Annotated in this window: 107 protein-coding genes, 1 other RNA gene, 2 pseudogenes and 1 riboswitch (2 of these 111 only partly in view); of the genes and pseudogenes, 56 read left to right on the top strand and 54 right to left on the bottom strand. The window is 60.7% G+C overall.

The annotated features are described in order from the left end of the window. On the bottom strand, positions 1-634 hold the 5' portion of the coding sequence (locus tag AO064_RS23805) for a response regulator (RefSeq protein ID WP_012722361.1). It extends 2 nt beyond the left edge of the window; 634 of the gene's 636 nt are visible here — the first part of the coding sequence; its start codon is at positions 632-634; its stop codon straddles the left edge of the window (only 1 of its three bases is visible, at position 1). Between the two features lie 183 nt (positions 635-817). Beyond that, a complete protein-coding gene (locus AO064_RS23800) occupies positions 818-1,648 on the bottom strand; it encodes a response regulator (RefSeq protein WP_082893977.1) in 831 nt (276 codons plus the stop codon). A gap of 391 nt (positions 1,649-2,039) precedes the next feature. On the opposite strand from AO064_RS23800, the gene AO064_RS23795 reads away from it, so the two are divergent. From AO064_RS23795 to AO064_RS23750, 10 genes are read left to right on the top strand one after another with little or no spacing between them, the layout of a single operon-like run. After that, positions 2,040-2,666 carry a DUF1120 domain-containing protein gene (locus AO064_RS23795; protein ID WP_064054824.1) on the top strand — a complete coding sequence of 209 codons (627 nt, stop codon included), beginning with the start codon at positions 2,040-2,042 and terminating at the stop codon, positions 2,664-2,666. A 33-nt stretch (positions 2,667-2,699) separates the two neighbouring features. Beyond that, a complete protein-coding gene (locus tag AO064_RS23790) occupies positions 2,700-3,323 on the top strand; it encodes a DUF1120 domain-containing protein (RefSeq protein ID WP_064054823.1) in 624 nt (207 codons plus the stop codon). Between the two features lie 38 nt (positions 3,324-3,361). Further along, positions 3,362-3,982, top strand: coding sequence for a DUF1120 domain-containing protein (locus AO064_RS23785; protein WP_064054822.1), 621 nt, complete (start codon positions 3,362-3,364; stop codon positions 3,980-3,982). A gap of 55 nt (positions 3,983-4,037) precedes the next feature. After that, positions 4,038-4,658: a DUF1120 domain-containing protein gene (locus AO064_RS23780; protein ID WP_064054821.1), complete on the top strand. Its 621-nt coding sequence runs from the start codon at positions 4,038-4,040 to the stop codon at positions 4,656-4,658. 44 nt (positions 4,659-4,702) lie between these two features. Beyond that, the gene (locus AO064_RS23775; RefSeq protein ID WP_064054820.1) at positions 4,703-5,329 is read left to right on the top strand and encodes a DUF1120 domain-containing protein; all 627 of its coding nucleotides are present in this window, start codon (positions 4,703-4,705) and stop codon (positions 5,327-5,329) included. A gap of 32 nt (positions 5,330-5,361) precedes the next feature. Then, on the top strand, positions 5,362-6,087 hold the full coding sequence (locus AO064_RS23770; protein WP_064054819.1) for a fimbria/pilus chaperone family protein: 726 nt from the start codon (positions 5,362-5,364) through the stop codon (positions 6,085-6,087). 51 nt (positions 6,088-6,138) lie between these two features. Next, positions 6,139-8,610: a fimbria/pilus outer membrane usher protein gene (locus tag AO064_RS23765; protein ID WP_375232515.1), complete on the top strand. Its 2,472-nt coding sequence runs from the start codon at positions 6,139-6,141 to the stop codon at positions 8,608-8,610. A gap of 6 nt (positions 8,611-8,616) precedes the next feature. Further along, positions 8,617-9,762, top strand: a complete 1,146-nt coding sequence (locus AO064_RS23760) for a DUF1120 domain-containing protein (protein WP_064054817.1) — start codon at positions 8,617-8,619, stop codon at positions 9,760-9,762. 10 nt (positions 9,763-9,772) lie between these two features. Continuing rightward, positions 9,773-10,399, top strand: a complete 627-nt coding sequence (locus tag AO064_RS23755) for a DUF1120 domain-containing protein (RefSeq protein ID WP_064054816.1) — start codon at positions 9,773-9,775, stop codon at positions 10,397-10,399. A 46-nt stretch (positions 10,400-10,445) separates the two neighbouring features. Further along, the gene (locus AO064_RS23750; RefSeq protein WP_046034362.1) at positions 10,446-11,096 is read left to right on the top strand and encodes a DUF1120 domain-containing protein; all 651 of its coding nucleotides are present in this window, start codon (positions 10,446-10,448) and stop codon (positions 11,094-11,096) included. A gap of 22 nt (positions 11,097-11,118) precedes the next feature. On the opposite strand, the gene AO064_RS23745 is transcribed toward AO064_RS23750, so the two are convergent. Both AO064_RS23745 and AO064_RS23740 read right to left on the bottom strand, forming a co-directional pair. Then, positions 11,119-12,384 carry a CynX/NimT family MFS transporter gene (locus AO064_RS23745; RefSeq protein ID WP_064054815.1) on the bottom strand — a complete coding sequence of 422 codons (1,266 nt, stop codon included), beginning with the start codon at positions 12,382-12,384 and terminating at the stop codon, positions 11,119-11,121. Then, positions 12,374-13,033 (bottom strand): FadR/GntR family transcriptional regulator, encoded by a 660-nt coding sequence (locus tag AO064_RS23740; protein WP_012722349.1) that lies wholly within the window; start codon positions 13,031-13,033, stop codon positions 12,374-12,376. Before AO064_RS23740 ends, AO064_RS23745 begins: the two co-directional genes overlap by 11 nt. Positions 13,034-13,191: 158 nt before the next feature. On the opposite strand from AO064_RS23740, the pseudogene AO064_RS31395 reads away from it, so the two are divergent. Together AO064_RS31395 and AO064_RS23735 are read left to right on the top strand one after the other, a co-directional pair. Beyond that, positions 13,192-13,381, top strand: a pseudogene (locus tag AO064_RS31395) (hypothetical protein). Next, on the top strand, positions 13,378-13,869 hold the full coding sequence (locus AO064_RS23735) for a type II toxin-antitoxin system MqsA family antitoxin (protein ID WP_064054814.1): 492 nt from the start codon (positions 13,378-13,380) through the stop codon (positions 13,867-13,869). The pseudogene AO064_RS31395 and the gene AO064_RS23735 overlap by 4 nt, the downstream one beginning before the upstream one ends. Before the next feature lie 229 nt (positions 13,870-14,098). On the opposite strand, the gene AO064_RS23730 is transcribed toward AO064_RS23735, so the two are convergent. The 4 genes from AO064_RS23730 to AO064_RS23715 all read right to left on the bottom strand — a co-directional run bounded on the left by AO064_RS23730 (position 14,099) and on the right by AO064_RS23715 (position 18,268). Beyond that, a complete protein-coding gene (locus tag AO064_RS23730; RefSeq protein WP_003171943.1) occupies positions 14,099-14,863 on the bottom strand; it encodes an amino acid ABC transporter ATP-binding protein in 765 nt (254 codons plus the stop codon). An 11-nt stretch (positions 14,864-14,874) separates the two neighbouring features. Then, positions 14,875-15,972: an amino acid ABC transporter permease gene (locus tag AO064_RS23725; RefSeq protein WP_012722346.1), complete on the bottom strand. Its 1,098-nt coding sequence runs from the start codon at positions 15,970-15,972 to the stop codon at positions 14,875-14,877. 10 nt (positions 15,973-15,982) lie between these two features. Continuing rightward, positions 15,983-17,164 carry an amino acid ABC transporter permease gene (locus tag AO064_RS23720; RefSeq protein WP_064054813.1) on the bottom strand — a complete coding sequence of 394 codons (1,182 nt, stop codon included), beginning with the start codon at positions 17,162-17,164 and terminating at the stop codon, positions 15,983-15,985. Positions 17,165-17,236: 72 nt separating this feature from the next. After that, complete coding sequence (locus tag AO064_RS23715) at positions 17,237-18,268, bottom strand: amino acid ABC transporter substrate-binding protein (protein WP_010212954.1); 1,032 nt, start codon at positions 18,266-18,268, stop codon at positions 17,237-17,239. A 345-nt stretch (positions 18,269-18,613) separates the two neighbouring features. On the opposite strand from AO064_RS23715, the gene AO064_RS23710 reads away from it, so the two are divergent. Together AO064_RS23710 and rhlB are read left to right on the top strand one after the other, a co-directional pair. Beyond that, a complete protein-coding gene (locus AO064_RS23710) occupies positions 18,614-19,270 on the top strand; it encodes an alpha/beta hydrolase (protein ID WP_064054812.1) in 657 nt (218 codons plus the stop codon). 96 nt (positions 19,271-19,366) lie between these two features. Continuing rightward, entirely contained in the window at positions 19,367-20,836 is a 1,470-nt protein-coding gene (rhlB, locus tag AO064_RS23705) for an ATP-dependent RNA helicase RhlB (protein ID WP_064054811.1), read from the top strand. A 147-nt stretch (positions 20,837-20,983) separates the two neighbouring features. Here rhlB and moaE read toward each other — a convergent pair whose 3' ends face one another. The 5 genes from moaE to AO064_RS23680 form a co-directional block, all read right to left on the bottom strand. Next, positions 20,984-21,433, bottom strand: coding sequence for a molybdopterin synthase catalytic subunit MoaE (gene moaE / locus AO064_RS23700; protein ID WP_064054810.1), 450 nt, complete (start codon positions 21,431-21,433; stop codon positions 20,984-20,986). A gap of 2 nt (positions 21,434-21,435) precedes the next feature. After that, positions 21,436-21,678: a molybdopterin converting factor subunit 1 gene (gene moaD / locus AO064_RS23695; protein WP_012722341.1), complete on the bottom strand. Its 243-nt coding sequence runs from the start codon at positions 21,676-21,678 to the stop codon at positions 21,436-21,438. Further along, the gene (gene moaC, locus AO064_RS23690) at positions 21,675-22,148 is read right to left on the bottom strand and encodes a cyclic pyranopterin monophosphate synthase MoaC (protein ID WP_012722340.1); all 474 of its coding nucleotides are present in this window, start codon (positions 22,146-22,148) and stop codon (positions 21,675-21,677) included. Before moaC ends, moaD begins: the two co-directional genes overlap by 4 nt. Positions 22,149-22,236: 88 nt before the next feature. After that, positions 22,237-23,631 carry a PhoH family protein gene (locus tag AO064_RS23685; protein ID WP_012722339.1) on the bottom strand — a complete coding sequence of 465 codons (1,395 nt, stop codon included), beginning with the start codon at positions 23,629-23,631 and terminating at the stop codon, positions 22,237-22,239. Positions 23,632-23,970: 339 nt separating this feature from the next. Further along, positions 23,971-25,095: a polysaccharide deacetylase family protein gene (locus AO064_RS23680; RefSeq protein WP_064054809.1), complete on the bottom strand. Its 1,125-nt coding sequence runs from the start codon at positions 25,093-25,095 to the stop codon at positions 23,971-23,973. Between the two features lie 119 nt (positions 25,096-25,214). Between AO064_RS23680 and yaaA the strand changes: the two genes are divergently transcribed. The 13 genes from yaaA (at position 25,215) to AO064_RS23615 (ending at position 43,294) form a co-directional block, all read left to right on the top strand. Next, entirely contained in the window at positions 25,215-25,994 is a 780-nt protein-coding gene (gene yaaA / locus AO064_RS23675; RefSeq protein WP_064054808.1) for a peroxide stress protein YaaA, read from the top strand. An 836-nt stretch (positions 25,995-26,830) separates the two neighbouring features. Beyond that, the gene (locus AO064_RS23670; protein ID WP_012722336.1) at positions 26,831-28,147 is read left to right on the top strand and encodes a nucleotide sugar dehydrogenase; all 1,317 of its coding nucleotides are present in this window, start codon (positions 26,831-26,833) and stop codon (positions 28,145-28,147) included. A gap of 83 nt (positions 28,148-28,230) precedes the next feature. After that, entirely contained in the window at positions 28,231-29,712 is a 1,482-nt protein-coding gene (alg8, locus tag AO064_RS23665; protein ID WP_162471071.1) for a mannuronan synthase, read from the top strand. Between the two features lie 37 nt (positions 29,713-29,749). Further along, positions 29,750-30,916, top strand: coding sequence for an alginate biosynthesis protein Alg44 (locus tag AO064_RS23660; protein ID WP_012722334.1), 1,167 nt, complete (start codon positions 29,750-29,752; stop codon positions 30,914-30,916). Between the two features lie 170 nt (positions 30,917-31,086). Next, the gene (algK, locus tag AO064_RS23655; RefSeq protein WP_012722333.1) at positions 31,087-32,466 is read left to right on the top strand and encodes an alginate biosynthesis TPR repeat lipoprotein AlgK; all 1,380 of its coding nucleotides are present in this window, start codon (positions 31,087-31,089) and stop codon (positions 32,464-32,466) included. After that, the gene (locus AO064_RS23650; RefSeq protein ID WP_064054807.1) at positions 32,463-33,950 is read left to right on the top strand and encodes an alginate export family protein; all 1,488 of its coding nucleotides are present in this window, start codon (positions 32,463-32,465) and stop codon (positions 33,948-33,950) included. Before algK ends, AO064_RS23650 begins: the two co-directional genes overlap by 4 nt. Then, positions 33,950-35,539: a mannuronan 5-epimerase AlgG gene (algG, locus tag AO064_RS23645; RefSeq protein WP_064054806.1), complete on the top strand. Its 1,590-nt coding sequence runs from the start codon at positions 33,950-33,952 to the stop codon at positions 35,537-35,539. Before AO064_RS23650 ends, algG begins: the two co-directional genes overlap by 1 nt. 11 nt (positions 35,540-35,550) lie before the next feature. Beyond that, a complete protein-coding gene (locus tag AO064_RS23640; protein WP_043206137.1) occupies positions 35,551-36,999 on the top strand; it encodes an alginate O-acetyltransferase in 1,449 nt (482 codons plus the stop codon). An 8-nt stretch (positions 37,000-37,007) separates the two neighbouring features. Then, positions 37,008-38,117 carry a mannuronate-specific alginate lyase gene (locus AO064_RS23635; RefSeq protein ID WP_085983627.1) on the top strand — a complete coding sequence of 370 codons (1,110 nt, stop codon included), beginning with the start codon at positions 37,008-37,010 and terminating at the stop codon, positions 38,115-38,117. A 155-nt stretch (positions 38,118-38,272) separates the two neighbouring features. After that, on the top strand, positions 38,273-39,805 hold the full coding sequence (locus AO064_RS23630; protein WP_012722328.1) for an MBOAT family O-acyltransferase: 1,533 nt from the start codon (positions 38,273-38,275) through the stop codon (positions 39,803-39,805). A gap of 11 nt (positions 39,806-39,816) precedes the next feature. Beyond that, positions 39,817-41,001, top strand: coding sequence for an alginate O-acetyltransferase (locus AO064_RS23625; protein ID WP_012722327.1), 1,185 nt, complete (start codon positions 39,817-39,819; stop codon positions 40,999-41,001). A 16-nt stretch (positions 41,002-41,017) separates the two neighbouring features. Continuing rightward, a complete protein-coding gene (locus tag AO064_RS23620) occupies positions 41,018-41,671 on the top strand; it encodes an alginate O-acetyltransferase AlgF (RefSeq protein WP_012722326.1) in 654 nt (217 codons plus the stop codon). A 171-nt stretch (positions 41,672-41,842) separates the two neighbouring features. Then, on the top strand, positions 41,843-43,294 hold the full coding sequence (locus tag AO064_RS23615) for a mannose-1-phosphate guanylyltransferase/mannose-6-phosphate isomerase (protein WP_064054805.1): 1,452 nt from the start codon (positions 41,843-41,845) through the stop codon (positions 43,292-43,294). 819 nt (positions 43,295-44,113) lie between these two features. Here AO064_RS23615 and AO064_RS30790 read toward each other — a convergent pair. Further along, positions 44,114-44,527: a hypothetical protein gene (locus tag AO064_RS30790; RefSeq protein ID WP_012722323.1), complete on the bottom strand. Its 414-nt coding sequence runs from the start codon at positions 44,525-44,527 to the stop codon at positions 44,114-44,116. A gap of 177 nt (positions 44,528-44,704) precedes the next feature. Between AO064_RS30790 and AO064_RS23600 the strand changes: the two genes are divergently transcribed. From AO064_RS23600 to AO064_RS23570, 6 genes are all read left to right on the top strand, one after another. Then, positions 44,705-45,169: a hypothetical protein gene (locus AO064_RS23600; RefSeq protein ID WP_012722322.1), complete on the top strand. Its 465-nt coding sequence runs from the start codon at positions 44,705-44,707 to the stop codon at positions 45,167-45,169. 14 nt (positions 45,170-45,183) lie between these two features. Next, positions 45,184-45,996, top strand: a complete 813-nt coding sequence (locus AO064_RS23595) for an SDR family oxidoreductase (RefSeq protein WP_064054803.1) — start codon at positions 45,184-45,186, stop codon at positions 45,994-45,996. Positions 45,997-46,079: 83 nt separating this feature from the next. Beyond that, complete coding sequence (locus AO064_RS23590; RefSeq protein WP_064054802.1) at positions 46,080-46,481, top strand: hypothetical protein; 402 nt, start codon at positions 46,080-46,082, stop codon at positions 46,479-46,481. A 403-nt stretch (positions 46,482-46,884) separates the two neighbouring features. Then, positions 46,885-47,343, top strand: coding sequence for a hypothetical protein (locus tag AO064_RS23580; protein ID WP_082893974.1), 459 nt, complete (start codon positions 46,885-46,887; stop codon positions 47,341-47,343). A gap of 91 nt (positions 47,344-47,434) precedes the next feature. Further along, a complete protein-coding gene (locus AO064_RS23575) occupies positions 47,435-47,707 on the top strand; it encodes a hypothetical protein (protein ID WP_064054800.1) in 273 nt (90 codons plus the stop codon). Further along, on the top strand, positions 47,697-48,155 hold the full coding sequence (locus tag AO064_RS23570; RefSeq protein ID WP_244159543.1) for a hypothetical protein: 459 nt from the start codon (positions 47,697-47,699) through the stop codon (positions 48,153-48,155). The genes AO064_RS23575 and AO064_RS23570 overlap by 11 nt, the downstream gene beginning before the upstream one ends. 6 nt (positions 48,156-48,161) lie before the next feature. On the opposite strand, the gene AO064_RS23565 is transcribed toward AO064_RS23570, so the two are convergent. Genes AO064_RS23565 through AO064_RS23550 form a run of 4 tightly spaced genes read right to left on the bottom strand, consistent with a single transcriptional unit; the run spans position 48,162 to position 52,925 of the window. Beyond that, the gene (locus tag AO064_RS23565) at positions 48,162-49,025 is read right to left on the bottom strand and encodes an efflux RND transporter periplasmic adaptor subunit (RefSeq protein WP_012722319.1); all 864 of its coding nucleotides are present in this window, start codon (positions 49,023-49,025) and stop codon (positions 48,162-48,164) included. Between the two features lie 10 nt (positions 49,026-49,035). After that, positions 49,036-49,236 (bottom strand): DUF1656 domain-containing protein, encoded by a 201-nt coding sequence (locus tag AO064_RS23560; RefSeq protein ID WP_064054799.1) that lies wholly within the window; start codon positions 49,234-49,236, stop codon positions 49,036-49,038. Further along, positions 49,226-51,403 carry an FUSC family protein gene (locus AO064_RS23555; RefSeq protein WP_043204810.1) on the bottom strand — a complete coding sequence of 726 codons (2,178 nt, stop codon included), beginning with the start codon at positions 51,401-51,403 and terminating at the stop codon, positions 49,226-49,228. Before AO064_RS23555 ends, AO064_RS23560 begins: the two co-directional genes overlap by 11 nt. Before the next feature lie 10 nt (positions 51,404-51,413). Beyond that, positions 51,414-52,925 (bottom strand): efflux transporter outer membrane subunit, encoded by a 1,512-nt coding sequence (locus tag AO064_RS23550; protein WP_064054798.1) that lies wholly within the window; start codon positions 52,923-52,925, stop codon positions 51,414-51,416. A gap of 182 nt (positions 52,926-53,107) precedes the next feature. Between AO064_RS23550 and AO064_RS23545 the strand changes: the two genes are divergently transcribed. From AO064_RS23545 to AO064_RS23525, 5 genes are all read left to right on the top strand, one after another. Next, positions 53,108-54,076 (top strand): LysR family transcriptional regulator, encoded by a 969-nt coding sequence (locus tag AO064_RS23545; RefSeq protein ID WP_058422937.1) that lies wholly within the window; start codon positions 53,108-53,110, stop codon positions 54,074-54,076. A gap of 214 nt (positions 54,077-54,290) precedes the next feature. Then, positions 54,291-55,265, top strand: a complete 975-nt coding sequence (locus AO064_RS23540) for a 2-hydroxyacid dehydrogenase (RefSeq protein WP_012722314.1) — start codon at positions 54,291-54,293, stop codon at positions 55,263-55,265. 208 nt (positions 55,266-55,473) lie between these two features. Then, positions 55,474-56,376: a chemotaxis protein CheV gene (locus AO064_RS23535; protein ID WP_012722313.1), complete on the top strand. Its 903-nt coding sequence runs from the start codon at positions 55,474-55,476 to the stop codon at positions 56,374-56,376. Positions 56,377-56,379: 3 nt separating this feature from the next. Then, entirely contained in the window at positions 56,380-56,862 is a 483-nt protein-coding gene (locus tag AO064_RS23530) for a GNAT family N-acetyltransferase (RefSeq protein ID WP_012722312.1), read from the top strand. A 108-nt stretch (positions 56,863-56,970) separates the two neighbouring features. Further along, complete coding sequence (locus tag AO064_RS23525) at positions 56,971-57,714, top strand: YkgJ family cysteine cluster protein (RefSeq protein WP_064054797.1); 744 nt, start codon at positions 56,971-56,973, stop codon at positions 57,712-57,714. Between the two features lie 34 nt (positions 57,715-57,748). Here the strand turns inward: AO064_RS23525 and AO064_RS23520 are convergent, their stop codons facing one another. Further along, positions 57,749-58,519, bottom strand: coding sequence for an ABC transporter substrate-binding protein (locus AO064_RS23520; protein ID WP_046034344.1), 771 nt, complete (start codon positions 58,517-58,519; stop codon positions 57,749-57,751). Positions 58,520-58,683: 164 nt separating this feature from the next. Continuing rightward, positions 58,684-58,917, bottom strand: a complete 234-nt coding sequence (locus tag AO064_RS23515; RefSeq protein WP_064054796.1) for a hypothetical protein — start codon at positions 58,915-58,917, stop codon at positions 58,684-58,686. A 214-nt stretch (positions 58,918-59,131) separates the two neighbouring features. On the opposite strand from AO064_RS23515, the gene AO064_RS23510 reads away from it, so the two are divergent. The 6 genes from AO064_RS23510 to AO064_RS23485 all read left to right on the top strand — a co-directional run bounded on the left by AO064_RS23510 (position 59,132) and on the right by AO064_RS23485 (position 68,776). Then, positions 59,132-60,298, top strand: coding sequence for an efflux RND transporter periplasmic adaptor subunit (locus AO064_RS23510; protein WP_064054795.1), 1,167 nt, complete (start codon positions 59,132-59,134; stop codon positions 60,296-60,298). Next, the gene (locus AO064_RS23505) at positions 60,295-63,390 is read left to right on the top strand and encodes a multidrug efflux RND transporter permease subunit (RefSeq protein WP_064054794.1); all 3,096 of its coding nucleotides are present in this window, start codon (positions 60,295-60,297) and stop codon (positions 63,388-63,390) included. The genes AO064_RS23510 and AO064_RS23505 overlap by 4 nt, the downstream gene beginning before the upstream one ends. A 26-nt stretch (positions 63,391-63,416) precedes the next feature. Beyond that, complete coding sequence (locus AO064_RS23500; RefSeq protein ID WP_012722306.1) at positions 63,417-64,109, top strand: heavy metal response regulator transcription factor; 693 nt, start codon at positions 63,417-63,419, stop codon at positions 64,107-64,109. Further along, a complete protein-coding gene (locus AO064_RS23495) occupies positions 64,099-65,463 on the top strand; it encodes a heavy metal sensor histidine kinase (RefSeq protein ID WP_064054793.1) in 1,365 nt (454 codons plus the stop codon). Before AO064_RS23500 ends, AO064_RS23495 begins: the two co-directional genes overlap by 11 nt. Before the next feature lie 411 nt (positions 65,464-65,874). Continuing rightward, a complete protein-coding gene (locus tag AO064_RS23490; RefSeq protein ID WP_064054792.1) occupies positions 65,875-67,197 on the top strand; it encodes an OprD family porin in 1,323 nt (440 codons plus the stop codon). 85 nt (positions 67,198-67,282) lie between these two features. Beyond that, on the top strand, positions 67,283-68,776 hold the full coding sequence (locus tag AO064_RS23485) for a sensor domain-containing diguanylate cyclase (protein ID WP_064054791.1): 1,494 nt from the start codon (positions 67,283-67,285) through the stop codon (positions 68,774-68,776). A 68-nt stretch (positions 68,777-68,844) separates the two neighbouring features. Here the strand turns inward: AO064_RS23485 and AO064_RS23480 are convergent, their stop codons facing one another. From AO064_RS23480 to rsmI, 20 genes are all read right to left on the bottom strand, one after another. Continuing rightward, the gene (locus tag AO064_RS23480) at positions 68,845-69,849 is read right to left on the bottom strand and encodes a hypothetical protein (protein ID WP_147469604.1); all 1,005 of its coding nucleotides are present in this window, start codon (positions 69,847-69,849) and stop codon (positions 68,845-68,847) included. Beyond that, on the bottom strand, positions 69,842-70,315 hold the full coding sequence (locus AO064_RS23475) for a CesT family type III secretion system chaperone (protein WP_064054789.1): 474 nt from the start codon (positions 70,313-70,315) through the stop codon (positions 69,842-69,844). The genes AO064_RS23480 and AO064_RS23475 overlap by 8 nt, the downstream gene beginning before the upstream one ends. 362 nt (positions 70,316-70,677) lie before the next feature. After that, on the bottom strand, positions 70,678-71,589 hold the full coding sequence (lpxC, locus tag AO064_RS23470) for a UDP-3-O-acyl-N-acetylglucosamine deacetylase (protein WP_003171886.1): 912 nt from the start codon (positions 71,587-71,589) through the stop codon (positions 70,678-70,680). Positions 71,590-71,701: 112 nt separating this feature from the next. Beyond that, a complete protein-coding gene (ftsZ, locus tag AO064_RS23465) occupies positions 71,702-72,907 on the bottom strand; it encodes a cell division protein FtsZ (protein WP_012722300.1) in 1,206 nt (401 codons plus the stop codon). A 66-nt stretch (positions 72,908-72,973) separates the two neighbouring features. Then, the gene (ftsA, locus tag AO064_RS23460) at positions 72,974-74,236 is read right to left on the bottom strand and encodes a cell division protein FtsA (protein WP_010213031.1); all 1,263 of its coding nucleotides are present in this window, start codon (positions 74,234-74,236) and stop codon (positions 72,974-72,976) included. Between the two features lie 15 nt (positions 74,237-74,251). Then, positions 74,252-75,121: a cell division protein FtsQ/DivIB gene (locus tag AO064_RS23455; RefSeq protein ID WP_046034338.1), complete on the bottom strand. Its 870-nt coding sequence runs from the start codon at positions 75,119-75,121 to the stop codon at positions 74,252-74,254. 3 nt (positions 75,122-75,124) lie between these two features. Beyond that, positions 75,125-76,081 (bottom strand): D-alanine--D-alanine ligase, encoded by a 957-nt coding sequence (locus AO064_RS23450; protein WP_012722298.1) that lies wholly within the window; start codon positions 76,079-76,081, stop codon positions 75,125-75,127. Next, a complete protein-coding gene (gene murC / locus AO064_RS23445; protein WP_012722297.1) occupies positions 76,078-77,523 on the bottom strand; it encodes a UDP-N-acetylmuramate--L-alanine ligase in 1,446 nt (481 codons plus the stop codon). Before murC ends, AO064_RS23450 begins: the two co-directional genes overlap by 4 nt. After that, positions 77,516-78,586, bottom strand: a complete 1,071-nt coding sequence (gene murG / locus AO064_RS23440; RefSeq protein WP_046034337.1) for an undecaprenyldiphospho-muramoylpentapeptide beta-N-acetylglucosaminyltransferase — start codon at positions 78,584-78,586, stop codon at positions 77,516-77,518. The genes murC and murG overlap by 8 nt, the downstream gene beginning before the upstream one ends. Next, a complete protein-coding gene (ftsW, locus tag AO064_RS23435) occupies positions 78,576-79,799 on the bottom strand; it encodes a putative lipid II flippase FtsW (RefSeq protein ID WP_012722295.1) in 1,224 nt (407 codons plus the stop codon). The genes murG and ftsW overlap by 11 nt, the downstream gene beginning before the upstream one ends. Then, positions 79,796-81,142 carry a UDP-N-acetylmuramoyl-L-alanine--D-glutamate ligase gene (murD, locus tag AO064_RS23430; RefSeq protein ID WP_064054788.1) on the bottom strand — a complete coding sequence of 449 codons (1,347 nt, stop codon included), beginning with the start codon at positions 81,140-81,142 and terminating at the stop codon, positions 79,796-79,798. The genes ftsW and murD overlap by 4 nt, the downstream gene beginning before the upstream one ends. A 6-nt stretch (positions 81,143-81,148) precedes the next feature. Then, positions 81,149-82,231: a phospho-N-acetylmuramoyl-pentapeptide-transferase gene (mraY, locus tag AO064_RS23425; protein ID WP_064054787.1), complete on the bottom strand. Its 1,083-nt coding sequence runs from the start codon at positions 82,229-82,231 to the stop codon at positions 81,149-81,151. Then, a complete protein-coding gene (locus AO064_RS23420; RefSeq protein ID WP_064054786.1) occupies positions 82,231-83,601 on the bottom strand; it encodes a UDP-N-acetylmuramoyl-tripeptide--D-alanyl-D-alanine ligase in 1,371 nt (456 codons plus the stop codon). The genes mraY and AO064_RS23420 overlap by 1 nt, the downstream gene beginning before the upstream one ends. Next, entirely contained in the window at positions 83,594-85,057 is a 1,464-nt protein-coding gene (locus tag AO064_RS23415) for a UDP-N-acetylmuramoyl-L-alanyl-D-glutamate--2,6-diaminopimelate ligase (RefSeq protein WP_064054785.1), read from the bottom strand. The genes AO064_RS23420 and AO064_RS23415 overlap by 8 nt, the downstream gene beginning before the upstream one ends. Next, complete coding sequence (locus tag AO064_RS23410; RefSeq protein ID WP_163825657.1) at positions 85,057-86,799, bottom strand: peptidoglycan D,D-transpeptidase FtsI family protein; 1,743 nt, start codon at positions 86,797-86,799, stop codon at positions 85,057-85,059. Before AO064_RS23410 ends, AO064_RS23415 begins: the two co-directional genes overlap by 1 nt. Next, on the bottom strand, positions 86,799-87,092 hold the full coding sequence (gene ftsL / locus AO064_RS23405) for a cell division protein FtsL (RefSeq protein WP_004371991.1): 294 nt from the start codon (positions 87,090-87,092) through the stop codon (positions 86,799-86,801). The genes AO064_RS23410 and ftsL overlap by 1 nt, the downstream gene beginning before the upstream one ends. After that, positions 87,089-88,036 carry a 16S rRNA (cytosine(1402)-N(4))-methyltransferase RsmH gene (gene rsmH / locus AO064_RS23400; RefSeq protein WP_012722289.1) on the bottom strand — a complete coding sequence of 316 codons (948 nt, stop codon included), beginning with the start codon at positions 88,034-88,036 and terminating at the stop codon, positions 87,089-87,091. Before rsmH ends, ftsL begins: the two co-directional genes overlap by 4 nt. Then, on the bottom strand, positions 88,033-88,488 hold the full coding sequence (gene mraZ, locus AO064_RS23395; RefSeq protein WP_003171868.1) for a division/cell wall cluster transcriptional repressor MraZ: 456 nt from the start codon (positions 88,486-88,488) through the stop codon (positions 88,033-88,035). The genes rsmH and mraZ overlap by 4 nt, the downstream gene beginning before the upstream one ends. A gap of 354 nt (positions 88,489-88,842) precedes the next feature. Then, positions 88,843-89,196: RNase P RNA component class A (rnpB, locus tag AO064_RS23390), an RNA gene on the bottom strand. A 96-nt stretch (positions 89,197-89,292) separates the two neighbouring features. Further along, the gene (rsmI, locus tag AO064_RS23385) at positions 89,293-90,198 is read right to left on the bottom strand and encodes a 16S rRNA (cytidine(1402)-2'-O)-methyltransferase (protein WP_162471070.1); all 906 of its coding nucleotides are present in this window, start codon (positions 90,196-90,198) and stop codon (positions 89,293-89,295) included. 176 nt (positions 90,199-90,374) lie between these two features. Between rsmI and AO064_RS23380 the strand changes: the two genes are divergently transcribed. From AO064_RS23380 to AO064_RS23365, 4 genes are all read left to right on the top strand, one after another. After that, the gene (locus tag AO064_RS23380) at positions 90,375-92,186 is read left to right on the top strand and encodes a penicillin-binding protein activator (RefSeq protein WP_064054784.1); all 1,812 of its coding nucleotides are present in this window, start codon (positions 90,375-90,377) and stop codon (positions 92,184-92,186) included. Next, on the top strand, positions 92,186-92,557 hold the full coding sequence (locus tag AO064_RS23375; RefSeq protein ID WP_043204808.1) for a YraN family protein: 372 nt from the start codon (positions 92,186-92,188) through the stop codon (positions 92,555-92,557). The genes AO064_RS23380 and AO064_RS23375 overlap by 1 nt, the downstream gene beginning before the upstream one ends. A gap of 92 nt (positions 92,558-92,649) precedes the next feature. Next, positions 92,650-93,243, top strand: coding sequence for a phosphoheptose isomerase (locus AO064_RS23370; RefSeq protein WP_007904374.1), 594 nt, complete (start codon positions 92,650-92,652; stop codon positions 93,241-93,243). Beyond that, entirely contained in the window at positions 93,240-93,821 is a 582-nt protein-coding gene (locus AO064_RS23365) for a BON domain-containing protein (RefSeq protein WP_012722284.1), read from the top strand. Before AO064_RS23370 ends, AO064_RS23365 begins: the two co-directional genes overlap by 4 nt. 61 nt (positions 93,822-93,882) lie before the next feature. Here AO064_RS23365 and AO064_RS23360 read toward each other — a convergent pair whose 3' ends face one another. From AO064_RS23360 to AO064_RS23330, 7 genes are all read right to left on the bottom strand, one after another. After that, complete coding sequence (locus AO064_RS23360) at positions 93,883-94,656, bottom strand: YiaD family glycine zipper/OmpA-like lipoprotein (protein WP_012722283.1); 774 nt, start codon at positions 94,654-94,656, stop codon at positions 93,883-93,885. Between the two features lie 198 nt (positions 94,657-94,854). Then, positions 94,855-95,499, bottom strand: a complete 645-nt coding sequence (locus AO064_RS23355; RefSeq protein WP_064054783.1) for an MBL fold metallo-hydrolase — start codon at positions 95,497-95,499, stop codon at positions 94,855-94,857. Positions 95,500-95,625: 126 nt separating this feature from the next. Continuing rightward, complete coding sequence (locus AO064_RS23350; RefSeq protein WP_064054782.1) at positions 95,626-98,355, bottom strand: winged helix-turn-helix domain-containing protein; 2,730 nt, start codon at positions 98,353-98,355, stop codon at positions 95,626-95,628. A 225-nt stretch (positions 98,356-98,580) separates the two neighbouring features. Then, the gene (locus tag AO064_RS23345) at positions 98,581-99,945 is read right to left on the bottom strand and encodes a DUF1329 domain-containing protein (RefSeq protein ID WP_012722276.1); all 1,365 of its coding nucleotides are present in this window, start codon (positions 99,943-99,945) and stop codon (positions 98,581-98,583) included. Positions 99,946-99,973: 28 nt separating this feature from the next. Beyond that, positions 99,974-101,842, bottom strand: a complete 1,869-nt coding sequence (locus AO064_RS23340; protein WP_064054781.1) for a DUF1302 domain-containing protein — start codon at positions 101,840-101,842, stop codon at positions 99,974-99,976. Positions 101,843-102,172: 330 nt separating this feature from the next. Further along, positions 102,173-103,855 (bottom strand): fatty acid--CoA ligase, encoded by a 1,683-nt coding sequence (locus tag AO064_RS23335; RefSeq protein WP_012722274.1) that lies wholly within the window; start codon positions 103,853-103,855, stop codon positions 102,173-102,175. Between the two features lie 131 nt (positions 103,856-103,986). Then, positions 103,987-104,619 carry a LysE family translocator gene (locus AO064_RS23330; RefSeq protein WP_010213066.1) on the bottom strand — a complete coding sequence of 211 codons (633 nt, stop codon included), beginning with the start codon at positions 104,617-104,619 and terminating at the stop codon, positions 103,987-103,989. 85 nt (positions 104,620-104,704) lie between these two features. Between AO064_RS23330 and AO064_RS23325 the strand changes: the two genes are divergently transcribed. The 3 genes from AO064_RS23325 to AO064_RS23315 all read left to right on the top strand — a co-directional run bounded on the left by AO064_RS23325 (position 104,705) and on the right by AO064_RS23315 (position 107,544). Further along, a complete protein-coding gene (locus tag AO064_RS23325; protein WP_064054780.1) occupies positions 104,705-105,670 on the top strand; it encodes a 2-hydroxyacid dehydrogenase in 966 nt (321 codons plus the stop codon). Between the two features lie 30 nt (positions 105,671-105,700). Beyond that, a complete protein-coding gene (locus tag AO064_RS23320) occupies positions 105,701-106,699 on the top strand; it encodes a class I SAM-dependent methyltransferase (RefSeq protein ID WP_064054779.1) in 999 nt (332 codons plus the stop codon). Positions 106,700-106,749: 50 nt separating this feature from the next. Next, positions 106,750-106,871, top strand: a riboswitch (yybP-ykoY riboswitch). An 88-nt stretch (positions 106,872-106,959) separates the two neighbouring features. Beyond that, the gene (locus AO064_RS23315) at positions 106,960-107,544 is read left to right on the top strand and encodes a TMEM165/GDT1 family protein (RefSeq protein ID WP_012722270.1); all 585 of its coding nucleotides are present in this window, start codon (positions 106,960-106,962) and stop codon (positions 107,542-107,544) included. Positions 107,545-107,638: 94 nt separating this feature from the next. Here the strand turns inward: AO064_RS23315 and AO064_RS23310 are convergent, their stop codons facing one another. Beyond that, positions 107,639-108,457, bottom strand: coding sequence for a M48 family metallopeptidase (locus AO064_RS23310; protein WP_043204803.1), 819 nt, complete (start codon positions 108,455-108,457; stop codon positions 107,639-107,641). Positions 108,458-108,694: 237 nt separating this feature from the next. Here AO064_RS23310 and AO064_RS30785 point away from each other — a divergent pair. Further along, a pseudogene (locus tag AO064_RS30785) lies at positions 108,695-108,776 on the top strand (hypothetical protein); the annotation flags it as partial. A gap of 205 nt (positions 108,777-108,981) precedes the next feature. On the opposite strand, the gene AO064_RS23300 reads toward AO064_RS30785, so the two are convergent. Genes AO064_RS23300 through AO064_RS23290 form a run of 3 tightly spaced genes read right to left on the bottom strand, consistent with a single transcriptional unit; the run spans position 108,982 to position 110,093 of the window. Then, the gene (locus tag AO064_RS23300) at positions 108,982-109,602 is read right to left on the bottom strand and encodes an SOS response-associated peptidase (protein ID WP_064054777.1); all 621 of its coding nucleotides are present in this window, start codon (positions 109,600-109,602) and stop codon (positions 108,982-108,984) included. A gap of 36 nt (positions 109,603-109,638) precedes the next feature. After that, entirely contained in the window at positions 109,639-109,899 is a 261-nt protein-coding gene (locus AO064_RS23295) for a putative signal transducing protein (RefSeq protein WP_003171843.1), read from the bottom strand. Between the two features lie 11 nt (positions 109,900-109,910). Then, a complete protein-coding gene (locus AO064_RS23290) occupies positions 109,911-110,093 on the bottom strand; it encodes a CPXCG motif-containing cysteine-rich protein (protein WP_012722266.1) in 183 nt (60 codons plus the stop codon). A 133-nt stretch (positions 110,094-110,226) separates the two neighbouring features. On the opposite strand from AO064_RS23290, the gene AO064_RS23285 reads away from it, so the two are divergent. Then, positions 110,227-111,390 carry a 1-acyl-sn-glycerol-3-phosphate acyltransferase gene (locus AO064_RS23285; protein ID WP_183143928.1) on the top strand — a complete coding sequence of 388 codons (1,164 nt, stop codon included), beginning with the start codon at positions 110,227-110,229 and terminating at the stop codon, positions 111,388-111,390. A 120-nt stretch (positions 111,391-111,510) separates the two neighbouring features. Here the strand turns inward: AO064_RS23285 and AO064_RS23280 are convergent, their stop codons facing one another. Beyond that, entirely contained in the window at positions 111,511-111,768 is a 258-nt protein-coding gene (locus tag AO064_RS23280) for a hypothetical protein (protein WP_012722264.1), read from the bottom strand. Positions 111,769-111,950: 182 nt separating this feature from the next. On the opposite strand from AO064_RS23280, the gene AO064_RS23275 reads away from it, so the two are divergent. Then, complete coding sequence (locus tag AO064_RS23275; protein WP_012722263.1) at positions 111,951-112,160, top strand: hypothetical protein; 210 nt, start codon at positions 111,951-111,953, stop codon at positions 112,158-112,160. Between the two features lie 57 nt (positions 112,161-112,217). Here the strand turns inward: AO064_RS23275 and AO064_RS23270 are convergent, their stop codons facing one another. Then, positions 112,218-112,805: a YajG family lipoprotein gene (locus AO064_RS23270; RefSeq protein WP_012722262.1), complete on the bottom strand. Its 588-nt coding sequence runs from the start codon at positions 112,803-112,805 to the stop codon at positions 112,218-112,220. Positions 112,806-112,999: 194 nt separating this feature from the next. Here AO064_RS23270 and AO064_RS23265 point away from each other — a divergent pair, with 194 nt between their 5' ends. Further along, positions 113,000-113,233: a hypothetical protein gene (locus AO064_RS23265; protein WP_064054775.1), complete on the top strand. Its 234-nt coding sequence runs from the start codon at positions 113,000-113,002 to the stop codon at positions 113,231-113,233. A gap of 8 nt (positions 113,234-113,241) precedes the next feature. Here the strand turns inward: AO064_RS23265 and AO064_RS23260 are convergent, their stop codons facing one another. Then, positions 113,242-113,562 (bottom strand): hypothetical protein, encoded by a 321-nt coding sequence (locus AO064_RS23260; protein ID WP_064054774.1) that lies wholly within the window; start codon positions 113,560-113,562, stop codon positions 113,242-113,244. Between the two features lie 395 nt (positions 113,563-113,957). On the opposite strand from AO064_RS23260, the gene mqo reads away from it, so the two are divergent. After that, positions 113,958-115,343, top strand: the 5' portion of a protein-coding gene (mqo, locus tag AO064_RS23255) for a malate dehydrogenase (quinone) (RefSeq protein ID WP_012722258.1). 123 nt of this gene lie beyond the right edge of the window; only the first 1,386 of its 1,509 coding nucleotides appear in the window; its start codon is at positions 113,958-113,960; the stop codon falls past the right edge of the window.

Raw genomic sequence — 115,343 nt, 5'->3', positions numbered from 1 at the left:
AGGGCACCATGCCACTGCTGCGCGCATAGGCGAACAAATCGACATCGGTGGAAATGCACAGCCTGCTCATCGCGGTGCTTTTCTGCTTGCTGATGGTCGAGATACTGCGGTTGACCCGCGCCGCGATCTGGCTGACGGTCATGCCACTGGCGAGCATGCGCACCACCTCGCGCTCCTTGCCGGACAATTGCGGCATACCCTGCTGGTCACCGACACCCGCCTCCTCAAGTTGCAATCGCAGGCATTCGCTGACAAAGGTGTGCCCCTCACACACGGCCTTGATCGCCAGCGGCAGTTCCCTGGCCGATGCACTCTTGGCAACGATGGCGCGCGCGCCATGGGAGAACGAGGACCTCAGCGTGGCAACGTTGGCGAACATGGTGACCAGAATCACCGGCAAATCGGGGTGTTGTCGATGCAGCAAGCCCAACAACCCGTAGCCATCCGCCTGTTGATTACCCGGCATGGCAAAATCCGTCACCAAGACGTCGCAGGGTGTGCGCTGGACCAGCGCCAGCAATTGATCGGGCCCATCGGCCTCCCCCACGACTTTGCACTTTCCGTTGGCCTCAATGACCACTTTTTGACCAATACGTACGATGGGATGATCGTCAGCAATAATTACGCGAAGCATGGGCACCACCAGGATCGCCAATTGAGTCCGGGCAAAATAGCGCTGATGGCTTTCAGCCACAACCGCCGAAATTGGCGGTTTCCGGGCCTCAGCCAGCAATCAGTGAAACCCGACTTTAGGCCCACAGAAAAAACAGACGCCACCTACAGAATAGAACTACAAAGATGAGGGAAACTTCCTTCACTAAACCTGAGGCCATAGCTCGGCCAGGCGCAGCAGGTAACGCCGCAAGTCGGCGTATAAAAGCCCAAGTGAGCGCGAGTTCGCCGCGACGCCCTCACATGCCACCGCAGTGATCAAGTGGGCGCCGCGGTCCTCCAATTGCCCGGCCCCCAAAAAGGCAAGACCGCCCACCAACCGATGCAAGTGCCGGCTCGTCGCCGTCGCATCCTGTTTAAGGAGGGCGTCGTCCAAGGCTGCCAGATCCGCCTGCGCCTCCTCCAACAAGCACCCCACCATGCGCTCTACCACTGCCGCACAGCCAAAGGTTTCTATCAGGGTCGCGCGGGCGGGCCAGGTGATGGGCACGTCTTGAGCAACCGGCTCGGGTCGCTGGGTGTCCGCCAGGGGCACCCATAAGGTCAGGATTTCGCGCAGTTGTATCAAGGTCAACGGCTTGACCAGCCAGGCATTGATGCCGGCCTCCAGGCAGCGATGTATCTGGGCAGCCTCAAGGGTCGAGGTCAGGGCAATGATCGGCACCGGCGCGGTGTGGGCCAGGTGCTCACGACGGCGTACCTCACGGGCCAGGGCATAGCCGTCCATGACCGGCATCTGGCAGTCGGTGAGGATCAGGTCGAAATGCCTGTCGGTCATCGCCGTCAAAGCGGCCTGCCCGTCGTTCACCACTTCCCTGGTAAACCCCAGCTTATGCAGCATCCCCCCCAACAGCATCCGATAGGCCGGATGATCTTCCACCACCAACACGCTCAATCCCTTAGGCCCAGAGGTCATTGGGCCGAACGGCAGTGACGCAGACCCTGCGTTCCCACCGGGTGGGCTACCTGGCTGCATGATGACCTCGTTACGGAGTGGACCGGCCAGGAATGAGCCATTACGCAGGTGCACTGTGCAGCCGCGACAACCCGAAAAAACAACTCAAATGGATTACATATTTAGTCAAATAATATTCTTTTGGATTATTTTTTAACCATGCAACAACTACGAAATATTCCCTCCTTACGCATAAATACGTCTTTATCTGACAGCCGGAGTCGCCACGAACCATTGTCGTATTTGTTGTATTCCCCGTAGTACAGGCACCCGATAAATTCCCCGGCGTCCTTCGAGGGACCCTCGCTCTCTTGGTGTTTGAGGCCTCTTGGACGGACACCCGCCTCCCAGTGAACGCGAACGTTATCGCCTGGGGAAATGCCCACGGCCTTGCACCGGAAATCATCAAAAAATGAGAAAGACCCTGACCGTAGTTGCCGCCACCTTAATGGCCTGGTCCCCTTGGCATACCTTTGCGGCAAGCAGCGTGGACCTCACCGTCACCGGGCTGATCACACCCAGCGCCTGCACGCCCGGCCTGTCCGGCGGTGGCGTGGTGGACCATGGAAAAATCTCGGCCAAGGACCTGAGTGCCACCGACCAGACCCTGCTCCCCGCCAGCACGCTGCAGATGGTTGTGAACTGTGACGCGCAAACCCTGTTTGCCTTGAAGGGCATCGAAAACAGCGTCGGCAGCACGAATCCGAACGGCTTTGGCCTGGGCCTGATCAACGGCAATCAGCCGCTGGGCCATTACACCCTGGAGCTGCTGAACGCTTCGGCCGATACCGCCGCCGCCACCACGCTCAAGTCCGTCGACGACGGTAAAACCTGGGACGCGATGGGCGGCGATGTCTGGTCGACCCTGAACCTGGCCAGCTTTGGCAATCAGTCCGGCGGCAACTGGGCGCCGATCCCGATCAAAGACCTGACCGCCGACCTCAAGGTCTCGACGCGTATCGCGCCCGCCTCAGGACTGGACCTGACCAACGAAGTGCCGATCGATGGCAGCGCCACCCTTGAAGTGAAATACCTCTAAGCCCTTTTTCCTCAACCCGAGGCATCACCGAATATGGATGTTCGTACTTCGACCCTAGTGGTCACCTTGCTGATTGGCGTGACGTCGCAAACCGAGGCCGCCAGCAGCACCGACTTGGCCGTGACCGGCCTGATTATTCCGAGCGCTTGCAGCCCCAGCCTGTCCGGCGGCGGCGTGATCGACCACGGCAAAGTAGCCGCCCGCGACCTCAACCCAGACACCCACACCTCTCTGCAGCGTCAGGTGATGCGCCTGAATGTGCGCTGTGACGGGCCGACACTTTTCAGCCTGAGCACCTTGGATAACCGTGAAGGCACCTCAGCCATTCAGGACCGGTTTCATGGCCTGGGGATGACGGCCAACGACGAAAAACTCGGCAGCGCCTCACTGAGGCTTTCTACAGCGGTGGCCGACACCGAAGCCGTGCGCACCATCGTGTCTACCGATGGCGGCGCCACCTGGGTCGAAGGCACCTATTTGGGTCACACCGCGATGACCGCCGTGGCCTCGGCCACAGGCAGCCTCACCCCGATCGCCGTGCAGGAGCTGGATGCCGACGTGCGCCTCAACACCATGATCGCGCGCTCCGACAGCCTGACCCTGGTCGACGAAGTCCCACTGGACGGTCACGTGACTGTTCAATTGCGTTACCTGTAATCCCTGATCCGTTCTCCCTACCCTGGACCCTGCTCACCATGAAACCACTATCGCGCCTGCTCAGCTCTTGCCTGATGATCGGCTTCGCCGCACCGGCACTCGCCGCCTCCACCACCGACCTGACGGTCAAGGGGCTGATCGTGCCCTCGGCCTGCACCCCCTCCTTGTCGAGCGTAGGCCTTGTCGACCACGGCAAGATTTCGGTGGGCGACCTCAAACCCACCGCCATCACTTACCTGCCGCCCATCTCCGTGCAGCTGTCAGTGGATTGCGAAGCAAAAACCCTGCTCGCGCTGATGCCTACCGACAATCGCAAGGCGTCCGGAATCGGTCCCTACAACTATGGCATCGGCCTGGTCGACGGTAAAAAGCTGGGCGCCTATTCGCTGGTCTACGACAACGTCCTCGCCGATGGTGAGACGCCCAGAATGCTGATGTCCTGGGACAGCGGCACAACCTGGCAAAGCGCCGACGACAGCGATATGTGGGACTTCTTCCTGTCGGTCGGCGACGTGGCTGGCCCACGCATTCCGGTCCCGGTCCAAAACCTGAGCATGGACCTGTCGATCCGCACCTATATCCACCCCACCCAGAACCTGCCCGTGGCTCAAGAGATGATCATCGACGGCAGCGCCACCATCGCCGTGCATTACCTCTGAGCCCGAGCTCGCAAGCGTTTCACCCAACCCCCTGTATCCCTGGAGACCCACTGAAATGAACCTGTCCCCCCGCGTCCTCGCTACTGTTCTGCTGGCTATCGCCAGCCCATGGGCGGCTGCCGCGTCTACCGTCGACCTGACCGTCAAGGGGCTGATCGTGCCCTCGGCCTGCACGCCCACATTGTCCAACGCCGGCACCATCGACCACGGCAAGATCTCGTTCAAAGACCTCAACCCGACCACCCCGACCAACCTGAAAGCACAAACCATCGACCTGGCCGTGGCATGCGACGCCCAAACCCTGATGGCTCTGCAAACCACTGACAACCGTGCCGACTCAGGCATCCACGGCGGCTACGGCATTGGCCTGGTCAACGGCAACCAGAAACTGGGTTACTTCAACCTGACCATCGCCAAGGCCGTAGCCGATACCGTGGCCGCTGACTTCGTCTACTCCCTGGATGGCGACCGTTGGTTCTGGCAAGACATCAACGATGCATGGATTGCCAATTACATGATCGCTCCCAGCCTGACCACCTTTGCCGCCCCCATCCCGGTGCAAAACCTGTCCGCGATGCTGACCGTCTACACCATCATCAATCGCAGTGACGCCCTGCCCGGCGGCACGGAAATCCCGATCGACGGCTCCGCAACACTGACCGTGCGCTACCTGTAACCCCTCGACCGCCCAGCCCGAATCACGCCAGGTAACTGATCGTCATGAATATGCTTCTCCGTTCGCTGGTACTCGCGTTTTTGCTCGTGGGTGTGCCGTTGACCTTTGCCGCCTCGGGCGTCGATCTGCAGGTTGAAGGCCTGATTACCCCCAACGCTTGCCTGGTGTCACTGTCGGACGATGGCATGGTGGACCACGGCAAGATTCCGGCACGCCGACTCAACCTCGATGAGTTCACCGTGTTGCCGAGTTTCCCCATGGCGCTGGGCGTGAGTTGCAACGCAGCGGTGCTGTTCGCCCTCGTGGGCGTCGACAATCAAGCCGACTCGTCCCTGGCACCTGATTTTTTCTACGGGCTGGGCATGAACCACCAGGCACCCACCGAGCGGCTGGGCTCGGTGGCCCTGTCGCTGCGCGGCCCTGTAGCCGACGCACAACCGATGCAAACCTTGATCTCATCCGACCAAGGCGCCACCTGGCACGTGGAGCCCAACGCCTACCCGAACAGATTCATGGCTTTCGCCGTACCGGGCAGCCTGATACCCGTGCCCCTCAGGAACCTGGTGGTCAATCTGCGAGTGGACACCTCGATCAGTCCGGCCAACAACCTGACATTGAAGGAAGAAGTGCCCCTGGACGGCTTGATCACCCTGGAGTTGCGTTACCTGTAATCCGTGCTACTGACTATTTGGAGAACGTCTGCATGACCCTTTTATTCACTACTCTGCGTCGCTTAAGCGCCGCAGGTTGCACGCTGCTGGCCTGTTTCCAGACGCTGCCGGCTGCCGCTGACGGCATGGTGCCGGACACCTCGGTGGTGATCGTGCACGAGGAGGCCGGTGAAGCCTCGGTGGCCGTCACCAACACCGACCCCGACCTGGCCCTGCTGCACGTCACCCTCGAGGACATTCCCCAGGACATTGAACCCTTGCTGTTCGTGACCCCGCCCCTGACCAGGGTGGAGCCCGGCAAGAGTCAACTGGTGCGGTTTATCCTGCAAACCAAACAACCGTTGACCACCCAACGCCTGAAACGGGTGGTGTTTGAAGGCATACCTGCCAACCGTAAACCCGCCAAGGCCGGGCATGCACGTGTAGGTGTCACGGTGCGCCAGAATTTGCCGGTGATCCTGCACCCCAAAGGCCTGGCCACCAACCGCACACCCTGGACCGACCTGAAATGGTCGCTGCAAGGTGACCAACTGTGGGTGCACAACGACACACCCTACGTCGTGCGCCTGGCTCAGGAGCTGCAACTGTTGCCCGGCGACAACAGGGCACTGCTGCCGCGAGCCTATGTGCTGCCTGGGGAAAACATCCCGATCCAGGCAAACGCCACCGGCGCCACCACCGTGCGGTTTCAACCCGCCACCGTGTACGGCTTCGCGGTCAGCGCCTATGACGCGCCCCTGACATCTGACCGGCCTTAGCCTCCTCAAGCACTAACCTGGGCCACCAGCGCCCACACCCGAGTGAGTTCTGTGAACACAGTCATGATTTGCCATGACGGCGAAGCCTTGCCCGTCATTCGGCCGCGCGCTCTGCGCCGTGGCCTGATCCACCCGGCAACCCGGTCCGTCATCCCGCTGGCCGGCGTCCTGTGGCTGGCAGAGGCCGTGGCCCAGCCAGCGGTAGCTACCTTCGACGCCACCACACTGCAACAACGAGGTATCGACCCGGAACTGGCCATGCTGTTGGTCCAGGCCCCGCGTTTCGGCGGCGGCAGTCATCCCGTCACGTTAAGTGTCAACGGCCGCCCGAAAGGACGGGTAAACGCCCACTTCACCGCCGACGGCGAACTGTGCTTCGACCAGTCGCTGCTGGATAAAGCCAACCTGCTCGGCACAGTGCCCGACAGCGCCGAAACCCTGCGCTGCCATGATTTCATGACGCGCTGGCCCACCACCCAGATCGAACAGGACACCGCCAACCTCGGCCTCTCGCTGATCGTACCCACCGATGCCTTGCGCCCGGTGGTGCGGGATTTTTCAGGCTATGAAACCGGTGGCTTCGCCGGCTTGATCAACTACGACCTGACCGGGCTGTACAGTCACTACGGCGATCAAACCAGTCGCTACGGCTCGGCCAATACCGAAGTCGGCTTCAACGCCGGTGACTGGATCGTGCGCAGCCGCCAAGTACAAACCTGGCAGGACGACGACTCGCGCACCACCCACCTGGAGGCCTACGCCCAGCGCACCTTTGCCCAGCAGCAACTGGTCCTGCAAGCCGGCCAGATCAACCTCTACAACCCGGTGCTGGCGGGCGCGCAGATCACTGGCGTGCAGGTACTCACCGAGCAGGCCCTGCAAGAAGAAAACCAGGGCTCGACCATTGACGGCATCGCCTACAGCCAGGCCCAGGTGGAGGTGCGGCAGAACGGTGCGCTGATCCACTCCACGGTGGTGCCGGCCGGGCCGTTTTCCCTCAGTGATGTCAGGCGCCTGGACAGCCGTTCGGACGTCGAAGTCACCGTCAAGGAGATAGACGGCAGCGAGCGCCGTTTCACTGTGCCGGCGGCCATGCTCGGCGTGGGCCTGCCCGCGCCCGGGTATTCCGTAGCGGCGGGCCGAGTGCGCGATATCAGCCACGACCAAAGCGCCGAGCCCTGGGTGGTCAGCGCCGGCTGGAGCGGCGGCGTGCTGCCGGGCGTGAACCTGGCCGGTGGCAGCTTGCTCGCCGACAGCTATCAGGCCGCCGGCATCAGCCTGGGTACCCAACTGTGGACCAACGCCGACGTGCAGGCCTCATTGACCGCTACCGACGCGCGCCGCCACACACAACGACGAGGCGTACAAACCGATCTATTGCTGTCGCAACAGCTGAACGATCGCTGGTCGTTCTACCTCGGCACATCCCAGCGCACCGAGGGCTATCGCGAGTTACAAGAAAGCATCGCCGAGCGCTACGCCGACGAGCGCAATCAGCGTTATCGCGACCAGCAAAGCGCCGGCGTGGCCTGGTCCCACCCCTGGATGGGCGCCTTCAGCACCGGCTACTCGCGATCGACCTTGTTCGATGGACGCAACAGCAGCCGTGCGCTGGCCACCTGGGGCACGCGGGTCGGCAATGTCTCGGTGTCGGCCAGTGCTGAATGGCAAGTCAGCGGCAGCCAGGGTCGCGACGACAGCCTCTACCTGAACCTGAGTATTCCCCTGGGCGAAAACCGTCGCGCCCGCACCTGGCTGCGCAACTCCGGTGGCGAACACCGCATCGGTGTCGGGCTCAACGAGCAGCTCAATGATCAACTGAGCTACCGCGCCGGCGTCGAGCGCGACTCCCGTGACCGGCAAGTGCAATCGAGCCTCGGGGTTTCGGCGCTGCCGCGCTATACCCAGTTGGACCTGAACTACAGCCGCGATGACGCCGAGCGCGACAGCTATCAAGGCAGCGCCCGCGGTGCGGTGGTGATGCATGGCGACGGTGTGACATTGTCACCGTACCCGGTGCGCGACACGTTTGCCGTGCTGTCGGTGGCGGACATTTCCGGGATCAAGGTCAACACCCCCAGCGGCCCGGTGTGGACCGACTGGCAAGGCCAGGCCGTCGTGCCGCAGGTGTCGGCCTACAGCCGCACCGCCGTGGAAGTTGAAACCCGCACCCTGCCGCGCAATGCCGATATCAACAACGGTCTGGCACAGATCACGGCCGGACGCGGTGCCGTCGACCGCGTCGACTTCGGCGTCAGCCTGACACGCCGCGCCCTGCTCTCCGTCACCACCGTGGACGGCAAACCACTGCCCAGGGGCGCCTCCGTCAACAGTGCCGACGGTGAGTTCATCACCCTGGTCCAGGACGGTGGCCAGGTATTCCTGACCAACGCGCTGGAGCAACCGTCACTGTGGGTCAAGGCGCCAGGGCAGCCACCGTGCGAAGTGCACTACCAATTGCAGGCCAAGCCTGACACCCAGTCGTACTACGAAACCGCTGCGGCCCAGTGCCGTACCCCTTGAGGAGCAATGCCTGTGATTTCCCGTTTGTGTCGCCCGCTGGCCGGGCTTGTATGGCTGGCCGGGGTAGCCCTCGGCACCCCGGCGTTGGGCGATGAATGCCGGTTGAGCCTGAGCCAGTCGTCCGTGGATTTCGGCCAGTTCAATCGAAGCGTGCAAAGCACCCCAGCAACGCAATACCCGGTGGGGGAGCAACACCTGAGCCTGACCCTCGCCTGCGATCACGTCACGGACATGAGCCTGTTCTACAACGCCGTGAGCAACGGGGCGGAACGCTTTCGTTTTGCCGAGCACGGCGAATATGCCTTGCGACTGCGCAACGGCGTGTTGGACGGGCAAGCGGTGGAGCTGGGCGTGATCGCCGGTCAGGGCCAGCCGCCCGGCGAAATCGCCGCACAGTTGGCTTGGCGCCCCACCGTGGGTGTGGTGCCGGTGCGCGCAGGTGCGCCGGTGCAGGGTAAGACCTTCTCCGTGCAACTGGACATCAGTGCCTGGGCCGAGGAACCGGCACTGCGGGTCCGCGACGCGCTCGTCTGGGAAGCCTCCGGGGTGTTCGAAGCCTCGGCCGGGGCCGCCAGCCGCGAATTGCAACTGCGCGCCACCTTCGCCCCGACCGCCTGTGAACTGAGCCTGTCAGGCGGGGGGGTGGTGGACTTTGGCCGGATTTCACGCAACGACTTGAACAGCGGGCAATCGACGCGCCTGCCGTCCAAGTCACTGATGCTGAACCTGGGTTGCGATGCCCCGACGCGGTTCGCCTTGCGCATGCAAGACAATCGCGACGGCAGCGCCACGGTCAACAGCGAGATTTACTACGGCCTGGGCCTGGACCAGAGCGCCAACCGCATCGGCCTGTACTCATTGGTCTTCGACCCCACCGACGCCTCAGCCGACAGTTTCCCGCGCCTGTATCGCACCGACTCCACCACCGCCGGGGTGGCCTGGAGCCTCAGCAACGCCAGCCCCTTGCCGGTGGGTGCCAACAGTTACCTGGGTTTCAGCCCGATCGGCGGCAGCCAGGCGGGCCCGGTCGCCATTCAACACCTGTCAAGTCGGGTGACCGTGGAGGCGGTCATCGCCCCGACCAACACCCTTGACCTGAGCAGCGACGTGGTGCTCGACGGTTCGGCCACCTTGGAAATCATCTATCTCTAGAGACTCACCGATGAACAGAACAGTGTTGACCCCTTTGATCGCATTGGCATGGCTGGGCAGTCTCCTGCCGGCCCAGGCTGCGTCCACCACGGACTTGAGTGTCTACGGTCTGATCACCCCCAGCGCCTGTGAACCCAGCCTGTCCAATGGCGGCATGCATGACTTGGGAAAAATCGCCGCGCGGGACCTGAATGCCGACCAGACCACACCGTTACCCACCTACAGCCTACAAATGGCGATCACCTGTGAGGCGTTGACCCTGCTGGCCCTGGAGCCTCGGGATAATCGCCTGGGCTCCAACTACGATAGTGATAAACCGTTTAAATTCGGCCTGGGGCTGATCAACGACCAGCAGAAACTCGGTTACATGGTATTGCGCCTCCAAGCGCTGGTTGCCGATGGTATCGCCCTGCGGCCGATCGGCCAGACTGATCCCGCTACCTGGGCTCCGAGCGCCCTCCTGTCGCCCGACTTCCTCACGTCATTCGCCGCTATCGGCACCTTGGTCCCAACGCCGGTACAGGTGCTCAATGCAGAGCTGAATATCGCGCCGACCATCGCTCCGACAAACACGCTGTCCCTGGAAAATGAAGTGCCCATCGACGGTTCCGTGACCCTGTCCATGAAGTACCTGTAAGGCGGGTGACACCGCCGAAATCATCTCATTGTGTAGGAGCATCATAGTGAACGCGATTCTGATCCCCCTGAGCGCCCTGGCCGTGCTCTGCACCAGCCTCACCGCACAGGCCGCCTCCATCATCGACCTGAGCGTGAGTGGCTTGATCACGCCCACGGCCTGCACGCCGGTGTTTGTCGGCGGTGGGCTGGTGGACTTCGGCAAGATCTCACGTAATGACCTCAACCTGACGAAAGGCACACGCCTGCCGCTGCGGTACCTGAGCCTGACCGTCGGTTGCAACAACGCGACACGCTATGCGTTGCGCATGCGTGACAACCGCGACGGCACTGCCCACGTAAACAGCGAGATTTTCTATGGGCTGGGGCTGGATAGAAGCGGCAACAAGCTTGGGGTGTATTCATTGAGCTTCGACCCCAAACAGACCGCCGCCGATGGTTTGCCGGTGATCTACGGGACCGAGTCCACCACCGGCGGCGTGGCCTGGCGCACCTCCAACAGCAATCCCATCGATATCGGTTCCAAGAGCTACCTGGGATTTACCGACCTGGAGGGCAGCACGGCCGGGCCTTCATCGATGCAGAATCTGAGCACCACGGTCAAACTGGAAGCCACCCTCAACGCCCGGCAAAATCTTGACCTCAGCGAGGAGACACCCCTGGATGGTTCGGCGACGCTGGAAGTGGTGTACCTGTGATGCACCTCTTCCACGCCAGGCTTCAAACGCTTTCGCTGCTGACGGCGACGTACCGCGCTCGCCCCGCTCCCAGCCCCGCAATAATCGCCCCCAGGCCGAGCACCGCAAAGATCCAGCCCACTGCGCTCCAGCCACCGGTCCAGTCGTGGACCAGCCCGACTGCAAACGGTCCAAGGGACGCCAGGGTGTAGCCAAAGCCCTGGGCCATGCTCGACAGGTTGGCGGCCACATGGGCGTCGCGTGAGCGCAGCACGATCAAGGTCAGCGCCAGGCTGAAGGTGCCGCCCTGGCCCAGGCCGAGCAAAATCGCCCAGCCCCACAAGCCGTCGAGGGGTGCGTACAGGCACCCGAACAGCCCGCCGAGGGTCAGCAGCATGACCACCACAATTGCCAGGCGCTGGTCCTTGCCTCGGGTGGCCAGCCACGGTGCGGCCAGGGAGCTGAACAATTGCACGATGATGGAGCCCGATAGCGCCAACCCGGCTTCAGTGGCATTCAAGCCGCGGCCGATCAGGATCGACGGCAACCAGCCAAACACGATGTAGGACAAGGATGATTGCAGGCCCATGTACAAGGTCACCTGCCAGGCCAGCGGGTCACGCAGCAATCCCTTCACGCGGTAAGCGACGTGATGGGCACCGTGCTTTTGCCCGACTTGCGGCAACCAGAACAGCATCGCCACCAGGGCCGGCAGCGCCCAAAAGCCAAGGCCGATGTTCCAGCTGTCGCCGAAGGCCTTGCTCAGCGGCACCGTGGCACCGGCGGCCAACGCAGCGCCCAGGCACAACGCCATGGTGTAGACGCCCATCATGGCGCCCGCCTTCTTGGGGAAATCGCGCTTGACGATACCCGGCAGCAACACGCCGATGACGCCGATGCTTGCACCGGCGAGCAGGCTGCCGGCAAACAGCCCGACTTCACCGACCGAACTGCGCAGGATGATTCCGGCAGCCAACGTCAACAAGATCCCCAGCACCACGCGCTCAGCGCCAAAGCGCCGGGCCAGGACCGGCGCCAGCGGCGCGAACAGGCCCAGGCACAGCACCGGCAAGGTCGTCAGCAAGCCGGCTTTGGCCGCTGACAACCCCAGGCTCTGTGAGACGTCAGCCAACAGCGGCGCCAGGCTCGACAGCGCCGGGCGCAGGTTCAGCGCCACCAGGATCAGGCCGAGCAACAACAACCATGGGCGGCGCACCAACGGCTGGCTGTGCTGGACAACCTCATCGTCCGCTTCGGCATCGATCAAGAGTTCGTCGAGTTCAGGTGTGCGCTTGGCTTCAAGGTTCATTGATCAACTGCCGGCAGAGGGATTTGGCGCGTTCCGGGTCTTGGTTTTCCACGGCGTCGAGCAAGGCAATGTGCAGGTCGAATACGGCCTGGCGACGCGGTGAAATGTTCAGGGTCTGGCGCAACTGGGCAGCGACGATGCGGGAGAAATACTGGTACAGCTCGCTCAACGCGGGGTTGTGCGCCGCGTCTACCAGGTGTTTGTGAAACACCAGGTCAGCACTGATGTAGGCCTCCAGATCACCGTGATAAAGCTCGCCGCTGGTCTCGAGCGCCTCGCGCAACGCGTTGAGGTCATCCTCGGTACGGCGCAACGCCGCAAGCCCGACGGCCTCTACTTCGAGAATCTGCCGCGTCTCCTGCGCTTGCTCCAGGGTGCAGTGGGATAACGCGCGCATGGCGCCCAGCGGGTCGGTCATGGAACGCAAATAACTGCCGTCGCCCTGGCGGATCTCGATCAAGCCGGAAAACGCCAACACGCGCATGGCCTCGCGCACGGTGTTGCGGCTGATACCCAACTCAGCGGACAGCTCCGGCTCGGTGGGCAGGCGTTCACCGATGGCCCATCGGCCTTCAGTGATGCGCAGGCGTAACTGCTCAAGGGCCTGGTCGACCAGGGAGCGTTTGATCAGCGGGGCGATGTCTGTCATGGGTTAAGCGCTTTCGTCCAATCATAGGATGAATTTTCCTACAGCCTATTCGGAGTTGCCTACAAAGGCAACGCACTAGGGTTTTTAGGTGGGTAAAGGAGCAGTATTTTCGATTGGTAAAATTACCCTTTGAGGGTAATTATGGACTCAGGTGTCTTATGGAAAAGTACACACCTCATTACGATTTGGCGGTGATAAAGGCGGATGTGAGGCGGCTTGGCAGGAAAGCGTTTACCCGCTCGGCAGAAGCATCACACACACTCGAGAGGCAGGGAGATTTACATCAAGGTCACTTACTCCCCTGTGGGTGACCCCCCGGTGATCTCCTTTAAGGAGAAGAACCTATGAAGACGAAAGACTGCTACATCTGCGGCGCCCCCAATGGGTTGTCGTACTACGAGGGGCGCAGCGAGACCATCAGGATCAAAAACATGGAGCGCCGGGTCGACAATCTTTCAGGCTGGGAATGCACAGTCTGCGGCGACGGCTTCTGGGACCCGGACAACGACAGCGCAGACCGATTCGGTGAGGCAAAAGATGCACTGACACTCGCCGCCCGAAAAATGATCGGCACCGAAATGAAACGTACCCGTCGCAAACTGCACCTTACCCAAAAGGAAGCCGTGGAATTACTGTCCGGTGGCGGCCACAACGCATTCTCTCGCTACGAACGTGGCGAGTTGCTTGCCCCTAAACCGTTGGTGCTGCTGATGCGGCTTTTGGATCGTCACCCACATTTGCTTGCGGATGCGAAAATCCTGGCAGAAGGCGCTGATTTGCGTGGTGCCTTCACCTACACCGTGAACGACGAAGCAGAAGCACTCAAGGTGTCCTAGCCCCAAAAAATAAACCCGGCAACAGGCCTAATTCCAGTCAGTTAAGAAGCAGCAAGAGCGAAAAGTAACCCGTGGCGAGGGAGCTTGCTCCCGCTGGGTCGCGAAGCGGCCCCAAAAATGGGACTGCTGCGCAGTCCAGCGGGAGCAAGCTCCCTCACCACAGGTACGGTGCTCACCCTTAACTGACTGGCATTAGGCACTAGGCCGGGTTTATCGTTTCAAGCATCGATCAATGCAAAATCTGGCTCAAGAACAACTTGGTCCGGTCATTCTGCGGGTTGTCGAAGAAGTCATTCGGCGCCGCCTGTTCCACGATCTCGCCCTTGTCCATGAAGATCACGCGGTTGGCCACGGTGCGGGCAAAGCCCATTTCGTGGGTCACGCACAACATGGTCATACCGTCTTCGGCCAGGCCGATCATGGTGTCCAATACCTCTTTGACCATTTCCGGGTCGAGTGCCGAGGTCGGCTCGTCGAACAGCATGATTTTCGGCTTCATGCACAAGGCGCGGGCAATCGCCACACGCTGCTGCTGGCCACCGGACAGTTGCCCCGGAAACTTGTGGGCCTGCTCCGGGATGCGCACGCGCTCCAGGTAATGCATGGCAATTTCTTCGGCCTTGCGCTTGGGCATCTTGCGCACCCACATCGGCGCCAGCGTGCAGTTCTGCAGGATGGTCAGGTGTGGGAACAGGTTGAAGTGCTGGAACACCATGCCGACTTCACGGCGGATCGCTTCGATCTGCTTGAGGTCGTTGGTCAGTTCCACGCCATCGACCACGATGCGGCCCTGCTGGTGCTCTTCCAGACGGTTGAGGCAGCGGATGGTGGTGGATTTGCCCGAACCCGACGGGCCACACAGCACAATACGCTCGCCCTGCTTGACGTTGAGGTTGATGTCTTTCAACACGTGGAACTGGCCGTACCACTTGTTGACGCCCTGCATCTGGATAATGCCTTCAGGGCTCACAGGCTGTTTGATCGCTTCGCTCATAACAACAACTCCTAACGCTTGTGGCCTGTGTCGAGCTTGTGTTCCAAATGAATGGAATAGCGCGACATACCAAAACAGAAAATCCAGAACACCAAGGCGGCGAACACGTAGCCTTCAGTGGCCATGCCCAACCATTTCGGGTCGGCGGCGGCTTGCTTGACGCTGTTGAGCAGGTCGAACAGGCCGATGATGATCACCAGGCTCGTGTCCTTGAACAGCGCGATAAACGTGTTGACAATGCCGGGAATGACCATCTTCAGGGCCTGCGGCAGAATCACCAGGCCCATGCTGCGCCAGTAACCCAAGCCCATTGCTGCGGCCGCTTCGTACTGCCCTTTGGGAATCGCCTGCAAGCCCCCGCGTACCACCTCGGCCACGTAGGCCGACTGGAACAGGATCACGCCAATCAGTGCGCGCAGCAGCTTGTCGATGCCCATGCCTTCCGGCAGGAACAGCGGCAGCATCACCGACGACATGAACAACACGGTGATCAACGGCACGCCGCGCCAGAATTCGATGAAGGTCACGCAGACCACACGAATCGCCGGCATGTTCGAGCGCCGCCCCAACGCCAGCATGATGCCCAGTGGCAAGGCGCCGGCGATGCCGACGGTGGCGATCACCAGGGTCAGCATCAGGCCGCCCCATTGGCTGGTCGCCACGTTGGCCAGGCCGAAGATCCCACCGTGCAGCAGGAAGAAGGCGATGATCGGGTACAGCACCAAAAAGCTCAGCCCGTAGATCGCCTTGCGTTGAAAGCGCGAGACGAACAACGGCGCCACGCCGACGATGGCCAGCCACACGGTCAGGTCTACGCGCCAGCGCAGGTCGCCGGGGTAGTAGCCGTACATGAACTGCCCGAAGCGCTGTTGGATAAACACCCAGCAGGCGCCCTCCTTCGTGCAATCGGCGCGTGTGGTGCCGACCCAGTTGGCGTCGATGATCGCCCAGCTCAGGATCGGCGGCACCACCAGGTAGATCAGGTAGAACGCCAGTAATGTCAGCAGCGTGTTGAGCCAGCTGGAGAACAGGTTGGCGCGCATCCATGCCATCGGCCCGAACACTTTGTTCGGCGGCGGCATATCAGGTTTGAAAGTATGCGTACTCATGGGCGTTTCCTCACCGCTCGATCAGCGCAATGCGCTTGTTGTACCAGTTCATCAGCAGGGAAATGCTGATGCTGATCGCCAGGTACACGCTCATGGTGATGGCAATGACTTCGATGGCCTGTCCGGTCTGGTTGAGTACCGTGCCGGCAAACAGCGAAACCATCTCCGGGTAACCGATACCGGCCGCCAGCGAGGAGTTCTTCGCCAGGTTCAGGTATTGGCTGGTCAGCGGCGGAATGATCACCCGCAGGGCCTGCGGGATGATGACCTTGCGCAGCATCGGCCCAGGGCGCAGGCCCAGGGAGCGCGCGGCTTCGGTCTGGCCGTGGCTGACGGACTTGATGCCCGACCGCACGATCTCGGCAATAAATGCTGCCGTGTAGACGGTCAGCGCCAGGGTCAGTGCCAGCAGTTCCGGGATGAGTACCCAGCCGCCGACAAAGTTGAAACCTTGCAGCTTGGGCATTTCCCAGTGCAGCGGTGCACCGAAGATCAAGGCGCACAGCGCCGGGATCAGGATGAACAGCGCCAGGCCCGCCCAGAATTTGTGGAAGGGTACGCCGGTTGCTTCGAAGCGTTTGTTGGCCCAACGCGCCATCAGCACGATTGCCACGATGGCGACGGCGATGCTGGCCACAAACGGCCAGAAACCGTCAGCGGCAAGCGCTGCCGGCATGTTCAGGCCACGGCTGCTGACAAAGAAGGTATCGCCGAAGTTGTGGCTGTTACGCGGCCCCGGCATGGTCAGGAACACCGCGAAGTACCAGAACAGGATTTGCAGCAGCGGCGGAATGTTGCGGAAGACCTCCACATACACCGTCGCCAGTTTGTTGATCATCCAGTTCGGCGACAGCCGCGCCACGCCGATCACGAACCCGAGCAGTGTCGCCAGGATCACGCCGATAAAGGTCACCAGCAAGGTGTTGAGCAAACCGATCACAAACACCCGGGCATAACTGTCCGATTCGGTGTAGTCGATCAGGTGCTGCGCGATACCGAAGCCGGCACTGCGCTCAAGGAAGTCGAAACCCGAGGTAATGCCTCGGTGTTGCAGGTTGGTCTGGGTGTTATTGAAGAGGTACCAGCCCAGCGAGACCACCGCCACAATCGTGATGATCTGGAAGAGCCACGCACGCACTTTGGGATCGCTGAAGCTGAGCTTCTGCTTTGGTGCGCCGATTTGATTTTGCATGAAGTGCCCCGGAAATAATGGAACAGAACATCACCCGGCGGTTGGCCCACCGGGTGACAGAACCATCAGCGATCAGCGCACAGGTGGTGCGTATTGAATGCCGCCGTTGTTCCACAGCGCGTTCAGGCCACGGTCGATTTCCAGCGGGGTGCTCTTGCCCAGGTTGCGCTCGAACACTTCACCGTAGTTACCGACTTGCTTGACGATCTGTACGACCCAATCTTTCTTCACTTTCAGGTCTTTGCCGTATTCACCGTCAGCACCGAGCAGACGTGCAACGTCCGGGTTCTTGGTGGATTTGGCTTCAGCCTCAACGTTTTTCGAGGTGATACCGGCCTCTTCAGCGTTGAGCATGGCGTAGCCAACCCAGCGCACGATGGCCAGCCACTCGTCGTCGCCGTTACGCACGACCGGGCCCAGAGGTTCCTTGGAAATGGTTTCCGGCAGAACCACGTAGTCTTTCGGCGCGGCCAGCTTGCTGCGCTGGGCGAACAATTGGGACTTGTCGGAAGTCAGTACGTCGCAACGACCGGATTCCAGCGACTTGGCGCTTTCATCGGAGGTGTCGAAGGTGATCGGGGTGTACTTCAGGTTGTTGCCACGGAAGTAGTCGGAAACGTTCAGCTCAGTGGTGGTACCGGCCTGGATGCAGATGGTTGCACCGTCCAGTTCCTTGGCACTTTTCACGCCCAGCTTGTTGTTTACCAGAAAGCCAATGCCGTCGTAGTAAGTGATGAAGCCTGGGAATTTCAGGCCCATGCCGGCATCGCGGGAGCTGGTCATGGTGGTGTTACGGGACAGAATGTCGACTTCGCCGGATTGAAGCGCGGTGAAACGCTCCTTGGCGTTCAACTGGCTGAATTTGACCTTGGTCGCGTCGCCGAAAACGGCAGCCGCCACAGCGCGGCAAACATCAGCGTCGATCCCCAGGATCTTGCCGCTGGCATCCGGTACCGAGAAACCCGGCAGACCGTCACTCACGCCACATTGCACAAAGCCTTTCTTCTGCACGGCGTCCAGCGTGGCGCCAGCTTGGGCGAAACCACTGACACCCAGTACAGCCGCCGCGGAAACGATGGCCAGGGTGGATTTCAATACCTTCATTCAAACCTCCAGTTGCTCTTGTTGTGTCGGAGCTCGAACCTCAGCGCACCCTTATGAGGCGATATCGACCCGTGTTGGCTTTTTTTGGGGTCAAGCGGCATGAGGTTGTTGCGATCAATCCAGTTGCTATCCCACAAGCGGCAGTCACTGATAGTGTTACCGTCCTGAGATAGCGCTGACATCGTTCAACACATAGCAAGGCCCGTACCAGAGTGCCGGCTGAGTCGATTCAGCCCACGGTCAATAGAAAAAGATTCAACCGTGCGACATCTTCTTAACAGATCAACCCATCGCGCACCGTTCCGACGCACCCAATCGGAGCGCACGCACATTAATGGAGCAGACATGACCGACCCCTTGATTCTTCAGCCCGCCAAGCCCGCAGACGCCTGCGTAATCTGGTTGCATGGCCTGGGTGCCGATCGCTACGACTTCCTGCCGGTGGCCGAAGCGTTGCAGGAAAGCTTGCTGACCACCCGCTTCGTTTTGCCCCAGGCACCGACCCGCCCGGTGACAATCAATGGCGGCTACGAGATGCCCAGTTGGTACGACATCAAGGCCATGAGCCCGGCGCGGTCGATCAGCCTGGAAGAGCTGGAAGTGTCGGCCAAAATGGTCACGGATTTGATCGAGGCACAGAAGAGAACCGGAATAGACGCTTCGCGGATTTTTCTCGCAGGTTTTTCCCAAGGCGGTGCGGTGGTATTCCACACGGCGTTTCTTAATTGGGAAGGCCCCTTGGGTGGTGTCATTGCCCTCTCCACCTACGCCCCCACCTTCGATAATGAGCTGGAATTATCTGCCAGCCAGCAGCGCATTCCAACGCTGTGTCTGCACGGCCAGTACGATGAAGTGGTACAGAACGCCATGGGTCGCACGGCGTATGAGCACCTGAAGAGCCGTGGTGTCACCGTGACATGGCAGGAATACCCAATGGGCCACGAAGTGTTACCCCAGGAGATACACGATATCGGCGCCTGGCTGACCGCGCGCCTGGGCTGAAACCCGGCGTTTATGTAGCCGTATGACAGACGCACTACGCCGCGCCCGATTCTTGCATTACACTGGCCGGCGTACATTCCTTAACCAATTAATGAGATCACCGTGCTCAAAGCACTTAAGAAGATGTTCGGCAAAAGCGAGGCTGAGCCGCTCGCGCCTGATTCCAGTGCTCCAACCCCCACGCCCGGCAGCCGCAATGACGGTCAGCAGCCAGGTCGGACCGCACCTGTCACCCCGCCGAAGAAGCCGACCGTGAAGCCGCCTGAACAGGCAGAGCCGGTTGAGGCCGCTCCCGCGCCAGTCGCGCCCAAGCCGCGCCGTGAACGTGCACCAAAACCGCCCGTGATCCCATGGAAACTCGAAGACTTCGTCGTCGAGCCCCTGGAAGGCAAGACCCGCTTCCACGATTTCAAACTGGCCCCGGAACTGATGCACGCCATCCAGGACCTGGGCTTCCCGTACTGCACGCCGATCCAGGCGCAGGTGCTCGGCTTTACCCTCGCCGGCAAAGACGCCATCGGTCGCGCCCAGACCGGTACCGGCAAGACCGCCGCCTTCCTGATCTCGATCATCACCCAGCTGCTGCAGACGCCACCGCCGAAAGAACGCTACATGGGTGAGCCGCGCGCACTGATCATCGCCCCGACCCGCGAGCTGGTGGTGCAGATCGCCAAAGACGCCGCCGACCTCACCAAGTACACCGGCCTCAACGTCATGACGTTCGTCGGCGGCATGGACTTCGACAAGCAGCTCAAGCACCTTGAAGCCCGTCACTGCGACATTCTGGTGGCCACGCCGGGCCGCCTGCTGGACTTCAACCAGCGCGGCGACGTGCACCTGGACATGGTCGAAGTGATGGTGCTGGACGAAGCCGACCGCATGCTCGACATGGGCTTTATCCCGCAAGTGCGCCAGATCATTCGCCAGACCCCACCGAAGGCCGAGCGCCAGACCCTGCTGTTCTCCGCGACCTTCACCGAAGACGTGATGAACCTCGCCAAGCAGTGGACCACCGACCCGTCCATCGTCGAGATCGAAGCGCTCAACGTCGCCAGCGAGAACGTCGAGCAACATATCTACGCCGTGGCCGGTGCCGACAAGTACAAGCTGCTCTACAACCTGGTCAACGACAACGGTTGGGAGCGCGTGATGGTGTTCGCCAACCGCAAGGACGAAGTGCGTCGCATCGAAGAACGCCTGGTGCGTGATGGTGTGAACGCCGCGCAACTGTCCGGCGATGTGCCGCAACACAAGCGCATCAAGACCCTGGAAGGTTTCCGCGAAGGCAAGATTCGTGTGCTGGTGGCCACCGACGTAGCGGGTCGCGGCATTCACATCGACGGCATCAGCCACGTGATCAACTTCACCCTCCCGGAAGTGCCGGACGACTACGTGCACCGCATTGGCCGTACAGGGCGGGCCGGGGCGGCGGGTGTGTCGATCAGCTTTGCTGGGGAGGATGACTCGTATCAGTTACCGTCAATCGAGACGCTGCTGGGTCGCAAGATCAGCTGTGAGACGCCGCCGACGCACCTGTTGCGCGCCGTGGAACGCAAGCGTCAGTAAGCTGAAATGCGATAAAAAATGTGGGAGGGGGCTTGCTCCCGATAGCGGTGTATCAGTCAACAGAGGTGTTGAATGTGCCACAGTTATCGGGGGCAAGCCCCCTCCCACATTTGATTTCAGCTGATGTTGAGATAGGTGTTCGGCTGGTTATTTCCAGCGATCCGCCGCTGCGTGATCGCTGTTGCGCCCCTCTACCCAGCGGGCGCCCTCAGGTGTGTTTTCCTTCTTCCAGAACGGCGCCCGGGTCTTCAGGTAGTCCATCACAAACGCACAGGCATCAAACGCGGCTTGGCGATGGGCACTGGCGGCGGCAACGAACACAATCGGCTCACCCGGCTCCAGCGCGCCGATGCGATGCAACACTTCCAACTTGAGCAGCGGCCAACGCTGCTCGGCCTCCACGGCGATCTTGGCCAACGCCTTTTCGGTCATGCCGGGGTAGTGCTCCAGGAACATCCCCGACACGTCGCGGCCGTCATTGAAGTCGCGCACATAGCCGACAAAGCTCACCACCGCGCCCACGCCGACATTGGCCGCGTGCATGGCATTCACCTCGACGCCCGGATCAAACGCCTGGGCTTGCACACGAATAGCCATGGTCAGCCTCCAGTCACGGGAGGGAAGAACGCCACTTCGTCACCCGCCTGCACCGGCTCATCGAGGCCGCACAACTCTTCGTTGCGCGCACACATCAGGCTGGTCTCGTTGAGCACTGCAAACTCCGGGTCACTGGCCAGCGCGAGGCGCACAGCATCGACGGTGGCGAACTCGCCCTCCATCTCCAGCGAATCAAGGCCCACAGCCTCTGCGTAACGCGCAAAAAACAATACGTTGATGCTCATGCCTGGTCCGCCTTGAAGTGCCCGCTTTTACCGCCGAGTTTTTCTAGCAGGCGAATACTTTCGATGGTCATGCCACGGTCTACAGCCTTGCACATGTCGTAGATGGTCAGCGCGGCGACGCTGGCAGCGGTCAACGCCTCCATTTCCACGCCGGTCTGGCCGGAGAGCTTGCAGCGCGCCACGATATGCACCGAGTCTGCGCCGTCGGCGCTCAGTTCGACCTTGACGCCGGTCAACATCAGCGGGTGGCAGAGGGGAATCAAGTCACTGGTTTTTTTCGCGGCCTGGATCCCGGCAATGCGGGCCACGGCAAACACGTCGCCCTTGGGGTGGGCGCCGTCGACAATCATTTTCAGGGTCTCGGGCAACATGCGCACGCGCGCTTCGGCCACCGCCTCACGGAACGTCACGGACTTGTCGGTGACGTCGACCATATGGGCGCGACCTTGGGAATCGAGATGAGTCAGCACAGGGATACTCCTGATCAGGAGCACCGATTGTAAACCTATCGCCGATCAAAATGTGGGAGGGGCAAGTGCCCTCCCACACTGACCGTATCTACAAGTGAGATTCGGCGTATTCGGCCAGAATCGAACGAGGCACCCCTTGCAGCGCGATGTGCACGCCGTTGGGGAAGTCTTTGAAGCGTTCCGTCAGGTAAGTCAGCCCGGAGCTGGTCGCGGACAGGTAAGGGGTGTCGATCTGTGCCAGGTTGCCCAGGCACACCACTTTGGAACCGGCGCCGGCACGGGTGATGATGGTTTTCATCTGGTGCGGCGTGAGGTTCTGGCATTCATCGATCAAAATCAGGCTTTGCTGGAAGCTGCGACCTCGGATGTAGTTGAGGGATTTGAACTGCAACGGCACTTTGCTGAGGATGTAGTCGACACTGCCATGGGTGTTTTCGTCATCCATGTGCAAGGCTTCGAGGTTGTCGGTGATCGCCCCCAGCCACGGCTCCATTTTTTCCGCTTCGGTGCCAGGCAGGAAACCGATTTCCTGGTCCAGGCCCTGCACGCTGCGGGTGGCGATGATGCGGCGATAGCGCTTGGTCACCATGGTCTGCTCGATAGCGGCAGCCAGGGCGAGGATGGTTTTCCCGGAGCCTGCGGCGCCGGTCAGGTTGACCAGGTGGATGTCCGGGTCGAGCAGCGCATACAGCGCCAGGCTCTGGTAGATATCACGCGGTTTCAGGCCCCAGGCTTCCTGGTGCAACAGGGGTTCCTGATGCAGGTCGAGGATCAACAGCTTGTCGACCTGGATCTCTTTGATCCAACCCACGAAGCCTTGTTCGTCGATGATGAATTCATTGATATGCACGGCCGGCAGGTTGTCGATCAGTTGCACCTGGTGCCAGGTGCGGCCATGGTCCTGACGGGTTTCGACCTTGCTGACAAGGTCCCAGAACGAGCCGGTCACGGTGTGATAGCCGCGGGACAGCATCGACACATCGTCGACCAGTTGGTCGGTACTGTAGTCCTCGGCAGCGATCCCACACGCTCGTGCCTTGAGGCGCATATTGATGTCTTTGGTCACCAGCACCAGGCGCAGGTCCTTGTCGCGTGCGTGCAGGTCGATCAATTGGTTAATGATTTTGTTGTCGTTCAGGTTTTCCGGCAGCAGGCTGTTGGGCTCGCTGCGCTTGCTCATCAGGATCGACAGCAAGCCTTTGGGCCCGCTTTTACCGCGCTGGATCGGGACGCCGACCTCGACGTCTTCCGGCGAGGCTTCGCCCAATGTCTTGTCGATCAGGCGGATGGCCTGGCGGCACTCGGCAGCCACGCTGTGGTGCCCGCTTTTGAGTTTGTCGAGCTCCTCAAGCACGATCATCGGAATGGCGACGTGGTGTTCTTCGAAGTTAAGCAGTGCGTTTGGATCGTGGATCAATACGTTGGTATCAAGCACATAAAGGATTGGCTGGTCGGAAGAAGGGTTACGTCCATGATCATCCATACTCGGTCACCTTTGTGGGAGCCAGTCGACGCAATACCTGGGCGGTGCTGCGCCTCGATTCGACCACCGACTGCACCTGAGTGACGTCAAGCGCAGTGCCCACATGAGGAGTCTTGGAAGACGCCACCTGTGCTGCAGGTTTCGGCGATCTGACTTCGTAATACCGCAAAACCCATGACAGAAAAAAGCACTTTGACGTTTTTTTGAAGTTTATTTTTCAGGATGACGAATAGCACTAGCCGAGCACCATGGTCCCCGTTAAAGTCGGAAGTCCGCCTGCATCGAAATGTCGCACAAAATCACCCCACAAATGCCTCATCCCCAACAGGACCGGGCATTTCAGCGAAAAGCCTCCCGGCAGTCCTGCCACCCCAAACCACTCTGCGCCGTTGCCTGCAACAAGATCGGCAAAGCCACCCGCGCCTTGTCCTGGGTGTCGTGAAACACGATGACCCCTTTGCGCCACAACAACATCAGCGTCAGCACCCGCTGCGCCGACTCATCGGCCTTGAGCTTGCCTGGTTCGTCCTGGGAATCGATGTCCCACAACGCCACCTGCAAGCCCTGGGCTTGAAAGAAGCCCTGGCTGTCCGCGCGACGCTGGCCATAGGGCGGCCGGAACAGCGGCACGTAGTTTTCCGGCATCAGGTTTTGGGCCAGCGATGCGCTGCGGGTGATGGAACTCTGCCAGTCCACCCAATGACTGTGCGAACGGTACTGCCACCCCTGGGTGCCAACGCACTGACCTTGATAGAGCGCCTCTACATCGGCGACCGAACTACGTTCCACACGGGTTTGCAGGCTGCTGCCAAGGGCGAAGAAGGTCGCATTCATCTTCTGTTTGCGCAGGTAATCGGTGAGCCAGTCGGTATTGCCACTGACCGGGGCCGGGCCGCCGTCGAACGTCAACAGGAACAGGCGGTCGTTGAATTCGTTGCCATTGCGCTCATGGTCGCCGAACAGTGCGACCTCGCTGCTGATTTGTGGGAACAGCGCAGCCTTGCGCAACAACTCGTCCAGGTAGCGCTCATGGAACACATGGCTGGGGTTGGCCCAGCCTATATAGAAGGAGTCTTCGCTTACCTCAAACTTGCCGGCCTGCTCGAGCAGATCATCCATGTTATCTACCAGATAGCAGAACGAGGCGTCGACTTCGCAACTCTGCTGGGCGAACGTGTAGTTCTCCAGCAGGCGCTGCCAGAGTTGGCGGCGCAGGTCGTCGATGGCGGCCATGTTGATGATCTTCAGGCCCAGGCGCTGATTGAGCGCGGCTTCATCCTGGCGCTCGCTGGCCAGTAGGCTGTGAGCGAACATCAGGATTTCGGCGCGTGAAGCCACATCGAACAGCGCCGGGCTGCTGAGCTTCTCGGGCCAGGTGCCACGGTCCAGGCTGGCTACATCCACCGGTGCCGCCTGGGCATTCAGGCAAAGCAGGCAAGCCGACAATAAAAGCGCTATTCGCACACGGGGTCTCCCTCTCCAGAGTCACCGGCCATCATAGCGGATCGCGCCTATCGCCATCATAGGTGGAGTCAAAACGCCCAACCCCCTAGAATCCCTCCACGTTTACAGGAGACGACTTCATGCTGATGGTGATTTCCCCCGCCAAGACCCTCGATTTCGAGTCAAAGCCGGTAACCCCGCGCTTCACCCAGCCGCAATACCTCGACCACTCCCAGGAGCTGATCGAACAATTGCGCGAACTGAGCCCGGCGCAAATCAGCGAATTGATGCACGTATCCGACAAGATCGGCGGCCTCAACGCTGCCCGCTTCGGCAGTTGGACGCCCGCCTTCACCCAAGCCAATGCCAAGCAGGCGTTGCTGGCGTTCAAGGGTGACGTCTACACCGGCCTGAATGCCGACACCTTCAGCGACGCCGATTTCACCTACGCCCAGGACCACCTGCGCATGCTCTCCGGCCTGTACGGCCTGCTGCGCCCGCTGGACCTGATGATGCCGTACCGCCTGGAGATGGGCACCAAACTGCCCAACGCCCGTGGCAAGGACCTGTACGCCTTCTGGGGCACCCGCATCAGCGAGTGGCTCAATGAAGCACTGGCCGCACAAGGTGATGACGTGCTGCTCAACCTGGCCTCCAACGAGTACTTCTCGGCGGTCAAGCGCACCGCCCTGAACGCGCGGATCATCAACACCGAGTTCAAGGACCTCAAGAACGGCCAGTACAAGATCATCAGTTTCTACGCCAAAAAGGCCCGGGGCATGATGAGCCGCTTCGTGATCGAAGAACGCATCAACGACCCGGCCAAGCTCAAGCAGTTCGATGTGCAGGGCTATCGCTTCAATGCCGAGCAGTCGAAGCCTGACAACCTGGTGTTTTTGCGCGATCACGCACCGGAATAAAGCCCTGCTCCGACCTCATCGACGCTAAAAATCAAATGTGGGAAGGGCAAGCCCCCTCCCACATTTTTGCCTGCATTCCACGCCCGAAATCGTCATTATTTTGGCGTCAAAAAATATTCAGGCGCTTCCCTAAAAATTCTTTCACTCGACATTTGTCGTTTTTTTTCGTAGTGGCACCAATTTTTTAAAACACTGGTGGCACAAAACTATCCCTTCGCGCCAACTCCCTATAACTACTGGCCCAAATAGCAAGTGCTATCAATATACTACCAGTGCCATCTTTCCTAATATTTCAAGAAATTTCTGGAAACAGGATGAGCGGCCTGGAACTTCGTCCTAAAGCACTGCTCATACCACCGGTAACGAAATTCTCTGTTCCTGTAGGAGATGACTTACATGGCAGACCAATGGAAGTAGCAAAGTTGTCACATGAACTTTGACTCAGTGGTCACATTACCAACCGATTAGTTGAGAGCGGCGATAAGGATCAATTGCCACGAACTATAGGCCAAGGCTGTGCTTACCCTAATGGGTCAGTGATAAAACCCAAGGCATTGATAGTTAAAGGCTAAACGCCTCTATCAAGGTCCTGCGGCACTGGCGCCAAGCCCTTCTCCCAGGAAGGCTGGCTGCATTTGAGGGCAAGCCCCAATAACAAGGCCAAGTTGCGCACAACTTGAGTGCAATAGTTAGTCACTCACTATTTAACATGCCTGTACGCGGTAAGTCGGCGTCTATTCGCCTAACTTTCGCGGCATCAGTGACGCTTGCAAACATGAATTCCGGCCTTAATAGGCACGATTAACACAGTCTTGAATGACGAAGAGGTAAATGCGATGCGCATCAGCATATTTGGTCTCGGTTACGTTGGCGCAGTATGTGCCGGTTGCCTGTCTGCCCGTGGCCACGAAGTGGTCGGCGTAGACATCTCCAAGGACAAGATTGACCTGATCAATGCAGGCAAATCGCCAATCGTTGAACCGGGTCTGGGCGAACTGTTGAGCCAGGGTATCGAAACCGGCCGGCTGCGCGGCACGACCAATTTCGCCGAAGCCATTCGCGACACCGACTTGTCGATGATTTGCGTCGGCACGCCAAGCAAGAAAAACGGCGACCTGGAACTGGATTACATCGAAGCGGTGTGCCGCGAAATCGGCCTGGTCCTGCGTGACAAAGCCACTCGCCACACCGTGGTCGTGCGCAGCACCGTTCTGCCTGGCACCGTGGCCAACGTGGTGATCCCGATCCTTGAAGACTGCTCGGGCAAAAAAGCCGGCGTCGACTTCGGTGTCGCGGTCAACCCGGAATTCCTGCGTGAATCCACCGCCATCGCCGACTACGACCTGCCACCGATGACCGTCATCGGCGAATTCGACAAAGCCTCCGGCGATGTCCTGCAGTCGCTGTACGAAGAACTCGACGCGCCGATCATCCGCAAGGACATCGCTGTCGCCGAAATGATCAAGTACACCTGCAACGTGTGGCACGCCACCAAGGTCACCTTCGCCAACGAGATCGGCAACATCGCCAAGGCTGTCGGCGTCGACGGTCGCGAAGTGATGGAAGTGGTCTGCCAGGACAAGACCCTCAACCTGTCCCAGTACTACATGCGCCCAGGCTTCGCGTTCGGCGGCTCGTGCCTGCCAAAAGACGTGCGCGCCCTGACTTACCGCGCAGGTTCCCTGGACGTGGAAGCACCGCTGCTCAACTCGCTGATGCGCAGCAACGAGTCCCAGGTGCAGAACGCCTTCGACATCGTCTCCAGCCACGACAAACGCCGCATCGCCTTGCTGGGCCTGAGCTTCAAGGCCGGCACCGATGACCTGCGCGAAAGCCCGCTGGTCGAACTGGCCGAAATGCTGATCGGCAAGGGTTACGACCTGAGCATCTACGACAGCAACGTCGAGTACGCCCGTGTCCACGGTGCAAACAAAGACTACATCGAAGGCAAGATCCCGCACGTGTCGTCCCTGCTCAATTCGGACTTCGATGACGTGATCAACAACTCCGACGTGATCATCCTGGGCAACCGCGATGAGAAGTTCCGTGCCCTGGCGCATAACGCACCGCACGGCAAGCAAGTCGTCGACCTGGTGGGCTTCATGTCCGCAGCCACCAGCGTCAGCGGCCGCACCGAAGGCATTTGCTGGTAACAGCAACGGCAAGTTCCGGGCTGCAAGCGTACCAATCCCCAGCGCTTGCAGCCTGGAGCCTTCTTCACCTTCGGATGACGCTTATGTCCAAGTTAAAACACGTACTGCTCCAATCCGCCGGCTGGCTGTTCTTTCTGAGCCTGCTGATGGGTCTCGCCGCGTTGTTGCCGGCGAGTACGTTCGACTCCGAGTCGAAGAATTTTATTTTCCTGATTGGCGCCGTCGGTATCTGGCGCTACTCGATGGGTGCAACGCATTTCTTTCGCGGCATGCTGTTCCTGTACGTGGTCTACCCGCACCTGCGCCGTAAAGTGCGCAAGCTGGGCAAGGCTGCCGACCCGTCCCATGTGTTCCTGATGGTCACCAGTTTCCGTATCGATGCGCTGACCACCGCGCAGGTCTACAGCTCGGTGATCCGTGAAGCCATCGAATGCGGCTTCCCCACCACCGTGGTCTGCTCGCTGGTGGAAATGTCCGATGAGCTGCTGGTGAAGAGCCTGTGGGAACGCATGAACCCGCCGGAGCATGTGAAGCTCGACTTCGTGCGTATCGCCGGCACCGGCAAGCGCGATGGCCTGGCATTCGGTTTCCGCGCCATCTCCCGCCACCTGCCGGACGACCGTGCCGTGGTTGCGGTGATCGACGGCGACACCGTGCTCGCCGAAGGCGTCGTGCGCAAGACCGTGCCGTGGTTCCAGCTGTTCGGTAATGTCGGTGGCCTGACCACCAACGAGTTCTGCGAAGTACGCGGCGGCTACATCATGAGCGAGTGGCACAAACTGCGCTTCGCCCAACGCCACATCAACATGTGCTCCATGGCCCTGTCCAAGCGCGTACTGACCATGACCGGTCGTATGTCGGTGTTCCGTGCCAGCGTCGTCACCGACCCGGGCTTTATCGCCGACGTGGAAAGCGACTCGCTGCAACACTGGCGCCTGGGCCGCTTCAAATTCCTCACCGGTGATGACAAATCCAGCTGGTTCAGCCTGATGCGCCTGGGCTACGACACCTTCTACGTGCCGGATGCGGCGATCAACACCGTGGAACACCCACCGGAAAAGAGCTTTATCAAGGCCAGCCGCAAGCTGATGTTCCGCTGGTACGGCAACAACCTGCGCCAGAACTCCCGCGCCCTGGGCCTGGGTGTTCGCCGCCTCGGCCTGTTCACCAGCGTGGTGCTGTTCGACCAGCGCGTGTCGATGTGGACCTCCCTGCTCGGCCTGACCGTGGCGATCATCGCCACCTTCAAGTACGGCGGCGCGTTCATCCTTGCGTACCTGCTGTGGATCGGCATCACTCGCCTGATCCTGACCCTGCTGCTGTCGTGCTCCGGCCACACGATCGGCCCGGCGTACCCGATGATTCTCTATTACAACCAGATCATGGGCGCGTTGGTGAAGATCTACGTGTTCTTCCGCCTTGATCAACAGTCCTGGACCCGCCAGGACACCAAACTGACCCGCGATTTGGCCAGCTTTCAACGTTGGTTCAACACCTGGTCGTCTCGGACCATGACCTTCTCCGCCGGCAGCATCTTCGTTGCCGTGTTGCTGATGATGGTCTGACCCTGCCAAGCCTGAATTAACTCTAGGAAATGCCCTGATGAACAGTCCAGTAAACGCCAACGTAGTCCACGAATCCGAAGCCCAGCGCCAGCACGCCCGTGTCAAAATCCCGGCCAAGCTGCGCTTCTTCAACACTGACCGCACCCAGACCGAAGCACGGGTGATCGACCTCTCCGCCGGCGGCCTGGCGTTCACCGCCACCCAACCGCTGACCATCGGTGAAGTGCACAAGGGTCGCCTGCAGTTCGTCATCGATAACCTCGGCCTGGCGATGGACGTGGAGCTGCAGATTCGCTCCTACGATCGCCAGACCGGCCGCACCGGTTGCCAGTTCCAGAACCTCGACGCCCAGGATATTTCCACCCTGCGCCACCTGATCACTTCGCACCTGTCCGGTGACATCGTGACCATGGGCGACGTGCTGGCGACCTTGCAGCGCGACAACTTCACCAAGGCGCGCAAGGTCAAGGACAGCGGCAGCAATATGAGCGCCTTCGGCCGCCTGCGCGCCGTGACGTTCAGCCTGGCGATCTTCCTGGTGGGCCTGGCGGCGTTCGGCTTTGTCTTCAAGTCGGTGTATGGCATGTATTTCGTCAGCCACGCACAGGCTGGCCTGGTGAGCGTGCCCGGCATGAACGTAACGATGCCGCGCGACGGCACCGTGCAAAGCTTGCTCAAAGGTGACGCGATCGCCGCCAAAGGCGCGCCGCTGGCGACCTTCAGCACCAGCATGCTCGATGTGCTCAAGGGCCACTTGGACGAAGACCAACTGCAACCGGCCAAGGTTGAGGAACTGTTCGGCAAGCAAATGACTGGCACCTTGACGTCGCCGTGCGACTGCATCGTTGCCCAGCAACTGGTCGCCGACGGTCAGTACGCCAGCAAAGGCGACGTGATCTTCCAACTGGTGCCGCGCGGCGCCCAGGCCAATGTTGAAGCACGCTTCACCTACCGTCAGTTCGCTGATGTTCGCCCAGGTACACCCGTGAGCTTCCAGGTGGCCGACGAAGAACAGCTGCGCACCGGCACCATCGTCAGCAGCACCAGCCTGAACAGCGCCGACCTGTCCTCCGACATCCGCGTACAGATCAAACCTGACGCACCGCTGGACAGCACCTACGCCGGCCGCCCAGTCGAAGTGATCAGCGACCGTGGCCCATCGCTGAACTGGCTGATCGATAAAGCCATGGCCCACGGTCTGTAAGCGAGGACATGCCTGTGATGACTATCCCAAACACACCGCATTCCCTGCGGGAGCGGGCTTGCTGTGGCGAGGGCGCTTGCTCCCGTTCGACAGCGCAGCTGGAGCCGGCTTTTGGGGGCGCTACGCACCCCAGCGGGAGCAAGCTCCCTCGCCACAAAAGCAGTTGCCAATTGGGTTCAGTAGCGTTGCTGGCACTCGCAGTCAGCCTCGCCGGTTGCGCCGGCCTGCCCGACCAACGCCTGGCCAATGAAGCGCTCAAGCGTGGCGACACCGTCACCGCGCAGCAGAATTACCAGCAACTGGCAGACCTGGGTTACAGCGAGGCCCAAGTGGGCCTGGCCGATATCCAGGTAGGCACCCGCGACCCGGCGCAAATCAAACAGGCTGAAGCCACTTACCGTGCGGCGGCGGACACCTCGCCCCGTGCCCAAGCACGCCTCGGTCGCCTGCTGGTAGCCAAGCCAGGCAGCACCGAAGCCGAACACCATGAAGCCGAAGGCCTGCTGAAAAAAGCCTTCGCCAATGGCGAAGGCAACACGCTAATCCCGCTGGCGATGCTGTACCTGCAATACCCGCACAGCTTTCCGAATGTGAACGCCCAGCAGCAGATCAGCAAGTGGCAAGCAGCGGGTTATCCGGAAGCCGGCTTGGCCCAGGTGCTGCTGTATCGCACCCAGGACACCTACGACCAGCATCTGGATGATGTCGAGCGCATCTGTAAAGCCGCGCTGAACACCACCGACATCTGCTACGTCGAGCTGGCCACCGTCTACCAGAAAAAAGCCGAGCCCGAAAAACAGGCCGAACTGCTCAAGCAGATGGAAGCCGGTTACAGCCGTGGCACCGTCACCGCTCAGCGTGTTGATAGCGTGGCACGTGTGTTGGGCGACGCCTCCCTGGGCAAGCCTGACGAGAAAACCGCCCAGGCCCTGCTGGAAAAAATCGCCCCTGGCTACCCGGCTTCATGGGTCAGCCTGGCGCAACTGCTCTACGACTTCCCAGAATTGGGCGACGTCGACCAGATGATGAAGTACCTGGACAACGGCCGCGCCGCCGACCAGCCGCGCGCCGAGCTGTTGCTGGGCAAGCTCTACTACGAAGGCAAGTGGGTGCCGGCGGACGCCAAGGCGGCCGAAGCGCATTTCCAGAAAGCCGTGGGCCGCGAAGTGGCCGCCGATTACTACCTCGGCCAGATCTACCGCCGTGGCTACTTGGGCCAGGTCTACTCGCAAAAAGCCCTGGATCACTTGCTGACCGCTGCGCGCAACGGCCAGAACAGCGCCGACTTCGCCATCGCCCAGTTGTTTTCCCAAGGCAAGGGCACCAAGCCCGACCCATTGAATGCCTATGTCTTCAGCCAATTGGCTAAAGCCCAGGACACGCCAGAGGCCAATGACTTGGCCACGCAGCTGGAAGCACCGCTGACGCCTGAGCAACGCGCTCAAGGCCAACGCCTGGTGCAACAGGAACTGGCCACCCGCGGCACCCTGGCCCAGAGCACGCTGCAACTGCACGCCCTGGAAGAAGAAGACGGCGAGGAATCCCTATGAAGCTCAACCCATTCGTCAAAGCCGGCATCGGCCTGACCTTCGCCTTGCTGTGGTCGTGCCCGACCCTGGCCGCACTGACCGAAGCGAAGAACTTCGGCCTGGAAGTCAAAGCCACCGCACAGTCCGAAGATGACCGTGACCTCGGCACGCAGAAAGGCGGCGACGTCAACGGCATCGGCCTCGACCTGCGCCCGTGGATCTACGGCGAAAGCGGCGCGTGGAGCGCCTACGCCATGGGCCAGGCAGTGGTGTCGAGCGACATCATCGAGACCGACACCCTGCAACAATCGGCGGATGACGAAAACCAGCAGACCACCAACGACGACCGCAAGACCAAGAAAAACTACTTGGCCATGCGCGAATTCTGGGTCGGCTACAGCGGCTTCACGCCCTACCCCGGCGAGATCCTCAAGCTGGGTCGCCAACGCCTGCGCAATGACGACGGCCAATGGCGCGACACCAACATCGAGGCGCTGAACTGGACCTTCGACACCACCCTGCTCAAGGCCAATGTCGGCGTCGCTGAACGCTTCAGCGAATACCGCACCGACCTCAAGGAACTGTCGCCCAAGGACAAGGATCGCCAGCACCTCTACGCTGACGCCGCCTACCAGTGGACGCCCGGCCAGTGGGTCGGCCTGCGTGGTCACCACACCCATGACAACGGCAAGCTCGACTTCCCGGAACCCGGCGTGCCCACCGACTCGCTGGACAAACGCGAGAACGGCGACCTGACCTGGCTCGGCATCGAAGCCAACAGCGACGCCTACAACTGGCGCAACACCAACACGGTCAATTACTGGGCCAGCGTCACCGGCATGAGAGGCGACCGCGATTCGGTCAATGCCTTGAACGCCGACGGCACCCGCCCGACAGAGGCCAAGCGCAGCGATGACGTCAGTGGCTGGGCTACCGACCTGGGTATCCGCTTGCGTCTGGACCCTCAATGGCAAGTGGGTGCGGCCTACGCCCGCGCCAGTGCCGAATACGAGCAGAACGGCCTGCAAAGCAACCGTTCGAACTTCACCGGCACCCAATCCCGCCTGCACCGTTTCGGCGAAGCGTTTCGCGGCGAGATGAACAACATGCAGTCCATGAGCCTGTTCGGTTCCTGGCAGCTGCGCGAGGACTACGACGCCAGCCTGGTGTACCACAAGTTCTGGCGTGTCGACGGCAACAAGCCGGTGGGCAGCAACGGTATCGACGCCGTGCAGAACAACACCGACGACGTGACCGGCGCGATCCTGTCCAGCACTTCCCTGCCGCTTGAAGACGGCAAGAAAGGCCTGGGCCAGGAGATGGACTTGGTGGTCACCAAGTACTTCAAGAAAGGCCTGCTGCCGGCCGCGCTCAGCCAGTCGATCGACGAACCGTCGGCCCTGGTGCGCTTCCGGGCGGGTGTGTTCAAGCCGGGTGATGCCTATGGCAGCCAGGTCGACTCGTACATGCACCGCGCGTTTGTCGACGTGATCTGGAAATTCTGATGGGAGCCTGCGCAATGAACCCTCAAGCCCTCAAAGGCTCGGCCATGCTGGCGGCAGCGATGCTGCTGGCAAGCGGTGCTGCCATGGCCGATGTCGCGCCGCAGGCTAAAGCGCCGACCATCGCCAAAGAACTGCAACAGGCCAAGACCTACACCATCTCCAGCCCGCCGACCGCGCCGCTGGAAATGGCCAAGCCGGCCCTGCCCGACCTGTCGGGCTACACCGACGCGGCGATGGAAAAGAAGATCGTGCGCGCCAAGCCGGGCAAAATCAGCATCCGCCGCATGATGCAGGAAGACGCCCTCAAGGACTTCATCGGCGGTGACAACAAGATGGCTGAATGGGTGGTGCGCCAGCACGGCATTCCCCAGGCGATCTTCATCGACGACGGCTACATGAACCTCAAGGACTTGCTCGGCAAAGTGCCTAAGCAGTACCTGAGCGAAACCTCGCCGGGTGTGTTCCTGGCCAAGCTGCCGATCGTGGTCGGACGCAAGGGCATCCTGGAAATCGACAAGAAAACCCAAGAGCTGCGCCTGTCCCAGGAAGCCGGTTCGTTCCTGATCAACGACGGCCAGCTGTTTGTGCGTGACACCAAAGTCACCGGCTGGAGCGAAAAGGCCAACGGCCCCGCGCTGTACAAGTCACCCAAGGAGTTCCGCCCGTTCCTGCTGGCCTGGGGCGGTACCGAGACCTACATCTCCAACACCAAGATGGCCAGTTTCGGCTACGCCAACAGTAAGTCGTACGGGGTGAGTATTTCCCAGTACACGCCGAACATGGCCAAGGTGCTCAAGCGCGCTGAGCCGACGGGCTGGATCATCGACTCCGAGTTCTCGGACATGTGGTACGGCTTCTACTGCTACGAGACCACAGGCTTTGTGATCAAGGGCAATACCTACAAAGACAACATCGTCTACGGCATTGACCCCCACGACCGTTCCCACGGCCTGATCATCGCGGACAACACCGTCTACGGCACCAAGAAGAAGCACGGCATCATCATTTCCCGGGAAGTGAACGACAGCTTCATCTTCAATAACCGCAGCTACGACAACAAGCTGTCGGGCCTGGTACTCGACCGTAACAGCGTCAACAACTTCGTCGCCGACAACGAGTTCTACCGCAACCACACCGACGGCATCACGCTCTATGAGAGCGGCGACAACCTGCTGTGGGGCAACAAGGTGATTGCCAACCGTCGCCACGGTATCCGGGTGCGTAACAGCGTCAACATCAAGCTGTACGAAAACACCTCGATGGCCAACGGCCTGACCGGCCTCTACGGCCACATCAAGGACTTGACCGACACCGACCGCGACATCGCCCTCGACCCGTTCGACGCCAAGGTCTCGCTGATCGTGGTCGGCGGTGAACTGGCGGGTAACGGTAGCGGGCCGCTGTCCATCGACTCGCCGTTGAGTGTCGAGTTGTACCGCGTGTCGATGCTGGCGCCGACCAAATCCAGCGGCATCAGCTTCAACGGCGTGCTGGGCGATCGCCAGGAAGAGATTCTCGACCTGTTGGTGCGCCAGCAGAAAGCCGTGCTGATCGACCCTGTCGAACGCCAGACCGAATTGCAGGACTGAGGATGACCCTTATGCACCCACACATGATCAAATTGCTGAGCCTCTCGGGTCTGACCCTCGGCCTGCTCGCGGCCAGCCAGGGCGTGCGCGCCGACGAAATCAAGGCGCCGACCTTCACCGCCGAACCGTGCTGCAGCCTGTGCCCGGCCGCCCACGACGCGAAGAACTACACCACGCGTTACCAGCAGAACTTCACCACCCTAGTGCAAGCCCAGGGCGACTGGCTGTTCCGTACCCAGGAAGACCTGCGCACCGAATTCGACACCACCCCGTCCGGCTACAAGCGCATGCAGCAGTTGCACGATGCGTTCAAGGCCAAGGGCGTGGAACTGGTGGTGGTCTACCAGCCGACCCGTGGCCTGGTGAACCGCAACAAACTCAACCCGGAAGAAAAGGCCAAGTTCGATTTCGACAAGGCGTTGGGCAACTACAAGACCATGCTTGGCCGTTTCGCCAAGATGGGCTACGTAGTGCCGGACCTGTCGCCGTTGACCAACGAGCAGCTTCCGGACGAATTGCCGGCCCACGATTTCTACTTCCGCGGCGACCAGCACTGGACCCCGTACGGCGCCCAGCGCACCGCGAAAATCGTCGCGGCCAAGGTTAAGCAAATGCCTGAGTACGCCGAGATTCCCAAGCGCGAATTCGAGACCAAGCGCTCCGGGCGCATGGGCAAGACCGGTACCTTGCACAACATGGCCGGGCAACTCTGCGGCACCAGCTACGCGATCCAGTACATGGACCAGTTCACCACCGAGCCCAAGGGCGAAGCGGGCGACGGCGACCTGTTCAGCGATTCGGGCAACCCGCAGATCACCTTGGTCGGCACCAGCCACAGTGGCAAGAACTACAACTTCGCCGGCTTCCTGGAAGAGGAAATCGGTGCCGACATCCTCAACGTCGCCTTCCCTGGCGGCGGCCTGGAAGGTTCGATGATCCAGTACCTGGGCAGCGACGAATTCCAGAAGAGCCCGCCGAAAATTCTCATCTGGGAATTCTCGCCGCTGTATCGCCTCGACCAGGAAACCATCTACCGCCAGATGATGGCGCTGCTGGACAACGGCTGCGAAGGCAAGACCGCGCAGATGAGCGCCAGCACCACATTGAAACCCGGCAAGAACGAATTGCTGGTTAACAGTTCGAACAAAGACCTGCGCAACGCCAACCATCAGGTTGATATCCGCTTCGCCGATCCGTCGGTGAAAACCTTGCAAGCCACCCTCTGGTACATGAACGGGCGCCACGAGGACATCAAGATCGAGAAACCCGAAACATCCGATACAGACGGGCGTTTCGCCTTTGAACTGCGCACCGATGAAGACTGGGCCTCGCAGAACTTGCTGGCCGTGGAAGTGCAGGGCCCCGAAGCGGGCGCTGCCGCGCAGAAAGTCGAAGCGAAAATTTGCACACGCAACGTATTCCCGGCGGGCGGTCAACAGACCGCTGCTGCCGGGCAATGAGGTTACCTATGCAGAAGTTATTGATTCCAACGCTGCTGGGCCTGGCGATGTTCGCCGGCTCAGTCAACGCCGCCGCGCCACTGCGTCCACCCCAGGGGTATTTCGCCCCGGTGGAAGCGTTCAAGACCGGCGACTTCAAGAATGACTGCGACGCCATGCCGCCGCCGTACACCGGCTCGCTGCAATTTCGCAGCAAGTACGAAGGCTCGGACAAGGCCCGTTCCACGCTGAACGTGCAATCCGAAAAAGCCTTTCGCGACAGCACCGCCGACATCACCAAGCTGGAAAAAGACACCAGCAAGCGCGTGATGCAGTTCATGCGCGACGGTCGTCCGGAGCAGCTGGAATGCACCTTGAATTGGCTTACGAGCTGGGCCAAGGCCGACGCGTTGATGTCCAAGGACTTCAACCACACCGGCAAATCCATGCGCAAATGGGCATTGGGCAGCATGGCTTCGGCCTATGTGCGCCTGAAGTTCTCGGACTCGCACCCGCTGGCCAACCACCAGCAGGAATCGCAGCTGATCGAAGCCTGGTTCAACAAACTGGCCGATCAGGTGGTGAGCGATTGGGACAACCTGCCGCTGGAAAAAACCAACAACCACTCCTACTGGGCCGCCTGGTCGGTGATGGCAACGTCCGTCGCCACCAACCGCCGCGACCTGTTTGATTGGGCCGTCAAGGAATACAAGGTCGGCGTGAACCAGGTCGATGACCAGGGCTTCCTGCCGAACGAGCTGAAGCGTCAGCAACGGGCGCTGTCGTACCACAACTACGCCCTGCCGCCGCTGTCGATGATCGCCAGTTTTGCCCTGGTCAACGGTGTGGACCTGCGCCAGGAAAACAACAGCGCGCTCAAACGCCTGGGCGACAAAGTGCTGGCCGGGGTGAAAGACCCGGAGATCTTCGAGAAGAAAAACGGCAAAGAGCAGGACATGAAAGACCTCAAGGAAGACATGAAATACGCCTGGCTTGAGCCCTTCTGCACCCTCTACACCTGCGCCCCGGATGTGATCGAGCGCAAGCACGGGATGCAGCCGTTCAAGACGTTCCGCCTCGGGGGTGACCTGACCAAGGTCTACGACCCGACGCATGAAAAAGGCAACAAAGGTTCCTGACGAAACACGGTAAAAAATGTGGGAGGGGGCTTGCCCCCTCCCACAGTTTGAGTCGGTTTCGTCAGTAGGAATGTAGTACCGCCCTCCCCGTCTTTTCGTGGGGGGTTTGGGGGGGCTCTGGCCCTTGACTGTTGGTTAAACATGGAGAGATCGGGATGGTTTTCTCGTCCAATGTGTTCCTGTTTCTGTTCTTGCCGATCTTTCTCGGCTTGTACTATTTGAGCGGGCAACGCTATCGCAACCTGCTGCTACTGTTGGCCAGCTACGTGTTCTACGCCTGGTGGCGAGTGGACTTCCTGGCGCTGTTCGCCGCTGTGACGCTGTGGAACTACTGGATCGGCCTCAAGGTCGGTGCAGCCGGCGTGCGCACCAAGCCGGCTCAACGCTGGCTGCTGTTGGGCGTGGTGGTCGACCTGTGCATCCTCGGCTACTTCAAGTACGCCAACTTCGGCGTCGACAGCATCAACGTGATGATGAAGTCGGCGGGCCTTGAGCCGTTCATCCTGACCCACGTGCTGTTGCCGATCGGTATCTCGTTCTACATCTTCGAGTCCATCAGCTACATCATCGACGTGTACCGTGGCGATACCCCGGCGACCCGCAACCTGATCGACTTTGCGGCGTTCGTGGCGATTTTCCCGCACCTGATTGCCGGCCCGGTGTTGCGTTTCCGCGACCTGGCCGACCAGTTCAACAACCGCACCCACACCCTCGACAAGTTCTCCGAGGGCTGCACGCGGTTCATGCAGGGTTTCATCAAGAAGGTCTTCATCGCCGACACCCTGGCGGTGGTGGCCGACCATTGCTTCGCCCTGCAAAACCCGACGACCGGCGATGCCTGGTTGGGCGCGCTGGCCTATACCGCACAGCTGTACTTCGACTTCTCCGGCTACAGCGACATGGCCATCGGCCTGGGCTTGATGATGGGTTTCCGCTTCATGGAAAACTTCAAGCAGCCGTACATCAGCCAGTCGATCACCGAGTTCTGGCGTCGCTGGCACATCAGCCTTTCCACCTGGCTGCGTGACTACCTGTACATCACCCTGGGCGGCAACCGTAAAGGCACGCTGACCACTTACCGCAACCTGTTCCTGACCATGCTGCTCGGTGGCCTGTGGCACGGTGCGAACATCACTTACATCGTGTGGGGCGCCTGGCATGGCATGTGGCTGGCGATTGAAAAAGCCATCGGCCTCAACACCTCGCCGCGCAGCTTCAACCCCGTGCGTTGGGCCTTTACCTTCCTGCTGGTGGTGATGGGCTGGGTGATCTTCCGCGCCGAAAACCTGCACGTCGCCGGCCGCATGTACGGTGCAATGTTCAGCTTTGGCGAGTGGTCGCTCTCGGAACTCAACCGCGCCAACCTCACCGGCCTGCAAGTGGCAACCCTGGTGGTGGCGTACGCAACATTGGCGTTCTTTGGCCTGCGCGACTTCTACACCAACCGCCCTGCCGAGAAAACCAAACCAGCCGATCCGAGCCTGATCAAGGCCGTACCGGGCGACAACCCCGGCAGCATCCACGAGCCAGGCTTCACCGTTGGCCAGGATGCCGCCGTGCAACCGGCCTACTGGACCGCTGACTGGCCACGCTACGCCATGCGCGCTGCAGTGCTGCTGCTGTTCGTGGCGTCGATTCTCAAACTGTCGGCGCAGAGTTTCTCGCCGTTCCTTTACTTCCAATTTTGAGGGAGCCGACCATGACCCGATCATTGCGCGTCCTCTATATCGGCCTGTTCCTGGTGCTGCTGCTAGCCCTGGGCGCCTGGTCGCTGCGCAGTTTCTTCGGCTTCAGCACCAATGCCGACGCGACCGTGCTCAACGGTCGCTGGACCAAGGCCGTCGAAACCCACTACGACGAGGAGTTCCCGATCAAGCGATTGGGCACCAACCTCTGGGCGGCGCTGGACTACAAGCTGTTCAACGAAGGCCGCCCTGGCGTGGTGCTGGGCCGCGATCACTGGCTCTACAGCGACGAGGAGTTCAACCCTGCCGTCAACGAAGACCAGAACCTTGAAGGCAACTACGCGCTGGTCGAAGGCGTACGCCAGAAGCTCAAAGCCCAAGGCATTCAGCTGGTGATGGCAATCGTGCCGGCCAAGGTGCGCCTGTACCCGGAACACTTGGGTGAGGTCAAACCGGCCAGCATCCACGCCAACCTGTACCAGGACTTCCATGCCCGTGTCGCTGCCGACAAGATCATCGCCCCGGACCTGCTCGGCCCGCTGCAACAGGCCAAGCTCGGCGGCAAGCAAGTGTTCCTGCGTACCGACACTCACTGGACCCCGGACGGTGCTGAAATCGCCGCCAAGCAGTTGGCCAAGACCATCGCCGACAAGACGCCGCTCAACGGTGAGCCACAGCGCTTTGTCACCGAAGCGGAGAAGACCGAACCGCACAAAGGCGACCTGCGTCTATTCCTGCCGCTGGACCCGCTGTTCGAAAACCTGATGCCGCCTAAAGAGCCGCTGGAAAAACGCGTGACGCACCTGGCCGAAACCAAAGGCGACGACGCGCTGTTCAGCGACAGCGAAACCCCAGTGGCACTGGTGGGCACCAGCTACAGCGCCAACCCTAACTGGAACTTCGTCGGCGCCCTCAAGCAAGCCCTGGGCAGCGACGTGATCAGCTACGCCGAAGACGGCCATGGCCCGATCCTGCCGATGCTCAGCTACCTCAAAAGCGATGACTTCAAGAACAACCCGCCTCAGGTGCTGATCTGGGAGTTTCCTGAACGTTATCTGCCCGTGAACAACGAAATCGGTGATGCCGACCCCTCGTGGGTTGCGCAGCTTAAACAAGCCGGTTCGCGCCAACAGAACATGGCACTGAATACACCCGTTAACCATCAAAAATCCGAGACGCCCGACCGGGCGCAAAACTGAAAGAGAGGTAACTCACATGACTTTCACTACTACTCCGCGTCGTCTCGCTAAGACTCTGGCCCTGGCTGCCGGTATGAGCGTGGTATCCCTGTCCGCCTTCGCCGGTGACGCTGCCTTGTACGGCCCTGTCGCACCGAAAGGCTCAAGCTTCGTGCGCGTCTACAACGCCTCCAACCAGGAAGTCAGCGCGACGGTTGGCAGCACCAACCTCAGTGAAGTGGCCCCGCTGGCCAGCAGCGACTTCAGCTTCATGCCGGGGGGTGACTACAGCGCCAAGATCGGCAGCCAGACCGTGCCGGTCAAACTCGCCGCCGATCACTACTACACCTTGGTCAACAACAGCAGCGGCCAGCCCCAGCTGATCGAAGAACCGCCGTTCAAGAACAAGCAGAAATCCCTGGTGCGCGTGCAGAACCTCAGCGACAAGGCCCTGACCCTGAAAACCGCTGATGGCAAGACGGATGTGGTCAAGTCGGTGGCGGCCAAGGGCCGTGGCGAGCGCGAGATCAACCCGGTGAAGGTGAGCCTGGCGCTGTATGACGGCGACAAAAAAGTCGGCGACGTGAAGCCGGTGGCCCTGGAACGCGGTGAGGCCGCGGTGCTGTACGTGACCGGTTCGGGTTCGAGCATTTCGCCAGTCTGGGTAAAACGCCCGGTATCGACCCGCTAACTATTTTCCTGTGGGAGCCGGGCTTGCCCGCGATGGCATCACCTCGGTGTCACTGACAGACCGAGTCGCCTGCATCGCAGGCAAGCCGGCTCCCACAAGGACCGAGACAAAAACAAGAGTGAAACGACAAACCTTCGTAGCTCTGACCCAAATTGATTCAAGGAGAAACACATGATCCCAGTAATCCTCTCCGGTGGTAGCGGCTCACGTCTTTGGCCGCTTTCGCGTAAACAGTTCCCGAAACAATTCCTGGCCCTGACCGGCGAGCACACGCTGTTCCAGCAAACCCTGGAACGCCTGGTGTTCGAAGGCATGGACACCCCGATCGTGGTCTGCAACAAGGACCACCGTTTTATCGTCAACGAGCAATTGGCCAACCGTAAACTGGAATGCCAACGCATCCTTATGGAACCCTTCGGGCGCAACACCGCGCCGGCCGTGGCCCTGACGGCAATGATGCTGGTCAATGAAGGCCGCGACGATCTGATGCTGGTGCTGCCGGCCGACCACGTGATCGACGACCAGAAAGCCCTGCAACGCGCCCTGGCCCTGGCCACCGTGGCCGCTGAACGCGGCGAGATGGTGTTGTTCGGCGTGCCGGCGACCCGTCCGGAAACCGGTTATGGCTACATCAAGTCCACCAACGATTCGCTGCTGCCGGAAGGCGTGAGCCGCGTGCAGCAGTTCGTGGAAAAGCCGGATGAAAAACGCGCCGTCGAGTTCGTCAAAAGCGGCGGTTATTTCTGGAACAGCGGCATGTTCCTGTTCCGCGCCAGCCGGTTCCTTGAAGAGCTGAAAAAGCACGATCCCGACATCTACGACACCTGCGTGCTGACCCTGGAGCGCAGTGAACAGACCGCCGACACCGTGACGTTGGACGATGCCACCTTCGCTTGCTGCCCGGACAATTCCATCGACTACGCCGTGATGGAAAAAACCCAGCGTGCCTGCGTGGTACCGCTGAGTGCCGGTTGGAGCGATGTGGGTTGCTGGGCCTCGCTGTGGGCCGTCAACGACAAGGACATCCACGGTAACGTCAGCAAAGGCGACGTGGTCATCCAGGACAGCCGCAACTGCATGATCCACGGCAACGGCAAACTGGTGTCGGTGATCGGCCTGGACAACATCGTAGTGGTGGAAACCAAAGACGCGATGATGATTGCCCACAAGGACAAGGTCCAGGGCGTCAAGCAGATGGTCTCGACCCTCAACGACCAGGGCCGCAGCGAAACCCAGAACCACTGTGAAGTCTATCGTCCGTGGGGCTCCTACGACTCGGTGGACATGGGCGGGCGTTTCCAGGTCAAGCACATCTCGGTCAAGCCGGGCGCCTGTTTGTCCCTGCAGATGCACCACCACCGCGCCGAACACTGGATCGTGGTCAGCGGCACGGCCGAGGTCACCTGTGACGAGAACGTGTTCCTGCTCACGGAGAACCAGTCCACCTACATCCCGATCGCCTCGGTGCATCGCTTGCGCAACCCGGGCAAGATCCCGTTGGAGATCATCGAAGTGCAATCTGGCAGTTATTTGGGCGAAGACGATATCGAACGCTTTGAAGATATCTACGGTCGCTCGACACCGGTTGAACGTGGCGTTTCGGTGAAAACTATCGCGCAGTAAAACAGTCGTACAAGAAGCACTCACCCAGCCCATTGCGTCCCCTATCCGCAGTGGGTTGGGTGGGGGCTTTTTTAATTCAACGCCCGCTTACTTTGACGTCGACGGGGCCCCCCAGGCCGACGGGGAGTAGGCGTTATAAGTACCGCTATTGTTGCCGCTTGAGCCCGCGCTGCTGTATCTGTCCTTGCCAACCTCCTCGGCCGCCCTGCCTCCCCAGACCAAGGCCCCGCCCAATAACTTCCCGGTAACGCCACCGCTGTTGACCAGCCTCTTCCCGATGCCCTGCGCCATTGCACCGCCCAGGGTGATAACAGCCCCTTTCGTCTTTTCCTTGTCCTCAGGTTTGATATTAAGCGCGGTAGGCATGCGCGCACTGACGTGGTTGCTGACACCCTGCATCAGCGTTTGCCGCAAGTTCGTGAGCCCCATACCTTGCATGCGGGGCAAAGAAGACGCAGCGCCTCCTTCGTATTGCGCTGGGTTGATGGATACTTGCGCGGTAGGCGCAGGTGCGGAGGCAGGTGCTACGAAAGTAGTCTGCGTAGGGGCAAGGGTATTTGAAACCGTCATAGGGCATCTCACTTCATAAGAATACGGTCGGATTCCTTCATAGTTCAGCGTGCGTTTCCATGCTCAAACTCTGTGGGAAAATATTCCAAACCGGTTCCTGTATGAAGGAAATAAACACCTGCCCTGCAGGATCAGGTTCGGCGGCATCCTCTGCGCAATTCAGGCAATATCCCGTTGGAGAACATTGCACAGCAACACCGCAGACCTGTCCTTTTCACGGGATGACCTTGCAGGCTTTATGAAGCACCGTTAATGAGCTCCGGCTTTATCAAATTTATCCGCACCGTACGACTGGGCAACTTTACCCCCCACCACCATGGCGATGCCCAAGGCCTTAGAAAGAGAGCCACCACCGGAGGCCATTTTTTGCCCAGCCTCCTGGGCTGCCATGCCGCCCATGGCGATACCAAACCCCTTGGCATGCTTGGCAGTCATACCGCTATCGCGTAGTTCCGTTGAAGGCGCTTGCAACAGGGTTTGCCCCAGGTTTGTAAGCTTGTGATTCTGCATCCGGCCAGGCGGACGTGAACTCGGTTCTACGTTCTTGTGTGTGGACGCGCCAGCATCGTTCGGCGTTGGTGCTCGCTGAGCAGTGATGAGAGAGGTCACCACCGAGGCGAGGGCTGAGGTGACCGCGGGCGCAAGAAGGGCTGCGATAGTCATTATTCATCTCACTTGATCAGACTGCGTGGATATCGTCCTGGATAAACCGTATTTCCCTATGTTGGCTCTGTGGAAAAAACGCGTTGTTAGGTTCCTCATAAAGGAAAACCGATCCTGCGATAGGCATCCAGGCCATCGCGCGAGTAGGATGTTTTATCCGCATATGAGACTGTCACCATGTTCTTTGGCGTTCTACTGATCATCACTTGGCTGATCCTGCTACTGCGCTACCCGGCCAGAGCCTTGCCCGTGTCGCTGGCCGCCGCTGTCGGCCTCGGGCTCATAGCGATCTGGGTGGTGTGGCTGGATAATCGCGAAGCCTCACAACTGGCCCGCCTGGAACTGCGCATTACCTACGCCCCAGAAGAATGCCCGGCCGACCGCCCACTCAAACTGACCCTGAACAACGGCAACGACGTGCCCCTCACCGAGCTGCGTTGGCGCGTCGCCGCCTATGCGCCGGGCGACACCGTCAACCTCGCCGACAACGTCTACGCCGCCCCACGCTACCGCGGCCCAGGTGAGTTGCAGGCCGGCGCCACCTGGGACGATTGCCTGCCCACACCGCCTTTACGCCCCGGCTACCGCCCGCAAACCCTGGAATTTCGTGCCGAGCACCTGCAAGGCAGTTTCTCGGACTGACAAAGGACTGACCCATGCCCAACGTACTCATCACCGGTTGCTCCAGCGGTATCGGCCGCGCCCTCGCCGATGCCTTCAAGACCGCCGGCTACGACGTGTGGGCCAGCGCTCGCCGTGCGGAAGATGTCGCCGGTTTGTCCGCCGCAGGCTTTAACGCCGTGCAATTGGACGTCAACGACAGCGCCGCCCTGCAACGGCTCGCCGAACAACTGGGCGAACTGGATGTGCTGGTCAACAACGCCGGCTATGGCGCCATGGGGCCGTTGCTGGACGGCGGCACCGAGGCGATGCAGCGCCAATTCGAGACCAATGTGTTTTCCATCGTCGGCGTGACCCAGGCGCTGTTCCCTGCCCTGCGTCGCAACAAAGGGTTGGTGGTCAACATCGGCAGCGTTTCCGGCGTGCTGGTGACGCCATTTGCTGGCGCGTACTGCGCCTCCAAAGCCGCTGTGCATGCATTGAGCGATGCATTGCGCATGGAACTGGCGCCCTTTGGCGTGAGCGTCATGGAAGTGCAACCCGGCGCCATCAACACCCACTTCGCCAAAAACGCCGGCGCCCAGGCCGAACTGTTGATCAATGAACAATCGCCGTGGTGGCCGTTGCGCGACGGCATTCGTGCGCGCAGCCAGGCCTCTCAAGACAAACCGACCTCGGCCAGCGTGTTTGCAGCGGATGTGCTCAAGGCCGTCCAGCAACCTCAGGCGCCGCGCCTGCTACGTTCGGGCAATGGCAGTCGGGCGTTGCCATTGATGGCGGCATTGTTGCCCAAGGGGTTGTTGGAGACGGTGTTGAAGAAACGCTTTGGGCTGACCGGTTCGCTCTAACCTTTCATTCCAGTCAATAACCCCCTGCACTTTCAGCGGCAAATACCAAGCCTCTGCCATACCCCTGCCAGCGAGCCTCACTGATGATTGACTACAGCGATTTTTTTGAAGAAGTGATCCAGACCCACGTCGAAATCGAGCAATGGTTTGCCGGCGTTGCACCCGAAGGCACCTTGCAAAACCTGCTTGCGCGTTTCTCGCCGGCGTTCAGCATGATCGCTCCCGCTACCGGCACACGGGTCAATGCGGCCGGGGTGAATGCGCTGTTCACGCGCTTGGGTGGCATGCGCCCGGGGTTGAAAATCACCTTGAGCGAGATGGCCGGGATTGACCGGCATGCGCGTGGCGCCACGGTGACTTACCGCGAGCATCAGATCGACGACAGCGGCACCCGGACGGACCGCCGTGCCACGGTGATCTTTGAGAAGCAGGCCAGCGGCGCACTGCTGTGGCGCCACCTGCATGAGACGTTTATCGCGCCATGAAATAACCATCAGGCCGGTTCCTACATAAAACAGCGAACGGCCTGACATCACGCCAAGGAAACTATCCGCAGGCTCTTTCACCTCTGTCTACTCACAGGTGAAAGGATGCCAAGCGATTTCCTGCGAAGCGGTGTGCCAGATGCGCACACCACGACTCGCCAAGAGCGCGCAAAGTTAACAAGCGAAGTGTTACGCCTGAAAAACCCTCGCCATCCCAGCGCGATCATTCGCCTGAAACAGCTATCTGGGGAGTTGCCCAGACGCTTCAGCAATTCCCAAATACGCCTAAGCATCATGACTCAGATCAACGATCAAATCGGAGCCACTTTGGCTGTTGCGGGTAGCAGCCTATCCGGGAACGTCAACCACGTAATCATTGCACTGTACGAGGAGTTCGACAGCCATGAAATATAGCGTCGACCCCTTCCGGGAGTATTTAATTTGGCGACGTTACGCGTACCGCTTTTTACCGACATGGGGGGCGACCTTACTGCTTTGCTTGAACGCGATTGCCGGCAACATGGCACATAGCCTTTCGTACTACGCAAAGGTCTATCACTTTTCCACCGAATATACTTTCGGAACCGGCGTAGCACTCTGCTTGATCTTCTACACGGGGCAAACGATGTTGTGGGACGGATCCCGCCATGCATTTCGAGTGCTTATACCCCTGACTATCGCGAATATCTTGCTCGCGATCGCCTATCTCAGCAGTCATGCTGTGACATTGCTCAACGTATTGCCGCTATTCTCGGCGCTGCTCTACATCTTGGTTATCAACTCAAAAAATCACCGGCGTTATACCAGTATCTTGCGGGTCAAACGCCGTCGCAAAGCCAGAGCCAAAACGATATTCCAGTAACCGACCTCAATCTTCCGACAAATCCCGTACGATCACGGTACAAGTGATACCCGCCGCCCCCCTTTCGGCCCCCTGAGTCTGGGCGACCACCATGAGAATAACCGGGCGCCAGGAACGCGCAAAGCTGACAAACGAAGTTCTACTTCTGCAGAACCCTCGTCATCCTCGCGAAATAGTCCGCTTACAGCAGTTGGCCGGAAAACTTCCAAAACGTTTCAGCAATGTCCAATTACGTCAGGACATTCTCATTCAAATTGCTGATCAGTTAGGCGGCGCTTTTGCAGTAACCGGCAGCGTTCTGTCAGGAAACATCAACCACCTCGTCATCGCCCTCTATGAGGAGTTCGACAGCCATGAGCAATAAAAACGACCCTATGCCAGCGGAGGGAACATTGAGCCGCCACACCAAGCGCTTTGCTTTCACCGTTGGAACGGCGGTAGCCATGATCTTGGCCAGTAGTTCAGGGAACCTGTCACATAGCCTGTCGTACTACGCCCGAATCAACTATCTCCCCAGCGAATATGCGATAGCGGCATGCCTTTTATTAATATTGGCAATGTGCGTTGGGTCAGCGCTGATCGCGGCGGGCTTACGTTCAGGGTCGACACTACTTGTAGGCGTCGCGACACTGAACGCATTACTGTCGGCTGGCTACTTAGGAAATCATCCCATTACTCTGTTTGCAGTATTTCCCTTGTTTCAATCATTGGTCTGCCTGCTGATGCTCAACACAAGAAACCACCGCCGATACGTCAGTATCTTGCAGGTCAAACGCCGTCGCAAAGCCAGAGCCAAAACGATATTCCAGTAACCGACCTCAATCTTCCGACAACTCCCGCACAATCACGGTGCAAGTAATACCCGCCGCCAACAACACACCCTCCGGCACCGCATCAATATGAATACGCACCGGCACCCGCTGGGCCAGGCGCACCCAGTTGAAGGTCGGGTTCACATCGGCGATCAGCTCGCGGCTCTCGGGGTTGTCGCGGTCGTAGATACCGCGCGCGATGCTTTCTACGTGGCCCTTCAGCGTCTCGCCGCTCATCAACTGCATATCGGCTGGGTCACCGACTTTCACATGGGGCAATTTGGTTTCTTCGAAAAAGCCGTAAACCCAGAATGAGTTCATGTCCACCACCGCCATCTTGGCTTCGCCGATACGTGCGTAGTCGCCTCGATGCACGTTGAGGTTGGTGACATAACCATCCACCGCTGCCACCACCTGCGTGCGTTTCAAGTTGAGTTCGGCCGCCTCCAATTGCGCCAGCGCGTGCTGATAATCCGCCAGCGCCGAGTCGGCGATATTGCTGGCGTCGTCGCGGTTTTCCTTGGAGATCACCAGCGCATCGAGGTCAGCACGTCGGTGGGCGTTGACCTTGCGCATTTCCCAGGTGGCTTTGCGGGAGGCTACGAGGGATTGCGCCTGCTTGACGGCGATGCGGTAGTGCTCAGGGTCGATCTGCATCAGCAGGTCGCCCTTTTTCACCCGTTGGTTATCGCGTACCGGCACGTCGACCACTTCACCGGTGACGTCGGCGGCCACATTGATGATGTCGGCGCGTACGCGGCCGTCGCGGGTCCAGGGCGTTTCCATGTAGTGCACCCACAACGTGCGGCCAATCCAGATCGCCAAGGCCAGTACCAGTAAGGTCGCGAGCAGGCTGAAAAACTTTTTCATCGGGGCATTCTCAACGGTAAACGGTCAGCGCCAGGGCGCCGAACAGGCAAACGAACAGGCTCAGGCGCAGCAACGCCGGGTGCCAGAAAAAACGGTACAGGTCGAACCCGGCCAGGAAGCGGTCCAGCGCCCAGGCCAGGACGGCGGCGACCAAAAACATCAGGGTCATGGTCGGCATGTACACGCCGTGGAAGGCGATTTCACGAGGCATGCGTGGCTCCTTTGAGGGCCGCCAGGGGTGATTGCGGGTCGAGCAACGAGGTGCGGATAAAGTGCAGGTAACTCTTCACCCGGCGCAGCGCCGAGGTGTCGAAGTGCGGGGCGAAAGGTTCGTCGGTGGCCTGCACGCGGCTGATCGCATGGTCGACGGCAATCAAGCCACGCTCCAGGTTGCTGGCGCTGGGTTGCAGGAATAGCCGCACCAGCGAACGGCCCATCACCCGGATCGCCTGGCGCCAGGGCTGGGATTCGGCGTACGCCGGGTGCACCGGCAAAATCGCCTGCTCCTTGCGCAGCTCGATGATCGCGTGGCCGACTTCCAGCACCACAAACATCCAGCGCAGCAAGTCACGCTGCACCTGCGGCTGGCCGACCGCGAGGCCGTAGGCCTGGTGCAGCAGGTCGCGGGTGCGGCTTTCAAAACTTGAAGCCAGGCCCTTGAGCTTGCCGCTGATCGCATACACCACCTGCTCACGCAGGTCCTGCTCCAACCGGCGCCACAGCCAGCGGCTGTTGGGCGGCAGGATGATCGCACCCGCCGCCGCGCACACCAGCATGCCGATGACCATGGCGATGTAGTCGTTGATAAAGGTGTAGGGGTTGTAGACCGTGAGGTTGTCCGGCACCGAACCGGTGCTGAAAAAGATCAGCAGGCCGACGCCGACGCCCGCGTATTGCGGCCGCGAGGCGAGGAACGCGCCACAGATGATCACCGGGGCGAGCATCACGCACAGCAGCGGGAAGCCGTCGATCCAGGGGAACACGAAGAACATTTCGATAAAGCCCACCAGCGCGCCGATCAAGGTGCCGCAGGCCATCTGGAAGGCCATGCGCTTGGGGTTGGGCGTCGCGGCGGACAGGCCGACAGTCGCGGCGGCGATCAAGGTCATGGTCGCGCCGCTGGGCCAGGCGGTGGCCACCCAATAACTGCCGAGCACGATCAGGATGAAAGACGCGCGAATCCCCGAGGCGGCGCAGGCCAGCCAGTTGGTTTTGGGGATAAAGGTTTCGTCCCACTGCTCGCGCGCATGGCTGTGGTCGGCCAGGGAAGCGTGGGTTTGCGCATAGTTGTGCAGGTCATCGACGAAGCGATACAGCAGTTCGTAGGCCGTGTGGAAATCCAGTTGCTCGGCTTCGGTGGGGTCTGCTTCCTGGAAGGCCGCACGCAGGCTGCGGACCTTGGCCGGCAGACCGTCCTTGTAGGCGCTCAGCGCGTTGACCAGGCGCGCCGCGTCGGGGCTGGTGAGCGCGCGACCGGAAAAGCCGTCGAGCACTTCGGCAAGGTCTTGCAGGCCGGGTTTGATCGCCGCCACCACATGGTCCGCCTCGTCCGTGCGCAGCCGTTCAAGCAACTGGTGCAAGGCATTGAAGCGCGTGGTGATGCTCATGAATTCGCTGTTGAGGCGACTGAGCCGGCCATTGCGCCGACGCATATGCGGGTCTTCAAACACCGTGACACTGCGCAGCCCTTCCAGGCCCACGGCTTCGGCGATAAAGCGCACGTTGCTCGCCTCGAACCCTTCACGCTGGCTGCGCCCGCGCAGGCCATCGGTGACGAACAGCGCGAACACGCCAAAGCGTTGGTACAAGGCGTTGCGCATCGCAGCGCTGCTGGTTTGCGGCAGGATCGCGGCGCTGACCAGGGTGGCGCACAGAATCCCCAAGGAGATTTCCAGCACCCGCCACACCGCCGCCATAAAGGCGCCATCCGGATGCGCCAGGGCCGGCAGGCCAACCATCGCCGCGGTATAGCCGGCCAGCACGAAGCCATAGGCGCGGAAGTTGCGGTTGCGCGTCGCGCCGGCGGTGCAGATGCCGACCCAGATCGCCAGCGCGCCAAGGAACAACTCGGTGTTCTGCGCAAACAAGGCAATCAACAGCACCATCACCGCCGACCCCGCCAGGGTGCCGAGGAAACGATAGAAGCTCTTGGCAAACACCTGGCCGCTCTGCGGTTGCATCACGATAAACACCGTGATCATCGCCGTGCGCGGCTGCGGCAGTTCCAGGCGCATGGCCAACCACAGCGTGAGGAAGGCAGCGACCAGCACCTTGAAGATATACACCCAGGTCACGCCGTCACTGCGTGCCCAGTCGAAAAAACCACGGCGCCACTCAAGGGAATGCAGCCAGCGCAGCGGTGCAGGCAAGGAAGTCATCACATCCTACTCAGTGATCGAATACGGCAAGTGCCGCCGGGGTCTTGCTCGGGAGGATCTGGGCGGGTGGCGGTACATCGTTGCCGGCATCGAGCCCCCCGCCCAAGGCCGTGACCAGTTCAGCGTGGGCGCTCAAGCGAGCGGCCTGTACCTGTTGCTCGACCTGCTGCTGGCGGAACAGCAAGGTCTGGGCGTTCAGCACATTGAGGTAATCCGTGAGGCCGCGCTGGTAGGCGATCATCGCGATGTCGTAGGTCTTTTGCGCCGAGGCCACCGACTGCGCGGCGAAGACAGATTGCTTGTCCATCGATTCGCGGCGGATCAACTGATCGCTGATGCCCTTGAGGGCATTGACCAGGGTCTGGTTGTACCGGGCGACGGCGATGTCATAACCGGCGCTGGCTTCGCCCAGTTCCGCACGCAGGCGGCCACCGTCGAAGATCGGCAAGGTGATCGCCGGACCAACGTTATAGTTGAATTTCTTGCCCGCCAGGAACGCCAGCATACCGCCGCCGGTGGCCATGTAGCCGAGGCTGCCGACCAGGTCGACGTTGGGGTAGAAACCGGCGTGGACGACATCGATGCCACGGGCCTGGGCCGCGACTTGCCAGCGGCTGGCGACCACATCCGGGCGTTGGCCGAGCAATTGCGCGGGCAGGCTCGACGGCAATTTCAACGGTGCGGCCAACGACAGCGTAGGACGTTGCAATTGCGCCCCCGCCCCCGGACCTTTGCCCGCCAACGCCGCCAGTTGGTTACGGCTCAGGGCGATTTCTTCGTCCAGGGCGTCCAGTTGACGATGGGTTTCCGGCAGCGGTGTTTCGGCCTGGCTGACGTCAAAATGGGTGCCCAGCCCGGCATTCAGGCGCTTATTGGCCAAGTCGAGAATCTGCTGCTGCTGCGCCAGCGTGGCCGCGACGATATCGCGGTTGGCGTAGTGCAACGACAGCTGGATATAGGCGCGGACCACGTTGTTCTGCAATTCGAGCTGGGCCTGGCGCGCTTCGGCGGCGCTCATGTGCGCCAGGTCGACGGCACGTTCGGTGGCATTGCTTTCACGTCCCCACAGGTCGAGGGCATAGCTCAGGCCCAGGGAAGCATTGTTGTCCCAGGTGTTGGCACCGCTCAGTTCGCCGGGGCCATAGAACTGATCCTTAGGCCAGTTGTGGCGCTTGAGGGTGGTGTCGCTGTTGATCTGCAACGACTCGGCCGACTCGGCGATCCCGGCCATGGCCCGCGCCTCCCGCACCCGAGCGGCGGCCATGGCCATGCTTGGGCTGTGTTGGGTCGCGAGGTCGACCCAGCGGTTCAATTGCGGGTCGCCGTAGGCTTGCCACCAGTGCGCGGCGGGCCAGTGGGCGTCCTGGGCGGCGCTCTGGATCGCTTCGTCGGTGGCCAGTGTGCTGGCGTTGAGGGACTGGCCTTGGGGGGCGATTCCTCCGGTTCCGATGCAGCCGCTGATTGCTAACGATAAAGCCCAGACACTGAGAGCCTTCAACTCTCTGTTGATGCGACGCGGCACTGCTGCGAATTCCTGAGGTGGTGGTGCGGGGAGAGGTGGCGCAATTCTAGGGGGCGACATGGGGAACGATAAGCTGGCATTCCTGTGAATCTTTGTTACCGTTCAGGCGATAATCCGTTGGTAGGGATCACTGGACGGCGTAACTTTCTGTCACAATTTGCTATCTCCCCTGAGAACACTCCATGGACACTTTGCAAAACATGCGCGCCTTCAGTTGCGTGGCCGAGGCAGGCAGCTTCACCGCCGCCGCCGTGCAACTGGATACCACCACTGCCAACGTCTCGCGCGCGGTCTCCAACCTTGAGGCCCATCTGCAAACCCGCTTGTTGAACCGAACGACACGACGCATCGCGCTGACCGAAGCCGGCAAACGCTATTTGCTGCGCTGTGAGCAGATCCTCGCCTACGTCGAGGAAGCCGAGGCGGAGGCCAGCGACGCCCATGCACGCCCTGCCGGGCAGCTGAAAGTGCACACCATGACCGGTATCGGCCAGCATTTCGTCATCGACGCCATCGCCCGCTATCGCCGCACCCACCCGGACGTCACCTTCGACCTGACCCTGGCCAACCGTGTGCCGGACTTGCTCGATGAGGGCTACGACGTGTCCATCGTGCTGGCCAGCGAACTGCCGGACTCGGGCTTCGTGTCCCAGCGCCTGGGCATCACCTACAGCATTGCCTGTGCCTCGCCGGACTACGTCAAGGCCAAGGGCTGCGCCCATCGCCCCAATGACTTGCTCAACCACGCCTGCCTGCGCCTGGTCAGCCCAGTGATCCAGCTCGACAAGTGGACCTTCAACGGCCCCGAAGGCCAGGAAAGCGTAGCGATCAACACCTCACCCTTCCTGGTGAACTCGGCCGATGCGATGAAAACCGCGATCACCAGCGGCATGGGCATCGGCCTGCTGCCGGTGTACGCCGCGATCGAAGGCCTGCGCAACGGCACCCTGGTGCGGGTGATGCCCAACTACCGCTCCCAGGAGTTGAACCTGTACGCCATCTACCCGTCGCGCCAGTACCTGGATGCGAAGATCAAGACGTGGGTGGAATACCTGCGTGGCTCGCTGCCGGAGATCCTGGCGGCGCACCAGGCGGAGCTGGTGGCGTATGAGTTGAGCGGCAGCCTCAGCGGCGCGCGCCTGGCGAACTGAGTGCTACCAGACGAGTCAGGTCAACGGTGGGAGGGGGCTTGCTCCCGATAGCAATAGGTCAGTCACCACATGAATTGACTGATCCACCGCTATCGGGAGCAAGCCCCCTCCCACATTTGTCCCCTGCCCACTTTAGGCCTGAGGCGTCCTGACAATTGTCGGCAGGAATGTTAGCGTGCTTGGCATTCTTCCGTAGTCGATGAGCCCGCCTGCAATGAAAAAGACTGTCCTCGCTTTCAGCCGCGTCACCCCGGAAATGATCGAACGCCTGCAACAGGATTTCGAGGTGATCGCGCCCAACCCCAAGCTGGGCGACATCAACGCGCAATTCAATGAAGCCCTGCCCCACGCGCACGGCCTGATCGGCGTGGGTCGCAAGCTGGGCCGCGAGCAGTTGCAAGGCGCGAGCAAGCTGGAAGTGGTGTCCAGCGTGTCGGTGGGCTACGACAACTATGACGTGGCGTACTTCAACGAACGCGGGATCATGCTCACCAACACCCCCGACGTCCTCACCGAAAGCACCGCCGACCTGGCCTTTGCCCTGCTGATGAGCAGCGCACGCCGTGTGGCCGAGCTGGACGCCTGGACCAAGGCCGGCCAGTGGAAAGCCAGCGTCGGCGCGCCGTTGTTCGGTTGCGATGTGCATGGCAAGACGCTGGGCATCGTCGGCATGGGCAACATCGGCGCGGCCGTGGCCCGGCGTGGACGGTTGGGTTTCAATATGCCGATCCTCTACAGCGGCAACAGCCGCAAGCCGGCGCTGGAGCAGGAACTGGGCGCGCAATTGCGTAGCCTGGATGAACTGCTGGCCGAGGCGGATTTCGTCTGCCTGGTGGTGCCGTTGAGCGATAAGACCCGTCACCTGATCAGCACCCGCGAGCTGGGGCTGATGAAGTCCAGCGCGATCCTGATCAACATTTCTCGTGGCCCGGTGGTCGACGAACCGGCGCTGATCGACGCCCTGCAAAGCCAGCGCATCCGTGGCGCGGGGCTGGATGTGTATGAACAGGAGCCGCTGGCCGAGTCACCGCTGTTCCAGCTGAGCAACGCCGTGACCCTGCCGCACATCGGCTCGGCCACCCACGAAACCCGTGAAGCCATGGCCAACCGCGCCCTCGACAACCTGCGCAGCGCGCTGCTGGGCCAGCGTCCGCAGGACCTGGTGAACCCGCAGGTGTGGAAGGGCTAACCCATGCCCCTTGTGGAATGGGGCTTGTGTGGGAGCCGGCTTGCCTGCGATAGCATCACCCCGGTGCGACTGAAAGACCGAGGTGCCTGCATCGCAGGCAAGCCAGCGCCCACACACACCCATCCCGACACAAAATCCGGTTAAAGCCTGGCCTCCCCAAGTCGATAACCCTCTATAGATCGTCATCCCTGATCCACAGAAGGTTTTTATGTCCACCACCAAAGCCCGCGCAGACTCACTCTCGCTTCTGCTCTTTACCTTGCGCAGTGGCAAGCTGATGGCGATCAACCTGCTGAAAGTCAGCGAAATCATCCCATGCCCGCCGCTGACCAAGCTGCCGGAGTCCCACCCGCATGTCAAAGGCATCGCCACCCTGCGCGGTAACTCGCTGGCGGTGATCGACCTGAGCCGCGCCCTGGGGGAAATGCCGCTGGCAGACCCGGACGGCGGCTGCCTGATCGTCACCGATGTGAGCCGCTCCAAGCAGGGTTTGCATGTGCAGGCGGTGAGCAAGATCGTGCATTGCCTGACCACCGACATCCGCCCGCCGCCCTATGGATCCGGCGGTAACCGCGCGTTTATTACCGGGGTCACCCAGGTAGAAGGCGGCCTGGTGCAGGTGCTGGATATCGAAAAAGTCATCCACGGCATCGCGCCGGCACCAATTGAAGCGGCGCCGACCGACCTGACCATGGAAGAGGCCGAAGTGCTCGGCAACGCGCGCATCCTGGTGGTGGACGACAGCCAGGTCGCCCTGCAACAGTCCGTTCACACCCTGCGCAACCTCGGCCTCACCTGCCACACCGCGCGCAGTGCCAAGGAAGCCATCGACGTGCTGCTGGAACTGCAAGGCACCGCCGAGCAGATCAACGTGGTGGTGTCGGACATCGAGATGTCGGAAATGGACGGCTACGCCCTCACCCGCACCTTGCGCGAAACCCCGGATTTCCAGCACCTCTATGTGTTGCTGCACACCTCCTTGGACAGTGCGATGAACAGCGAAAAGGCGCGCCTGGCGGGTGCCGACTCGGTACTGACCAAATTCTCGTCGCCGGAGCTGACCAAGTGCCTGGTGATCGCCGCCCAGACCGTGGCACAGAAAGGCCTGTAACCGGTGACCGAGTATTACCAGCTGTTGCGCCGCGACCTCACCGGCAGCCTGCCCGCCCCCCAGTGGCCGGCCGGCACGCAGTTGGATCATTACCGCGACGACCTGGCCCCGGCGATTCATGCCGTGTTGCGCCTCGCTCAGGACCAGGGCGGCGGTCGTGTGCCCAACCTGGAAACCTGGCAGCAGCGGTTCACCACCGATGCCGAGTTCGACCCCACACTGTGCCTGGTAGCGAGCAACGACGAAGGCGTTCTCGCCGTGGCGCAGTGCTGGACCAGCGCCTTTATCAAGCACCTCTGCGTTCACCCCTGCGCCCAGGGCCAGGGATTGGGCCGCGCGTTGCTGCTGCACAGCTTCCAGGCGTTCAAGCAGCGCGGCGAGCCCTATGTGGACCTTAAGGTGCGGGAGAGCAACCTGCGTGCCCGGCAGTTGTATGAAAGCGCGGGCATGCGATTTGTCCTACGCGATGCAGTGCCTGAGGGCTGACAGGCACTGGCGTATAACTTGCTTCCAGAGAACTGAAACGGTGAACAGAGGTAAAAACCCGTCACTGTTCCTGCGTGCCCTCTGACCTAGCCTGGTGACAGATCCGCCATGAATACTCGATTTTCCTGCGTCGGTTGCGGCAAATGCTGCTCCGACCATCACGTGCCCCTGACCCTCGACGAGGCCCGCCAGTGGGCGGCGGACGGCGGCAATGTCATCGTTCTGGCGGAGGGTTTCCTGGGCAATGGCCTGGGCCTGCCCGAGCAGCAACGTGAACATGCCGAACGCCGTTCGGTGGTCGTGCCCAGTGGCACTACCGAAGCGTTTGTGGCAATCACCTTTGCCGCCTACAACGCCGGACGCTGCCGGAATCTTGACGAAGACAACCTGTGCCGCATCTATGAGCGTCGCCCGTTGGTGTGCCGCATCTACCCGATGGAGATCAACCCGCATATCCCGCTGAATCCCGCCGCCAAGGATTGCCCGCCGGAATCCTGGGAGCAGGGCCCGGCGCTGATCGTCGGCGGTGAGCTGATGGACCAGGAATTGGCGCAGTTGATCCAACGCTCACGCCAGGCCGACCGCGATGACGTGCAGACCAAAGAGGCGGTGTGCGCCCTGCTGGGCATTCGCACCACGGCGCTCAAGGGTGATGGGTTTACCGCTTACCTGCCGGACATGGGCCTGTTTGCCCAGGCGATTGAGTTGGCGCTGGCTCAACCGTCCGTGGCCAATGAGTGGGTGTTCCATGTATCGGGGATGGACATTGCCGAACAGGTGCTGGATGCCGGGGCGCAGATTGCGACCGAGGTGCCGGCCAACTATGCGTTTATCCCTCTGCGGGCGGCGTAGGGCTGACTGGCCGCTTCGCGAGCACATCGAGCCATCACGGCACCTCCAGACGATAAGGCGCAAGGATCCGCTGGTACTCACCATTGTGTTTAAGCTGTTCGAGGGCGCGGTTAAGTTCGGCACGCAACGCCGTATCGGTGGTGCGCAGCCCGATTGCCACGCCGTGGCCCAGCAACTCAGCGGAAACGGCGGGGCCGAGGAAGTCGAAATCCTGGCCCGCCGGGGTGTCGAGCAACGCGTCGCGGATTTCCACGGTGCCCTGCAGGGTCGCATCGATGTCGCCTGCCACCAGGCTGCGGACCAGTTCGTCGTTGAGCCAGAAGCGCTTGATGATCACGCCCTTGGGCGCCCATTGCGATCGGGCAAAGGCTTCGCGATTACTCCCCAGCAATACGCCGACGCGCTTGCCCTTGAGCGACGCTGGCGTCGGCATCAGCCCGGAGGATCGGCGCGCGACCAGGCGCGTGGTGAAGGGATAGAGGTTATCGGTGAAGCTCACCCAGCGCTGACGCTGAGGCGTGGGGGCAATGCCGATGATTGCATCGAATTGCAGGGCATCAAGGTCTTTGAAGTTTTCGACCAGCACCTGGTCGACCCAGGTACAGCGCACATTCAGTTGCTGGCAAAGGGCGTTGCCCAGCTCGATATTCAGACCGACCAACTGCCCTTGCGGGTTGCGGCTCTGGAAGGGGGGAAAGTGCGCGGCAACGGCAAAGCGGATTTCGCGCCGAGGTTGATCAATGCCAGCAACGGCATCGACCGCGAGCAACAGGACAAGCGCTACACAGAGGTGTATCGGGGCCACAGGAAACGTCCTTTTCCGGAAAGAGCGCCCTTGACTCCACCCCGGTAAAAAATCGGAGCAGAGCGCAAGCTGTGCAAGCTTTCAAGAAACGATCGCAGGCCCACAAGCAGAAATATCAACGGACGCTGTAGGCAACATCCTGCAAATATTACAGCTGATTATTCTTAACGTTTACCCATGGAACGGCGAGTTCCCGGTGGCGCCATGCCCGGGCTCTTGGTATGGCCGTTCTTGGCGCCGTTCTTGTACCAGGGCTGGGCGGCATTTTTGGCCCCGGCCAGTTCACCCGGCTTGAAGGGAAACTTGAACGCCGGGATCTCGGCTTTTTCAACGCCGTCGGCGCTGGCCGGATCGACGAGGTCGGTCGCTTCAACAGGGGGTTGTGTCGGGGAAGTCATGAAAGCTCCGGAGCGTGCAAAAAATGACGCGGGACCGGCTTGCGGGCCTCGCTGGCGCGCAGTATACCTGCCCGCCTTGGATCTTTAACCACCGCCTGTACGAATGGTCGACCTTTACTGACAGCGCTGTCAGTTAGCAGTCACTTTGCTGACCGGGTTGACGGGCTATAAAGGCTCCACTTTCCTCCAATCCTTTGCCCTGGCGCCTCACCCCATGCAAATTCAACGAAAAACCGCCCTGATCGTGGGTGTCCTCGTGGTGCTGGCGATTGCAGCCTGGGCATTGACCCGCCCGGCCAAGAGCAAACTGGCGGCGCCCACTGCGATTCCGGTGCGGGTGGTGAGCGTGGCGCAGCAGGATATTCCGCGTTTTGTCAGTGGGATCGGCACCGTGTTGTCCTTGCACAGCGTGGTCATACGCCCGCAAGTGGACGGCATTCTCACCCAATTGCTGGTCAAGGAAGGCCAACGGGTCAAGGCCGGCGACCTGCTGGCGAGCATCGATGACCGTTCGATCCGTGCCAGCCTCGACCAGGCCAAGGCGCAACTGGGCGAGAGCCAGGCCCAGTTGCAGGTGGCGCTGGTCAACCTCAAGCGCTACAAGGCGTTGAGCGTCGACGATGGCGTGTCCAAGCAGACCTATGACCAGCAACAAGCCCTGGTCAACCAGCTCAAGGCCACCGCCCAAGGCAACCAGGCCGCGATCGATTCGGCTCAAGTGCAACTGTCCTATACCCAGATTCGCTCGCCGGTCAGCGGTCGCGTGGGTATTCGCACCGTGGACGAAGGTAACTTCCTACGCACCAGCGATGCCCAGGGCCTGTTCTCGGTCACCCAGATCGACCCGATTGCCGTCGAGTTCTCCCTGCCGCAGCAGATGCTGCCCACCCTGCAAGGCTTGATCGCAGCGCCCACAAAGGCCAGCGTCGATGCCTACATGGGCGCCGACACCGACGGCCAGACCGGCGACCTGCTCGGCGAAGGCCACTTGAGCCTGATCGACAACCAGATCAGTTCCACCACCGGCACCCTGCGTGCCAAGGCTGAATTCAGCAACGCCTCGCAACGCCTGTGGCCGGGGCAATTGGTGACCATCAAGATTCAGACCGCCCTCGACAAAAACGCGCTGGTGGTGCCGTCGACGGTGGTGCAACGCGGCCTGGATTCGCACTTTGTGTACCGGGTCAACGGTGACAAGGTCGACGTGGTGCCGGTGCAGGTCACCTACCAAGACAGCGACGTGAACATCATCAAGGGTGTGCAGGCCGGCGATGTGCTGGTCAGTGACGGCCAGTCGCGGCTCAAGGCCGGGGCCCAGGTGGAGGTGCTCAAGGAGCCGCCGCAGGTGATCCAGACCGTCGACGCCAAGGTGCAGCCATGAGCGGCAGCCGCTCGCCGTCGGCCTGGTGCGTCGACCACCCGGTCGCCACCCTGCTGCTGACCTTCGCCCTGGTGCTGCTGGGAATGATTGCCTTCCCGCGCCTGGCCATCGCCCCACTGCCGGAAGCGGAATTTCCGACGATCCAGGTCAGCGCCACCCTGCCCGGCGCCAGCCCGGACACCATGGCCTCATCCGTGGCCACGCCGTTGGAGGTGCAATTCAGCGCCATCCCCGGCATGACCCAGATGACCTCCAGCAGCGCCTTGGGCTCCAGCCTCCTGACCCTGCAATTTACCCTCAACAAGAGCATCGACACCGCCGCGCAAGAAGTGCAGGCGGCGATCAATACTGCGTCCGGCAAGTTGCCCAGCGATATGCCGAGCCTGCCGACCTGGAAGAAGGTCAACCCGGCGGACAGCCCGGTGCTGATCCTCAGCGTCAGTTCCGACAGCATGCCCAGTACCGAGCTGAGCGACTACGTGGAAACCCTGCTGGCCCGGCAGATCAGCCAGATCGACGGCGTCGGCCAGATCAACATCACCGGCCAACAACGCCCGGCGATCCGCGTACAGGCCTCCCCCGACAAACTGGCTGCCATCGGCTTGACCCTGGCCGATATCCGCCTGGCCATCCAGCAATCGAGCCTCAACCTGGCCAAGGGCGCGATCTACGGCGAAAACAGCGTGTCGACCCTGTCGACCAACGACCAGTTGTTCCTCCCCGAGGATTACGCGCAGTTGATTGTGTCCTACAAGGATGGCGCGCCGGTTCAACTGCGCGATATCGCCAAGGTCGTCAACGGTTCGGAAAACGCCTACGTGCAGGCCTGGTCCGGCGACACGCCGGGGGTCAACCTGGTGATCTCGCGCCAGCCCGGCGCGAATATCGTCGAGACCGTGGACCGTATTCAAGCCGAGCTGCCGCGCCTGCAAGGCATGCTGCCGGCCTCGGTGCAGGTCAGCGTGTTGACCGACCGCACCAAGACCATTCGCGCATCGCTGCATGAAGTCGAAGTGACCCTGCTGATCGCGATCCTGCTGGTGGTGGCGGTGATGGCGCTGTTCCTGCGCCAGTTGTCGGCGACGCTGATTGTGTCCAGCGTGCTCGGTGTGTCACTGGTGGCCAGCTTTGCCCTGATGTACCTGATGGGCTTCAGCCTGAACAACCTGACCCTGGTGGCGATCGTGATCTCCGTGGGGTTTGTGGTGGACGATGCGATCGTTGTGGTGGAGAACATTCACCGTCACTTGGAAGCCGGGCTGGGCCAACGCGAAGCGGCGATCAAGGGCGCCGGCGAGATTGGTTTTACCGTGGTGTCCATCAGCTTCTCGCTGGTGGCGGCGTTTATCCCGCTGCTGTTCATGGGGGGTGTGGTCGGGCGGTTGTTCAAGGAATTTGCGCTGACCGCCACCTCGACCATCCTGATTTCGGTGGTGGTCTCGCTGACGCTGGCACCGACATTGGCCGCGCTGTTCATGCGTGCGCCGACCCACACCACCCACGACAAACCCGGCTTCAGCGAGCGCCTGCTGGCTGGTTACGCGCGCAACCTGCGCCGTGCCCTGGCCCATCAACGCAGCATGGCGGCGATCTTCCTGGTGACCCTCGCCCTGGCCGTGGTTGGCTACGTGTTCATCCCCAAGGGTTTCTTCCCGGTGCAAGACACCGGTTTTGTGCTCGGCACCAGCGAAGCGGCGGCCGATGTGTCGTACCCCGACATGGTCGCCAAGCACAAGGCGCTGGCCGAGATCGTCAAGGACGACCCGGCGGTGCAAGCGTTTTCTCACTCGGTAGGCGTGACCGGCAGCAACCAGACCATCGCCAACGGCCGCTTCTGGATCGCGCTGAAGGATCGCGGTGATCGCGATGTGTCCGCCAGCCAGTTCATCGACCGCATCCGGCCGAAACTGGCCAAGGTGCCGGGCATCGTGCTGTACCTGCGCGCCGGCCAGGACATCAACTTGAGTTCGGGCCCCAGCCGCGCCCAGTACCAATACGTACTCAAGAGCAACGACGGCCCGACGCTGAACACCTGGACCCAGCGCCTCACCGAAAAACTGCGCGCCAACCCCGCGTTTCGCGACCTGTCCAACGACCTGCAACTGGGCGGCAGCATCACCCACATCAGCATCGACCGTCAGGCCGCCGCACGTTTCGGCCTGACCGCCACCGATGTCGACCAGGCGCTGTACGACGCCTTCGGCCAACGGCAGATCAACGAATTCCAGACCGAGATCAACCAGTACCAAGTGGTGCTGGAACTGGACACTCAACAACGCGGCAAAGCCGAAAGCCTGAATTACTTCTACCTGCGGTCGCCGCTGACCAACGAGATGGTGCCGCTGTCGGCACTGGCCAAGGTCGATCCACCGACGGTGGGGCCCTTGTCCATCAGCCATGACGGCATGTTCCCGGCGGCCAACCTGTCGTTCAACCTGGCGCCCGGCGTGGCGCTGGGCGATGCGGTGATCATGCTCAACCAGGCCAAGAATGAAATCGGCATGCCCACCACCATCATCGGCAACTTCCAGGGCGCGGCCCAGGCGTTCCAGAGTTCGTTGGCCAGCCAGCCGTGGCTGATCCTGGCGGCGCTGGTGGCGGTCTACATCATCCTCGGTGTGCTGTATGAGAGTTTTGTGCACCCGCTGACGATCATTTCCACCTTGCCATCTGCTGGGTTGGGCGCACTGATCATGCTGTCGCTGATGGGCCAGGACTTTTCGATCATGGCGCTGATCGGCCTGGTGCTGCTGATCGGGATCGTCAAGAAGAACGGCATCCTGATGATCGACTTTGCCCTGGACGCCCAGCGCGTCAGGGGCCTGTCGCCGGAGGATGCGATCTATGAAGCCTGCGTCACGCGGTTCCGGCCGATCATCATGACCACCCTCGCCGCCCTGCTCGGCGCCGTGCCGCTGATGCTCGGCGCCGGCCCCGGCGCGGAAATGCGCCAGCCGCTGGGTATCGCGGTCGTCGGCGGACTGCTGGTGAGCCAGGCGCTGACGCTGTTCACTACGCCGGTCATATACTTGTACCTGGAGAAGTTTTTCCACCGGCCCACACCGACGCCTGCGTTGGCAACCACAGATTGAGGCCCGGCCCTGGAGCAAAAAGGCTCATGCGCGTCCTGATTATTGAAGATGAAGAAAAAACCGCAGACTACCTGCACCGCGGCCTGACGGAGCAAGGCTATACCGTCGACGTGGCCCGCGAAGGCGTCGAAGGCCTGCACCTGGCCCTGGAAAACGACTACGCGGTGATCGTGCTCGACGTGATGCTGCCCGGCCTCGATGGCTTTGGCGTACTGCGCGCCTTGCGTGCGCGCAAGCAGACGCCGGTGATCATGCTCACGGCCCGCGAGCGCGTGGAAGACCGCATCCGTGGTTTGCGCGAAGGCGCCGACGATTACCTGGGCAAGCCGTTTTCCTTCCTGGAACTGGTGGCGCGCCTGCAGGCCCTGACCCGCCGCAGCGGCGGTCATGAGCCGGTGCAGGTGACGGTCGCCGACCTGTGGATCGACCTGATCAGCCGCAAGGCCAGCCGTAATGGCGTGCGCCTGGACCTCACCGCCAAGGAGTTCTCGCTGCTCAGCGTGTTGGCGCGGCGCCAGGGCGAGATCCTGTCCAAGACCGCGATTGCGGAAATGGTCTGGGACATCAATTTCGACAGCGACGCCAACGTGGTGGAAGTCGCGATCAAGCGCCTGCGCGCCAAACTCGACGGGCCATTCGAACAGAAACTGCTGCACACCATCCGTGGCATGGGGTATGTGCTGGAGAGTCGCCTGGTGGAGACCCCAAGTGGTGGCTAACTCAATTGCGCTGCGCCTGAGCGGCATGTTCACCCTGGTGGCGCTGCTGATCTTCCTGTTGATCGGCGGCGTGTTGTATCAGCAGGTGGACCGGGGCCTGGGGTTGTTGCCGGGGGCCGAGTTGGATGCCCGTTACAGCGTGCTCGAATCCTCGGTGAATCGCTTCGGCACACCGGACCATTGGCAGAAGATCAAGGCCAAGCTCAAGCTGTTGGGTGAGGAAGACAAGCGCATTCGTTTCTGGGTGGTGAGCAGCGACCCGACCTACGAATACGGAGAGCCCGATGCGCAGATCCGCGCCTTCGCCGAAGGACAAACCGGCAAGCGCGACTTGCATCTGCCGGGCTACAAACATCCCTTCAAGGCACTGGTGAGCCAGTTCCCGGCCAAGGATCAACGCCCGCCGCTGCGCTTTATGATCGCCATCGACACCGAGAACTTCCGCGCCACCCAGCACCATCTGCTGGTGGCGTTGATCAGCCTGGCACTGGTGGGCGTGGTGCTGGCCTCGCTGCTGGGGTTCTGGGTGGCGCGCATCGGTCTCAAGCCGCTGATCAAGCTGTCGGAGGAAGCCCGCAAACTCGCCCCGCCGAAACTCTCCGGGCGCCTGCAGCTGTCGCCGCTGCCACCGGAGTTGAACCAGTTCGTCAACTCGTTCAACGCCACCCTCGACCGCGTGGAGCAGGCCTATTCGCGCCTGGAATCCTTCAACGCCGACGTGGCCCACGAACTGCGTTCGCCGCTGACCAATCTCATCGGCCAGACCCAGGTCGCGCTGACCCGCGGGCGCTCGGCCGAGCATTACTTCGAGGTGCTGCAATCGAACCTCGAAGAGCTGGAGCGCCTGCGTTCGATCATCAACGATATGCTGTTCCTCGCCAGCGCCGACCAGGGCAGCAAGGCCACCAAACTGATCGAAAGCTCCCTGGCCGACGAAGTGGCGACCACCCTCGACTACCTGGACTTCATCCTCGAAGACGCCCAGGTGCAGGTACAGGTGCATGGCGATGCCCAGGTGCAGATCGAAAAGGCCCACCTGCGCCGTGCGCTGATCAACCTGCTGAGCAACGCGGTGCAGCACACCGAGCCGGGGCAAGTCATCGTGGTGAGTATCGAAGTGCAGGAACATCAGGTGGCAATCGGTGTGACCAACCCCGGCGATGTGATTGCCAGCGAACACCTGCCGCGCCTGTTCGAGCGCTTTTATCGGGTGGACGCGTCGCGCAGCAACAGCGGCGCCAACCATGGCCTGGGGCTGGCCATCGTCAAGGCAATTGCCTTGATGCACGGCGGTGATGTGTTCGTGCGCAGCGACAGTCGTGGCAATACCTTTGGCATCACCCTGCCAGCCTGATTCCTGAAACCACCACGACCCACTGCGGGAGGGGCTTGCTCCCGATAGCGATAGATCAGCCAGAACATCGGTGACTGACACACCGTCATCGGGAGCAAGCCCCCTCCCACACTGGGATCGCAGTGCACCCGTCATCGAGATAGTCATCGCAACTGTTGCGGTTTGGGCAACAGTCATTATCTTGTTACACTCTGTACCGTACCGCTCGCCTGCGTTAAGTTGACGCATCGATGAGCGCGACGGCAAAGGCAGCCTCCCGCTTACCCGAATTTCCCTCGACTTATTTCCAGGGCTCTACACTGGGAATCTGTCTTAAAGCCGCTGACTTCAGCGGCTTTTTTTTGCCGTAAAAAAGGCCAGGCATCCCCCCACGACATTGGCCGTTTCCGTTTGACCAAAGGAGCTACACCGGTGAAGAACTCGCTGACGTTGACCCCGTTATTCCTCGCGATTGCAGCAACGATCGTCCCTCTTGCCCACGCGGCAGACACCACCCCCGCCGACGGTTTCGTCGAAGGCGCCCACCTCAACATCAACACCCGCAATTACTACATGAACCGCGACCGTCGCGACATCCACACCGATGACAGCAAGGAATGGGGCCAGGGTTTCATCGGCCTCTTCGAATCCGGCTACACCCAGGGCACCGTCGGTTTCGGCCTGGACGCCCATGCCATGCTCGGCCTCAAGCTCGATGGCGGTGGCGGCACGGACGGTTCCAGCATCCTTCCGTACGGCAGCGGCAACGGTAAGGCGCCCGGCTCGTTCTCGACGGCGGGCGGCACCTTGAAAATGCGCGCGTTCGATACCGAGTTGAGGGCCGGCGACCTGTTCCTCAATAACCCGGTGATCGCCGGCGGCGCGACCCGCATGTTGCCGCAGACCTTCCGTGGCGTGAGCCTGACCAACCACAGCCTCGACGGCTGGATGTTCGAAGGCGGCCAGGCCAGCTTCACCAAGCTCTACAACCAGAGCGGCCACCGTCGTATCGGCACCAGCTACGGCGCACTGCCCAACACGGCTGACAGCCAGCACATGAACTGGGCCGGTGTGTCGTTCAGCGGTATCGACGGGTTGACCAGCAACCTCTATGCCTCCGAGCTCAAGGACGTGTGGAACCAGTACTACTACGACCTGGACTACACCTATGTGGTCAACGAGATGATCAGTCTCAACCCCGGTCTGCACTACTACCACACCCAGGACACCGGGCAGTCGCTGCTGGGTGATATCGACAACAACACCTACAGCCTGCACTTCACCGTGGACGTCGGCCACCACAGCGTCACCGCCGCGTACCAGCGGGTCAACGGCAACACGCCGTTCGACTACATCGCGCAAGGTGACAGCGTGTACCTGGACAACTCCCAGCAATATTCGGACTTCAACGGCCCCAATGAGCGTTCGTGGAAACTCAAGTACGCCTATAACTTCGGCGGTTTGGGCCTGCCTGGCCTGACCTCGGCGGTGTCCTATATCAGCGGCAAGACCGACCTGACCAAGGTCGACCCGCAAAGCCGTGGCTACAGCGCCTGGTACAGCGCCGACGGCAAGGACGCCAAGCATTGGGAGCGGGATATCGACCTGAAATACGTGGTACAGGGGGGCAAGGCCAAGGACCTGGCGGTGCGCTTGCAATGGGCGGTCAACCGCGGCAGCAACGGCTACTCGGCGGTGGATCGGGACGTGGATGAGTACCGGGTGATCGTCGACTATCCGATCAACGTGTTTTAAGGCGCAATCTTTCTTTTTAACCACCCATTTAATTTTCATCGGGTAGAACTAAACTGCCAGCATCCACACCGCTGAAGTCTGCCCGATGAGTCAACGCCGTGTTCGTACCGCACCTGCACACCCCGAGCTCCTGTTGATCCTGGGCAGTGGCCTCACTGTTGTTCTGATTGTGATCATTGTCGCGGCGTTACTGATCCGCGAACACGCCAGCACCCTGCAGGCCGCTACCCGTTCAACCACCAACATTGCCCAACTGATCAATGCCGATGTGCTGCGTAACGTCGAGCTGTACGACTTGGCGCTCAATGGATTGATTGCAGCCACCCAGCGCGAGGACTTATCCCAAGTCGCCGCCAATATCCAGCACTTGGTCCAGTTTGACTTATCCACAGCGGCGCCCTTCAAGGGCGAAGTCCTGTTGCTGGACGCCAATGGCAATGTGATCGCGGACTCCTCCACGCTGCGGCCCTCAGCCCGTAACTTTTCCAACCGCGATTATTTCCAGGCGCATACCCAGGACGCGAACGTCGGCCTGTTTATCAGCCGCCCGTTCAAGATCCATTGCGACTGCGACCAGGTCTGGCGCATGGCATTCAGTCGCCGGGTGTCGGGACCCAATGGCGAATTCGCCGGGGTCGCGGTCGCGACGATGCGCCTGGCGTATTTCGACCAGCTCTTCAACACCCTCACGATCGGCAACGGCAGCAGCGTCAATCTGCTGAACAAAAAAGGCATTCTGCTGGCGCAGCAGCCACTGCTTGAACGCGACATGATCGACAAGGACCTGAGCACGCGGCCCAATTTCAAGAGAATGCTGCATGAAGGCATCGGCAGCTTCCAGGCCATCTCGGCCATCAGCGGCAAGGAGCGCTTATACACCTTCACCACTGTCGGAGAACTGCCGCTGATCGTGGTAGTGGCACTGTCCAGCGAGGATGTGTTCGCTCCCTGGAAACGCGCCGCACTGCTGACCAGTGGCGCCACCGGCTTTCTGTGTATGGGTTTGTTGTGGTTGACCTGGATGCTGCGCCGGGAACTGCGGCGTCGTTATCGCGCTGAACGCGTCCTGTCAGAACTGGCAGCCACCGACGCGCTGACCGGCCTGGCCAACCGGCGCGTGCTGGATGAACGCCTACGCCTGGAATGGGACCGCGCTCAGCGCTCAACTGACCCCCTGACGGTGTTGATGATCGACGTGGACCACTTCAAGGCCTTCAACGACCGCCATGGCCATCAAGGCGGTGATGAGGCGCTGCGTACGGTGGCGCAGGTCATCGGCGCCAACATCCGCCGCCCTGCCGACCTGGCGGCACGCTATGGCGGTGAGGAGTTTGCGGTGGTGCTTCCCTTGACCGATACCCGGGGCGCATGGGTGATTGCCGAACATATCCGCAGCGCTGTCGAACACTTGCCGCGGGTAACAGGGAGCGAGCGGCCGATTACGGTGAGCATCGGCATGAGCACCTGGGATAAACGCAGTCGCCTATCGCTGGAGGCGTTGCTGTTGAGTGCGGACCAGGCGTTGTACGAGGCCAAGCACACAGGGCGTAATCGGATTGTGGATGCCAGCACCCTGTAACACCTGCGCCTGCCAGGTAAGTGCATCGCATCACGAACGCCGCGCCCCGCACGCCGTCAACAGTTGGCCTATGTCTTGTCATCCTTTCTGACGGCCGCCTCCCTATAGTTGTCCGAGAAAAAATGCCTGGCGACTTTTATCTCTGGACGATAGAAGCCATTAACAAGCTTATTCATTTCCACTTCTCCCGTACATTCAAGCATACGATGGTTTGATGCCGGTGAAAGCTTCCGAAAATCCTGAATAAGCGATAAGCCAATACCCGCTCTCATGTCCCCCCCTGAAAAAACAGTCTCAAATGGATTAAGTTTTCGCTTTGAGACCCGGGCGTATTCGGGACCGCTCAAGCTGTCTATATGTCGATCCAAATTTGGCGTCTGTGCAAAACGCATTTCAACCAAACTTAACCACGCTGAATCCTTGAACGCAGGCGCGTCAAATCCGAAACGAAACGTGGTACCACCAAAACGGCTACTTGGCTTCTTGGGTTCGACGCCTGCCTCCAAGGCAAAAAATACAAAGTCATCATTACCCAATAGCTTTATATCTTCCTGAGGTGAATTATCAGTATTAAAAATAATACTTCGATCAATCAGTTTTTGACGCGAAAACAATGCAATGTTGTCATCCTCACGTTTTACCGGAGCGGCCGTACTATGGGTCGCATACAGAGGCACATTAAAAAACTCGGTGAGAAATTTACTTTCCTGTGCGGACAGTCCCCCCAGTTCTTTATAAAGCGTTTTGAGGTTATTCCTTGAAAGTTTATCAATGTGGTCTTTCTCAGCACTGGCCGGCGCGCCCATCCATAGCGAACCGTTGTGAATCATCCGCTCATGAGACTTTCCACTGATGAATCCCCGAATCGCCTTCACAATCTGTCGAGCAGCAACATCCTTGTCTACCGTGGAACCGCTACCTGATGAATCAGGTAGTGAACCACCCAATCGGCCAGTGGCATCATCAATAGTTACTCGGCGCTTTACACCATTACTTTCCAAAACACCGACTGCCGATGCGTCAGGGAAGGTGGGAAGGGTGTCATGGGAATTGGTCGGGCTGATACTAGGCATAATGACCTCTGCTCAGGCTCTTCGCACAGTGATAAGTGAGGGGCGACAGGCCGATAAGCACCTGACGTGATCGGGTGGCAAACCGGTGGGAACACTCCAGCACCCATTCAATCAGCTCATTTAGTTTCGCAATGAGCTGTGAGAGAGACAGATCGTGATCAGCGATATGACTCATCGCGACCATTGCACCTGACCGATAATTTAGCCCGACGACAGCCGTATCCTTATTCAAGTATTCAAATTGTGATTCAAACAGAAACTTATGCCAATCGAGGACCTCCGTGTCACTCATCGATTGATCCGAGAGTTCACAAAGAATTGTCATACTCTTTCTGACTCGATTATCATAAATTGCCAGCTTGAGCCCCTCAACTCTCAACTGGCACGCGCGAGAAGCATCAAACTTCAGCCCGGGCAGACCGAGCTTCAGACCGAACGAGTGCAAGATAGCGTCTTCTTTACTCATGCTCGAACACTCCCGGCATAACCGACGAAGTTCATATCGAACAATCTGCCAAGCTCTACAATCATAAACATAAAAATCACTCCGAAATTCGTGGAAACCACAATTCAGAGCATCCATGCTTCACATCGAAAAACAGTACGACAGCACTACATTACTCAGACAGCTTGAATAAAGAAAACCCGCTAACTATTGCAAAAAAATTCAACACCTGGCGACCGGAACATAAACCCCTACCCGACCACAAATACATTTCCACCTCGACGCTCCATCGCAACCCGGATAAATACAAGGCACTGAAATTCAAGCAAAAAAAAAGGCCACCCGAAGGTGGCCTTTCAAAACTAAAGAAAGAGAGTTGTTACTTACACCGCCGCAACGGGACGCATGTAAGAGATCGGTGCGGTGCTGGCATCTTCGAAGGTCACGACTTCCCAAGCGTCTGTCTGCTCAATCAACTTGCGCAGCAGCTGGTTGTTAAGGGCGTGGCCCGACTTGAAGCCTTTGAACTCGCCTATCAGGCTATTGCCCAGCAGGTAGAGGTCACCGATTGCATCGAGGATCTTGTGCTTCACGAACTCGTCTTCGTAGCGAAGGCCGTCTTCGTTCAGTACACCATCCGCGTCGACCACAATGGCGTTTTCAACGCTGCCGCCGAGTGCGAGGTTGTGCTTGCGCAGGTACTCGATGTCACTCATGAAACCAAAGGTACGGGCGCGGCTGACTTCTTTTACGAACGAAGTGCTGGAAAAATCCACGCTTGCACTTTGAGTGCGGTCACGGAATACCGGGTGATCGAAATCGATCTCAAAGCTCACTTTAAAGCCTTCGAACGGGACGAAGGTGGCGCGCTTGTCGCCGTCCTCTACTGTCACTTCCCGCAGAATGCGAATGAACTTCTTGGCTGCGTCCTGTTCTTCCAGGCCGGCAGATTGAATCAAGAATACGAAGGGTCCAGCGCTGCCATCCATGATCGGGACTTCGGACGCGGAGAGCTCGACGTAGGCGTTATCGATGCCCAAACCGGCCATGGCCGAGAGCAAGTGCTCCACCGTGTCCACCTTGACGTCACCGTTGACCAATGTGGTCGACATCGTGGTTTCGCCAACGTTTTCCGCGCGAGCAGGTATCTGCACCACAGGGTCCAGGTCGGCACGCACAAACACGATGCCGGTGTCGACAGGTGCAGGCTTGAGGGTCAGGTATACCTTCTCCCCGGAGTGCAGACCTACACCTGTGGCACGAATAATATTCTTCAGAGTGCGTTGTTTAATCATGGCTTGGACCGCTTCAGCGCAAATTGCGAACTGGTATCAACAAAGGCTGGCGATAATAGCAGACCAGACCTTTGCTGAACACCAATCACCTTCATAGCCCTGATACATTCCATTAATCGGCCTGACGACGCAGGAATGCCGGGATGTCCAGGTAGTCCAGATCATCTTGCGGATTCGGGCTACGGGACGCCGCAGCACCGGCCTGAGCCTGGTTGCGCATCACGGTCGGACGGTCCAGGTCACGGTAGTTCACCGACGGCAGTTCCTGGCGCGAAGGCGCTGGAGCGGCAGCCGATTGGCTGGCGTGGCTGGCTTGGCTGTTATGCAGGGTGTTGTCGATAACCTTCACAGGCTTCTCGATTTTGGCACCCAGGCCGGTCGCAACCACAGTCACGTGCAGCTCATCACGCATGTCCGGATCGATCACGGTACCGACTTTGACCATCGCGTGCTCGGAAGCGAAGGCTTCGATGATGCTACCCACGTCGGAGTACTCACCCAGGGACAGGTCAGGGCCGGCGGTGATATTCACCAGGATGCCGCGTGCACCTTGCAGGTTCACGTCTTCCAGCAACGGGTTGCGGATAGCCGCTTCAGTGGCTTCACGTGCACGGTTCGGACCGCTGGCACAGCCAGTGCCCATCATCGCCATGCCCATTTCGCTCATCACGGTACGTACGTCGGCAAAGTCGACGTTGATCATGCCTGGGCGCTTGATGATGTCGGAGATACCGCGAACGGCACCGGCCAGTACATCGTCAGCCTTGGCGAACGCGGACAGCAGGCTTGCGTCCTTGCCCAGGATAGTCAGCAGCTTCTCGTTAGGAATGGTGATCAACGAGTCGACGCTTTCAGACAGCAGACGGATGCCTTCGTCGGCGATCTGCATGCGCTTGCGACCTTCGAACGGGAACGGACGAGTCACCACAGCGACCGTCAGGATGCCCATTTCCTTGGCCACTTCGGCAATGATCGGCGCCGCACCGGTACCGGTACCGCCGCCCATGCCCGTGGTGATGAACACCATGTTGGTGCCTTGCAGCACTTCGGCAATACGCTCACGGTCTTCCAGGGCGGCTTGACGGCCGACTTCCGGATTGGCGCCAGCGCCAAGGCCCTTGGTCACAGCTGTGCCCAATTGCAGGATGGTCCGCGCGCCGATGCTTTTCAGCGCCTGGGCATCAGTGTTGGCGCAGATGAATTCAACGCCTTCAATGTTGCTCTTGACCATATGGTTGACAGCGTTGCCGCCGCCACCACCAACACCAATCACTTTGATGACCGGGCTGGCGGGGATGTTGTCTACGAGTTCGAACATGTTCCCTCTCCTTTCGTTTTCTCTAGTTTTTTCGCCTACTGCTTACTGCGGTGTTGCGGTAAATCGTTAGAAATTGCCCTTGACCCAAGCCTGCAGCCGCTCGAACAACGGCGCTTTCGCCTCGTCGTCGCTGCGGTAGCTGTCACGGTTGCTCGGGCCCGACAGGGAAATGCCGTCGGTCTGCTTTTGCAGCCCGTACAACAGCAAGCCCACACCGGTGGAATAAATCGGGTTGCGCACCACGTCGCCCAGGCCTTTGACGCCATGGGGTACGCCCAGGCGAACCGGCATGTGGAAGATTTCCTCGGCCAGTTCGACCGCGCCTTCCATCTTCGAGGTGCCACCGGTCAGCACGATGCCGGCCGGGATCAAATCTTCGTAGCCGCTGCGACGCAGTTCAGCCTGGATCAGGGTGAACAGCTCGTCATAACGCGGCTCGACCACTTCAGCCAGAGCCTGGCGCGACAGTTCGCGCGGTGGACGGTCGCCCACGCTTGGCACCTTGATGGTCTCGCCGGCACCGGCCAGCTTGGCCAGGGCGCAGGCGTAGCGGATCTTGATTTCTTCGGCGTACTGGGTCGGCGTACGCAGCGCCATGGCGATGTCGTTGGTGACCTGGTCGCCGGCAATCGGGATCACGGCGGTGTGACGGATCGCACCCTCGGTGAAGATCGCGATGTCGGTGGTGCCGCCGCCGATGTCGACCAGGCACACGCCCAGCTCTTTTTCGTCGTCGGTCAGTACCGAGTAAGCCGAGGCCAACTGCTCAAGAATGATGTCGTCGATTTCCAGGCCGCAGCGGCGCACGCATTTTTCAATGTTCTGTGCAGCGTTGACGGCGCAGGTCACCACGTGAACCTTGGCTTCCAGACGTACGCCCGACATGCCCAAGGGCTCGCGAACGCCTTCCTGGTTATCGATCACGTAGTCCTGCGGCAGGGTGTGCAGCACGCGCTGGTCAGCCGGGATCGCCACGGCCTGGGCAGCGTCGAGGACGCGCTCAAGGTCGGCCGAGCTGACTTCGCGGTCGCGGATCGCCACGATGCCGTGGGAGTTCAGACTACGGATATGGTTGCCGGCCACGCCGACGAACGCCGAGTGAATCCGGCAACCCGCCATCAGCTGCGCTTCTTCGATGGCGCGCTGGATCGATTGCACGGTGGACTCGATGTTCACCACCACGCCCTTCTTCAGGCCCCGGGACGGATGCGTGCCAATACCGACGATTTCGATGACGCCGTCTTCCCCGACCTCGCCCACCAGCGCCACCACCTTGGAGGTGCCGATATCGAGACCGACGATCATTTTGCCGCTTTGCACGTTTGCCATGGGTCCTGCCTCTTCTTAATTCTTCGCGACAGCGGGTTGCGCTGCCGTGGGCGCAGCCGGTTCACGCCAGCCGACGGCAAGGCCGTTGGCGTAACGCAGGTCGACGCTCGCAATGTTCGTAATCTGTTCTTTCAAGGTCTTGTCATAGATGGCAATGAAGCGGCGCATCTTTTCCACCAAGCGGTCGCGTCCCAGCAACAACTGGATGCCCGGGCCGGAACTGCCTGCCCCGGTCGTCAAAAACCAGCTGCCCCGTTCACGCAGTTCCAGGCGTGCAATGGAGAAGCCCAGTGGCCGCAGCATCTGGCTCAAGGCCTGGTACTGCTGCATCACTTGCTGCTGCGCCCGCTGCGGCCCGAACAGCTGCGGCAGGTGCTCGTAATTGGCCAGCTCACGCGGGGTGAACGCCTGGCCCTGGTTGTTCAACAGCGCCTCGTCACCCCAACGGGCCACGGGCAGTTGTTCTTCCAGGCGGATCGTCACTTGGTCCGGCCACACGCGGCGGACTTCGGCGTGGGCGATCCACGGCATCTGTTCCAACTCGGCGCGCATACCCGCCAGGTCGATGGTAAAGAAGCTCGCCGCCAGGTACGGGCCGATGCGCTGCTGTACCGCTTGCTGACTGATGTAGCTCAGGTCGCCCTGTACGCTGATCTTGGTGATCGGCCGGTCGGCGTACGGCAATAGACGCTGTGCGCCCTCGTAAGTGCCGAAGCCCAACACCACCAGCAGCACCGGCCAGAACAGCGCCTTGAGGAAACCAAAATTGGCTTTCGGCAGGCGCGCCGACATCGGCTCTTTAGCCACCATTCGGCTGGCACCCCGTGGCACCGGCTTGCGGCTCGGTGCTTGTGGGGGCTGATGACGAAGCGATGCGCCTTTCATGTCTTAGCCTCTGGGCTCAATGCTTGCGGCCAGGATCGCCAGCACCAACTGCTGGAAGTCCAGACCGGCGGCACGGGCGGCCATAGGTACCAGGCTGTGATCGGTCATGCCCGGTGCAGTGTTGACTTCCAGGAACCAGAAATTCCCTTGGTCATCCTGCATCACGTCTGCCCGCGCCCAACCGGCGATACCCAGCGCCTCACAGGCTTTCGCCGTGAGGTCCATCAATTCCTGTTCCTTGGTTGCGTCGAGGCCGCACGGGATCCGGTACTGGGTATCGGAAGCCACGTACTTGGCGTCGTAGTCGTAAAAGGTGTGGGGCGTGCCCAATGCGATAGGCGGCAATACCTGGCCACGCAGGGTGGCGATGGTGTACTCGGGACCTTGGATCCACTGTTCCACCAACACTTGCGAATCGTAGGTACTTGCCGCTTTCCATGCGTCGATCAATTCGGCGGCCGAGTTCACTTTAGCCATGCCGATACTGGAGCCTTCATGGGCTGGTTTGACGATCAAAGGCAGGCCCAGTTCCTTGGCTGCAGAAATACAATCGTCTTCGCTGCACAGCACACTGTGACGCGGTGTTGGAATACCCAGGCTGTGCCACACCTGCTTGGTGCGCAGCTTGTCCATGGCCAGCGCCGAGGCGAGGATGCCGCTGCCGGTATAAGGAATGCCGGCGCACTCCAGCAGGCCTTGCATGCTGCCGTCTTCACCGCCACGGCCGTGCAGGATGATGAAGGCACGATCGATCTTCTCGGCCTGCAGGCGAGCGAGGAAATCATCGCCCACATCGATGCCGAACGCGTTCACACCGGCGCTTTGCAGGGCTTCGAGCACGGCGTTGCCGGACTTGAGCGACACTTCGCGCTCGGCGCTCTTGCCGCCGAACAGCACCGCCACGCGGCCGAAGTCGGCAGGCGTGATGGTCGAGAACAGGGAGCCGTAGTCAGTGGTCATTTCGACTTCCCCTGGGCGGCTGCAAACAGCGGACTGGCGAGCAACTTAGGTGCTAGACCACCGATATCACCAGCGCCCTGGCACAGCAGGATGTCGCCGGCACGCAGCAGCGGCTTGACGATCGGCGCCAGGTCCACACCGCGCTCGATGTAGATCGGGTCCAACTGGCCACGCTGGCGGATGCTGTTGCACAGCTTGCGGCTGTCGGCGCCCGGGATCGGCTCTTCACCGGCCGGGTAGACTTCCATCAGCAGCAGCACGTTGGCATCGGCCAGTACATTGACGAAGTCGTCATACAGGTCGCGGGTACGGCTGTAGCGGTGCGGCTGGTACACCATCACCAGGCGGCGCTCCGGCCAGCCACCCCGCACAGCCTTGATCACGGCGGCGACTTCGGTCGGGTGGTGACCGTAATCGTCCACCAGCATCACATCGCCGCCTTCTACCGGCAGTTGGCCGTAGACCTGGAAGCGACGGCCAACACCGGCAAAGCGCGACAGGCCTTCGACGATGGCTTCATCGCTGACGCCTTCATCGGTGGCGATGCAAATGGTCGCGAGGGAGTTCAATACGTTGTGGTTGCCCGGCATGTTCACCGAGACGTCCAGCGGCTCACGGTCGGGACGCAGCACGGTGAAGTAGGTTTGCATGCCTTCCTGGCGCACATTGATCGCGCGCACGTCGGCGTCTTCGCTGAAGCCGTAGGTCACGGTCGGGCGCTTGACCTGCGGCAGGATTTCACGCACCACCGGATCATCCAGGCACACCACGGCCAGACCGTAGAACGGCAGGTTGTGCAGGAACTCGACGAAGGTTTTCTTCAACTTGTTGAAGTCACCGTCGTAGGTCGCCATGTGGTCGGCGTCGATGTTGGTGACCACGGCCACCAGCGGTTGCAGGTGCAGGAAGCTGGCATCACTTTCGTCGGCTTCGGCGATCAGGTAACGGCTGGTGCCGAGCTGGGCATTGGTACCGGCTGCATTCAGGCGGCCACCGATGACAAACGTCGGGTCCAGGCCACCGGCGGCGAACACCGAGGCGATCAGGCTGGTGGTGGTGGTCTTGCCATGGGTACCGGCGACGGCAATGCCGTGGCGGTAGCGCATCAGCTCGGCCAGCATCTCGGCGCGTGGCACCACGGGAATGCGGCGCTCAAGGGCCGTCGCCACTTCCGGGTTGGAGGTGTTCACGGCGCTGGAAACCACCAGCACGTCAGCCTCCGCGGCGTTCTCGGCACGGTGGCCGATAAAGATCTGTGCGCCAAAGGATTTCAGGCGATCGGTGACCGGCGACTCTTTCAAGTCAGAGCCGGATACCTGATAACCCAGGTTCAGCAGCACTTCGGCAATGCCGCACATACCCACGCCGCCGATACCAACGAAGTGGATGCGACGGATGCGGCGCATCTCAGGTTGTGGCATGGCTTTCTGATTCTCAACCATGGGCCACCTCCAGGCAGATATCGACCACGGTGCGGGTTGCGTCAGGTTTGGCCAGGCGGCTTGCGGTGCTCGCCATGCTGTTGAGTCGTTCCGGTTGCATCAAAACCTCGGTCAGGCGTGCGGCCAAATCGGCGGCGCCAGTCGTTCTTTGCGGCAGCAGGAAGGCAGCGCCCTCCCCGGCCAAATATTCGGCGTTGCGGGTCTGATGATCGTCAATCGCATGGGGCAAAGGCACCAGCAAGGACGGCAGACCGGCGGCGGCCAGTTCACTGACGGTCAGCGCACCAGCGCGACAGACCACCAGGTCGGCCCAGCCATAGGCATGGGCCATGTCTTTGATGAAAGGCTGTACGTTCGCCTCCACACCGGCTTCGCGGTAACGCGCGGCGGTGACTTCATCGTGGTTCTTGCCGGCCTGGTGGAAGATCTCCGGGCGCAATTCCGCAGGGAGTTGCGCCACCGCTTCCGGCAGCAATTTGTTCAGCGGCTCGGCGCCCAGGCTTCCGCCCAGGATCAGCAGGTGCGCCTTGCGCCCGGCCAACGCCTGGCGGGCGATGTCCATGAACAGTTCGGTGCGCACCGGGTTGCCGGTGGTGCGGCGCTTGTCCGACGCACTGAACGTATTCGGGAACGCTTCACACACCCGTGCGGCCAAGGGCACCAGCAAGCGGTTGGCGGTGCCGGCGACGGCGTTCTGTTCGTGCACGATCACCGGCACGCCGGCGAGCTTCGCCGCCACACCACCAGGACCGGTCACATAACCGCCAAACCCGAGCACACACACCGGCTGCACGTCGCGAATCACTTTGCGCGCCTGCCACACCGCCTTGAGCAACACAAACGGCGCCTTGAGCAGGGACAGTTTGCCCTTGCCGCGCAGGCCGGTGACGTTGATCAAGTGCAGCGGCAAGCCAGCATTGGGCACCAGTTCATTTTCGATGCCACGCGGTGTACCCAACCAGTGCACGGTGTAGCCACGGTTCTGGAATTCCCGCGCGCAGGCCAGTGCCGGGAACACGTGGCCCCCGGTGCCGCCAGCCATGATCAGCACGTTAGCGCCCATGGGTCGGCTCCTCGGCGAAGTCGCTTTCGCTGAACTCCATCTCTTCGCTGCCCAGGTGGGTACGACTCTCCCACTCGATGCGCAGCAACAAGCCAAGACAGGCGCAGCAGATCACCAACGAACTGCCGCCGTAGCTGAGGAACGGCAACGTCAGGCCCTTGGTCGGCAGCAGGCCGACGTTCACGCCGATATTGATCAGGAACTGGCCGATCCACAGGAACGACAAGCCGTACGCCACGTAAGCAGCGAAATACTGTTTGGCCTTCTCGGCCCACATGCCGATGTACATGCCGCGCACACACACGAACACGAACAACGCGACGGTGCACAGCGAACCCACCACGCCCAATTCTTCGGCCAACACCGAGAACACGAAGTCGGTGTGCGCCTCCGGCAGGTAGAACTGTTTTTGCACGCTGTTGCCCAGGCCGACGCCCAGCCACTCGCCACGACCGAAGGCGATCAACGCCTGGGTCAATTGATAACCGGAGCCGAACTGATCGGACCAGGGGTCGGTAAAGGTGATCAGACGCGCCATCCGGTAGGGTTGCGCTTGCACGAGCACCGTCACCGCCGCCACCGCCAGCACCACCATCAAGGTAAAGCGGAACAGACCCACGCCGCCGAGGAACAGCATCGCCGCCGCTGCCCCCATCATCACGACGGTGGCCCCGAAGTCAGGCTCCATCAGCAGCAGGCCAGCCATGGGCAACAGCACGATGAACGGCTTGAAGAAGCCCATCCAACTCTCGCGCACTTCTTTCTGGCGACGTACCAGGTAGCCGGCGAGGTAAATCACCACGAACACCTTGGCGATTTCCGACGGCTGCACGTTGAACGCGCCGAAGCCGATCCAACGCATCGAACCGTTCACCTCGCGGCCGATGCCGGGCAGGATCACCATGATCAGCAAGCCGAACGCCCCGATCAGCATCAGCCAGCCCAGGCGTTGCCAGGTAGCGATGGGAATCATCATGGTGACGATGCAGGCGCCGAGGCCGATCACCAGGTAAACCAAGTGCCGGATCATCATGTAGAGCGTGTTGCCCGACTGCACGGCAGCCACTTCGGAGGACGCCGAAGTGATCATCACCAACCCCAGGCCCAGCAATGCCAGGCAACCGGCGAGCATCGGGAAATCCAGGTCGATACCGCGCCCGGTAATGATCGGCGACGGGTACGGCTTGATGATGTTTCTGAAGTCGATACTCATGCCAAGGCCTCCACGGCGCGGGCGAACAGCTGGCCGCGCTCTTCGTAGTTCTTGAACATGTCGAAGCTGGCGCACGCCGGCGACAGCAGCACCGCATCGCCAGGCTGGGCCAGGGCTTTGCAGTGGGCGATGGCGTCGTCCAGCGACGTGGCGCGTACTTGCGGCACGGCATCGCCCAGGGCGGCGGCGATCAAGTCAGAATCGCGCCCGATCAGCACCACGGCACGGCAATGCGCGGCCACCGGGCCTTTAAGGTCCTTGAAGTCGGCGCCCTTGCCGTCGCCACCGGCGATCAGCACCAGCTTGCCTTCAATATCGGCGCCAAGGCCTTCGATGGCAGCCAGGGCCGCACCGACGTTGGTGGCCTTGGAATCGTTGTAATAGCTGACGCCGTCGAGGTCACGCACCCACTGACAGCGATGCTCGAGGCCGCCGAAGGTGCGCAGGCTCGCGAGCATGGCGTCGAACGGCAAGCCCACCGCATGCCCGAGCGCCAACGCCGCGAGGGCGTTGGACTGGTTATGCGCGCCACGGATTTTCAGCTCGCGCACCGGCATCAGGTTCTGGAATTCGAAGGCCAGGTACTTCTCGCCGTGCTCTTCGCGGATGCCGAAGGCTTTGAAATCGGGTTTGCTCAGGCCGAAGGTCCAGCACGGCAGGCCCTCGCCCATCAGCGGACGGCTCAGCGCATCCTGGCGGTTGACCACCACTTGCTTGGCGCTGCGGAAGATTCGGTGCTTGGCCAGGTGATACGCCGGCAGGCCGCTGTAGCGGTCCATGTGATCTTCGCTGACGTTCAAGACGGTGGCGACTTCGGCGCCAAGGTCGTGAGTCGTTTCCAGCTGGAAGCTCGACAGCTCCATCACGTACAACTCGATGTCGTCGCTGAGCAGGTCCAGCGCCGGCGTACCGAGGTTGCCGCCCACGGCGACACGCTTACCGGCCGCCACAGCCATCTCGCCGACCAGGGTGGTGACAGTGCTTTTTGCGTTGGAACCGCTGATCGCCACGATCGGCGCCTTCGCGTGACGCGCGAACAGGTCGATATCGCCGGACAGTTTCACGCCACGCGCCGCTGCGGCTTGCAGGGCCGGTGTCGCCAACGCCAGGCCGGGGCTCACGTAGAGCTCATCGGCGCGGCACAGAAACTCGACATCCAGCTCGCCACAACGCACTTCCACGTGCGGGTAGTCACGGCGCAGCGTGACCAGCTCCGGTGGATTTTCCCGCGTATCGGCCACAGCAAACGGCTTGCCCCGGTTCGCCAGGAAGCGAACCAGGGACATGCCGCTCTTGCCGAGGCCGACAACGATGCGGAAGTGGTCTGAAGCGATCAGGGACACTCGTTTCTACCTCAGTTTCAGGGTGGCAAGGCCGACCAGTACCAGAATCACGGTGATGATCCAGAAACGGACAATCACGCGTGGCTCAGGCCAGCCCTTGAGTTCAAAGTGGTGGTGAATCGGCGCCATGCGGAACACGCGGCGCCCGGTCAACTTGAAGGACGCCACCTGGATGACCACCGACAGGGTTTCCATCACGAACACACCGCCCATGATGAACAGCACGATTTCCTGGCGCACGATCACTGCAATGGTGCCGAGGGCTGCGCCCAGCGCCAGTGCGCCGACGTCGCCCATGAAGACTTGTGCGGGGTAGGTGTTGAACCACAGGAACCCCAGGCCGGCACCGATCAGCGCGCCGCAGAACACGATCAATTCACCTGCGCCCGGTACATAAGGGATCAGCAGGTATTCAGCGAATTTCACGTTACCCGACAGGTAGCAGAAGATGCCGAGCGCGCCGCCCACCATCACCGTCGGCATGATCGCCAGGCCGTCGAGGCCGTCAGTCAGGTTCACCGCGTTGCTGGAGCCGACGATCACGAAGTAGGTCAGCACCACGAAGCCGATGCCCAGTGGAATGCTGGCGTCCTTGAGCATCGGGATGATCAAGGTGGTTTCGACCGCACTTGGCGCTGTCGTGTAGAGGAAAATCGCGGCGCCGAGGCCAAACACCGACTGCCAGAAATACTTCCAGCGGCTTGGCAGCCCCTTGGAGTTTTTCTCGATCACTTTGCGGTAGTCATCCACCCAACCGATGGCACCGAACAGCAAGGTCACCAACAGCACCACCCATACGTAGCGGTTGTGCAGGTCAGCCCACAGCAAGGTGCTGATGCCGATGGACGACAGGATCAATGCGCCGCCCATGGTCGGGGTGCCGGATTTGGACAGGTGCGACTGCGGGCCGTCATTACGGACCGATTGACCAATTTGCAGGTTCTGCAGGGTGCGGATCATCCACGGCCCCAGGAACAGCGACAAACACAGCGCAGTCAGCACACCCAGAATCCCGCGCAGGGTCAGGTACTGAAAGACCGCGAAGCCTTTGTGGAACTGTTGCAGATACTCAGCCAGCAGCAGCAGCATTAATGTTTCTCCGTACTTGAGCCACACAAGGCCGCGACGACGTTTTCCATCACCGCGCTGCGCGATCCCTTGATCAAAATGGTTGTGTGCGTGTCGTGTTCAGCCGCCGTCAGCGCCTGGATCAGCTCGGCCTGGGTCGCGAAATGCCGCGCACCGGGCCCGAACGCGTTGACGGCATGCGCCATGTTCGGGCCGACGGCGTAGAGCGCATCGACTTTGCCGCTGGCGTAAGCGCCGACTTCGCGGTGGGACTGCTCGGCCCAGTCGCCCAGTTCGGCGATATCGCCCAGTACCAGCACCTTGCGAGTGTCGAAGCCTTTGAGCAGGTCGATAGCGGCGCAGACCGAGGACTGGTTCGCGTTGTAGGTGTCGTCGATCACGCGCATGCCGTTAGTTGCCAGTTGCGCGACGGTGCGGCCCTTGACCGGCTGCACTGCGCCCAGGCCAGTGGCGATACCAAACAACGACACGCCCAAGGCATAGGCCGCAGCGGCAGCGGCCAAGGCGTTGGCGACGTTATGGTTACCCAGCAGGTTCAACTGCACATGTTCGCTGCCTTGCGGGGAGTGCAAGGTAAAGGACGGGCAACCACGGGCATCGACAGTGATGTTCGAGGCGTGGAAATCGGCCGCAGCGTTGAGCACGGCAAACGTCAGGACCTTGCGACCGGCGGCGCGTACACGCCAGGTTTCGAAGGCCTTATCGTCCAGATTCAATACCGCTGTGCCCGAAGCGTCGAGGCCTTCGAGGATTTCACCCTTGGCTTCGACGATTTTTTCCGGGCCACCGAACTCACCGACATGGGCGGTACCGGCGTTGTTGATAATCGCGACGTGGGGCTTGGTCAACGCCACGGTGTAGGCGATTTCGCCGATGCGCGAAGCCCCCAGTTCGATCACCGCCGCCGTGTGTTCCGGGGCCAGTTCGAGCAGGGTCAGGGGTGCGCCGAAATCATTGTTGAGGTTGCCACGGGTAGCGAGCACCGAGCCGCGCGTGCGCAGCACACCGGCGAGCAGTTCCTTGACCGTGGTCTTGCCGCTGGAGCCGGTGATGGCCGCAACGGGATTAGTGAATGCGGCACGGTTCAACGCCCCCAGCTGGCCGAGGGCCAGGCGCGTGTCGGCGACCAGCAGTTGCGGCAATGCAGAGTCCGCCACTTCACGCTGCACCAAGGCACCTACAGCCCCTTTGGCGGCGACGTCATTCAGGTAGTCGTGACCATCGAAGCGCGGGCCGGCGAGCGCGACAAACAGTTGCCCCGGCTTGATGTTGCGACTGTCGATACTGACGCCGTCGAAACTGCAATCGCTCGACAGCACTCGGGCCGACAGGGCCTGGGCCAGCTCGTTGAATGTCATCGCTTTAAGCATGGGCGACCTCCCAGGCCGTCAAGGCGTGATCGGCCTCGACCAGATCGGAGAAGGCATGGCGTTCGCCGTTGATTTCCTGATAGTCCTCGTGACCTTTACCGGCCAGTACCACCACATCGTCAGCGCTGGCGCTGGCGATCAATTGGGCGATGGCCGCACCGCGACCGGCGACGAAAGCGGCCTTGGACACGTCGTTGAAGCCCGCGCGGATGTCGTCGAAAATCTGGCTCGGGTCTTCGCTGCGCGGGTTGTCGTCGGTGACGAGCACGCCATCGGCCAAGCGCTCGACGATCTCGGCCATCAACGGACGCTTGCCGCGATCGCGATCACCGCCACAACCGAACAGGCACAGTAATTTGCCCTTGGTGTGTGGGCGCAGGGCTTCCAGGACTTTTTCCAGGGCGTCGGGGGTGTGGGCGTAATCGACCACCACCAGCGGCTGCTTGCCGCCACCGAGGCGCTGCATGCGACCGGCCGGGCCCTCAAGCTTGGGCAGCACGCGCAGGATTTCATCCAGGGCGTAATCCAGGCCGAGCAGCGCACCGATGGCGGCGAGGACGTTGCTCAGGTTGAAGCGCCCGAGCAATGTGCTGCGCAGATGGTGTTCGCCCTGAGGCGTGACCAACGTGGCGCGCACGCCTTCGTCATTAAATTGGGCTTCGCGGCAGAACAGGTACGCGCTGGAATCTTCCAGGCTGTAGCTGATCAGGCGCGCTTCGCTGTCTTCGGCGGCCAGTTGGCGGCCGAATGCGTCATCCAGGTTGACCACCCGACACTTCAGGTCATTCCAGGCAAACAGCTTGGCCTTGGCGGCGGCGTAAGCCTCCATGGTGCCGTGGTAGTCCAGGTGATCGCGGGACAAGTTGGTCATCACCGCCACGTCAAAAGCCAGGGCGGTGACGCGGCCCTGATCCAGGCCGTGGGAAGAAACTTCCATGGCGACCGCCTTGGCACCGGCCTTTTTCAGGCCGGCCAGGGTCGCTTGCACGGCGATCGGGTTCGGCGTGGTGTGCAGGCCGCTTTGCAGCGCGCCATAAAAGCCGGTGCCCAAGGTGCCGACGATGCCGCAGTGCTGCCCCAACAGGTCAAGCGCTTGCGCGACCAACTGGGTCACGCTGGTCTTGCCGTTGGTGCCGGTGACGCCCACCAGGTTGAGGTGACGGCTCGGGTCGCCATAGAAGCGACCGGCAATATCCGACAACTGTTTTGCCAACCCTTTGACCGGAATCAACGGCACATCGGTGATCGGCAGCACGGTGGCGCCTTCCACTTCATAAGCCACTGCCGCAGCACCGCGCTGCAACGCATCGGCGATATGCGCACGGCCATCGTACTTACCGCCCGGCACCGCCAGGAACAGGTCACCGGCGCGTACATTACGGCTGTCCAGCGTCAACTCGCGAATCAACAGATCACGACCGGCGTGGGCAAAAATCTTGTTCAGGCTAAGAGACATCAGCCGCGCCCTCCATTGGCTTTTACAGCAGCGGCCGGTGGTCCGGCGTTCGCTTGTTGGGTCGGCGGCAGGTTGTCCGGCGTGATGTTCATCAGGCGCAGGGTGCCGGACATCACTTTGCTGAACACCGGCGCCGAGACCAGGCCACCGAAGTAACCGGCTTTGCTCGGTTCATCGATCACCACGACAATGGCGTAGCGTGGGTCGCTCATCGGGCCGAAACCGGCGAACAGCGAGCGGTAGGAGTTTTCGGCGTAGCCCTTGGTGCCCACCGATGTCTTACGCGCCGTACCCGACTTGCCGGCCACGTGGTACGCCGGCACCTGGGCACGGAACACACCACGAGGGGCTTCGATCACTTGTTGCAGCATGCCTTGCATGGTCTTGGCGACGTTTTCGGGAATCACCTGGGTGGCTTTCGGTGCCTCGTCGACGTGGATCAGGCTCAGTGGAACCATTCGGCCATTATTCGCCAATACAGAGAAAGCATGAGCCAATTGGATCGCCGTCACCGACAGGCCGTAACCATAGGAAAGCGTGGCGGTCTCGGCCTTTTTCCAGTCGCGGTAGTTCGGCAGGTTACCCACACGCTCGCCGGGGAAATCCAGGCCGGTGGGTTGGCCCAAACCGATCTTCTGTGCGAGGTGGTAGATGGTTTCGCCGCCAATATCGAAGGCGACCTTACTCATGCCCACGTTACTGGAGTTGATCAGGATACCTGTCAAATCCAGCACCGGACCTTCGGTGCGCGACACGTCGCGAATGGTGTATTTGCCTAACTGCAACGTGCCAGGATACACCTCGACCTTGTCGCTGGGTTTCCAGCGCCCGGTTTCGAGGGCGGCACTCATGGAGATGGCTTTCATGGTCGAACCCGGCTCGAACACGTCGATCATGGCGCGGTTGCGCATCATCGCCGGTTGCAGGTTGCGACGGTTGTTAGGGTTGTAGGTCGGCTGGTTGACCATGGCGAGGATCTCGCCGGTCTTGACGTCCATGATCACCAAGCTCCCGGCCTTCGCGCCGTTCTCGATGATCGCGTTACGCAGCTCGCGGTTGGCCAGGTATTGCAGGCGCAGGTCAATCGACAACGCCAAGGGCTTACCGGCCTTGGCGTTTTTGGTGACTTGGACATCCTTGATCAGCCTACCGCGCCGATCCTTGATGACTTGTCGTTTGCCGGGAACCCCGGCCAGCCATTCATCGTAGGCCAGTTCCACACCTTCGCGGCCGTGGTCATCAATGTCGGTAAAGCCAACCATATGCGCGGTGGTTTCACCGGCCGGGTAGAAACGACGGAATTCCTCGATGCCGTAGACACCGGGGACTTTAAGGTCGAGCACTTGCTGGCCTTGCTCGGGCGTCAAGCCGCGCACCAGGTAGATGAATTCTTTGTTGGCCTGGGCCTCAAGGCGTTCAGCCAAGGCTTTCGGGTCCTGGCCCAGGGCGGCAGCGAGTTGCGGCCAGCGGTCTTTGGCGACCTGCAATTCTTTGGCGTTGGCCCACAGGGTAGTTACCGGTGTACTGACGGCCAGGGGCTCGCCATTACGGTCAGTGATCAGGCCGCGGTGCGCAGGAATCGGAATATGCCGCAGGCTGCGGGCGTCGCCCTGGCCGATCAGGAAGTCGCGGTCGACCACTTGCAGGTCGATGATCCGCCAGGCGATCGCACCCACCATCAATGCCAGCAAGCCGAGCATCAGGCGGAAACGCCATGGGTAGAGTGCGCCCTCGAGTTTCATCATGGCGCCACCATGCGAACGTCAGCAGCGCCCGGAATGTGCATTTTCAGCTGTTCGGTGGCCAGCACTTCGATGCGGCTATGGGCCGTCCAGGTGCTTTGCTCCAGGATCAACCGACCCCATTCCGCTTGCGCCTTGTCACGCACGCTCAATTCCCCGTACAGGGTATTGAGCAGTTGACGGTTGTAGTGGGCGCTGTAGGACACCGCAATCGCGGAAACCAGCACGCCGACAAACAACAGCAACATAAAGAAGCTGCCGCCCGGGAGGGGCTTGGCGAAAAGCTTGCTCACCGCAACTTCTCCGCAACACGCATGACAGCGCTACGGGAACGTGGGTTGGCCTTGAGTTCGGCTTCGGAAGCGAACTGCGCTTTGCCATGGATTTTGATTTTCGGCACAAAGGCTTCGAAACGCACCGGCAGGTTGCGCGGCAGGTTGTCGGACTCGCCCTTGACCAGGCGGCGCATGAACAATTTGACGATACGGTCTTCCAGGGAGTGGAAGCTGATCACCACCAGGCGCCCCCCCACTTCCAGCGCCTCGAGGGCAGCCTCGAGGCCGGCCTCCAGGTCGCCCAATTCGTTGTTGACGTGAATGCGCAGGCCCTGGAACGCACGGGTGGCCGGGTTCTTGCCCTTTTCCCATGCTGGGTTGGCGACCTTCAGCACTTCGGCCAGGTCAGCGGTGCGTTCAAACGGCTGGATTTCGCGACGCTCAACCACGGCGCGAGCCATGCGACCGGCGAAGCGCTCTTCACCGTATTCCTTGAACACACGGGCGATTTCTTCCACTGGCGCGGTGGCGATGAACTGCGCAGCACTCACGCCACGGGTCGGGTCCATGCGCATATCGAGCGGACCATCGTTCATGAAACTGAAGCCGCGCTCAGGGTCATCGAGCTGTGGCGAAGACACGCCCAGATCGAGCAAAACCCCGGCCACCTTGCCTGCCATGCCGCGCTCGGCGACTTCGGCACCCAGCTCGGCAAAGCTGCGCTGCACAACGACAAAGCGGCCGTCTTCGGCCGCTAGCGCTTGCCCGGTGGCAATCGCTTGGGGGTCTTTGTCGAACCCGAGGAGCTTACCGTCGGACCCGAGCTGGCTGAGTATCAACCGGCTATGCCCGCCCCTGCCGAACGTGCCATCCAAATAGCAGCCATCCGCGCGTACGGCGAGAGCCTCAACGGCTTCGTCAAGCAGTACGGTGATGTGGTTAAAGCCGCTATCAATAGTCACAGGATCAAATCACGCAGTTCATCAGGCATGGCGCCCGGTTGTTGAATAGCAGCCAGGTCTGCTGCAGAAACAGCATCCCAGGCATCTTCGTCCCACAATTGGAACTTGTTCAGTTGGCCGACCAGCATTGCGCGCTTGTCGAGCTTGGCGTACTCGCGCAAACGCGGGGGCACCAGGAAACGACCGCTGCCATCGAGCTCGAGGTCGACGGCATTACCGATCAGCAAACGCTGCAGGCGGCGGTTTTCTTCACGCAATGAAGGCAGGGCGCGCAACTTGGTTTCAATCAACTCCCACTCATCGAGCGGGTAAACACATAAACAAGGGTCAACGGCATCAATGGTGATGATCAACTGTCCGGAACTTCGCGAAATGAGCTCGTCACGATACCGGCTCGGCATGGCGAGACGGCCTTTTGCATCGAGACTGATAGCGTTAGCTCCGCGAAACACAGATGCGTTTCTCCAAATTTTAGCGTTTTACGTTCAAAAAACCCACTTTGTGCCACTTTCCGCCACTTGCGCACACTATAGGAATGCGCCCACCACACCGTCAAGGCGCGGATTCAAGGAAAAGCCTTACAGAACGGAGATTTAGGAGCGCAAACGGAGGAGAAACCAGAGTTCGACGGTATTTGTGGCCCAACAAGCGCAAATAGCTCAAAGCGCTATAGGCCAAAGTTAAAGTAATTTATTAAGAGTAAGATTTTTTTGGTATTACGAAGATGCATCTGCCAATGATTTGGCAGGGAGGGATTCTTGCGTTACTACCGGGTTTCTGCCCGAGATTCGGACAGAAGGAAAAAGGTGGAGAGTCGATCTATAAGCCGGGTTCTGTCTTGAACAGTCATTCGTCTACGATGGCCATCACTGGACATCTTTAGCAACCTACCCGGTCCCAGCGCGGGCCACGCCTTGGGACCCTATTTGGTCTTGCTCCAAGTGGGGTTTACCTAGCCACGAACTGTTGCCAGTCGCGCGGTGCGCTCTTACCGCACCTTTTCACCCTTACCGGCACCGAAGCGCTTAGGCGGTTATTTTCTGTGGCACTTTCCGTAGGCTCACGCCTCCCAGGCATTACCTGGCACTTCGCCCTATGGAGCCCGGACTTTCCTCCCCCCCCTAATTTTCATAGAAGGCAGCGACTGTCCAATCGACTCTCCGCCGCGCAGGTTAACGGCACGGCGGAGTTAGGACAAGTATTAAAAGTACAGCAATGCCATCACCTTCGGACGAAATACCGGTTTAACCCCGGAACTATTCGGCTTTCTGTTTATCCAGCGCAACTTGATACAGCACATTCTTGCGTGCACCGGTAATTTCAGCGGCCAACGCCGCAGCACGCTTGAGGGGCATTTCCTTGAGCAGCAGGTCCAGCACACGCATCGCCTCGCTACTGACGGCGTCCTCGCTTTCCGGTGCCGTCCAACCCGCCACCAGCACCACACACTCGCCGCGCTGCTGATTGCTGTCGCCTTCGACAAACCCACGCAGCGCCTCCAAGGGCAGCCCCTTGAGGGTTTCGAACGTTTTGGTCAGCTCACGGGCCAGCAGCGCCAGGCGCTCGCCGCCAAACACCAGCTCCATGTCCTGCAGGCATTCAAGGATGCGATGAGGCGCTTCGTAGAAAATCAAGGTGCGCGGCTCTTCCTTTAGCGCTTGAAGACGCGCACGCCGCCCTACCGCCTTGGCCGGCAAGAAACCTTCGAAGATAAAGCGGTCGGAAGGCAGGCCGGCCGCCGACAATGCAGCGATCAGCGCGCAGGCTCCCGGAACAGGCACTACATTGATACCAGCGGCCCGCGCCTGGCGCACCAGATGGTAGCCAGGGTCGGAGATCAGCGGGGTACCCGCGTCGGAGATCAGCGCCACGTCGTCGCCCGCCAGCAGGCGCACGATAAAACGGCTGCCTTCTTCGCGCTCATTGTGTTCATGGCAGGCTGCCAAGGGCGTGCTGATACCAAAATGCTGCATCAACCGCTGGGAGTGCCGTGTGTCTTCGGCCGCGATCAATTTAACCTCGCGCAACACTTTAAGCGCCCGGGCACTGATGTCGTCCAGGTTGCCAATGGGCGTCGCCACGACAAAAAGCGAGCCTGCAGTGGAATTCAAAGGACCTGGAGCAGTCAAAACGCACACCTCGATGGTTGGCAAAAGCCACATTGTAGCGCGTAGGCGCCTTGAAAATATGCCATCACGGCCGACGCTTTTTCAGCCTTCCGTCACCAATATCAACATTTGCACAACCTAAATCGACGGTTTCACGCCAGTAACATCGCGCCTGGGCCAGTGCTTGGGTACAATTCCACGCTAATTTGATCGGTATCAGGAACACTTACATGATCGCTTGCCTGCGGCTGCTCTCCGCCCTCTGCCTCGCTGCCTTATTGGCCGCGTGTGCCAGCTCGCCCTCGTCCAGCCTTGGCGACCTTCCACGGACCCCGGACGCCAGTATCGAGCAACTGCTCGAACAGGCCACTACCGCCAAGACGCCAGAACAGGCGGCTATGCTGCGCCTGAGCGCAGCCGACCTGGCCTACAAACAGAACAATCCTGGCCGCTCGTCGCAGATACTTGCGCAGGTGCCCCTGGATGTCCTCAAGCCAGCCGCGCAAGTATTTGCCAGCACCCTGGCCGCCGAACTGGCCATGACGCGCAACCAGCCCAAGGCCGCGCTGACCGCCTTGAACCACCCGAGCCTGCAAAACCTGAAGGACCTGCCGCCTGAACAGCAGATCCGCACCGGCACTGTGCATGCCCGCGCTTATGAAGCCGATGGCCAGACCCTGGCCGCCGCCCGCGAGCGCGTTGCCATGGCCCCACTGCTCACAGGCGATGCCGCCAACAGCAACCACGAAGCCATCTGGGCATTGATCGCCGCCCTGCCGGCCGAACAACTGCAAGCCAGCGGCAACCCGGTGCTGGACGGCTGGATCACCCTGGCCCAGTCGGTCAAGGGCGCCGGTACGCTGGAGCAACAACAAGCCGCCATCGACACCTGGCGCGCGCAGAACCCGGGCCACCCGGCTGCCGTGCAGCTGCCGACGCCGCTCACCAAGCTCAAGGAACTGGCCAGCCAGCCCCTGAACAAGATCGCCCTGCTGCTGCCGCAGGATGGCCCGCTGGCCTCCGTCGGCAAGGCGCTGCGTGAAGGTTTCATGGCTGCGCACTACCAGGCCGAACAGGCCGGGCAGAAGCCGCCGGTGATCGAGTTCTATGACAGCTCGCGCCTGACCTCCATCGATGAGTTCTACGCCAAGGCCCAGGCCGCCGGCGTGCAGTTGGTGGTCGGCCCGCTGGAGAAGCCGCTGGTCAAACAACTCAGCGCGCGCCCGCAATTGCCAATCACCACCTTGGCACTGAACTACAGTGAGACGGATCGCAGCCCTGCGCAGTTGTTCCAGTTCGGCCTGGCCGCGGAAGACGAAGCCCGCGAAGTCTCGCGCCGTGCACGGGCCGACGGCCTGCATCGTGCTGCGGCCATGGTGCCGCGTGGCGAATGGGGTGAGCGTGTCTACAAGGCCTTCCGTCAGGATTGGGAAGCCAACGGTGGCACGGTCATGGGGGTTGAGTACGTTGATCAGCCAGTGGCCCTGGCCCAGCAGATCGCCGACCTGTTCCAACTGCGCAAAAGCGAAGGCCGTGCCAAGAGCCTGCAAAGCACCGTCGGCACCGACGTAGCCGCGCAGCCGTCGCGTCGCCAGGACATCGAGTTCATCTTCCTGGCCGTGACCCCGCAATTGGCCCAGCAGATCAAGCCGACCCTGAACTTCCAATACGCCGGCGATGTGCCGGTGTACGCCACGTCCCACGTATTCAGTGCCAGCGGCGACAAGAACCAGTACCTGGACATGACCAACGTGATGTTCTGCGAAACCCCTTGGCTGCTCAACACCACCGACCCGCTGCGCAACCAGGTTGCCGCACAATGGCCGCAGGCCAACGGCAGCCTTGGCCGTCTGTACGCGATGGGCGTCGACGCCTACCGCCTGGCGCCACGCTTGGGGCAACTCAAGGCATTGCCGGATACCCGCGTTGACGGCCTGTCGGGCAACCTGGGCATCAGCGCCAACCAACGCGTTGATCGCCAGATGCCTTGGGCGAAATTCGTCGGCGGCGAGATCCAGCGCCTGCCGGACACCCCTCGCTGATGCCTGAGAGGTCCAGCGCACAAAGCGGCAAGGATGCCGAACTTCAAGCGCTGAAATACCTGCAGCACCAGGGTCTGCGCCTACTGGCGCAGAACTGGTTATGTAAACGTGGCGAGCTTGATCTGGTCATGCTTGACGGCGATACAGTAGTATTCGTCGAAGTCCGCTACAGAAAACACGCACAATGGGGTGGCGCGCTCGCCAGTATTGACGGGCGCAAGCGTCAGAAGCTGATACTCGCCGCGCAGTTCTTCCTGCAAAAAGAGCATCGCTGGGCCGACGCCCCCTGCCGTTTCGATGTGGTTGCCCTAGAAAGCACACCGTCTGGTCAGGCTGATCTGAACTGGCTCAAAGATGCCTTCGACAGCTGATTCACCGGACATCTTCACCCAACACTTTTGCTCTTTGCTTTGCGGGCTGCACATTCCTGTGCCAAACAGCCGCGCTACTTAAGGTCACACAGATGGACATGCAATCCCGAATTCGCCAGCTTTTCCAGGCCAGCATCGACACCAAGCAACAGGCGATGGACGTACTTGCACCGCACATCGAGCAAGCCAGTCAGGTCATGGTCAATGCGCTGCTCAACGAGGGCAAAATGCTTTCGTGCGGCAACGGCGGTTCGGCCGGCGATGCCCAGCATTTCTCGTCCGAGCTGCTCAACCGCTTCGAGCGTGAGCGTCCGAGCCTGCCGGCCATCGCCTTGACCACCGACTCGTCGACGATCACCTCGATCGCCAACGATTACAGCTACAACGAAATCTTCTCCAAGCAGATCCGCGCCCTGGGCCAACCAGGTGACGTGCTGCTGGCGATTTCCACCAGCGGCAACTCGGCGAATATTATTCAAGCGATCCAGGCCGCACATGATCGCGAAATGATTGTCGTAGCATTGACCGGACGCGATGGTGGAGGCATGGCCTCGCTGCTGTTGCCCGAAGACGTGGAGATTCGCGTTCCGGCCAATGTCACCGCACGTATCCAGGAAGTCCACCTGCTGGCGATCCATTGCCTGTGCGATCTGATCGACAGCCAACTGTTTGGGAGTGAAGAATGACCGTTAACCGCCTCAGCCTTTTGGCCATCACCCTGTGCCTCGCTATCAGCGGCTGCAGCACGGCCATCACTGCAACACGTGACACCCCTATTCAGGATGACAAGGGCACCCGTACTTTCGGCAGCAAGATCGATGACTCGCTGATCGAAACCAAGGTCGAAGTCAACGTCGCCAAAGCCGCTCCAGACCTGGGCAACGGTGCTTCACGCATCGTCGTCACCAGCTTCAACGGCGTGGTACTGCTGGCCGGCCAGACACCGCGTGCCGACCTCAAGGCCCAGGCCGAACAAGCCGCCGCGGCCGTGCAGCGGGTCAAGAAGGTTCATAACGAACTGCAGGTGATGGACCCGATCACGCTGCTGGCCATCAGCAACGATGCCCTGCTGACCACCAAGATCAAGGCGCAGATGCTCACCGATAACGCGATTCCCGGCTCGCGCATCAAGGTCGTGACCGACAACGGCATCGTTTACCTGATGGGCCTGCTGACCCAGGCTGAAGCCACTCGCGCCGCCAACCTGGTGCAGGGCGTGTCGGGCGTACAGAAAATCGTCAAGGTCTTCGAGTACATCGATTGATGTAACCGACAGCCACAAAAAAGGGCGCCTTACACAGGCGCCCTTTTTTATTAACGAATGTTTACTGGTACTGCGAGTACGGGTTGCCCTGGAACTGGTTGTTCTGCTGTGGCGCCTGTTGCTGGGCACCTGGCTGGCCGTACTGCTGGCCTGGGATCGGGCCGAGGTTCACTTCCACGCGACGGTTCTGGGCACGGCCGTTGACGTCAGCATTGCTGGCAATCGGGTTATCCGGGCCAGCACCGCGAGCGCTCAAGTTCGCACCGTTGACGCCTTGGGAGGTCAGGTAGTTGGCCACGCTCTGCGCACGGCGCTGGGACAGGTCCATATTCAGTTGGCGGCTACCGGTGCTGTCGGTGTAGCCCACGATCTGGATGGTGTTCTGGTTGAACTGCTTGAGGGAGTTGGCCAGGTTATTCAACGGCTGGTAGAAGCTGCTGGAGATCGCGTCGGAGTTGGTGGCGAAGGTGATGTTGCCGGGCATGATCAGCTTGATTTGGTCGCCCTGGCGCTGAACTTCAACACCGGTGTTGGCCATGCTTTCACGCAGTTTCTTTTCTTGCTGGTCGGCATAGTAGCCATAGCCTGCGGCACCGGCACCTGCAACGACCGCGCCGATCAGCGCGCCTTTGCCACGGTTATTATGGTCGATGGCGGCACCGGCCAATGCACCGGCCAGGGCACCCAGGCCACCGTACTTGGCAGTCTTGCTCATACCGCCGGATTCATTACTCGCCTGTCCCTGGCTGCTGCCGTCATAAGGGTTAGGTGATGCGCAGCCAGACAACAGGGCTACGACCGTAGCAACAACAAGCAGACGACGCGAAGTGAACATGAAGGGAGCTCCTACTTTTGCATTCTGAGGTGCAGAGGACATTGGCAATGGACCTGTGCCGAGTTTTGAACGCGACAAACGGTAAAAATTCCGTGCCTACAGAAACCGTAGCAGACCCACGCTGAACACGACCTGAGTTTTTGCTACAACGCTTGCCAATCCTGGCCAGAGAACAGCGCCGCCCCCGCAATTATTCCCTCACGCCCGCACAAAAGGGTTCTCACGCATTTCATCACCCAAGCGGGTATCCGGCCCATGGCCGGTCACCACCGTCGCCCCTTCATCCAGCGTGTACAACCGTTGTTTGATCGAACGCACAATGGTCGCCTGGTCCCCGCCCCATAGATCCGTGCGCCCGATACCGCGCCGAAACAGTGTGTCGCCCGCAATCAGCAGCTTGGCGTCGGCAAACCAGAAACTCATCGAACCCGGCGTGTGCCCCGGCGTGTGCAACGCCACGCCGCAACCGCAGGCCAATTCCTCATCATCTTCCAGCCAGCGATCAGGCGAAGGCACCGGGGTGTAGGGAACGCGAAACATCTGGCATTGCATTTCCAGATTGTCCCAGAGGAATTGATCTTCCTTGTGCAAGTGCAATGTAGCGCCGGTCTTCTCTTTCAACTGTCCGGACGCCAGGAAGTGATCCAGGTGGGCATGGGTGTGGATGATGCTGACCACCTTGAGGCCCAAGGCATCGAGCCGCGCCAAGATCAGCTCATGGTTGCCACCGGGGTCGACTACGATGGCTTTTTTGCTGATCGGGTCGCCGATGATGGTGCAATTGCACTGCAGGGGGCCGACGGGGAAGGTTTCGCGGATAAGAGTCGGCTTGGCGGATTCCATGGAAGGGCTCTCGTGCAAATGAAATGACGTTTTCAGGCGAGTATCGCCAGAATAATTGCACTATTAGAACAGACTGAGCCCGCTTCGCCGCCCAACGTGAGCAAGCTCGCTTGCCACAGGGTATCTCTAGCCAATCAACCTCAGTTCCTGCGCCCGCGCCACCGCCTGTGTGCGCCGCTCAACCCCCAGTTTGCTGTTGATGTGACTGGCGTGAGTCTTGACGGTGTGTAGCGAGATGAACAGCCGATTGCTGATCTCCTGGTTCGAACAGCCTTGGGCGATCAATTGCAGCACCGCCAGCTCCCGCGCACTCAAGGTTTCATGGGTTGAAGCAGCCTCCACCACCACGACCGCCGGCAACAGCGCCTGCAGGCTCTCGTTGAGTAAACCATGAGGATCTTTGGCGAGTTGCTCGCGCATCCATTCCGGGTGGGCTTCCAACAACCGCTGGAAGGGTTGCAACGCGCCACCGGCACCCGCCTCCAGTGCCTGGACCAGCACCGGACGCGCCTTGGTTTCCTGACCGCCTTCAATCAGCAGTTGCACCTGTTGAGTCAGGGCCATGAGGGCGATCATCTGGCGGCCGCTGTTGTGGGCCTGTTGTGCCAACTCTTCAAGCCGGAGCAGCGCCGCCGCGGGTTGATGGCGAATGGCATCCAGGGCCGCCTGCTGCAACCCGATATGTTGCGGCAGGTGTGGATGAAACTCTGGCGCGGCGGCAGCCTGCTCACCGTTGTAGGTTTGCGCCAGGCGGGTCAGCCAGGCGTCGGCCAGGTCGGTGCGGCCCTGGGCAAGCCACAGCTCGCATTTGATCAGGGTGATCATCGCCAGGTAGTAGATCGGTGGCACGTCCCAGATATGCATCAGCCGCTCCGCCTCGGCGAGCTCGGCAAAGGCACGGGCGAAGTCGCCACGACGGCCTTCGAAACTGGCGATCACACAATGGCCGATCAACACGCTGATGTCGCGACAAGCGCGGGCTTCGGCGAGGCCGGCGCGCAAGCGGGCGAGCCCGGCTTCGGGCTGGAGCCGCACCAGCAGCAAAAAACCTTCATAGAGCGATAGACGCGCGCGCACCGCGTACAACCGTTGAGGCGCCAGGCCCTGCAGGCGTTGCAGGCCCTGGCGCACTTCATCCAGGGAGCGCAGGATTTCGCCGCGCGCCTGCAACACACGCGCACGGTCGTAATGGGCCAGGGCCTCGAACAACGGGTTGCCGACGCGCTGCGCCAGCTCCAGGGATTCGCGATTCAAGCCACGGGCACGCCACAGATCGGCATCGACAATGGCCAGGTTGGAGAGGGTCGACAGGCACATCAGTCGCTGGCCGTAACGCCGTTGCGGCAGGCTTTCCAACGCTTCGCTGCAATAGCGCTGGGTCAGCTCGCGATCGCCCCGGCCCCGGGCGATGATCCCGCTCAGCGCCAGCCATTGAGCCAGCATCGATTTCTGCGCGGTGGCCGACGGTGCCGGCAGGAAGCGGCTGAGATAGCTGGACAGCTCCTCCGCCGCGTCCAACTGACAGGCCAGGCCCAAAGCCCAGCTGTAGAGCACGATCAAGCGCGGCGTGCTGATCAGCAGGCTGTCGGGCAAGTCCATTTTCCAGCGCAGCAGCATGCCCACATTCTGCTCGGCCAACAGTTGCTCTTCGGACAGGTTCTGCACCAGGTTGGCGGCTACATCCAGGTGACCGGCGCGCAACGCCTGCTCCACCGCTTCATCGATCAAGCCCTGGGCATTGAACCACCGGCACGCACGCAGGTGCAGGCTGGCCGCCGGCAGCACGTTGCTGCTGGCGCGTCGGGTGCGCAGCAGGTCGGAAAACAAATGGTGGTAACGGTACCAATGGCCCTGCTCGTCGAGCGGTACCAGGAACACTTGGTGGGCTTGCAGGTAACGCAGGATTTCGGCGCTGTCATGAGCTTCGCGCACGGCGTCGCAGAGCGCGCTGCAAAAACGATCCTGAGGGGCGGTGTCGTACAAAAACGCCTGCACGTCGGCCGGCAGGCAGTCGATCACTTCTTCCAGCAGGTAGTCGCGGATCAGCCCTTCCCCCCCGTGCAGGCTCTGGGGCAGGGCACCGTCACTGCCGGCTTCAGAGGCGGCCAGCAACCAGAAGCGCAAACCGGCGACCCAGCCTTCACTGCGGCGGATCAGGTTGTCGAGGGCTTCGCCGCGCAAGGAACTGCTGTGGCGATCCAGCACCGCCAGGGATTCGCCGTGCGTCAGGCGCAGGTCTTGTTCGTGCAGCTCGAGCAGGTGGCGCGACAACCGCAGCCGCGCCAGATGCCAGTCCGGGCGCTGGCGGCTGGTGACCAGCACCACCAGGCCATCGGGCAAATGGTTGAGGAAAAACTGCAGGCAGCGATCGAGCACCGGCCCTTGGGCCAGGTGATAGTCATCCAGCACCAGCAACAGCGGCGCGCGGGTAGACAGGTGCACCGTCAGCTCATCGAGCAGGCCGTCCAGCCATTCTTCGAAGGCAAAGGGTTGGTGACGCTGGCGCATTTTCAGCAGGCCCAGGGATTGGGCGCCGAGTTGCGGGAAGAATTGCTGCAAACCGTCGAGCAGGCGTTCGAGGAAACGGCCGGGGTCGCTGTCACGCGGGCTCAGGCCCAGCCACAAACTCTGCCAATGGGGCGGCAGACTCTGGCAGAACTCCACCGCCAACGAACTCTTGCCGAACCCCGCCGGCGCGCTGACCAGCAACAGCCGCCCTTCCAGCCCGGCACTCAGGCGCTCGCACAGGCGCGGTCGCAGCACGTAGCCGTCAGGCAGGGGTGGCCTGTAGAAACGACCTTCCAGGGTGGGGATTACCGCACTGGCAGGCCCTTGGATTCGGGACAGATCAGTCATCGCCGGGCTCTTGTAGAAGGCTGTTGTCGGCATTGCAGATGTCCGCAGACTAGCGGTAAAAGCGGCAGGTTTGTAGATCTTTGCAACATTTGCCTGAAAAAGAACTGCGACAAAAAATGTGGGAGGGGGCAAGCCCCCGATGGCGACGGATCAGTCAATGCACTTTTTGACTGTCACACCGCTATCGGGGGCAAGCCCCCTCCCACATTTGCGAGTTAACTCAGCTTAGCGAACACCATCCTGGCGCAAGGCCGCTGGCGTGAAGTCGCTGGTGGTGGCGGTGAAGCCGAAGTCATACGCCTGTTTCTCTTCGTTCTTCATGCCCAGTGCAAGGTAGCGGCCGGACTGCAGGTCGTAGAGGGTTTCCAGGGCGTACCACGGCACTTGTTTGTCGTAGTAGTTCTCGGCGTGGGCTTCGGCAACGCGCCACAGCTGGCCACGGCCGTCGTAGTGGTCGATGACCGCCGCTTGCCAGGTGTCTTCGTCGATGAAGAAATCACGCTTGGCATAGATATGGCGCTGGCCTTCCTTCAAGGTCGCGACCACGTGCCAGACGCGGCGCAGCTCGTAGCGAGCCAAGTCCTGGTTGATGTGGCCGGCCTTGATGATGTCGGCGTACTTGAGCTTCGGATCATCGATCTTGTAGCTGTTGGAGGCGATGTAGATTTCTTTCTTGCCTTCGAGCTTCCAGTCGTAGCGATCCGGTGCACCGTTGTACATGTCGAGGTTGTCGGACGTACGCAGGCCATCGGCGGCGGTACCTGGGCCGTCATAGGACACTTGCGGCGCCCGGCGCACACGGCGCTGGCCGGCGTTGTAGACCCAGGCCGAACGCGGCTCCTTCACCTGGTCCAGGGTTTCGTGCACCAGCAGCACACCACCGGCCAGACGGGCCGGCGCGGTCACTTGCTGCTTGAAGTAGAACAGCACGTTACCCGGGTTTTTCGGGTCGAAGTCTTTCATCTTGTCGCGGAACACAAACTGGTCGCGGAAGTACACCAGGCTGTAGGAACCGTTGGTTTGTGGCGTAGCCTGGGTTACCAGACGGGTCACGCTGCCACCGCGATAACGGGTGATGTGGTTCCAGATGACTTCAACGCCGCTTTTGGGAATCGGGAACGGCACGGCGGTTTCGAAGTTTTCCAGGCCGTTGCCGCCCGACACCAGGTTGGTGGTGGTGGCGTTCTTCTTGATCGCGGCGAACACATCAGCCGGCACGGTGGCGCCGCGATGGGTCGGGTAGACCGGCATCTTGAAGGTTTCCGGGTAACGCTTGAACATCGCGTACTGCCCCGGTGCCAGCTTGTCTTTGTATTGCTCGACGTTCGCCGCAGTGATGGTGAATTGCGGTTGCTCACTGGCGTAGGGGTTGGCCAGGAACCCACGGGCGTCGACGGCGCCGGCGTTGGTAGGCAGCGGCGACCATTTAGGAATGGTGCCTGCGGCGTTACCGGCCATCTCGGCGCCCATCGGCGTCAGGCTCGTGCCCAACTTGGCCGCTTCATCCGCCGAGACTGCGGCCATGACGTTGCTCGCCAGGATCGACAGCCCAAGCACACCCACGTGCAACAGACTTTTGGTTATTTTCATGTTCTGGTCTTCCTGAAATGCAGTGTGCTTAGAAGTTGGCGCCGAAGCTCAAAGCGACGAAGTCGCGGTCATCCACCGTACTGAACTTGCCACCAAAGAAGTTGGTGTAGGCCAGGCTGGCGGTATAGGTGTTCTGATACTCGGCATCCAGGCCCAGGCTGACCGCCTTGCGACCTTCTTCGAAGTTACCGCCAGGGCCTGGCGAATAACCTTTTACGTCATGGGACCACGCCACGTTAGGTTTGAGGTTGACGCCAGCGAACACGTCCGGATATTCCCAGATGGCTCGGGCGCGGTAGCCCCAGGATGTAGCAGTGGTGTAACCGTCGTTGTTGCAATTGGTGTTCAGGCTGGCGGCGTTAGGCAAACCACCCCCTTGCGCTGTGGAGTTGTTGAGCGTGTTGCAGAAACCACCTGGCAGCGAACCCGGACCAAAGACCGGGTCACGGCCATAACGCGCCTCGGATTTACTCTCCAGTCCACCGACGTGGGTCACGCCGATTTCACCGACGGTGGTCAAGCGGCTGGCGCCCATGACTTGATCGAAGAAGTGCGTGAAGGTGGTTTGGAACTGGGTGACTTCCTTGCGTTTATAGCCATGCAGATCTTGCCCGGGATTGCCCTTGAGCACCGACGCATTGCCAAAGCCAGGAATTGGCGTGACGCCCGCAAAAAGAATATCGGTAGTGCTCAGTTGAACAGGAGCATTAGGACGATAACTCAGCTCGCCACTCCACGCGGTCCCCGTGGGCAAGGTGGTGGAGAAACTCAAGCCATAAAGACGAATGTCCTCAGGGTACTCGATGAAATAGTTGGAGTTACCCGCAACCACCAGAGGGCGCAGTGCACCTGGTACACCCGGCGTTGCCCCGGTGTAAGCGGATTGTGGTGCGCCTTGGGCACTGAAAATTGGCGCACGACTGTGGTAGTTCATGAAGTAAGCCCCGAACTCCGTGTCCAACGGCTCATAGTTGTAGCGGAATGCTGCACCGAATTGGCCGCTGTCGCGCGCATCACGGTCTGGGCCGCGTCGAACGAGGACGCCCTCGTTATTGATATCTACACCATTGGCCGCTAGGCCGGGCAGAAAGGCTCCGGCCCCGGGCAGGAATCGACGGCTGTTCAACACCCGCAGGTTATTGCTGCAACCATCTGAAACGACGTCAGGCTGAGAGAAGAACGTGCCGCAGTTGTCGGTAACCGTCTGGTCCCATTCCAACTGGTAAAACGCTTCTGCCGACAGGTTTTCGGTGAGGGATTGGGATACATAAAACATGTTGACCGGAATCAAGCCTTCCTTGATTTCCGCACCTGGACGACGGAATGCAGACACGTCGATCGGGTTGATGGAGTTGATGCCGCCGCCGATGAAAGTACTCTCCCCCCAACTTACAACCTGCTTGCCCAACCGCACCGAACCCGGCTGATCGGCGATCGCATAGTTGTGGTAGACGAACGCATCGAGAATTTGCCCGCCCGAGGACTTTGCCCCCTCTTTACGGTTGTTGTCGCTGATGTCCTTGAACAGACGGCTTTCGTCTTTCAACTCAAAGTCATACCAATACTTGCCACGCACAAACACGCCGGTGTCGCCGTACTTCAGCTCCAGGTCATGAATGCCTTTGAAGATCTTCGAGAAGGTCTCACCCCGCTTGAAGTTCAAATGGCCGTCATCGGAGGTCTGGGACAAGCCCCTGCCCCCGTTGTTGACGCCTATCAGGTCGCGGTTGGCTTTGGCTGTCGACCAGCTCGCCCCCACGGAAAGAGACGAGTCAAAACTCCCTTCGATTTCACCGATATTGAAACTGACGCCGAATGCGGGCCCGGCGAGCGTAGAGGCGAGACTGACGGCCAGGGGCAGTTTTGCCCGGCGCCAGAACTGGTTTACTGAGGTCATCGACGCTACTCCATGTGCATTATTGTTATGGCAGTGAGTTCGTTCTGTGATGCTTGTAACGGCCGGAATACAACGATTCCAATGCCGCTCGGCAGCCGAGCCCCCATGGCCCGAAGCGGAACATCCGTGAAAAACTCTGGAAGGGACTATAGCCAGCAGGGGGTAGTGCTTGATCCCTCTAAAGTGTGATTTGCATCACCAACCCGTCTGCCACGACCCTTTCGCCATGTCGGCGAAGGCCGACGCGGCAAGGATGGCTGAAAATTGGCAAATCACAAGTGAAGGCGCGAGATAGAGCAGTGCCGTGCCCGAATGGGCACGGCGCAGGCATTAGAGCGTCGACAGGAACGTGCTGTTGTTGGCCTGCCACTCAATGATGTCAACTCGGATACGTTTTTTGTCGAGCTTGCCGACGCTGGTCTTGGGAATTTCCGTAACAACGGCGATCTGGCTCGGAATTGCCCACTTGCTCAAGTGGCCCAGTTCGACGAACGGCTTGAGGTGTTCCTTGAGCTCGCGGGCCCCTATCACATGGCCATCACGCACCACCAGCAGCGCAAACGGGCGCTCGCCCCACTGCGGGTCGGCGATGCCCACCACCGCTACTTCGCGTACCGCCGGGTGGCGGCTGACCAGGTCTTCGAGGGCCAGGGACGAGATCCACTCGCCGCCGGTCTTGATCACGTCTTTAATGCGGTCGCGGATGTCGATCACGCCAAAGGCATCCAGCGTGGCCACGTCGCCGGTGTGCATCCAGCCGCCGGCCCACAGCTCGGCGCCCTTTTGCGGCTCGTTGAAATAACCTTCGCTGAGCCACGGCGCACGCAACACCAATTCACCCTGGGACTCACCGTCGGCAGGCAGGAAATTGCCGTCGCCGTCGATGATCGCCGCCTCCACCAACGGCCCCGGCACGCCGGCCTTGATGCGGTAAGTAATGCGCTCATCTTCGCTGCCGGCCATCAACTCGTCGTTGAGGTGGGCGCAGGACACCAGCGGCCCGGTCTCGGACATGCCGTACGCAGCGGTCAATTGGATGCCACGCGCCTTGGACGCTTCATACAGCGAACGGTTGAGCGCGCTGCCGCCGATGACGATTTTCCAGCCGCCAAAATCCACGCCCTGGGCGGCCTTGGCATTGAGCACCATTTGCAGGATGGTCGGCACGCAGTGGGAGAACGTGACCTTCTCCTTGCGCCACAGCTCCACCAGGTATTCCGGATCGTAGCGGCCGGGATAGACCTGTTTCAGGCCAAGCATGGTCGCCACGTACGGCAGGCCCCAGGCGTGCACGTGGAACATCGGTGTAATGGGCATGTACACGTCGTTGGTGCCGAGCAGGCGCACGCTGTCGACGCTGCCCATGATGGTCGCCACGCCGATGGTGTGCAGCACCAGTTGGCGATGGGTGAAATACACACCCTTAGGGTTACCGGTGGTGCCAGTGGTGTAGAAGGTGGTGGCGACGGAATGCTCGTCGAAGTCCTGGAAGTCGTATGTCGGGCTCGCGGCGGCCAGCAGGGTTTCGTACTCGCCCACCAGGTTGGGCAACTCGGCGGTCTTGGTCTCGCCGTCGGTGAGCAGCAGGGTCTTGTCGACGGTGGTGAGCTGCCCGGCGATGGCCTGGTAAAGGCCCACGAACTCGCTGTTGACCAGCACGAAGCGGTCCTCGGCGTGGTTCATGGTGTACAGGATCTGTTCCGGCGACAGGCGCACGTTGATGGTGTGGATCACCGCGCCGATCATCGGGATGGCGAACATGCATTCCAGGTAGCGATGGCTGTCCCAATCCATCACCGCCACGGTGTCACCGGCCTTGACGCCGGCGTCGGTCAACACATTCGCCAGGCGCGCGACCCGCTCGATCAACGTCGGGTAGGTGTAGCGCAGCTTGTCGCGGTAGACGATTTCCCGGGTCTTCTCGTAACGGGTGCCGGACATCAACAGGCGTTTGATCAACAGCGGGTATTGGTACGCACCTTCGGCGGGCGGGATAACACGGGTCTGCAACATACGAATCCCTTTTATGACTGCACGGTCTTGGCTTGAAGACCTGCACTTTAGAGACCTTATGTTTCAGCTAAATCAGCCAAAGGAATGATTTGCAAACCCCAATGAATGCTAGCTTTGCGCCAGCATCCAGCCTATTTCATGCTGGTGAAGGCCAGCTTTACCCCGATGGCGATCAACACCGCGCCCATGGTCCGATCAAACCAATGCCCCATCCGCGCAAACCCTGCGCGCACGCGCTGCTGGCTGAACAGCATCGCCACCAGGCAGAACCACAGCGCCGTCGCTACCGCCAGGTACACGCCGTAACCGGCCTGGATCGCCAGCGGTGTGTGCGGGTTGATCACCACGGTAAACAACGACAGGAAGAACAGCGTGGCTTTGGGGTTCAAGCCGTTGGTCACGAAGCCGGCAGTGAACGCCCCACGCGGGGTGCGCTCGCCCGCCTCGCGGTGCAACTCGCCCTCGGCGGCCGGCTTGGCCGGCTGCGCGCGCAGGGCCTTGAAGCCGATGTACAGCAGGTAGGCCGCCGCCGCCCATTTGAGCGCGTTGAACAGCACGATGGACTGGGACACGATCAGGCCGATACCGAGCAGCGAGTACCCCACGTGCAGGAATATCGCCGAGCCCACGCCCAGTGCGGTCCAGGTGCCGGCGCGGCGGCCGTGGGTCACACTTTCACGCACCACCACCGCGAAATCCGGGCCGGGGCTGGCCACCGCCAATAAGTGAATCAGGGCTACAGTCAAGAACTCGGCGGCGTACATGCTCACTCCCTTTAAGTAACTGATTATTTCATCTGATAGGCTCGGCAGATTACGCCTTCGAACCCTGTCGCAAAAGGTACAGTTGATGACGAACAATCGTCGCGCCGTCTTCCTTGATCACCCGTCCCTGGACTTGGGGGACCTTGACCTCAGCGAGCTGCGCAACAGCTTCAGCGAGTTGCAGTTGTTTACAGGCACCACGCCGCAGAATGTGGTTGAACGCCTGCAAGGCGTTCAGGTAGCCATCAGCAACAAAATCGCCCTCAACCGCGAAACCCTGGCGGCCTGCCCGGAACTCAAGCTGATTCTGGTGTCGGCCACCGGCACCAATAACGTCGACCTCGAAGCCGCCCGCGCCCAAGGCATCACCGTGAGCAACTGCCAGGGCTACGGCACGCCGTCGGTGGCGCAGCACACGATCATGCTGCTGCTCAACCTGGCGACGCGCTTGAAGGACTATCAACGGGATGTAAGCGCCGGCAAGTGGCAGCAAGCCAAGCAGTTCTGCCTGCTGGACCACCCCATCGTCGAGCTGGAAGGCAAAACCCTCGGCCTGCTCGGTCACGGTGAATTGGGCAGCGCCGTAGCACGCCTGGCGCAAGCCTTTGGTATGCGCGTGGTGCTCGGTGCGATTCCGGGACGCCCTGCCCGTGCCGACCGCGTGCCGCTGGATGAACTGCTCGCGCAGGTCGACGCCCTCACCCTGCACTGCCCGCTCAATGAACACACCCGCGACTTTATCGGCGCCCGCGAACTGGCGCTGCTCAAGCCGGGTGCGTTTGTGGTCAATACCGCACGCGGTGGTTTGATCAACGAACAGGCCCTGGCTGATGCGTTGCGCAACGGCCACCTGGGTGGCGCGGCGACCGATGTGCTGAGCGTGGAACCGCCGATCGACGGCAACCCGCTGCTGGCCGGCGATATCCCTCGGCTGATCGTGACACCGCACAACGCCTGGGGCAGTCGAGAAGCGCGCCAGCGCATCGTCGGTCAACTGGCGGAAAACGCCCGGAGCTTTTTCAGCGGCGCCCCGCTGCGCGTCGTCAGTTGATAAACTGCGCCCCTTTTCAAGGAGCAGACCATGGATCCGCGCAGTGAAGTACTGCTTCGTCAGGCCGAACTTTTTCAAGGCAACCTGCTATTGGTGGGTTTGCCTGCCGACGACCTGCTGGGGCGCCTGCCCAACGCCCACGGTTGGAGCTGGCATGCCGGCGACCAGGCGGCACTCGACGCACGCTTCGCCGAGCGTAGCCACTTCGGTGTGACCGTGCCGGAGCGCGCCTTTAACGCGGCGGTGATCTTCCTGCCCAAGTCCAAGGACCTCACCGACTACCTGCTCAACGCCGTGGCTGCACGCTTGCCCGGCGCCGAGTTGTTCCTGGTCGGCGAGAAAAAGGCCGGTATCGAAAGCGCCGCCAAGCAGATGATTCCCTTCGGCAAACCGCGCAAGCTCGACAACGCGCGGCATTGCCAGCTGTGGCAGGTCACCGTGGCCAACGCGCCGCAGGCGGTCGAACTGGAAAGCCTTGCGCAGGTCTTCGAGGTGCCGCTGGCCGAAGGCCCCCTGAAGGTGGTGAGCTTGCCGGGCGTGTTCAGCCACGGTCGCCTGGATCGCGGCACCGAGCTGTTGCTGGCGCATTTGGACAAACTGCCGAGTGGTCATCTGCTCGACTTTGGTTGCGGCGCTGGCGTACTGGGGGCTGCGGTAAAACGTCGCTACCCGCACAACACCGTCACGATGCTGGATGTGGATGCGTTTGCTGCGGCCAGCAGTCGCTTGACCTTGACCGCCAATGGCCTGGAAGCCGAGGTGCTGACCGGTGATGGCATCGACGCGGCGCCGATGGGGTTGAACGCAATTTTGAGCAACCCACCGTTCCATGTCGGGGTGCATACCGATTATTTCGCCACCGAGAACCTGCTGCGAAAAGCGGCGAAACATCTGGCAAAAGGCGGCGAACTGCGCCTGGTCGCCAATAGCTTCCTGAAGTACCAGCCGCTGATCGAAGAGCATCTGGGCGTGTGTGCGGTGAAGGCCGAAGGCAATGGTTTCCGCATCTACCGTGCCAAGCGCGGCTGACGGGCGTTTGAAAAAGAACACTTGCCGAATGGATTTTGCCTAGGCAGAATCCGCTCCGTCCTAGGGGAGTAGTCTCCCACGAGCGCCACGCTCGTCCGGCATACGTCAACATACTTGGTCAGCAGACCATGGCGTATGCGACCCAGGAGTCCGCACAGACGGACCGGGGTTTGACAAGACCTATGACACGCACACCTTACCCGGGGCGGGAAGGCTGTACGTGTCATAGCCGTGTCGACCCGCCCCTGGAAACCTACCTGATGCTGGATTCACTACTCGTTCCTACCGCAATCGTTGCCTTGGCCGAAATCGGCGACAAGACGCAACTGCTCGCGCTCATCCTTGCCGCTCGCTTCCGCAAGCCCTGGCCGATCATCGCCGGCATCGTCGCCGCGACCCTGGCCAACCATGCGGCTGCCGGTGCCGTGGGGGCCTGGTTCGGGAGTTTCTTCTCGGATGCTGTGCTGCACTGGATCCTGGCGGCGAGCTTCTGCGCCACGGCGCTGTGGACCCTGGTGCCGGACAAACTCGATGATGACGAAGCCAGTACCAGCCGCAAATTCGGGCCATTCCTGACCACGTTGATTGCGTTCTTCCTCGCGGAAATCGGTGACAAGACGCAGATCGCCACGGTCATGCTGGCGGCGCAGTACCCGGAACTGTGGCTGGTGATTATCGGCACCACCGTGGGCATGCTGATTGCCAACGTGCCGGTGGTATTGGCGGGCAATTTTGCGGCGGAAAAACTGCCATTGACCTTGATTCGTCGACTGGCGGCGACAGCGTTTTTCGTCCTGGCGATTGTGGCGGTGTACAAGGCCATGCAGAGCAGCGGCTGGATCTAAGGCGCTCATGAGCACAGTTCTGTAGTGAGCGGGCTTGCCCCGCGCGAGGCAAGCTCGCTCACTACAAAAATCCAGCCATGTGCTTATCGGTGGATCAGGATTTTTTGGCCTGCTGGTACAGCGGCATCACTTTCGGAATCGCCGCCTGCAACGAGGCAATTCGGCTGTCGGACGCCGGGTGAGTGCTCATGAACTCAGGCGGCGAGCCTTCCGAAGCCTTGGCCATCTTATTCCACAGCGTGATCGCCGCATTCGGGTTGTAGCCCGCGCGAGCCGACAGTTCCAGGCCGATCAGGTCTGCTTCGTTTTCATTGCTGCGGCTGTTGGGCAAGGTCATGCCGTAGTTGGCCACGGTATCGGCCAATGCCAGGCTGTCCTGGCCGAGGCCAAAGAGTGCACCGGCCCCCTGCTTGGCCATCTCGATCCCGTAGGCCTTGGACATGGCTTCGCGACCATGCTCACGCAAGGCATGCGCAATTTCATGGCCCATGACCGCGGCCAGTTCGTCATCGGTGAGCTTGAGGTTATCGATCAACGCGCTGTACACGAAGATCTTGCCGCCAGGCCCGCAGTTGGCGTTCATCTCGTCGCTCTTGATCAGGTTCACTTCCCACTTCCACTGCGCCGCATCCGGGCGGAAGGTCGGCGCCTGGGCAATCAGGCGCTTGGCAATGGCCTGCACGCGCTTGGCGTTGGCGCTGGTCTTGTCCAACTGGCCCTTGCTGCTGGCTTCGCCCAGTGTCTGCTGGTAGGACTGGGCATACATCTGGTCGACTTCCTGGCTCGACAGCATGCTGAACATGTACTGCTTACGCTCGACCCCAACGGCACCGCCGCTGGTGGTGTTGACCGACTGACAACCGGCCAGCAACATCGCTGCAACCAATCCACTTATCGCCATTGATTTCTTCATCAACACACTCTCCCTGAAAAGACGCCTGAAAACATGGCGCGTATCGTAGGCGCTCATGTGTATCGGCGCCAGATACACCAGACGTGTAACCGCTGAATTTCGGATACATCGCACAGTTTGCCAGCGGCGCGACCATTCCATTTGCGACACACCCCACTATTTTACCGGGCGCCCCCTCATGCCCATTGGGCCCGTGGCCGATACAAAAAGGCAGCCCTATTCGAGGACAGCGAGAACATCAACGCCATCCTCACGGCCATTCGCGGGATCGCTGAGCAGACCAATCTGTTGGCCCTCAACGCAGCCATCGAGGCGGAGGAGTCCAGCGCGGCCAGTGCAGATTTGACCAAGTTGGCGGAGCAGCAACGGCGGCTGATCATTCAGTTCAAGGTTTAGATTTCAGCGTTCTTGAGGGCCCTATCGCAGGCAAGCCAGCTTCCACACTTGGATCTGTGAATACAGTCGAAGGTGGGAGCTGGCTTGCCTGCGATGAGGCCCTCAAAGACATCCCATAACACCCAGACTCACGCCGGCGTCAGGCACTCCGGCCCATTGAGCTTCGGATCATTGACCATGTTGGCCAAAACCCGCTCGCGCAACGCGGTCGGCTCACTGGCCAACAAGCCTTGCAACACAGGCAACGGCGTCTCGGGATCAAGCCAGGCTTCCTGCCCTGCTGCATCCAGGATTAACGGCCGGCGCTGAGCCTGTGCGGCCTGGGTCACCACCGCCGTGCTCAGCCACACCTGCTCCTGCACGGGGTACGCCTCCCAGATCGCGGCGAAAAACAGCGTGGAGCCCTCCCCCGGCGTCAACCAATACGGGCGTTTGCGCTGGGTACCGCGCCATTCGTAGAAACCGTTGGCGGGCAGCAGGCAGCGACGCTGGCGGAACGCTTCGCGGAACATCGGTTGTTCGGCCAAGGTTTCGGCTCGCGCATGCGCAGGCGTGCGGGACAGGTCGGTCAGCCAGGGCGGTGTAAGCCCCCAGCGGGCTCGCGCCAGGGTGCGCTGGCCGTCGGTGGCGCGCTGGATCAGCACCGAATCATTCGGGGAGATGTTCCACTGGGCCTGCTGGTCGGCCGGGAAGCCCGGCAAGGCAGCAAAAGCAGGGCTCCAGCGAAACAGGGCATAACGTCCACACATGGGGCAACACGACTCTTGGGTAAACCGACCGACAGCCTAACAGACCAGCACGTCGGGGAAGCTGTCCGGTTCGTCGCCGGGCAAGGGTTGCGCGCCAATGTAGGCAGTGATCAGCTCGCGGGCGTCAACGGCCCGGTCGTTGTCCACCTCCAGCCCCAATAGGCCGAAGATCGGCAATTCGCCAGTGCCGCCCAGCAAATGGCGCCCCACCAGGTGCGCCTCGATGCCCTCACTGGCGAGCATCTGTTGCAGCAGCTCGCCTTCCATCAGGTTTTCCGGTTCGTAGATTCGCTGCATGGGCGTCCCCGTTATTCGTTCTCGCTGCGGGTTTCAAGCATCCATTCTTCACCATGGACCTGCAGATCGAAAATAATCGGTCGGCAACACACCTGGCAGTCCTCTATATAGGTCTGGTCACCACCCGACAAATCCACCGTTGTCTCGACCACTTCACCACAATAAGGACAATCGTACGTCGCGCTTTCCAGCATCGCAGCCTCCAAGGTGACTTGTGCGTATAATCGCCGGTCTATTTACAGGGTTATCGTTCGGCTGAGCCCATTACTCAGGCCGCGCCCTGGTATTTCCTTTACTTACCCTAGCCGTTTCTAACAAGAGAGCATGATGGGCCAATTCGATACCATCCGACCTTACAACGACAGCGAAGTCCCGGCAGTACTGGACCGGCTGTTCAGTGACAAGGCCTTTCTGGACATCCTGACCCACTTTCGCTTCCCGCGCTTTGCCGGCGCCCTGGGCTGGCTGCTCAAGCCAATGATCGCCCGCAAGCTGCGCCGTGAATTCGCCGGCGTCACCACCGTGGCCACGCTGCAGGACAAAGTCGAGTATTACGTCGATCACACCATTGATCGAGCGACCGACGGCGTCACTTATACCGGTGTAGAGCAACTCAAGTCTGGCACCGCCTACGTATTCCTGGCCAACCACCGCGATATCGTAATGGACCCGGCCTTCGTCAACTATGCCGTATACCACGCCGGCCTGCCGACGCCCCGCATCGCCATCGGCGACAACCTGCTGCAAAAGCCGTTTGTCAGCGACCTGATGCGCCTGAACAAGAGCTTTATCGTGCACCGCTCGATCACCGGGCGAAAGGAGAAGATGGCGGCCTACAACCTGCTGTCGGCCTACATCAACCACTCGATCCGCAACGACTGCCAGTCGATCTGGATCGCCCAGGCCGAAGGGCGCGCCAAGGATGGGGATGATCGCACCGAGTCGGCGATCCTCAAGATGTTCCACGTCAGCCGCAAGGACGAGCCGTTTGCCGAGGTGATCCAGTCGCTGAACCTGACGCCAGTATCGATCAGCTACGAGTACGACCCTTGCGATACCGCCAAGGCTCGCGAGCTGTATATCCGCGCCACGACGGGTACCTACTGCAAGGCACCGGGTGAGGATGACGTGAGCATCGCCCTTGGCATCACGGGCTACAAGGGCCGGGTGCATATCAACTTCGCACCGCCGATTACCGAACGCTTCGAAGACACCAAGCTGCTGGCGGTGGAAATGGACCGGCAGATTTTGGGCGGTTACAGGCTGTTCCCGGTGCACTACCTGGCGTACCAGCAGTGGAGCGACGCCGACCCGCAATTGCAGGTGCCGACGGCGGCCGAAGTGTTCCCGGCGGACGAACTGGCCAAGGCCAAGGCTGAATGGGAGCGCCGCCTGAACGAATGCCCGGCCGAGCACCGGCCGTACCTGGTGGTGCAATATGCAACCCCGGTGCGTAATCAGTATCGGGTCAAAGCGGGCATTCCGCTGTAAAACACCGATCCAAATGTGGGAGGGGGCTTGCCCCCGATGACGGAGTGTCAGTCGACATCTAATTGACTGGCACACCGCTATCGGGGGCAAGCCCCCTCCCACATTTGCTTTATGGCGTGTTTAAAGACGGGTGCTGAGCCAGGAGAGGGCCAGCGCCAACCCCAGGCAGGCGAACCCGACGCGGTAAGCCAGGCGATGCGCCCGCTCGGTGCGCACATCCAGAAACAACATCGGCTGGTCGATCGCGCGGTCTTCGCGTTGTGCGGTCAGTTCGGCCATCGCGCGCTGTTCGTGCAGGCGGGTGATGAACAGCAGCGCGGCACCCGGGCAGGCCACCAATAAAGCCACAACATTAATCAATAGTGCGGGCAGCGCCATCGCAAACCTCAGTAGACAGTGTCTTGGTATCAGTTCAGATACAAACCTGAACGATAGTGGCCTCCAGCGCCGCAAATGCTCCCTCCCCCATTGGCGGCTAATGTATCCAGTAATTTACGTCGTCACCTGAACGTCACCTTAACAGGCCACTCTGTTGCCCTTCGACGCTTTAGGAGCTTGTCATGTTGCACGCGCAAAACCAGGATCGGCTGTACCTGATCGCCCAAAGCGAAGAGCAAGAGGCGCTGATCGGCGGCCTGGCCTTCAACGTCCAGGACCGCCACTGGCTGGTGTATTGCGCGCTTGGCGGGCACCAGCATGCGGACTTGCCGGAGACCGATCTGTTGACGGGGGTGAGCCTGCTGGACTTCTGTATCGACACCGCCGCATGAAACTGAAGGCGAAAAAAAACCGGACGCCTCGCAGCGTCCGGTTTTTTTGGGAAGCGGTTATTGCGAGCTGAGCAATGAACCGATGCTTGGGTCCTTGAACAGTCGAGTCAAGGCGTCACTCAGGACATCGCTGACCAACTTGGTGTTGGTTTCCTGGTTCGGCGACATACCGAACCGCTGGTTCAGGGACGCACCGTAGCGACCGCTGTAGCGACGGGTACCGGCGCTGACGTCGGACTTGAAGGTCGCGCCGATGGACGCCTCGGTCACGTACAGGCCGTCTTTAGGCGACTGATATTTCAATTCGGCCAGGGTGATGGTCAACTGCGGAGCACCCGGCGCGTTGGGGCTCGGGGTGAAACCCAGCAGGCGCACGGCAGCTTCAGCCTGGGCTTGCAGCTTGGGCAGTACGTCCTGAGCGTTCACCGAGACCAGGGCAGTTTCCGGGTACAGGCCACCGCGCGAGCCGAGTGTCGGCGATGGACGACCATCCACCACACGCACCGATACCGCCTGGCCGTGGCCGACTGGGGCCAACTGGGTGGTGATCTTCGGTTCCGGGGTCAGTTGTTGCGGACTGTTGGCGCAGCCAACCAAGGTCAAACTGGTCACAGTGATCAAACCGAACAACAGGCGTTGCAACATGCTCTTCTCTCCAGAAATCGAGTACCGACAGGCGGGCAGTATAGCGGTGCGCCAGTGCCGGGAACTAGCGCCAGTTACATCCTGAGACCCGTGCGGACTGTAGCGGTTCGATGTCACTGATATGTCATGACCGATACACAGGCCCGTCATGCCCGACAGGCAAGCTTGGCCCCAATCTCAGGAGGTTGATCGCCATGCATTTTTTCTGGTCACTGTTCACGCGCAAGACCGCCCTTCGCCAGTACGCCCTGCTCGATGCGCAAGGTCGTTGCCAGGCCTTCAAGGAGTGCAGCCAGCCTCCTGTAGGTGACGGCTGGGTGGAAATTGACGAAATCCGCCTGAGCTGGATGCACCACCCGCTGCCGGCCCGCGCCCGTGTCAGCCCGCGTCCAGCGCAGTCACCCCGGCACCAGCCGTTGGCCGCCTGACCGAACGCCTAATAAAAGTCATAAAACACGCCCATTTCCTTGGCGTTCTTCGCTACAATCTCCCCCCGATTATAAGGACGTCTCCTGATCGGGCCTCGCAGCATCGTTAATGCCTCGGCATTAACCCCAAGAATCGCCCACAGAGAGCCGCCCACACAGATCGAGTGAAGCTGGCGCGCTTGCTGTTTTTTTGCAAACCACCCGTCTTTACCGAATCTGCCAGAGCTGCCATTGCGCTCGGCCACTTGAGTTGTTTGCCCGTTTTGCCGCGTGTCGGCAAGGTATCCGGGCCAGGTGCCAGGCTGGGGCAGCCCTTTTTTGAGGTTCACGTCTTCAAAAGAGCGTGAAAAAACGGGTTTTCACAACTTCACAAGAGTGTGGCGAGCAAATGAATAGTTTGGCGTTTGTACAAGCACCATCAGCGTCTGGAACAGCCCAACCACACAGGACCGAGTACTCCTCAACAACCGGAGCTTGAGCCTGTCCGCTACGGATTGATTGCACGAATCACACGCTTTGACCATAAGTCGAATTGCCACAGGCGCCCATGAATGCGTTCATAGGCAGATTCGCCCGGCAGGAAGCGTGTGCTGAAGTTGCAAAGAATTGCGAATCGGACATGGCGATCCTGGCCATGGGTAACCTGGGGCAACACGTGAACCGCCCCGTCACTCCTGGCAGCCATGCCGTCAATTTGGTGCTGCAGATTTTGGAGACGCGTTAAATGGCGCATAACGAAGCAGTCGACGTAGTACTGGTAGGGGCCGGCATCATGAGTGCCACCCTGGCCGTACTGCTCAAAGAGCTCGACCCCGGCCTCAAGCTGGAAGTCGTTGAGCTGATGGATTCGGGTGCCGCGGAAAGTTCCAACCCGTGGAACAACGCTGGTACCGGCCACGCCGGCCTGTGTGAGCTCAACTACACGCCGCAGGCCGCAGATGGCTCCATCGACATCAAGAAAGCCGTGCACATCAACACCCAGTTCGAGGTGTCGAAGCAGTTCTGGGCGTACCTGACCCAAAAGGGCACCTTTGGCTCGTCCAAGTCCTTTATCAGCCCGGTGCCGCACCTGAGCTTCGTGCAGGGCGAAAAAGGTGTGTCTTTCCTCAAGCAGCGCTTTGAAACCCTCAGCCAGCATCACGCGTTTTCGGACATGCACTACACCGAAGATCGCAACGAGATGGCCGAGTGGATGCCGCTGATGATGCCGGGCCGCCCGCTCGACGAAAAAATCGCGGCCACCCGCGTGATGAACGGTACCGACGTCAACTTCGGCGCGCTGACCAACCAGCTGCTCAGCCACCTGTCCAGCTCGCCGGATGCCCAGGTCAAGTACAGCAAGCGTGTCACCGGCCTCAAGCGCAATGGCGCGGGCTGGACCGTGAGCATCAAGGACGTCAACAGCGGCAACAGCCGTGAAGTCGATGCCAAGTTCGTGTTCCTCGGCGCCGGTGGCGCGGCCCTGCCGCTGCTGCAAGCCTCGGGCATCGAAGAAAGCAAAGGCTTTGGCGGCTTCCCGGTCAGCGGCCAATGGCTGCGTTGCGACAACCCGGAAGTGGTCAAGCATCACCAGGCCAAGGTCTACAGCCAGGCGGCGGTGGGTTCGCCACCGATGTCCGTGCCGCACTTGGACACCCGCGTGGTGGATGGCAAGAAGTCCCTGCTGTTCGGGCCATACGCCGGGTTCACCACCAAGTTCCTCAAGCACGGCTCATTCCTTGACCTGCCCCTGTCGGTTCGCGCCGGCAACATCGGCCCGATGCTGGCCGTGGCCCGGGACAACATGGACCTGACCAAATACTTGGTCAGCGAAGTGATGCAGTCCATGGAGCAGCGCCTGGAATCCCTGCGCCGCTTCTACCCGGAGGCGAAAGCCGAAGACTGGCGCCTGGAAGTGGCCGGCCAACGGGTGCAGATCATCAAGAAAGACCCGAAGAAAGGCGGCGTGCTGCAATTTGGTACCGAGCTGGTCGCGGCCAAAGATGGTTCGCTGGCAGCACTCTTGGGCGCATCCCCAGGCGCTTCGGTGACGGTTTCGATCATGCTGGAACTGATCGAACGCTGCTTCCCGGAAAAAACCGCCGGGGAATGGGCGACCAAGTTGCAGGAA

Origin of the sequence: Pseudomonas marginalis, from assembly GCF_001645105.1 — a bacterium.
Classification (GTDB): Bacteria; Pseudomonadota; Gammaproteobacteria; order Pseudomonadales; family Pseudomonadaceae; genus Aquipseudomonas; species Aquipseudomonas petroselini.
The sequence above is the reverse complement of the archived record's forward strand: the minus strand, read 5'-3'. Positions and strand labels throughout refer to the sequence as shown.

Bases quoted from the DNA above. Each gene is read 5' to 3' on its own strand.
- AO064_RS23800 (WP_082893977.1), bottom strand. From the start codon at position 1,648: ATGCAGCCAGGTAGCCCACCCGGTGGGAACGCAGGGTCTGCGTCACTG.
- AO064_RS23795 (WP_064054824.1), top strand. From the start codon at position 2,040: ATGAGAAAGACCCTGACCGTAGTTGCCGCCACCTTAATGGCCTGGTCC.
- AO064_RS23790 (WP_064054823.1), top strand. From the start codon at position 2,700: ATGGATGTTCGTACTTCGACCCTAGTGGTCACCTTGCTGATTGGCGTG.
- AO064_RS23785 (WP_064054822.1), top strand. From the start codon at position 3,362: ATGAAACCACTATCGCGCCTGCTCAGCTCTTGCCTGATGATCGGCTTC.
- AO064_RS23780 (WP_064054821.1), top strand. From the start codon at position 4,038: ATGAACCTGTCCCCCCGCGTCCTCGCTACTGTTCTGCTGGCTATCGCC.
- AO064_RS23775 (WP_064054820.1), top strand. From the start codon at position 4,703: ATGAATATGCTTCTCCGTTCGCTGGTACTCGCGTTTTTGCTCGTGGGT.
- AO064_RS23770 (WP_064054819.1), top strand. From the start codon at position 5,362: ATGACCCTTTTATTCACTACTCTGCGTCGCTTAAGCGCCGCAGGTTGC.
- AO064_RS23760 (WP_064054817.1), top strand. From the start codon at position 8,617: ATGCCTGTGATTTCCCGTTTGTGTCGCCCGCTGGCCGGGCTTGTATGG.
- AO064_RS23755 (WP_064054816.1), top strand. From the start codon at position 9,773: ATGAACAGAACAGTGTTGACCCCTTTGATCGCATTGGCATGGCTGGGC.
- AO064_RS23745 (WP_064054815.1), bottom strand. From the start codon at position 12,384: ATGAACCTTGAAGCCAAGCGCACACCTGAACTCGACGAACTCTTGATC.
- AO064_RS23740 (WP_012722349.1), bottom strand. From the start codon at position 13,033: ATGACAGACATCGCCCCGCTGATCAAACGCTCCCTGGTCGACCAGGCC.
- AO064_RS23735 (WP_064054814.1), top strand. From the start codon at position 13,378: ATGAAGACGAAAGACTGCTACATCTGCGGCGCCCCCAATGGGTTGTCG.
- AO064_RS23730 (WP_003171943.1), bottom strand. From the start codon at position 14,863: ATGAGCGAAGCGATCAAACAGCCTGTGAGCCCTGAAGGCATTATCCAG.
- AO064_RS23725 (WP_012722346.1), bottom strand. From the start codon at position 15,972: ATGAGTACGCATACTTTCAAACCTGATATGCCGCCGCCGAACAAAGTG.
- AO064_RS23720 (WP_064054813.1), bottom strand. From the start codon at position 17,164: ATGCAAAATCAAATCGGCGCACCAAAGCAGAAGCTCAGCTTCAGCGAT.
- AO064_RS23715 (WP_010212954.1), bottom strand. From the start codon at position 18,268: ATGAAGGTATTGAAATCCACCCTGGCCATCGTTTCCGCGGCGGCTGTA.
- AO064_RS23710 (WP_064054812.1), top strand. From the start codon at position 18,614: ATGACCGACCCCTTGATTCTTCAGCCCGCCAAGCCCGCAGACGCCTGC.
- moaE (WP_064054810.1), bottom strand. From the start codon at position 21,433: ATGGCTATTCGTGTGCAAGCCCAGGCGTTTGATCCGGGCGTCGAGGTG.
- moaD (WP_012722341.1), bottom strand. From the start codon at position 21,678: ATGAGCATCAACGTATTGTTTTTTGCGCGTTACGCAGAGGCTGTGGGC.
- AO064_RS23685 (WP_012722339.1), bottom strand. From the start codon at position 23,631: ATGGATGATCATGGACGTAACCCTTCTTCCGACCAGCCAATCCTTTAT.
- yaaA (WP_064054808.1), top strand. From the start codon at position 25,215: ATGCTGATGGTGATTTCCCCCGCCAAGACCCTCGATTTCGAGTCAAAG.
- AO064_RS23670 (WP_012722336.1), top strand. From the start codon at position 26,831: ATGCGCATCAGCATATTTGGTCTCGGTTACGTTGGCGCAGTATGTGCC.
- alg8 (WP_162471071.1), top strand. From the start codon at position 28,231: ATGTCCAAGTTAAAACACGTACTGCTCCAATCCGCCGGCTGGCTGTTC.
- AO064_RS23660 (WP_012722334.1), top strand. From the start codon at position 29,750: ATGAACAGTCCAGTAAACGCCAACGTAGTCCACGAATCCGAAGCCCAG.
- AO064_RS23650 (WP_064054807.1), top strand. From the start codon at position 32,463: ATGAAGCTCAACCCATTCGTCAAAGCCGGCATCGGCCTGACCTTCGCC.
- algG (WP_064054806.1), top strand. From the start codon at position 33,950: ATGGGAGCCTGCGCAATGAACCCTCAAGCCCTCAAAGGCTCGGCCATG.
- AO064_RS23640 (WP_043206137.1), top strand. From the start codon at position 35,551: ATGCACCCACACATGATCAAATTGCTGAGCCTCTCGGGTCTGACCCTC.
- AO064_RS23635 (WP_085983627.1), top strand. From the start codon at position 37,008: ATGCAGAAGTTATTGATTCCAACGCTGCTGGGCCTGGCGATGTTCGCC.
- AO064_RS23630 (WP_012722328.1), top strand. From the start codon at position 38,273: ATGGTTTTCTCGTCCAATGTGTTCCTGTTTCTGTTCTTGCCGATCTTT.
- AO064_RS23625 (WP_012722327.1), top strand. From the start codon at position 39,817: ATGACCCGATCATTGCGCGTCCTCTATATCGGCCTGTTCCTGGTGCTG.
- AO064_RS23620 (WP_012722326.1), top strand. From the start codon at position 41,018: ATGACTTTCACTACTACTCCGCGTCGTCTCGCTAAGACTCTGGCCCTG.
- AO064_RS23615 (WP_064054805.1), top strand. From the start codon at position 41,843: ATGATCCCAGTAATCCTCTCCGGTGGTAGCGGCTCACGTCTTTGGCCG.
- AO064_RS30790 (WP_012722323.1), bottom strand. From the start codon at position 44,527: ATGACTATCGCAGCCCTTCTTGCGCCCGCGGTCACCTCAGCCCTCGCC.
- AO064_RS23600 (WP_012722322.1), top strand. From the start codon at position 44,705: ATGTTCTTTGGCGTTCTACTGATCATCACTTGGCTGATCCTGCTACTG.
- AO064_RS23595 (WP_064054803.1), top strand. From the start codon at position 45,184: ATGCCCAACGTACTCATCACCGGTTGCTCCAGCGGTATCGGCCGCGCC.
- AO064_RS23590 (WP_064054802.1), top strand. From the start codon at position 46,080: ATGATTGACTACAGCGATTTTTTTGAAGAAGTGATCCAGACCCACGTC.
- AO064_RS23580 (WP_082893974.1), top strand. From the start codon at position 46,885: ATGAAATATAGCGTCGACCCCTTCCGGGAGTATTTAATTTGGCGACGT.
- AO064_RS23575 (WP_064054800.1), top strand. From the start codon at position 47,435: ATGAGAATAACCGGGCGCCAGGAACGCGCAAAGCTGACAAACGAAGTT.
- AO064_RS23570 (WP_244159543.1), top strand. From the start codon at position 47,697: ATGAGCAATAAAAACGACCCTATGCCAGCGGAGGGAACATTGAGCCGC.
- AO064_RS23565 (WP_012722319.1), bottom strand. From the start codon at position 49,025: ATGAAAAAGTTTTTCAGCCTGCTCGCGACCTTACTGGTACTGGCCTTG.
- AO064_RS23560 (WP_064054799.1), bottom strand. From the start codon at position 49,236: ATGCCTCGTGAAATCGCCTTCCACGGCGTGTACATGCCGACCATGACC.
- AO064_RS23555 (WP_043204810.1), bottom strand. From the start codon at position 51,403: ATGACTTCCTTGCCTGCACCGCTGCGCTGGCTGCATTCCCTTGAGTGG.
- AO064_RS23545 (WP_058422937.1), top strand. From the start codon at position 53,108: ATGGACACTTTGCAAAACATGCGCGCCTTCAGTTGCGTGGCCGAGGCA.
- AO064_RS23540 (WP_012722314.1), top strand. From the start codon at position 54,291: ATGAAAAAGACTGTCCTCGCTTTCAGCCGCGTCACCCCGGAAATGATC.
- AO064_RS23535 (WP_012722313.1), top strand. From the start codon at position 55,474: ATGTCCACCACCAAAGCCCGCGCAGACTCACTCTCGCTTCTGCTCTTT.
- AO064_RS23525 (WP_064054797.1), top strand. From the start codon at position 56,971: ATGAATACTCGATTTTCCTGCGTCGGTTGCGGCAAATGCTGCTCCGAC.
- AO064_RS23515 (WP_064054796.1), bottom strand. From the start codon at position 58,917: ATGACTTCCCCGACACAACCCCCTGTTGAAGCGACCGACCTCGTCGAT.
- AO064_RS23510 (WP_064054795.1), top strand. From the start codon at position 59,132: ATGCAAATTCAACGAAAAACCGCCCTGATCGTGGGTGTCCTCGTGGTG.
- AO064_RS23505 (WP_064054794.1), top strand. From the start codon at position 60,295: ATGAGCGGCAGCCGCTCGCCGTCGGCCTGGTGCGTCGACCACCCGGTC.
- AO064_RS23500 (WP_012722306.1), top strand. From the start codon at position 63,417: ATGCGCGTCCTGATTATTGAAGATGAAGAAAAAACCGCAGACTACCTG.
- AO064_RS23485 (WP_064054791.1), top strand. From the start codon at position 67,283: ATGAGTCAACGCCGTGTTCGTACCGCACCTGCACACCCCGAGCTCCTG.
- AO064_RS23480 (WP_147469604.1), bottom strand. From the start codon at position 69,849: ATGCCTAGTATCAGCCCGACCAATTCCCATGACACCCTTCCCACCTTC.
- AO064_RS23475 (WP_064054789.1), bottom strand. From the start codon at position 70,315: ATGAGTAAAGAAGACGCTATCTTGCACTCGTTCGGTCTGAAGCTCGGT.
- lpxC (WP_003171886.1), bottom strand. From the start codon at position 71,589: ATGATTAAACAACGCACTCTGAAGAATATTATTCGTGCCACAGGTGTA.
- ftsZ (WP_012722300.1), bottom strand. From the start codon at position 72,907: ATGTTCGAACTCGTAGACAACATCCCCGCCAGCCCGGTCATCAAAGTG.
- ftsA (WP_010213031.1), bottom strand. From the start codon at position 74,236: ATGGCAAACGTGCAAAGCGGCAAAATGATCGTCGGTCTCGATATCGGC.
- AO064_RS23455 (WP_046034338.1), bottom strand. From the start codon at position 75,121: ATGAAAGGCGCATCGCTTCGTCATCAGCCCCCACAAGCACCGAGCCGC.
- AO064_RS23450 (WP_012722298.1), bottom strand. From the start codon at position 76,081: ATGACCACTGACTACGGCTCCCTGTTCTCGACCATCACGCCTGCCGAC.
- murC (WP_012722297.1), bottom strand. From the start codon at position 77,523: ATGGTTGAGAATCAGAAAGCCATGCCACAACCTGAGATGCGCCGCATC.
- murG (WP_046034337.1), bottom strand. From the start codon at position 78,586: ATGGGCGCTAACGTGCTGATCATGGCTGGCGGCACCGGGGGCCACGTG.
- ftsW (WP_012722295.1), bottom strand. From the start codon at position 79,799: ATGAGTATCGACTTCAGAAACATCATCAAGCCGTACCCGTCGCCGATC.
- mraY (WP_064054787.1), bottom strand. From the start codon at position 82,231: ATGCTGCTGCTGCTGGCTGAGTATCTGCAACAGTTCCACAAAGGCTTC.
- AO064_RS23420 (WP_064054786.1), bottom strand. From the start codon at position 83,601: ATGCTTAAAGCGATGACATTCAACGAGCTGGCCCAGGCCCTGTCGGCC.
- AO064_RS23415 (WP_064054785.1), bottom strand. From the start codon at position 85,057: ATGTCTCTTAGCCTGAACAAGATTTTTGCCCACGCCGGTCGTGATCTG.
- AO064_RS23410 (WP_163825657.1), bottom strand. From the start codon at position 86,799: ATGAAACTCGAGGGCGCACTCTACCCATGGCGTTTCCGCCTGATGCTC.
- rsmI (WP_162471070.1), bottom strand. From the start codon at position 90,198: ATGTGGCTTTTGCCAACCATCGAGGTGTGCGTTTTGACTGCTCCAGGT.
- AO064_RS23380 (WP_064054784.1), top strand. From the start codon at position 90,375: ATGATCGCTTGCCTGCGGCTGCTCTCCGCCCTCTGCCTCGCTGCCTTA.
- AO064_RS23375 (WP_043204808.1), top strand. From the start codon at position 92,186: ATGCCTGAGAGGTCCAGCGCACAAAGCGGCAAGGATGCCGAACTTCAA.
- AO064_RS23370 (WP_007904374.1), top strand. From the start codon at position 92,650: ATGGACATGCAATCCCGAATTCGCCAGCTTTTCCAGGCCAGCATCGAC.
- AO064_RS23365 (WP_012722284.1), top strand. From the start codon at position 93,240: ATGACCGTTAACCGCCTCAGCCTTTTGGCCATCACCCTGTGCCTCGCT.
- AO064_RS23360 (WP_012722283.1), bottom strand. From the start codon at position 94,656: ATGTTCACTTCGCGTCGTCTGCTTGTTGTTGCTACGGTCGTAGCCCTG.
- AO064_RS23355 (WP_064054783.1), bottom strand. From the start codon at position 95,499: ATGGAATCCGCCAAGCCGACTCTTATCCGCGAAACCTTCCCCGTCGGC.
- AO064_RS23350 (WP_064054782.1), bottom strand. From the start codon at position 98,355: ATGACTGATCTGTCCCGAATCCAAGGGCCTGCCAGTGCGGTAATCCCC.
- AO064_RS23345 (WP_012722276.1), bottom strand. From the start codon at position 99,945: ATGAAAATAACCAAAAGTCTGTTGCACGTGGGTGTGCTTGGGCTGTCG.
- AO064_RS23340 (WP_064054781.1), bottom strand. From the start codon at position 101,842: ATGACCTCAGTAAACCAGTTCTGGCGCCGGGCAAAACTGCCCCTGGCC.
- AO064_RS23335 (WP_012722274.1), bottom strand. From the start codon at position 103,855: ATGTTGCAGACCCGTGTTATCCCGCCCGCCGAAGGTGCGTACCAATAC.
- AO064_RS23330 (WP_010213066.1), bottom strand. From the start codon at position 104,619: ATGTACGCCGCCGAGTTCTTGACTGTAGCCCTGATTCACTTATTGGCG.
- AO064_RS23325 (WP_064054780.1), top strand. From the start codon at position 104,705: ATGACGAACAATCGTCGCGCCGTCTTCCTTGATCACCCGTCCCTGGAC.
- AO064_RS23320 (WP_064054779.1), top strand. From the start codon at position 105,701: ATGGATCCGCGCAGTGAAGTACTGCTTCGTCAGGCCGAACTTTTTCAA.
- AO064_RS23315 (WP_012722270.1), top strand. From the start codon at position 106,960: ATGCTGGATTCACTACTCGTTCCTACCGCAATCGTTGCCTTGGCCGAA.
- AO064_RS23310 (WP_043204803.1), bottom strand. From the start codon at position 108,457: ATGAAGAAATCAATGGCGATAAGTGGATTGGTTGCAGCGATGTTGCTG.
- AO064_RS23300 (WP_064054777.1), bottom strand. From the start codon at position 109,602: ATGTGTGGACGTTATGCCCTGTTTCGCTGGAGCCCTGCTTTTGCTGCC.
- AO064_RS23295 (WP_003171843.1), bottom strand. From the start codon at position 109,899: ATGCAGCGAATCTACGAACCGGAAAACCTGATGGAAGGCGAGCTGCTG.
- AO064_RS23290 (WP_012722266.1), bottom strand. From the start codon at position 110,093: ATGCTGGAAAGCGCGACGTACGATTGTCCTTATTGTGGTGAAGTGGTC.
- AO064_RS23285 (WP_183143928.1), top strand. From the start codon at position 110,227: ATGGGCCAATTCGATACCATCCGACCTTACAACGACAGCGAAGTCCCG.
- AO064_RS23280 (WP_012722264.1), bottom strand. From the start codon at position 111,768: ATGGCGCTGCCCGCACTATTGATTAATGTTGTGGCTTTATTGGTGGCC.
- AO064_RS23275 (WP_012722263.1), top strand. From the start codon at position 111,951: ATGTTGCACGCGCAAAACCAGGATCGGCTGTACCTGATCGCCCAAAGC.
- AO064_RS23270 (WP_012722262.1), bottom strand. From the start codon at position 112,805: ATGTTGCAACGCCTGTTGTTCGGTTTGATCACTGTGACCAGTTTGACC.
- AO064_RS23265 (WP_064054775.1), top strand. From the start codon at position 113,000: ATGCATTTTTTCTGGTCACTGTTCACGCGCAAGACCGCCCTTCGCCAG.